This is a genomic window from Rhodanobacter sp. C05, from assembly GCF_002001165.1.
Taxonomy (GTDB): domain Bacteria; phylum Pseudomonadota; class Gammaproteobacteria; order Xanthomonadales; family Rhodanobacteraceae; genus Rhodanobacter.
Genome location: NZ_MUNQ01000022.1, coordinates 1 through 112,039, shown reverse-complemented (window position 1 = coordinate 112,039; position 112,039 = coordinate 1). Strand labels below are relative to the sequence as shown.

At 61.8% G+C, this 112,039-nt stretch carries 106 protein-coding genes and 8 tRNA genes (1 of these 114 cut by a window edge); 74 read left to right on the top strand and 40 right to left on the bottom strand.

Translation table 11 applies throughout. From position 1 onward, the window contains the following. On the bottom strand, positions 1–521 hold the 5' portion of the coding sequence (locus B0E51_RS17585; RefSeq protein ID WP_077446179.1) for a helix-turn-helix domain-containing protein. Its footprint begins 133 nt before the window's first position; 521 of the gene's 654 nt are visible here — the first part of the coding sequence; it begins with the start codon at positions 519–521; the stop codon falls past the left edge of the window. Positions 522–612: 91 nt separating this feature from the next. On the opposite strand from B0E51_RS17585, the gene B0E51_RS17580 reads away from it, so the two are divergent. From B0E51_RS17580 to B0E51_RS17565, 4 genes are all read left to right on the top strand, one after another. Next, a complete protein-coding gene (locus tag B0E51_RS17580) occupies positions 613–2,493 on the top strand; it encodes an aspartyl protease family protein (protein WP_168172679.1) in 1,881 nt (626 codons plus the stop codon). A 188-nt stretch (positions 2,494–2,681) separates the two neighbouring features. Further along, complete coding sequence (locus tag B0E51_RS17575) at positions 2,682–3,233, top strand: YdeI/OmpD-associated family protein (protein ID WP_077446177.1); 552 nt, start codon at positions 2,682–2,684, stop codon at positions 3,231–3,233. Between the two features lie 375 nt (positions 3,234–3,608). Continuing rightward, positions 3,609–3,830, top strand: coding sequence for a hypothetical protein (locus tag B0E51_RS17570; RefSeq protein WP_143525995.1), 222 nt, complete (start codon positions 3,609–3,611; stop codon positions 3,828–3,830). A gap of 63 nt (positions 3,831–3,893) precedes the next feature. Next, positions 3,894–6,485, top strand: coding sequence for a S53 family peptidase (locus B0E51_RS17565; RefSeq protein WP_077446175.1), 2,592 nt, complete (start codon positions 3,894–3,896; stop codon positions 6,483–6,485). Positions 6,486–6,686: 201 nt separating this feature from the next. Here the strand turns inward: B0E51_RS17565 and B0E51_RS17560 are convergent, their stop codons facing one another. From B0E51_RS17560 to B0E51_RS17550, 3 genes are all read right to left on the bottom strand, one after another. Beyond that, complete coding sequence (locus B0E51_RS17560) at positions 6,687–7,301, bottom strand: glutathione S-transferase family protein (protein WP_077446174.1); 615 nt, start codon at positions 7,299–7,301, stop codon at positions 6,687–6,689. After that, positions 7,298–7,933: a glutathione S-transferase family protein gene (locus tag B0E51_RS17555; protein ID WP_143525994.1), complete on the bottom strand. Its 636-nt coding sequence runs from the start codon at positions 7,931–7,933 to the stop codon at positions 7,298–7,300. Before B0E51_RS17555 ends, B0E51_RS17560 begins: the two co-directional genes overlap by 4 nt. A gap of 434 nt (positions 7,934–8,367) precedes the next feature. Further along, complete coding sequence (locus B0E51_RS17550; protein WP_077446173.1) at positions 8,368–8,925, bottom strand: isoprenylcysteine carboxylmethyltransferase family protein; 558 nt, start codon at positions 8,923–8,925, stop codon at positions 8,368–8,370. An 88-nt stretch (positions 8,926–9,013) separates the two neighbouring features. Here B0E51_RS17550 and B0E51_RS19370 point away from each other — a divergent pair, with 88 nt between their 5' ends. Next, positions 9,014–9,193 (top strand): hypothetical protein, encoded by a 180-nt coding sequence (locus tag B0E51_RS19370; protein WP_143525993.1) that lies wholly within the window; start codon positions 9,014–9,016, stop codon positions 9,191–9,193. A 171-nt stretch (positions 9,194–9,364) separates the two neighbouring features. Here B0E51_RS19370 and B0E51_RS17545 read toward each other — a convergent pair whose 3' ends face one another. The 3 genes from B0E51_RS17545 to B0E51_RS17535 form a co-directional block, all read right to left on the bottom strand. Continuing rightward, positions 9,365–11,416, bottom strand: coding sequence for an alpha/beta hydrolase domain-containing protein (locus B0E51_RS17545; protein WP_143525992.1), 2,052 nt, complete (start codon positions 11,414–11,416; stop codon positions 9,365–9,367). Between the two features lie 300 nt (positions 11,417–11,716). Further along, positions 11,717–12,544: a PDZ domain-containing protein gene (locus B0E51_RS17540; RefSeq protein ID WP_077446171.1), complete on the bottom strand. Its 828-nt coding sequence runs from the start codon at positions 12,542–12,544 to the stop codon at positions 11,717–11,719. Positions 12,545–13,147: 603 nt separating this feature from the next. Then, on the bottom strand, positions 13,148–13,507 hold the full coding sequence (locus tag B0E51_RS17535; RefSeq protein ID WP_077446170.1) for a helix-turn-helix domain-containing protein: 360 nt from the start codon (positions 13,505–13,507) through the stop codon (positions 13,148–13,150). A 260-nt stretch (positions 13,508–13,767) separates the two neighbouring features. Between B0E51_RS17535 and B0E51_RS17530 the strand changes: the two genes are divergently transcribed. Both B0E51_RS17530 and B0E51_RS17525 read left to right on the top strand, forming a co-directional pair. Next, a complete protein-coding gene (locus B0E51_RS17530; protein WP_077446199.1) occupies positions 13,768–14,445 on the top strand; it encodes a hypothetical protein in 678 nt (225 codons plus the stop codon). A gap of 142 nt (positions 14,446–14,587) precedes the next feature. Next, on the top strand, positions 14,588–14,899 hold the full coding sequence (locus B0E51_RS17525; RefSeq protein ID WP_077446169.1) for a helix-turn-helix domain-containing protein: 312 nt from the start codon (positions 14,588–14,590) through the stop codon (positions 14,897–14,899). 64 nt (positions 14,900–14,963) lie between these two features. Here the strand turns inward: B0E51_RS17525 and B0E51_RS17520 are convergent, their stop codons facing one another. Then, positions 14,964–15,986, bottom strand: coding sequence for a 2-dehydropantoate 2-reductase (locus tag B0E51_RS17520; RefSeq protein WP_077446168.1), 1,023 nt, complete (start codon positions 15,984–15,986; stop codon positions 14,964–14,966). Positions 15,987–16,135: 149 nt separating this feature from the next. Here B0E51_RS17520 and B0E51_RS17515 point away from each other — a divergent pair, with 149 nt between their 5' ends. Continuing rightward, complete coding sequence (locus B0E51_RS17515) at positions 16,136–17,179, top strand: aldo/keto reductase (protein WP_217333127.1); 1,044 nt, start codon at positions 16,136–16,138, stop codon at positions 17,177–17,179. Positions 17,180–17,305: 126 nt separating this feature from the next. Here the strand turns inward: B0E51_RS17515 and B0E51_RS17510 are convergent, their stop codons facing one another. Together B0E51_RS17510 and B0E51_RS17505 are read right to left on the bottom strand one after the other, a co-directional pair. Then, the gene (locus B0E51_RS17510) at positions 17,306–18,052 is read right to left on the bottom strand and encodes a hypothetical protein (RefSeq protein ID WP_143525991.1); all 747 of its coding nucleotides are present in this window, start codon (positions 18,050–18,052) and stop codon (positions 17,306–17,308) included. A gap of 483 nt (positions 18,053–18,535) precedes the next feature. Continuing rightward, a complete protein-coding gene (locus B0E51_RS17505; RefSeq protein WP_077446166.1) occupies positions 18,536–19,120 on the bottom strand; it encodes a PadR family transcriptional regulator in 585 nt (194 codons plus the stop codon). Positions 19,121–19,168: 48 nt separating this feature from the next. Between B0E51_RS17505 and B0E51_RS17500 the strand changes: the two genes are divergently transcribed. Next, a complete protein-coding gene (locus B0E51_RS17500) occupies positions 19,169–19,555 on the top strand; it encodes a hypothetical protein (protein ID WP_077446165.1) in 387 nt (128 codons plus the stop codon). A gap of 27 nt (positions 19,556–19,582) precedes the next feature. Here B0E51_RS17500 and B0E51_RS17495 read toward each other — a convergent pair whose 3' ends face one another. Together B0E51_RS17495 and B0E51_RS17490 are read right to left on the bottom strand one after the other, a co-directional pair. After that, the gene (locus B0E51_RS17495) at positions 19,583–20,224 is read right to left on the bottom strand and encodes a hypothetical protein (protein WP_077446164.1); all 642 of its coding nucleotides are present in this window, start codon (positions 20,222–20,224) and stop codon (positions 19,583–19,585) included. A gap of 223 nt (positions 20,225–20,447) precedes the next feature. Further along, positions 20,448–20,912, bottom strand: coding sequence for a nuclear transport factor 2 family protein (locus tag B0E51_RS17490; RefSeq protein WP_168172678.1), 465 nt, complete (start codon positions 20,910–20,912; stop codon positions 20,448–20,450). A gap of 354 nt (positions 20,913–21,266) precedes the next feature. Between B0E51_RS17490 and B0E51_RS17485 the strand changes: the two genes are divergently transcribed. Next, positions 21,267–21,830 carry a hypothetical protein gene (locus B0E51_RS17485; RefSeq protein ID WP_077446162.1) on the top strand — a complete coding sequence of 188 codons (564 nt, stop codon included), beginning with the start codon at positions 21,267–21,269 and terminating at the stop codon, positions 21,828–21,830. Positions 21,831–21,863: 33 nt separating this feature from the next. Here the strand turns inward: B0E51_RS17485 and B0E51_RS17480 are convergent, their stop codons facing one another. The 3 genes from B0E51_RS17480 to B0E51_RS17470 all read right to left on the bottom strand — a co-directional run bounded on the left by B0E51_RS17480 (position 21,864) and on the right by B0E51_RS17470 (position 24,219). Beyond that, positions 21,864–22,511 (bottom strand): glutathione S-transferase family protein, encoded by a 648-nt coding sequence (locus tag B0E51_RS17480; protein ID WP_077446161.1) that lies wholly within the window; start codon positions 22,509–22,511, stop codon positions 21,864–21,866. A 236-nt stretch (positions 22,512–22,747) separates the two neighbouring features. Further along, positions 22,748–23,227 carry a VOC family protein gene (locus B0E51_RS17475; protein WP_077446160.1) on the bottom strand — a complete coding sequence of 160 codons (480 nt, stop codon included), beginning with the start codon at positions 23,225–23,227 and terminating at the stop codon, positions 22,748–22,750. Between the two features lie 80 nt (positions 23,228–23,307). Then, positions 23,308–24,219 (bottom strand): LysR family transcriptional regulator, encoded by a 912-nt coding sequence (locus B0E51_RS17470; protein WP_217333126.1) that lies wholly within the window; start codon positions 24,217–24,219, stop codon positions 23,308–23,310. A 129-nt stretch (positions 24,220–24,348) separates the two neighbouring features. Between B0E51_RS17470 and B0E51_RS17465 the strand changes: the two genes are divergently transcribed. Beyond that, positions 24,349–25,785, top strand: a complete 1,437-nt coding sequence (locus B0E51_RS17465) for an aldehyde dehydrogenase family protein (RefSeq protein ID WP_077446158.1) — start codon at positions 24,349–24,351, stop codon at positions 25,783–25,785. A 225-nt stretch (positions 25,786–26,010) separates the two neighbouring features. On the opposite strand, the gene B0E51_RS17460 is transcribed toward B0E51_RS17465, so the two are convergent. Further along, complete coding sequence (locus B0E51_RS17460) at positions 26,011–26,898, bottom strand: LysR family transcriptional regulator (RefSeq protein WP_077446157.1); 888 nt, start codon at positions 26,896–26,898, stop codon at positions 26,011–26,013. A gap of 94 nt (positions 26,899–26,992) precedes the next feature. Here B0E51_RS17460 and B0E51_RS17455 point away from each other — a divergent pair, with 94 nt between their 5' ends. Beyond that, positions 26,993–27,988: an SDR family oxidoreductase gene (locus B0E51_RS17455; RefSeq protein WP_077446156.1), complete on the top strand. Its 996-nt coding sequence runs from the start codon at positions 26,993–26,995 to the stop codon at positions 27,986–27,988. A gap of 168 nt (positions 27,989–28,156) precedes the next feature. Here B0E51_RS17455 and B0E51_RS17450 read toward each other — a convergent pair whose 3' ends face one another. Together B0E51_RS17450 and B0E51_RS17445 are read right to left on the bottom strand one after the other, a co-directional pair. Continuing rightward, complete coding sequence (locus B0E51_RS17450) at positions 28,157–28,609, bottom strand: MarR family transcriptional regulator (protein ID WP_217333125.1); 453 nt, start codon at positions 28,607–28,609, stop codon at positions 28,157–28,159. Further along, positions 28,606–30,030 carry an MFS transporter gene (locus B0E51_RS17445; protein WP_077446155.1) on the bottom strand — a complete coding sequence of 475 codons (1,425 nt, stop codon included), beginning with the start codon at positions 30,028–30,030 and terminating at the stop codon, positions 28,606–28,608. The genes B0E51_RS17450 and B0E51_RS17445 overlap by 4 nt, the downstream gene beginning before the upstream one ends. A gap of 265 nt (positions 30,031–30,295) precedes the next feature. On the opposite strand from B0E51_RS17445, the gene B0E51_RS17440 reads away from it, so the two are divergent. From B0E51_RS17440 to B0E51_RS17425, 4 genes are all read left to right on the top strand, one after another. Continuing rightward, positions 30,296–31,363, top strand: coding sequence for a TonB family protein (locus B0E51_RS17440; RefSeq protein ID WP_254424566.1), 1,068 nt, complete (start codon positions 30,296–30,298; stop codon positions 31,361–31,363). Between the two features lie 320 nt (positions 31,364–31,683). After that, complete coding sequence (locus B0E51_RS17435; protein WP_077446153.1) at positions 31,684–32,115, top strand: hypothetical protein; 432 nt, start codon at positions 31,684–31,686, stop codon at positions 32,113–32,115. 9 nt (positions 32,116–32,124) lie between these two features. Then, a complete protein-coding gene (locus B0E51_RS17430; protein ID WP_077446152.1) occupies positions 32,125–32,583 on the top strand; it encodes a hypothetical protein in 459 nt (152 codons plus the stop codon). A 22-nt stretch (positions 32,584–32,605) separates the two neighbouring features. Further along, positions 32,606–33,286, top strand: a complete 681-nt coding sequence (locus tag B0E51_RS17425; protein WP_077446151.1) for a hypothetical protein — start codon at positions 32,606–32,608, stop codon at positions 33,284–33,286. A 196-nt stretch (positions 33,287–33,482) separates the two neighbouring features. On the opposite strand, the gene B0E51_RS17420 is transcribed toward B0E51_RS17425, so the two are convergent. From B0E51_RS17420 to B0E51_RS17405, 4 genes are all read right to left on the bottom strand, one after another. Continuing rightward, positions 33,483–33,929 (bottom strand): SRPBCC family protein, encoded by a 447-nt coding sequence (locus B0E51_RS17420; protein WP_077446150.1) that lies wholly within the window; start codon positions 33,927–33,929, stop codon positions 33,483–33,485. A 72-nt stretch (positions 33,930–34,001) separates the two neighbouring features. Then, positions 34,002–34,358 (bottom strand): DUF1428 domain-containing protein, encoded by a 357-nt coding sequence (locus B0E51_RS17415; protein WP_077446196.1) that lies wholly within the window; start codon positions 34,356–34,358, stop codon positions 34,002–34,004. 96 nt (positions 34,359–34,454) lie between these two features. Beyond that, on the bottom strand, positions 34,455–35,681 hold the full coding sequence (locus B0E51_RS17410) for a DUF418 domain-containing protein (protein WP_217333124.1): 1,227 nt from the start codon (positions 35,679–35,681) through the stop codon (positions 34,455–34,457). Between the two features lie 45 nt (positions 35,682–35,726). Then, positions 35,727–36,449: a hypothetical protein gene (locus B0E51_RS17405; RefSeq protein ID WP_077446149.1), complete on the bottom strand. Its 723-nt coding sequence runs from the start codon at positions 36,447–36,449 to the stop codon at positions 35,727–35,729. Between the two features lie 183 nt (positions 36,450–36,632). Between B0E51_RS17405 and bla the strand changes: the two genes are divergently transcribed. Continuing rightward, positions 36,633–37,658, top strand: coding sequence for a class A beta-lactamase (bla, locus tag B0E51_RS17400; RefSeq protein WP_077446148.1), 1,026 nt, complete (start codon positions 36,633–36,635; stop codon positions 37,656–37,658). Positions 37,659–37,858: 200 nt separating this feature from the next. Here the strand turns inward: bla and B0E51_RS17395 are convergent, their stop codons facing one another. The 3 genes from B0E51_RS17395 to B0E51_RS17385 all read right to left on the bottom strand — a co-directional run bounded on the left by B0E51_RS17395 (position 37,859) and on the right by B0E51_RS17385 (position 40,873). After that, complete coding sequence (locus tag B0E51_RS17395; RefSeq protein ID WP_077446147.1) at positions 37,859–38,881, bottom strand: hypothetical protein; 1,023 nt, start codon at positions 38,879–38,881, stop codon at positions 37,859–37,861. A gap of 111 nt (positions 38,882–38,992) precedes the next feature. Beyond that, complete coding sequence (locus tag B0E51_RS17390) at positions 38,993–39,643, bottom strand: PQQ-binding-like beta-propeller repeat protein (protein ID WP_077446146.1); 651 nt, start codon at positions 39,641–39,643, stop codon at positions 38,993–38,995. A gap of 9 nt (positions 39,644–39,652) precedes the next feature. Next, positions 39,653–40,873, bottom strand: coding sequence for a helix-turn-helix domain-containing protein (locus B0E51_RS17385; RefSeq protein ID WP_077446145.1), 1,221 nt, complete (start codon positions 40,871–40,873; stop codon positions 39,653–39,655). Between the two features lie 151 nt (positions 40,874–41,024). Here B0E51_RS17385 and B0E51_RS17380 point away from each other — a divergent pair, with 151 nt between their 5' ends. From B0E51_RS17380 to B0E51_RS19365, 6 genes are all read left to right on the top strand, one after another. Then, on the top strand, positions 41,025–41,678 hold the full coding sequence (locus tag B0E51_RS17380) for a glutathione S-transferase family protein (protein WP_077446144.1): 654 nt from the start codon (positions 41,025–41,027) through the stop codon (positions 41,676–41,678). 20 nt (positions 41,679–41,698) lie between these two features. After that, positions 41,699–42,463, top strand: coding sequence for a DUF899 domain-containing protein (locus B0E51_RS17375; RefSeq protein ID WP_077446143.1), 765 nt, complete (start codon positions 41,699–41,701; stop codon positions 42,461–42,463). Positions 42,464–42,511: 48 nt separating this feature from the next. Continuing rightward, positions 42,512–42,808 (top strand): hypothetical protein, encoded by a 297-nt coding sequence (locus tag B0E51_RS17370; RefSeq protein ID WP_174570697.1) that lies wholly within the window; start codon positions 42,512–42,514, stop codon positions 42,806–42,808. Between the two features lie 109 nt (positions 42,809–42,917). Continuing rightward, complete coding sequence (locus B0E51_RS17365; RefSeq protein WP_077446141.1) at positions 42,918–43,841, top strand: Dyp-type peroxidase; 924 nt, start codon at positions 42,918–42,920, stop codon at positions 43,839–43,841. A gap of 399 nt (positions 43,842–44,240) precedes the next feature. After that, a complete protein-coding gene (locus tag B0E51_RS17360; RefSeq protein ID WP_143525988.1) occupies positions 44,241–44,603 on the top strand; it encodes a hypothetical protein in 363 nt (120 codons plus the stop codon). Between the two features lie 255 nt (positions 44,604–44,858). Next, complete coding sequence (locus tag B0E51_RS19365; RefSeq protein ID WP_143525987.1) at positions 44,859–45,680, top strand: hypothetical protein; 822 nt, start codon at positions 44,859–44,861, stop codon at positions 45,678–45,680. A gap of 270 nt (positions 45,681–45,950) precedes the next feature. On the opposite strand, the gene B0E51_RS17345 is transcribed toward B0E51_RS19365, so the two are convergent. Beyond that, a complete protein-coding gene (locus B0E51_RS17345; protein ID WP_143525986.1) occupies positions 45,951–46,928 on the bottom strand; it encodes a hypothetical protein in 978 nt (325 codons plus the stop codon). A gap of 168 nt (positions 46,929–47,096) precedes the next feature. Between B0E51_RS17345 and B0E51_RS17340 the strand changes: the two genes are divergently transcribed. The 3 genes from B0E51_RS17340 (at position 47,097) to B0E51_RS17330 (ending at position 51,512) form a co-directional block, all read left to right on the top strand. Then, positions 47,097–47,642: an ECF-type sigma factor gene (locus B0E51_RS17340; protein WP_168172677.1), complete on the top strand. Its 546-nt coding sequence runs from the start codon at positions 47,097–47,099 to the stop codon at positions 47,640–47,642. Positions 47,643–47,709: 67 nt separating this feature from the next. After that, positions 47,710–50,505 carry a serine/threonine-protein kinase gene (locus B0E51_RS17335; protein ID WP_077446135.1) on the top strand — a complete coding sequence of 932 codons (2,796 nt, stop codon included), beginning with the start codon at positions 47,710–47,712 and terminating at the stop codon, positions 50,503–50,505. A gap of 233 nt (positions 50,506–50,738) precedes the next feature. Further along, positions 50,739–51,512, top strand: coding sequence for a DoxX family membrane protein (locus B0E51_RS17330; RefSeq protein ID WP_168172676.1), 774 nt, complete (start codon positions 50,739–50,741; stop codon positions 51,510–51,512). 80 nt (positions 51,513–51,592) lie between these two features. On the opposite strand, the gene B0E51_RS17325 is transcribed toward B0E51_RS17330, so the two are convergent. The 3 genes from B0E51_RS17325 to B0E51_RS17315 form a co-directional block, all read right to left on the bottom strand. Further along, complete coding sequence (locus B0E51_RS17325; protein ID WP_077446133.1) at positions 51,593–52,276, bottom strand: hypothetical protein; 684 nt, start codon at positions 52,274–52,276, stop codon at positions 51,593–51,595. Positions 52,277–52,361: 85 nt separating this feature from the next. After that, positions 52,362–52,709 carry a metalloregulator ArsR/SmtB family transcription factor gene (locus B0E51_RS17320; protein ID WP_077446132.1) on the bottom strand — a complete coding sequence of 116 codons (348 nt, stop codon included), beginning with the start codon at positions 52,707–52,709 and terminating at the stop codon, positions 52,362–52,364. Beyond that, the gene (locus B0E51_RS17315) at positions 52,699–53,142 is read right to left on the bottom strand and encodes an SRPBCC family protein (protein ID WP_077446131.1); all 444 of its coding nucleotides are present in this window, start codon (positions 53,140–53,142) and stop codon (positions 52,699–52,701) included. The genes B0E51_RS17320 and B0E51_RS17315 overlap by 11 nt, the downstream gene beginning before the upstream one ends. Before the next feature lie 173 nt (positions 53,143–53,315). Between B0E51_RS17315 and B0E51_RS17310 the strand changes: the two genes are divergently transcribed. Next, a complete protein-coding gene (locus tag B0E51_RS17310; protein WP_254424565.1) occupies positions 53,316–53,909 on the top strand; it encodes a hypothetical protein in 594 nt (197 codons plus the stop codon). Positions 53,910–54,064: 155 nt separating this feature from the next. Beyond that, entirely contained in the window at positions 54,065–55,393 is a 1,329-nt protein-coding gene (locus B0E51_RS17305; protein ID WP_077446129.1) for an amidohydrolase family protein, read from the top strand. 61 nt (positions 55,394–55,454) lie between these two features. Here the strand turns inward: B0E51_RS17305 and B0E51_RS17300 are convergent, their stop codons facing one another. Together B0E51_RS17300 and B0E51_RS17295 are read right to left on the bottom strand one after the other, a co-directional pair. Beyond that, complete coding sequence (locus tag B0E51_RS17300) at positions 55,455–55,991, bottom strand: gluconokinase (RefSeq protein ID WP_168172675.1); 537 nt, start codon at positions 55,989–55,991, stop codon at positions 55,455–55,457. A 33-nt stretch (positions 55,992–56,024) separates the two neighbouring features. Beyond that, positions 56,025–57,095 (bottom strand): serine hydrolase domain-containing protein, encoded by a 1,071-nt coding sequence (locus B0E51_RS17295; RefSeq protein ID WP_168172674.1) that lies wholly within the window; start codon positions 57,093–57,095, stop codon positions 56,025–56,027. 282 nt (positions 57,096–57,377) lie between these two features. Between B0E51_RS17295 and B0E51_RS17290 the strand changes: the two genes are divergently transcribed. Further along, on the top strand, positions 57,378–58,874 hold the full coding sequence (locus B0E51_RS17290) for an amidohydrolase family protein (protein ID WP_143525984.1): 1,497 nt from the start codon (positions 57,378–57,380) through the stop codon (positions 58,872–58,874). 63 nt (positions 58,875–58,937) lie between these two features. Here the strand turns inward: B0E51_RS17290 and B0E51_RS17285 are convergent, their stop codons facing one another. After that, on the bottom strand, positions 58,938–59,702 hold the full coding sequence (locus tag B0E51_RS17285; protein WP_077446193.1) for a DUF4386 domain-containing protein: 765 nt from the start codon (positions 59,700–59,702) through the stop codon (positions 58,938–58,940). 149 nt (positions 59,703–59,851) lie between these two features. Between B0E51_RS17285 and B0E51_RS19560 the strand changes: the two genes are divergently transcribed. The 5 genes from B0E51_RS19560 to B0E51_RS17265 all read left to right on the top strand — a co-directional run bounded on the left by B0E51_RS19560 (position 59,852) and on the right by B0E51_RS17265 (position 64,335). Next, complete coding sequence (locus B0E51_RS19560; protein ID WP_168172673.1) at positions 59,852–60,127, top strand: hypothetical protein; 276 nt, start codon at positions 59,852–59,854, stop codon at positions 60,125–60,127. Between the two features lie 62 nt (positions 60,128–60,189). After that, on the top strand, positions 60,190–61,767 hold the full coding sequence (locus B0E51_RS17280; RefSeq protein ID WP_077446127.1) for a sulfotransferase: 1,578 nt from the start codon (positions 60,190–60,192) through the stop codon (positions 61,765–61,767). A 94-nt stretch (positions 61,768–61,861) separates the two neighbouring features. Next, complete coding sequence (locus B0E51_RS17275) at positions 61,862–62,566, top strand: glutathione S-transferase N-terminal domain-containing protein (protein WP_077446192.1); 705 nt, start codon at positions 61,862–61,864, stop codon at positions 62,564–62,566. Positions 62,567–62,704: 138 nt separating this feature from the next. Beyond that, a complete protein-coding gene (locus B0E51_RS17270; RefSeq protein ID WP_077446126.1) occupies positions 62,705–63,484 on the top strand; it encodes a DUF4239 domain-containing protein in 780 nt (259 codons plus the stop codon). Further along, complete coding sequence (locus tag B0E51_RS17265; RefSeq protein ID WP_168172672.1) at positions 63,484–64,335, top strand: class I SAM-dependent methyltransferase; 852 nt, start codon at positions 63,484–63,486, stop codon at positions 64,333–64,335. Before B0E51_RS17270 ends, B0E51_RS17265 begins: the two co-directional genes overlap by 1 nt. Positions 64,336–64,398: 63 nt before the next feature. Here the strand turns inward: B0E51_RS17265 and B0E51_RS17260 are convergent, their stop codons facing one another. Next, positions 64,399–66,561: an acylase gene (locus B0E51_RS17260; RefSeq protein WP_254424567.1), complete on the bottom strand. Its 2,163-nt coding sequence runs from the start codon at positions 66,559–66,561 to the stop codon at positions 64,399–64,401. Between the two features lie 489 nt (positions 66,562–67,050). Between B0E51_RS17260 and B0E51_RS17255 the strand changes: the two genes are divergently transcribed. After that, positions 67,051–68,733 (top strand): hypothetical protein, encoded by a 1,683-nt coding sequence (locus B0E51_RS17255; protein WP_077446123.1) that lies wholly within the window; start codon positions 67,051–67,053, stop codon positions 68,731–68,733. A 343-nt stretch (positions 68,734–69,076) separates the two neighbouring features. Here B0E51_RS17255 and B0E51_RS17250 read toward each other — a convergent pair whose 3' ends face one another. Next, positions 69,077–69,913 (bottom strand): DUF4097 family beta strand repeat-containing protein, encoded by an 837-nt coding sequence (locus B0E51_RS17250; RefSeq protein ID WP_077446122.1) that lies wholly within the window; start codon positions 69,911–69,913, stop codon positions 69,077–69,079. A gap of 372 nt (positions 69,914–70,285) precedes the next feature. Between B0E51_RS17250 and B0E51_RS17245 the strand changes: the two genes are divergently transcribed. The 5 genes from B0E51_RS17245 (at position 70,286) to B0E51_RS17225 (ending at position 78,034) form a co-directional block, all read left to right on the top strand. Next, positions 70,286–72,121, top strand: a complete 1,836-nt coding sequence (locus B0E51_RS17245) for an FAD-binding oxidoreductase (protein ID WP_077446191.1) — start codon at positions 70,286–70,288, stop codon at positions 72,119–72,121. A 96-nt stretch (positions 72,122–72,217) separates the two neighbouring features. Next, positions 72,218–72,886, top strand: a complete 669-nt coding sequence (locus B0E51_RS17240) for an NAD(P)H-binding protein (protein ID WP_077446121.1) — start codon at positions 72,218–72,220, stop codon at positions 72,884–72,886. Between the two features lie 76 nt (positions 72,887–72,962). Then, the gene (locus B0E51_RS17235; protein WP_077446120.1) at positions 72,963–73,736 is read left to right on the top strand and encodes a hypothetical protein; all 774 of its coding nucleotides are present in this window, start codon (positions 72,963–72,965) and stop codon (positions 73,734–73,736) included. A gap of 693 nt (positions 73,737–74,429) precedes the next feature. Beyond that, the gene (locus B0E51_RS17230; protein ID WP_077446119.1) at positions 74,430–75,206 is read left to right on the top strand and encodes an iron-containing redox enzyme family protein; all 777 of its coding nucleotides are present in this window, start codon (positions 74,430–74,432) and stop codon (positions 75,204–75,206) included. Between the two features lie 68 nt (positions 75,207–75,274). Next, positions 75,275–78,034, top strand: coding sequence for an EAL domain-containing protein (locus tag B0E51_RS17225; protein ID WP_077446118.1), 2,760 nt, complete (start codon positions 75,275–75,277; stop codon positions 78,032–78,034). A gap of 19 nt (positions 78,035–78,053) precedes the next feature. On the opposite strand, the gene B0E51_RS17220 is transcribed toward B0E51_RS17225, so the two are convergent. After that, positions 78,054–79,853, bottom strand: a complete 1,800-nt coding sequence (locus B0E51_RS17220; RefSeq protein ID WP_077446117.1) for an aminopeptidase P family protein — start codon at positions 79,851–79,853, stop codon at positions 78,054–78,056. Positions 79,854–79,998: 145 nt separating this feature from the next. Here B0E51_RS17220 and B0E51_RS17215 point away from each other — a divergent pair, with 145 nt between their 5' ends. The 11 genes from B0E51_RS17215 (at position 79,999) to truD (ending at position 90,088) form a co-directional block, all read left to right on the top strand. After that, complete coding sequence (locus tag B0E51_RS17215; protein ID WP_077446116.1) at positions 79,999–81,669, top strand: CTP synthase; 1,671 nt, start codon at positions 79,999–80,001, stop codon at positions 81,667–81,669. Next, complete coding sequence (gene kdsA / locus B0E51_RS17210) at positions 81,666–82,502, top strand: 3-deoxy-8-phosphooctulonate synthase (protein ID WP_077446115.1); 837 nt, start codon at positions 81,666–81,668, stop codon at positions 82,500–82,502. The genes B0E51_RS17215 and kdsA overlap by 4 nt, the downstream gene beginning before the upstream one ends. A gap of 61 nt (positions 82,503–82,563) precedes the next feature. Then, on the top strand, positions 82,564–83,862 hold the full coding sequence (eno, locus tag B0E51_RS17205) for a phosphopyruvate hydratase (RefSeq protein WP_077446114.1): 1,299 nt from the start codon (positions 82,564–82,566) through the stop codon (positions 83,860–83,862). A 19-nt stretch (positions 83,863–83,881) separates the two neighbouring features. Continuing rightward, the gene (ftsB, locus tag B0E51_RS17200; RefSeq protein ID WP_077446113.1) at positions 83,882–84,214 is read left to right on the top strand and encodes a cell division protein FtsB; all 333 of its coding nucleotides are present in this window, start codon (positions 83,882–83,884) and stop codon (positions 84,212–84,214) included. Then, a complete protein-coding gene (gene ispD, locus B0E51_RS17195) occupies positions 84,211–84,906 on the top strand; it encodes a 2-C-methyl-D-erythritol 4-phosphate cytidylyltransferase (protein ID WP_077446112.1) in 696 nt (231 codons plus the stop codon). Before ftsB ends, ispD begins: the two co-directional genes overlap by 4 nt. Then, positions 84,906–85,373 (top strand): 2-C-methyl-D-erythritol 2,4-cyclodiphosphate synthase, encoded by a 468-nt coding sequence (gene ispF / locus B0E51_RS17190; protein WP_077446190.1) that lies wholly within the window; start codon positions 84,906–84,908, stop codon positions 85,371–85,373. Before ispD ends, ispF begins: the two co-directional genes overlap by 1 nt. A gap of 133 nt (positions 85,374–85,506) precedes the next feature. Continuing rightward, entirely contained in the window at positions 85,507–86,778 is a 1,272-nt protein-coding gene (locus B0E51_RS17185) for a toxic anion resistance protein (protein ID WP_077446111.1), read from the top strand. A gap of 16 nt (positions 86,779–86,794) precedes the next feature. Beyond that, the gene (locus B0E51_RS17180) at positions 86,795–87,169 is read left to right on the top strand and encodes a hypothetical protein (RefSeq protein WP_077446110.1); all 375 of its coding nucleotides are present in this window, start codon (positions 86,795–86,797) and stop codon (positions 87,167–87,169) included. A 25-nt stretch (positions 87,170–87,194) separates the two neighbouring features. Next, entirely contained in the window at positions 87,195–88,166 is a 972-nt protein-coding gene (locus tag B0E51_RS17175) for a heavy metal-binding domain-containing protein (protein ID WP_168172670.1), read from the top strand. A 2-nt stretch (positions 88,167–88,168) separates the two neighbouring features. After that, positions 88,169–88,984, top strand: coding sequence for a heavy metal-binding domain-containing protein (locus B0E51_RS17170; RefSeq protein ID WP_077446108.1), 816 nt, complete (start codon positions 88,169–88,171; stop codon positions 88,982–88,984). Between the two features lie 90 nt (positions 88,985–89,074). Next, positions 89,075–90,088 carry a tRNA pseudouridine(13) synthase TruD gene (gene truD, locus B0E51_RS17165; RefSeq protein ID WP_077446107.1) on the top strand — a complete coding sequence of 338 codons (1,014 nt, stop codon included), beginning with the start codon at positions 89,075–89,077 and terminating at the stop codon, positions 90,086–90,088. 58 nt (positions 90,089–90,146) lie between these two features. Here truD and B0E51_RS17160 read toward each other — a convergent pair whose 3' ends face one another. Next, positions 90,147–90,692, bottom strand: coding sequence for a Smr/MutS family protein (locus tag B0E51_RS17160; RefSeq protein WP_077446106.1), 546 nt, complete (start codon positions 90,690–90,692; stop codon positions 90,147–90,149). A 140-nt stretch (positions 90,693–90,832) separates the two neighbouring features. On the opposite strand from B0E51_RS17160, the gene surE reads away from it, so the two are divergent. From surE to B0E51_RS17140, 4 genes are read left to right on the top strand one after another with little or no spacing between them, the layout of a single operon-like run. Then, on the top strand, positions 90,833–91,630 hold the full coding sequence (surE, locus tag B0E51_RS17155) for a 5'/3'-nucleotidase SurE (RefSeq protein ID WP_077446105.1): 798 nt from the start codon (positions 90,833–90,835) through the stop codon (positions 91,628–91,630). A 3-nt stretch (positions 91,631–91,633) separates the two neighbouring features. Next, a complete protein-coding gene (locus B0E51_RS17150) occupies positions 91,634–92,314 on the top strand; it encodes a protein-L-isoaspartate(D-aspartate) O-methyltransferase (protein ID WP_077446104.1) in 681 nt (226 codons plus the stop codon). Then, complete coding sequence (locus B0E51_RS17145; protein ID WP_077446103.1) at positions 92,314–92,919, top strand: VTT domain-containing protein; 606 nt, start codon at positions 92,314–92,316, stop codon at positions 92,917–92,919. The genes B0E51_RS17150 and B0E51_RS17145 overlap by 1 nt, the downstream gene beginning before the upstream one ends. Positions 92,920–92,972: 53 nt before the next feature. Then, a complete protein-coding gene (locus B0E51_RS17140) occupies positions 92,973–93,962 on the top strand; it encodes a peptidoglycan DD-metalloendopeptidase family protein (protein WP_077446102.1) in 990 nt (329 codons plus the stop codon). Between the two features lie 34 nt (positions 93,963–93,996). Here B0E51_RS17140 and B0E51_RS17135 read toward each other — a convergent pair whose 3' ends face one another. Together B0E51_RS17135 and B0E51_RS17130 are read right to left on the bottom strand one after the other, a co-directional pair. Then, on the bottom strand, positions 93,997–94,374 hold the full coding sequence (locus tag B0E51_RS17135; RefSeq protein WP_077446101.1) for an Mth938-like domain-containing protein: 378 nt from the start codon (positions 94,372–94,374) through the stop codon (positions 93,997–93,999). Between the two features lie 11 nt (positions 94,375–94,385). After that, positions 94,386–94,682, bottom strand: coding sequence for a YhbY family RNA-binding protein (locus B0E51_RS17130; RefSeq protein ID WP_077446100.1), 297 nt, complete (start codon positions 94,680–94,682; stop codon positions 94,386–94,388). A gap of 82 nt (positions 94,683–94,764) precedes the next feature. On the opposite strand from B0E51_RS17130, the gene rlmE reads away from it, so the two are divergent. The 16 genes from rlmE (at position 94,765) to B0E51_RS17050 (ending at position 107,705) form a co-directional block, all read left to right on the top strand. After that, complete coding sequence (gene rlmE / locus B0E51_RS17125; RefSeq protein ID WP_077446189.1) at positions 94,765–95,415, top strand: 23S rRNA (uridine(2552)-2'-O)-methyltransferase RlmE; 651 nt, start codon at positions 94,765–94,767, stop codon at positions 95,413–95,415. Next, complete coding sequence (gene ftsH / locus B0E51_RS17120; RefSeq protein WP_174570695.1) at positions 95,412–97,370, top strand: ATP-dependent zinc metalloprotease FtsH; 1,959 nt, start codon at positions 95,412–95,414, stop codon at positions 97,368–97,370. The genes rlmE and ftsH overlap by 4 nt, the downstream gene beginning before the upstream one ends. 287 nt (positions 97,371–97,657) lie before the next feature. After that, a tRNA-Arg gene (locus B0E51_RS17115) sits at positions 97,658–97,734 on the top strand. A 178-nt stretch (positions 97,735–97,912) separates the two neighbouring features. Next, positions 97,913–97,989: transfer RNA gene (locus B0E51_RS17110), tRNA-Pro, on the top strand. Positions 97,990–98,017: 28 nt separating this feature from the next. Then, positions 98,018–98,094 (top strand) — tRNA-Arg (locus B0E51_RS17105). Positions 98,095–98,109: 15 nt separating this feature from the next. Further along, positions 98,110–98,186, top strand: a tRNA-His gene (locus tag B0E51_RS17100). A 51-nt stretch (positions 98,187–98,237) separates the two neighbouring features. Then, a tRNA-Lys gene (locus tag B0E51_RS17095) sits at positions 98,238–98,313 on the top strand. A 306-nt stretch (positions 98,314–98,619) separates the two neighbouring features. Then, positions 98,620–98,704 (top strand) — tRNA-Leu (locus B0E51_RS17090). 92 nt (positions 98,705–98,796) lie between these two features. Beyond that, on the top strand, positions 98,797–100,089 hold the full coding sequence (tig, locus tag B0E51_RS17085) for a trigger factor (protein WP_077446099.1): 1,293 nt from the start codon (positions 98,797–98,799) through the stop codon (positions 100,087–100,089). A gap of 90 nt (positions 100,090–100,179) precedes the next feature. Next, positions 100,180–100,803, top strand: coding sequence for an ATP-dependent Clp endopeptidase proteolytic subunit ClpP (gene clpP / locus B0E51_RS17080; RefSeq protein ID WP_216840640.1), 624 nt, complete (start codon positions 100,180–100,182; stop codon positions 100,801–100,803). A 109-nt stretch (positions 100,804–100,912) separates the two neighbouring features. Next, positions 100,913–102,205 carry an ATP-dependent Clp protease ATP-binding subunit ClpX gene (clpX, locus tag B0E51_RS17075; RefSeq protein WP_077446097.1) on the top strand — a complete coding sequence of 431 codons (1,293 nt, stop codon included), beginning with the start codon at positions 100,913–100,915 and terminating at the stop codon, positions 102,203–102,205. A 173-nt stretch (positions 102,206–102,378) separates the two neighbouring features. Continuing rightward, a complete protein-coding gene (gene lon / locus B0E51_RS17070) occupies positions 102,379–104,853 on the top strand; it encodes an endopeptidase La (RefSeq protein WP_077446096.1) in 2,475 nt (824 codons plus the stop codon). A gap of 338 nt (positions 104,854–105,191) precedes the next feature. Continuing rightward, positions 105,192–105,464, top strand: coding sequence for an HU family DNA-binding protein (locus tag B0E51_RS17065; RefSeq protein WP_007511239.1), 273 nt, complete (start codon positions 105,192–105,194; stop codon positions 105,462–105,464). 19 nt (positions 105,465–105,483) lie between these two features. Then, a tRNA-Val gene (locus tag B0E51_RS17060) sits at positions 105,484–105,558 on the top strand. Positions 105,559–105,567: 9 nt separating this feature from the next. Next, positions 105,568–105,644: transfer RNA gene (locus B0E51_RS17055), tRNA-Asp, on the top strand. A gap of 156 nt (positions 105,645–105,800) precedes the next feature. Next, positions 105,801–107,705, top strand: coding sequence for a SurA N-terminal domain-containing protein (locus tag B0E51_RS17050; protein ID WP_077446095.1), 1,905 nt, complete (start codon positions 105,801–105,803; stop codon positions 107,703–107,705). A gap of 245 nt (positions 107,706–107,950) precedes the next feature. On the opposite strand, the gene B0E51_RS17045 is transcribed toward B0E51_RS17050, so the two are convergent. Both B0E51_RS17045 and gloB read right to left on the bottom strand, forming a co-directional pair. Beyond that, entirely contained in the window at positions 107,951–109,066 is a 1,116-nt protein-coding gene (locus B0E51_RS17045) for a transglycosylase SLT domain-containing protein (RefSeq protein ID WP_343124673.1), read from the bottom strand. A gap of 113 nt (positions 109,067–109,179) precedes the next feature. Next, entirely contained in the window at positions 109,180–109,941 is a 762-nt protein-coding gene (gene gloB / locus B0E51_RS17040; RefSeq protein WP_077446094.1) for a hydroxyacylglutathione hydrolase, read from the bottom strand. Between the two features lie 202 nt (positions 109,942–110,143). Between gloB and B0E51_RS17035 the strand changes: the two genes are divergently transcribed. The 3 genes from B0E51_RS17035 to dnaQ all read left to right on the top strand — a co-directional run. Beyond that, positions 110,144–110,878: a methyltransferase domain-containing protein gene (locus B0E51_RS17035; RefSeq protein ID WP_254424563.1), complete on the top strand. Its 735-nt coding sequence runs from the start codon at positions 110,144–110,146 to the stop codon at positions 110,876–110,878. A gap of 25 nt (positions 110,879–110,903) precedes the next feature. Further along, positions 110,904–111,347 carry a ribonuclease HI gene (rnhA, locus tag B0E51_RS17030; protein ID WP_077446093.1) on the top strand — a complete coding sequence of 148 codons (444 nt, stop codon included), beginning with the start codon at positions 110,904–110,906 and terminating at the stop codon, positions 111,345–111,347. Then, positions 111,344–112,039: DNA polymerase III subunit epsilon (gene dnaQ, locus B0E51_RS17025; protein ID WP_077446092.1), on the top strand; the 696-nt coding region annotated here is incomplete at its 3' end. The genes rnhA and dnaQ, both read left to right, overlap by 4 nt.

Genomic DNA, 112,039 nt, shown 5'->3' with positions numbered 1-112,039 from the left:
CCGTCCGGCTTTGGGCGCGTGCCAAGCAGCAAGTCGGACAGGCGCTGCAGCAGGCGGTTCACTTCCAGCAGATCGTCGGGATCGGCCCAGCCGCGAAGTCGTGCCACCCATAGTTCGCGTGCTGGCCCTTCGACGATCGTGTCGGAATGGGCCAGCGCCCGCACGAAATCGCGCTGCGCGAGTCGCGACATGCTGGCGGCGACGCGCGCAACGGCTTTCGCATTCGCGGTCGCGCCGGGTTTGTAGCGCAGGCGCATGCGTTCTCCGGGGGGCGTTACCAGGCGATAGCGGCGCGCGTCGGCATCGATGATTTCCTCCAGCAAACCGCCGCGCACAAGCGTGCGCAGATGGTAGTAAAGCCCGTCGGCGGATCGGCCGAGCTGCATCGCGAGCTCAGCCACCGTCGCTACGCCGCCCAACGCCTGGATCGCGGTGACGAGCTCGATGCGGATCGGGGTCGACAGCACCGCGATCCTTTTCGCATCCTCGACGATGCCGCTCGTCGCCTTTTTCTGTGCCATCGGTTGGGTTGTCTTTGTTGAAATTATGATGAATTATTCAATGAAGCCTGCCGCCGCACAAGCGGCCGACCACCCTGTGACGGAGACGGACATGACCAGAAGAATGGTGGTATCGGTGCTGACCGGCGCGATCGCGCTGTTGCTCGCGACAGCGGCGCAGGGCGAGGATGCAAACGCGGTGTTCGCACGTTACAAGGCCGCGAGCGGCGGCGCGCGTTGGGACAGTCTGCATTCGCTGCAAAGCGCAGGCAGCCTCAGCGCGGGTGGCCTCAAGGGCAAATTCCATCAGACCGAGGATCTGCTGACCGGCCGTTCCAGCGACAGCTACACGATCGGCCCGATCGATGGGGCCGATGGCTACGACGGCACACATGCGTGGTCGCGTTCTCCCGGTGGCGAAGTTGCGGTACTCGACGACCCTGATGCCGTACGCAGCGCACATACCGATGCATGGATGAACGCGTCCGCATTCTGGTATCCGAAGCGCGGCCACGCGACGTACGGCAAGGTGGAAACGCATGAGATCAACGGCAAACAGTACAACGTCGTCGACGCGACACCGGATGGTGGCAATCCGGCGATGCTCTGGTTTGCGGCCGACACCGGCCTGCTGGCGCGCAGTGTGCGAAAGATGGGCGGGGACACGCTCACGACGACGTTCGATGACTACCGCAATGTCGACGGCGTCCGCCTGCCATTCCACATCGCCGACGACCAGACCGATGCCGCCGGCCGTACCGATCCGCGCAATCACCACGAAGTGCAGTTCGATCGCATCGACACGAACGTCGCGGTCGCCGACCGCGATTTCGCGGTGCCTTCGATGGCTGCGACTGCGCATATCGACAACGCGAGCGGCATCAGCAAAGTACCGTTCGAGCTGGCCAACAATCACATCTATGTGGATGGGGCTGTCGATGGCAAGCCGGCACGATTCCTCGTCGATACCGGCGGCATCAGCCTGCTGACGCCCGTGGCGGCGAAGAAATTCGGACTCGCCAGCGCCGGCCGCATGGCGGCCAGTGGTGCGGGCGAGAATCCGACGGATCTGGCCTTCGCGCGCGGAAAGCAGGTGCGTGTGGGCGCGGCAACGCTTTCCGATCCGATGTTCTACGTGATCGACCTGGGCAATCTGCCGCAGATCGAGGGCGTGCCGATCGACGGCCTGGTCGGTTACGAGATGTTCCGCCGCTTCGATGTACAGATCGACTATGCGAACAAGGTGCTGACCTTGGTCGATCCGAAGAAATTCAAGCCGCCAGTGGATGCGACAGCGCTGGACTTCAAGCTCGCTGGCACGATCCCGGAGATTTCGGGCGAGCTCGATGGCATGCCTGTCGTGCTCACCGTCGATACCGGCTCGCGCGATTCCCTCACGTTGAGCTCGCCCTTCGTGCGCGCACACGGCCTGGCCGCGAAATATGCCGCCTCGCCCGAAGCGGTCATCGGCTGGGGTGTCGGCGGCGCGGCGCGCGGGCGTCCGGCGCGTTTCGGCACGTTGAAGCTCGGTGCCCTCGCTGTCAAAGACATCGCCGGCGACCTCTCCATCAGCGACAAGGGCGCATTCAGCGATCCGAATGTCGCCGGCAATCTTGGGGGTGGTGTCTTGCATCGCTTCACGGTGACGTTCGATTACGCGAACCGGAAGATGTACCTCTCACCGAACGCCGATTTCGGCAAACCCGACCTTTTCGATCGCAGTGGACTGTGGCTGTTCGCCGATGGTGATGCATTGAAGATTGTTGATGTCGCACAGGGAAGCGCCGCCGAGCATTCTGGCCTGCGTGCGGGTGACCGCGTTACCGCGATCGATCATGCGGCTGTGTCCACAAAATCGTTGACCGACTGGCGTCGGCAATGGCGCGAGCTTCCCTCCGGCACGCATGTCGCTGTCGCATTCCAGCGCAATGGCAAGGTGCTGACCGCGGATTTGGTGCTGGCGGATCGCATGCCCGTTCACGCATTGCGATAAGGGGACGGGGTAATTGGGGAAACGAAAAAAGGTGTCGGGGACCGAGTCAAAACGTGGTCGGGTTCGCTTGGTTAAGGGCGCGAAAGTGAACTCGCCTCCCGCTCCTGGGCGAGGCCCTTTGCGAATCATGTAAACGATCAGCACGCGGCGCGAACACGGATCACGGCGACCGGTGCTACCGTTCCGCCATGGCCAAACCCACCGCGGTGATCAAGTTCAAGGCGAAGCTGTCGCGTCCCGCGACGCCCAAGGGCGCGGCGTGGACCTTCCTGGTGCTGCCTGTGGTTGCGAGCGCGAAGCTGCCGACGCGGAGCATGGTCACCGTCGAGGGCAGCTTTGAAGACCAGCCCTTCCAGGCCACGCTGGAACCGGACGGCCACGGCAGTCACTGGCTCAAGATCGACAAGGCCTTGCGCGAGGCCGCCGGTGTCGCCGCCGGCGACAGCGTCGCGCTGGAGATCGCGCCGGTGGAGAAGGAGCCCGAACCCAAGGTGCCCGTCGATCTGCGCAAGGCGCTGGCGTCCAACGCGGACGCCAAGGCGACATGGGCCGACATCACGCCGGTGGCGCGACGCGACTGGATCCACTGGATCACCTCCGGCAAGAAGGCGGAGACGCGCGGCAAGCGCATCGCCACCGCTTGCGACAAGCTTGCGTGCGGCAAACGCCATGCCTGCTGCTTCGATCGCTCCGGGATGTACAGCAAGGGCAGCATGGGCGCGCCCGAAGCGGCGGAGTAGGGCAACACAGGGGCAAGTTCACTTGGCAACGCGCGGCAGTTGACCCCCGTGTTGGATTCGCTGAATCCAGGCCCGGAGCGGCCCTTTATCAGCCGGTCGAAGGCTGGCCAGTAAACACCGCCCATTGCGCGGCGAAAGCACGCTTGAAGGCGGCCCGCGCTTCGCCGCGGTCGACATGGGCGGCGAGGTTCGGTCAAGCCGATCATCGGTTCCGATCGACCACGATCAGGGTTCCGGCCGTGATCAGTCCCACCGTGTACGTTCCAGTTCCGGCCTCAGACAGCCCGCAAGAACTTGCTCGTTGACAATGGATCCACCTGAGTCGGAATCTCCGACCCACAACCTGAGCGCAATGCCAGGTGAAGGGGAACATGGATGCGTGTTTGGCAAGGGATCTGCCTGTCAGCAATGCTGCTGTTCTCGTTTGGGGCGCTGTGCCGCGCACGGTCGGTCACCCCGGAAGACGAATACAAGAAGCTGATCAAGGTGGATCGGGACATCCAGCAGCTGGGTGCGCATCCGTTCGGCGAGAACATCGGTCTCTCATACGGAAAATCGTTGCCGCAAGGCGCCGCGAGCGATGTTCGATGGCAATAAGCGGGCGACGCAATGTCGCCATATCCGATTATTCGCAAATAGCAAATAAGGGAGTATTTGGCCATGAATAGACTGAAACATGCCTTGACGCCAGCTTCGGTACGATCGCGGTTGGCGGTCGCGTTGATGCTTGCGCTCGGTGCGCAAGCCGTGACGTACGAGGTGTCGGCGCAGGCACCGGGCACGGCCGCATGGGCGACGACGCAAACGCACGCCGTCGCGACCGGCAATGCCACCTTCGGCGGCCTGGCGGCAGATCAGGAACCGGTCTCGATCACGGTGGCACTGAAATTGCGCAACAAGGACGTACTGGACAGCTTCGTTCGCGAGCTGCATCGACCGGGCAGTCCGGCTTATCACCAGTTCCTCAGCAGTGTGCAGACCACCGCCGCATTTGCGCCGACCGAGCCACAGGCCCAAGCGGTGGCGGACTACCTGCGGCAACAGGGCTACACGAACGTCAGGATCGCGCCGAACCGCATGCTGGTCACTGCAGACGGCACCGTCGGCAATGCGCGCTCGGCGTTTCGCACGCAGATCGGCCACTTCAGTCGCGGTGGACGCGCCGGCATCGCCAACATCCTCGATGTACAAGTGCCCACCGCGCTGAGCGATACGGTCGACCGCGTACTTGGCCTGCAGACGCTCGATCATGCGCAGACATTCTCCTGGCATGGCCGGATGCAACCTGTAGCGACTTCGAACCCGCGCCCGGGCTACCACATCGTCACCAGCCCCGACGGCAATCCCAATGCGCACGGCTACTATCCCCAGGAATTCGCCACCGTGTACGACGCGGGTAGCGCATCCGCTGCGACCAATACGACCGCGGCCCTCATTGGCTGGGGCAGCATGACCAATTCGGTCAACGATCTGGCGCAGATGGAGAGCGGCCAAGGCCTTGCCGCTGTGCCGACCCAGGTGGTGATCCTCGGCGGCGACAATGGCGACGATTCCGGCCAGGGCGAGTGGGGCATGGATGCGCAGGCCATCGTCGGCATCAGCGGCGGCGTGCAGAAGCTGATCTTCTACACGGCGGGCGGCGACGAAGACCAGGGCCTGATGCTGCAGACGATCAATCGCGTGATCAGCGACAACACGGCCAAGGTCATCAACATGTCGTGGGGCTGGCCCGGCTGCGAAGACTCCAGCACCGGCTGGGCGGACTCCGCATTTCAGCTGGGCGTCGCCCAGGGCCAGACCTTTTCCGCGGCCAGCGGCGACAACGGCGCCTATGCCTGCGGTGCTTCCAGCAACGGCAGCTATGGCACCACCCTGGGCGTCGGGTATCCGGCTTCTTCGCCCTATGTCGTGACGGTTGGCGGCACGACCTTGAACACCAGCACTGCGGACAGCTACATTTCCGAGTCGTCCTGGGCGTACAGCGGTGGCGGCATCAGCGCGCATGAGGCCAAGCCCACCTGGCAGAGTTCGCTGTCTGGTTCCTATCGGCAATTGCCGGATCTCGCCTTCGACGCGGACTGGACGAATACGCCGATCGTCGCCTACTTCACGGCCAGCTCCGGGTCGGGAATTCCTTCGTCGGGCTACTATGCCAATGGCGGCACCAGCCTGGCCTCACCGTTGTTCGTCGGTGCCTGGGCGCGGCTGGAGACGGCCAACAGCAATGCGCTGGGTTTCGCCCCGCCATCGCTGTACGCGTATGCCAGCACGTTTCCTTTCCACGACGTGACGACCGGCAGCAACGGCTATTACACAGCCGCCGCGGGACGCGACGATGCGACGGGTTGGGGCAGCTTCGACATCCAGGGCGCCAAGGCTTTCATCGCCTCCAATCCGGGCTTCGTTTCGGGCGGCTCCGGCGGTGCTACCCATCTGGGCATGACCTGGACCAGCTTCTTTCCAGCCAACACGGCGGGCCTGGTCCACGTAGGCAACGACAGCACCACCAATCCCTACAGCGGGGATACTGCGACAGGCACGGCGCTGCCTATCATGTGCGTCAGTATTGGCAGCAGCACGCTGCCCTACGGCATCACCACCGATTACTACGATGGCTGGACGGGCGGTACGGTCGCGTTCACCGGGGCGACGCCGGGATCGCAGCTGACCAGCCGGGCGGTGGCGGATGGCAAGTGCGCCAGCGCGTTCGGCAGCGGCTGGCGCATGGCCGAGTTCCACGATGGCGGCGGCGGCTGGAGTTATTGGAGCTACGGCAAGACTCCCGGCGGCCTGGGCCGTTTCTGGGTCGCCATCAACGACCAGCCGGCCAACCCGTGGAATACGACGACTGGAAAGGCGATGACCTGGACGGGGAGGACATCCACGGTGATTCATGTCGGGCGCGACAACACCACCAATCCGTATAGCGGGGATACGTCTCCCAGCGTGTCTTTGCCCATCCTGTGCATCGACGTGACCGGTAGCGCACTTCCTGCCGGCATCACCACCGATTCCTCCGATGGCTGGGCAAGCGGCAATTTGGCGTTCACCGGGGCGGTACCGGGATCGCAACTGACCAGCCGCGCGGTGGCGGACGGCAAATGCTCCGTCACTTTCGGCAGTGGCTGGCGGATGGCGGAGTTCCACGACGGCGGCGGCGGCTGGAGCTATTGGGGCTACGGCGCGATCCCTGCCGGCACCACGCGGTTCTGGACGGCGATCAACGATCAGCCTGCCAATCCCTGGAACTAGCGTAATCAGAAATAAGGGGACGGAGGTAATTGAACGCGGATAACTACCTCCGTCCTCTTTGATTCAAGGCTTTGCGCTCTTCGCTCGCTTCTGCCTCACGCCCGGAAGCCGCTTCGTTGACTCGACTGGAACCCGATTGGCAATCATGACAAAGACCCGGGGTCCGAATTTGCAGTTGCGGCTCGTCGATTTCAGCCGTCCTTAGGTTGGCCAGGGATCAGCCCACGCTGGAATACGCGCCAATGCGTCGAGCCAGCGAACGATATGGGGAAACGCCTCCAGCGGCATTTCCGATTCCCGCCAGTAGGCCGCCATCGAGGCGAGAGCGAAGTCGGCGATCGTGAGCCTTTCACACGCGATAAAGCGGCGGTCCGCCAGGTGGCCATCCAGGACTTTTGCGTATCTCACCAATTCCGGCACGGACGTTTTCAGTAACGCCATGTCCGGTTGCCCGATCCCGAAGGTCGCCTTGACGACATGTTCGAAATAAAACGGCGCGACGGCAGGCGACCAATGGCAATCGCTCCAGGACAGCCAGCGCAACAGCTCGACCTGCTCAGCCGGATGGTGCGCGGGCCACATGTCCGACCCGGTCTTGATGCAGAGATGGGCCATGATGGCCACCGACTCCCACAGCACAAGATCCCCATCGATCAGCGTGGGCGCCTTCATGTTGGGATTGAGCGACGCATAGTCGGGCGTCTTGAGCCCACCCGCCATCAAGTCAACTTCAACACACTCTGCCTCGATGCCGAGATGCTTCACCAGCGCCAGTACACGCCGCGGCGCCTGTGCCTTGATCCAGTAGATTTTCATGCCACTTCCAAATCGATACGGGCCAATGCCTCGGCAATCCGCAGCGGGGCGGTGGGGCGCGCATACATTCTTTCCAGGTAAGCGCGCAGGTTGGGGTGTTCGTCGATCAAATGATATTCGTTGGCCCAATCCATCAGGTAGGCCGTCACGCAATCGGCGATGGTGATGGTGTTGCCGACGATGAACTGCCGTCCTGCCATGTGATCCTCCAAGACGGCCGCCATGGCAACGAACTCCTGGCTCGCGGCAGGAATTTCTGCGGGTATCCGCTTTTCTTCCGGATGCAACCAGCTGTGGCGCGTGATGCGCCATAGCGGCTGCTCAAGCTCCGTCATGGCAAACATGACCCAGCGATACGCCTGGGCCAACTGTTTGCGATCTGCAGGAAGCAGCCCTTTGTCGGGGTATTTTTCGGCCAGGTAGATGACGATCGCTGCGGACTCGCTGAGTACCACATCGCCGTCGACGAGCACCGGCACCTTGCCGGCGGGGTTGATGCGGAGGAATTCCGGGCGATGCTGCTCTCCGGTCAGGAGGTTGATCGGCACGAACTCGAATTCGGCATCGAGTTCGTTCAATGCCCATAACACGCGAAGTGAGCGGGTGGCGGCAAATCCATAGAGTTTCAGCATGATCTTTCCTCTCAGACGAAGGGTGGCTGCTGATAACTAGACGAATGGCGGAGCGCTGAATGGACATCTTCGCGAAATATTTTTTCGGGTGTGAATCGACGCGACTGGCGTGTTTCGACACGGGCCACGCTGCCAGCTCAGGCAGAGCAGGGTCGGGACAAATTTGGTCGTCTGCCAAGTCGCTCGAATTGTCCTTCGCACGAATGGCACTTACTCAAGGATTTAAGCGCCGTCATTCCCGCGCAAGCGGGAATCCAGTGTCTTGTGTGACCTGAAACGGCTGAAGTCGCTGGATTCCCGCTTGACCAGCTTTGCTGTTGAGAAGCTTCTCGCGGGAATGACGAAAAGTTTTTCGCACTGAGGAACAGGTGTCAGGGACAATTTTTGATGGCTATCTCAGCGAGCAAATTGCGCCTGAGACCATTGTTTTCTCGTCAAAGAATGCCCGGGATCAGCGCCTTGGAGTGCTTGCGATAGTCGAGGTAGGCGTCGCCGAACGTCTCGATCATCCAGTGTTCCTCCAGGCGCAGTTTGTAGATGAGCCCGGGCAGTACGATCACGAACGCCAGCAGGCCGAGCCACTGATCCATGGCAATCGCGGTGCCGAGAAAGGCTGCCAGCAAGCCGGTATAGATGGGATGACGCACCCATCGGTACGGGCCGCTGCGCACCAGCACATGTTCAGCCTTGACCTGCACCGAACCGCTCCAGTTCGTGCCGAGGCGGAAACGCGCCCACACCGTAAACGCCAGGCCTCCGAAGGTCAGCGCCAAGCCGATCCAGTAGAAAGCCGCCTGATAAGGCAAAACCTCCTGCTGCAGGAACGGCCACGGCGTCCAGTCGGCTGCAAGCAGTGCGGCCGCGATCGCCAGTGGCAGCATGTGCAGGGCCCACGACGTCAGGTTCTCGCGGCGCGCGGTGCGTTTGTTGCGGAACGCTGCGGCCAGCCAGATCAACAGCCACGCCGTCCAGCACCATGTGAAAGGATTCATGTCACGACTCCTGTGCCAGGCCTGCAGCGTTGCGCCCGGATCGAGGGGCGGCCAGTGCCGATGGTCATTTCAAAAATAGCCGCCGCCGGTGGCCGCGTCATGCTTGCTGCCGCTGGCCGAACCACCCGCGCCGGTGGTGCCGGCGGAAGCGCCAGCCGAGGCGATGAGCGCGATGACCTGGGCGTTGGCCTCGCTGGTGTCGCCCAGTCTGGACTTTCCGCAAGGTCCGTTGTGGGTCGCAAGCGGACTTCGCGAGGTTGCTGCCTGACCGTCCGCTGCGCAATGGCCGCTCGCGGCCAGAAGCGGACAACCACCCCCGTGGACGAGGGACGCCCTGCACCACTGACTCCTGGACGGATCGCTATTCATCCCCGCACCTGCGGCATTGCGCCCGGAGAATCGCAGTGAACCCGCCATACCGATGCAAGGCCGGCGAGTGCTACTTCGTCGCACCTTCCCGTTTGCCCAGATACCAGTCGAACTTCATCGCCTCGTCCCAGCTTCTGCCCATTTTTGCGAGGATGTCTTCCCGCTGGATCGGCAGCAGGAATCGCTTCGCGATCGCGTTGTCGATCGAAGCAGCGGCGGCTTTCATGAAGCCGTCGCGATTGCCGTAACGTTCTTCAATCGACGGCCTTGGGTCGTGTGCGGCCAAGCGCTCGGCACGCGTGCGCGCAAACGGGATATATCCGCCGTTGAGGCCGGAAATGTAGCCAAAACGCGCGAGTTTCGGCGACTTCCAGTTCCAGGCAGTGTAGGTGCCGAGTGGCACCGAAGACATGGCACCGCGCCAACCGCCCAGTTCGTTGCCGTCGCTATCGACGGCAGGCACCAGCAGCGGATATTTGGGGCCGATATGCACCGGCTCGGTGATGATGCCTTCGCGCGCATAGGCGCGACCCATGCCAAGCTGCCACAACGGCGGCGGACTGGTCGGCACACGAATGCCAGGAATCGCCGGGAATTTCAGCTCGGTCGCCGCGATGAGCGTGGAGCCCAGCACCGGTGCAATCGTCGGCGGCGGCGCGATATTGTCGACCACCCACTTGCGCAGGTTTTCAAGCTGGGCATTCATGCCGTCGGCCAGATCGACATTGGCATTGTAGGGATAGGCCGCTTCCTTGCCGGCTTCGGTGAACTGGCCTGGAAACCTCAGCGCGTGCGGCACGCCAGCAAAGTAATAAAGCCGGCTATCCGCTCCCAGCGCGACCTGCTGCTTGCCATCGGTGGTCGTCTGCAGCAGCGACGCGTTGCGCGCCCAGTATTCGGAGCTGCTGATGATGTACATGATCTTGGGTACGGCATTGCCCTGCACTGCACGGTCCAGCAGGCCGGCGTGGCCTTTGCCGTCGATATCCGGCGTCGGAACATCGGCGAATGGATACAAGTCCACTGCGCGCGCATCGCTCATCACCGAGTTGCCCGCCTCGCCAGGCAGCGCGTAACGGTGATTGAAAGAGCCGCGGCCTGCGCCGGCGGTGGCGATGAGCATGCCGTCGAACACGCGTTGCCCGTCCGGGCCCGTGTTGAAGCCACGGTAGACGAAGTCGCGCAGGAAGCGGCTGCCTTGCGAATAGCCGAATGCGAAGACCGCGACGGCATCGCCGGGGCGATCGTTAATCCCGGAAGCCATGCGCCGGGTCTTCAGATGCATCGCGAAATCGCGAAAAGCCGCCTCGCCCAAGCCCATCACCGCCGCATCCTCACCCTCGTAGACGAGGCTGAAATACGTATCCGCTGCCGCAGGTTTGTCCAGCACGATGGCGCAGCGAGCATCGTTTTTCTTTTCGACCGACACTGCCGCAAAATGCCACGACTTGCGCGGTACCACGATGCCTGGATCGTGGAAATCGGCCAGCAATCGAAGCTCCGCTTTGCGCTGTTTTGCATCGTGCGCGCAGTAAAAGCCGTTGTATGCCAAATCGAAGGTCTTGCGGTCTGGCGTCATGTCCTCGGCGGCAAAGGTGGCGCGCGCAGCACTGTGCACGTGCGCAACGGGAACCTGGAGGCCGAACTGATCGGGTTCCTGTCGGGCCTGCCAACCCACCCACGCCAGCGTATAGCCAAGTTTGAAGAAGGTGGGATCCGTCAGCTCTTGCACCTTGTCGGGCGACATCAGGTCCAGCCCGTCCTTGGTTTCGAAGAAAACGCCGTCCATCTCCGTGCGTCCACGGTTTGCTACTTCGATCAGCGTCGTGTGATTGCTGTGCGCGGCATCGACAGGACGAATGAGCACAAATGGGCCGGAATACTCGACCAGGCCGCGCGCATCGACCGGTGCAAAACGAATATCGGTGACATCACGCGCAGCTTTGCTGCGCGGATCGATGGCGTAGTGGACGGTTCCGCGCAGAACTTCGTATGCGCCCACCTGGCCGAAGGTTTTTCCACCGACCCAAGGCTGCCGGCTGGCAACGTCAACGGACAAGACCTCCGCGTGTGCCAGCGGCAACGCGAGAACACAGGCAAGCAGTGCGATACGTTTCAACATGGCGATCTCCTCTTGTTTGAGTGGCGCGCGATTGAGGGCACGCGGAACCCCGGGCGGTGGCCCGTACATGACCTGTTGTGTTGCGCGTTGAGGGGTTGAAGCCCTGAAACCCGCGGGTCGATGCTTGCGTGACCCGGCCAGCGCCAGGTGTACCAAGCCGCTCCAACCACAGCGCGACCCGGGTGGTGATATGAGACGCCTACGGATCCAAGGACGGGCGTGGATCGGACAGGCGCCAGAGGGATCGGCGCCGGCAGCCTCCACCCGATCGCCAACCGATGGGACCATCTCCGTCTTGCGTCATTTCGCCTCCGTTTTGGCCGACGATGACGCAGCCATGCTCGTGTAGTCGCGCTCGGCTAGCGTAATTTCATGCTCGGTCTTGTCGCGGCGCACGCGGATCGCGACCGGCTTGGGCTTACTTGCATCGAGGCGCTCGAGCAGTTCTTGCACCCGGTCTACGGCGTGATCGTCGACGGCCAGGATCACATCGCCCTGTTGCAGTCCCCAGACGCTTGCCGGCTCCGTATGGATTACCTTGATCCCTTCGCCGTGGCCGGATTTCAGGGTGAGGGCATGGTCGGAATCATGCCAGGCGAACGTGGTCGAGCAATCGTCATCACCATGCAAGATGCCGGCAAAGGGTTTGAAGGCACCGAGGCTGGTGGCGAGGCGACCCTGCGCAGCCATGACCTGCTGCAAGTCAAGGCAGATCTTCGACGCTTCCTGATCGACGCGCGAAGTAGCGCCATTGAGCGTGGCGTCGGCCTGCTCACCGTTACCGCCGGTTACGTGCACTGCGGCGCTCTTCAAAGACTGCATCGCGACGGCCACTCCTGCCTTGCCAGTGGCCATGCCGTGTTCACGCACGGAGCGGGCGCCTTGGTAATACCGCTGCAGCTGTTCGCGCTGGCTGGCGTCGACAGTGACGGTGCGGCCGTCGATCACCAGGTTTCCAGCGGCATCGAGGTTGCCCTCGATGCCGCCAGCGCCATGCAGCATCACCCGGTCGCCACGAACCACGATGCCGCCGTTCGCGATGGTGGTCGAACCGCTGGCCAACGAGCCGTTGCTGCAGCCGGCGAGCAGGGTGCCGAGCACCAGGGCGAGGATGGTACGAGGAAACATGCCAGAACTCCTGAAGGCAATCAGCTGTTGTCACGCAAGCGACGGAACGAGACGGTGGTGGCGATCGACCCGGTACCGAGGCCCGCACCACCGTGAGGCTGGTCGAAGCCGGCCATGGTCGACGCTGGCTTGACAAGGTCCCATTCGTCGAGACTTGTGAGACGGTGTTATAGTGAACCATAACACCACACCTGACGACGTCAACGAGTAACAGGCCATGACTGATGACCTACTTGCAAACGGATGCTTGTCCGCCTGCCATGCAGGCCCCGCCGCGCCATATGGCCAAATGAGCCGTATGGCCGGAGCCAATCGGCAAGCGGCATCTTGCATGGCTACGGATGTCCTTTGGGTCGGAACCGGACATTTGATTGGCACCAGCGGACTGCACAGCGTCAACCGGCACAGGCGTTCAGCCGAACCGGAATCCGCACTTATGCCATGGGGGTTTGGCAGAGAAAATCCTGGCCTGAAGCCACTCGCCCGCTCAGGAATCCGATAAGGGGACGGCGGGTAATGACCGTCACCTTGGTCCATCGCGCCATCGCTCAACAACTCGATCGCGCGTCCGAAGATGAGGCGTGATTTATGACGCAGGCAAGATCAGGAGAGAAATTTCACCAGTAGCTGGCGCTTGGGCTCGGGCAGGTTGCGGAAGGCGTCGAGAAGGCGGCTCTCGTCGTCGGTGAGGCGCAGATAGACGGAGGATTTTTCCCCCACGCCCAAGCGGAAATGGCCTCGGCCGGTGGCAAGCCATTCGAAGCTGGCGTTGAAATCCTTGGCCAGTTCGATGATGCGGGCAAGCTCGGGCAGGGCAAGGCCGGTGAGCCATTTGCGGGCTGTCTCACGCGACACGGCGTAGCGGTCTGCCAGGGCGCTCGTTCTTCCGCGTCCTTGCACGAAACGCGTGCGGTCCAGCGTCTGCTGCAGGCGGTCCGCGAAGTCCTCGTAGGGTGCTGTCATCCAGGTTCCTGTTGTTGCATCGTCGCCACGCGCTCACGCGTGGGGACGTTGAGTGGATGCAGCGCATTGTTGCGCACCCGCCTTCGTGGAAATGCAACTTCAAGTTGTTGACATGGCCAATTTGAAGTTGCAACATGCCAGCCATGAATTGCATCGTTGCCGCCGTTGCCTGGCCCGCCGGCCCTGTGCGGTTTCGAACATCCCGACACGCCGTCCGTTGTCATGCCGTGGACGGGTACTTCATGGAACAGGAGGCGACCATGTCGACGTTCGATGCGGATGATCTGGAAACGAAGGGCTATTTCCTGCCGGAGGACAGGCAGCTTCGGCTGAAGAAGCTGCGCGAGTATGTGGAGTTCCTGGCCGACCTCGCGCGACCGCGCATGGCGGACGAGGAAAAGGAGTGGACCGCGGAGATTCGCCCGGGCGAAGGGGCGATCTGTCTGGAGCTGCTGGAGGAGAAGATCGGGCAGGTGCTGGAGGAACTCTCCTGGCCGGCCGAGCGTGGCGAAAGGGCGGCAGCATGCGAGGCCGATGCGCACGCGGACGCGGAGGATGGCACGGAAGCCGCGGAACCGGATGTCGACGAGCCGGTCATGGATGAGGCCGGCAATCGCTGTCTCTTTGGCGTCACCCTGAATCAGCTCGACGAAATCAACCTGCTGCTCGATAGCCTTCGGGCCCATGGCAATGTGGTGACCTGCAGCGATCATGCGGAGTTATCCGACGTCACGCTGTCGATCATGGGCGATGCCATCGTCCGCGACGCGCAGAAGCTGCGCGACATCATCGGCGACGTGAATGCGCAGGAGCTGGAGCCACCGCACCGGACGAAACCCGGTGTGCGCGAAGAGTGGGTCACCTACCTCGCGCTGCCCGCGCGTTCGCCCATGGGCAGCGTGTCGCCCATCGTGCGGCAGCTTCCGACCTATCAGTAGCGGGAGGCGGGGGCATGAGTCTTCAGAGACACTTTCAGCTTGGAAATGTCTCTGATCGCTTTCCTGGCGATCCATGCGAAGACCCGGCGGGAAGTCTCCCGGCCCACGTCATCCGGTTGATCAAGGACAAGATGGTGAAGTCATGAAAAAGCTGAGCAGGCAAATTCTTGAACGCGATGCCAGACGCGATATCGGCGCCGAGGTATTGCAGGCGATTGGCGAGATCAAGGCAGGTGGTGGTCGCCGATTCACCGTGCATGCAAGCCAAGCCACTGAAGCGCGGATCAAGCTTGGTCTGTCGCAAGCCGATTGCGCGGCCATGCTCGGTGTGTCTGTGCGTACGTTGCAGGATGGGGAGCAGGGCAGGCGCGAGCCGGGTGGAGCGGTGAAGGCGCTGCTGAAAGTGACCGTGGCCGCGCCGAAGATGGTGCGCAAGGTGCTTGCGGCGGCTTGATAAGCGAATCACTTGGTAAAGGCACGGAAGTGAATCCGATCCGCCTGGCAACTCGCTTGGTAGCTCAAGAGGCGCCGGTTGCAGCCCGCATCTCCGTCAGCAGTGCTTCGCCCGACCATGAAGGGCGCAGGTCGGCTTGCCCGGCTTCCCGCACGAGTTCGCATAGCCGTTCGTTCACGGGTGCGGTTTGCCCAAGACGTTGGGCGAGGCGCACGACTTCGCCGTTTATCCAGTCGATTTCCGTGGCACGCCCCGCCGCCAGGTCGTCCGACATCGACGAGCGCGCGAGCGGATCGATCGTCAGCATCCTGCGGCCCAGCCGCTCGAACCATGCATCGGGCAAGCCGAGAACACGCGGTATCCAGGAGGCCGGAAGCGGCGTCAGCCTGGCGGCTCGTATGTCGGCCTGCTTCAGAAGTGCCAGCGCTTCTTTCTGCGCCATGCCGAGGCAGATCCGGTAGGCGCGTTGCGAGAGCTCCTCCTTCAAGGGCCGGTTCGCCAGCGCGTTGATGGCATTGTTGAGATTGAGCAGCAACTTCGCCCACTGCACCGGCAACATGTCGGCGTGCTGGATCAGCGGCAGCCCCGCCTGACTGAACGCTTCGACGAATGGCTGCATGGTCGGCGCATGCCTGATCTCCAGCTCGCCCGCCGAGCCTTGGTGAAATACACCGGGACTGCGCTCGACGACATTGAATGGAACCATCCCCTCCAGCACCGTGCTCTGCGGCAGCGCTGCGCGCAGCACATCCGCATTGCCCATGCCGTTCTGGAAACTCACGACGATCGTGCCGGGGCGAAGCACGTCCGCCAGTTCTGCCGCGGCCGTGGCTGTCGCGGCGGACTTGACGGTCACCAGCACGAGATCCGCGCCGGCCGCCGCCGCAGGGTCCGTCGACACCTCGATTCGCTCCGGGGGCACATGCCAGCGGCTTTCGTCGTGCCGCGACAGCGTGAGGCCTTGATGGCGCAACTGGTCGGTGATGCGCGCACGCCCAATGAAACTGACATCGCTGCCCCCGGCAAGCAACCGTCCGCCGACATAGCAACCAACGGAGCCGGCGCCGTAGATAACGATTTTTGCCATGCGGGTTCTCACGCGATGCGTTGGGGGCGGGGCGATCAAGTAACGTCTCTCATCAGATACTGATGTTTTACTTTGACGGGCACACTGGCATTGTGGATGCTGGCTTGTGACTGCGTCGACTTCGCGGCGGCAGATCCCTGCAAGGGGGCATGACCATGCACATTTCCGACACCCTTCGTTACACGACGATTCCTCTTGCCGATGGATCGGGTGCGATTCCTGCGGTTGGCTTTGGCACGTTGATTCCCGATCGTGCCGCTGCCAGACAGGCGATAAAAACCGCCTTGGAGGTGGGGTTCCGGCATCTTGACGGTGCGGAGGCCTACCGCAACGAGGATGTGGTCGGTGATGCGATAAAGGAGGCCATCGCGGAGGGCACGGTTCGGCGCGAAGACCTGTTCATCACCACCAAGTTGTGGAACAACAATCACCGCCCGGAGCGTGTCACACCTGCCGTCGAGGCGAGCCTCGGTCGTCTGCAACTCGACTATCTCGATTGCTATCTGATCCATACGCCTTTCGCTTTCGAACCTGGCGATGAGCAGTATCCAAAGGGCGAAGACGGTCGGCCGGCCTATGACACCGGAGTGACCTTGCTGGAGACGTGGCGAGCGATGGAGCGTCTGGTCGAGGAGGGCAAGTGCAGGTCCATCGGCCTGTCGGATATCCGCCTGGACCAGGTGCGGGAGATCGTCGCCAACGCCCGTATCAAGCCGGCGGTCGTGCAGGTCGAATGCCATCCGTATCTCCCCGAGTGGGAGTTGCTCGACTTCTGTTCGAAGCATGGCATCGTGCTGCTCGCCTTCGCGCCGCTGGGGCATGGCATGGAGCCGAGGCTGACAGACGATCCGGTGCTCAAGGCCATCGCGCAGCGCGTGGGCAAGACGCCTGCGCAGGTCGCGCTCGCCTGGGCAGTCCAGCGTGGCACCGCGTTCCTGACTACGTCGACCCATCCGGACCATATCCGGGAATTTCGACATCGCTGCTCTGCCCGCCGAGGCCTTGCAGGAGATCCGGGAAGGTATCGTGACAAGCATCCGTTTGAACGGCGTCGTGGACACCGGCCTGCCGGGGTTCATTCCGCGGGAGAGATGAAAGGGAAGCCGCAGCTCGGGCCGTGTCGAAACGTGGCCAACTTGGTCAGGTTCACCTTCGAAAAGGATGTAAGTGAATCTACCCCTTTTCTTCGCTGACGTTGCGCAGTTTTGACCTTCCGCAAGGTCCGCTATGGGTGGCGGACATTTCCAGTTTTCCGACGGACCGCTCAAGCTGCAAGGCCCGCAAGCCATGATTTCAATCAGAGGAGATCATTGGCCCATCTATTGGGCTGCATTTTCGATTCGCACAAGATCAGTGACTACGCCATTGGGAAACTCTTCCCGCACCATGAAGCGAGGGCTTTCCTTGCTTGCGAAAACCCTGAAATGCTCGACGCCATTTGCTTTGTGAATGCGGTAGTCGATGGCGTAGGACACAAAGTCGCCGGCGGGAACGTGAACATCGGATAGGGCTCCCACGTCAGCCTGGACATGGCTGACGCCACTTTTCGGGTCATAGACGTTGAATTCGAAATGCCGGCCCACTTCGAGGTCGTTGGCGGTCACTGCTGCCCAATCGATGCGCTGATCAACGGTATCCGCTGGGATGGGATCGTTTACGTAGGCCTTCTTCGAGGCTTCGTTCGATGCCCTTGACACTACAAACCCTTTTGCTCTGCCTGCTCGATAAGCAATGTCGAAGACAGGTGCTGCCTCATTTCCGTTGACGAAAGAGAGGGTCGCGGATTTGGGCTGAAATCGCATGGACGCCACGGTAGTCCAACGCTGGCTGTGAAACCCCAGAAAGCCTGATGCGAAAGTGGCGAGGTTCGAAAATTCGTAACCGCTCTCGTTATCCAGTCGCCGTATCAGGATTCGCGAGCTACCGACGACAGAGCCGCCGTCATGGTTTCGATCTTGGTAGGTGAAAAATCCAGTTTCAAGCCGAGTGGCGTTCGAGCCGAAATCCGCGGGCGGGTTCTGGGCGAATGCGACCCAGGGGGCAAATACGCAAAACAACGCAGGCATCAGGGGGCCAGGACCAAATATCCGCATAATCTTTTCTCTTCAATGCCTATGTTTCGTATGGGTGGTTTCAGTCGTTTGGATGCTTGCAGAGCGCAAATCCCGACAAGCACTCTACCTATCTCGTGTCCGCTTCGGGTTCCCAATACAGAGAGGTACATCCGAGGGCTCTTCACGCTTCTTCTAACGTCTGCCATGGGTCCAGGCTGTGTGAAAGCGCAGAGCTGCCCTCAAGCATGTGCCTGCTACGCGAATTCTGGACAAACTACCGAACGTCAGAGCTTCAGAATTGAATCTACGCGCCATGATTTGAGCAATTCTTGATCAACCTCAAACGCACATTTGCGTTTTCACACAGCCTCGGTCGCAAGCGGACGTTGGCTGAGTCAGATCGATCTGGCCACAAGACTAAGTTCCTGCTGCCGCTCGAATGCCGACGGCTCATAGCGTCCAGATGCCGCCGAGGGCCAAGCCCATGCTCCGATCTCAACTCCGGCCCTCCTTGTCAACCGCTAGGCGTTTCGGGTCCGCGACGTCGCGCACGCGACGTGCCTTGACGTCCCTGAGCAGACCTTTCAGCCAGTCGCGGTCGAGGCGTCGCTGCTGGTCGAGATGACGCAGCAGGTGTTCGCCGCCCGTTGAAAGCACGGGACGAAGTTCCTTGCGGATCGGACCGAGCTTGGCGATCTGTTCGTCGAGGCGCGCAATCCGGTCACGGATGAGATCCTGGACGATGGCAAGATCGCTCAGGTGCAGGAACAGGAGCGCGCCATACAACGTCTGGGATACCGGGCCGTCTTCCTCGAATTGCCGATGCAGCAGGTCCACAAACTCGGTCTTTCCCTTCGCGGTGATCTTGTAGACCGTGCGCATGCCTCCGCGAGCCACGCGCTGGTGGGACACGGTCGAAATCAGGCCCTCTTTATCCATCTGGCGGATCGCATAGTAGAGCGTCCCCACCTCAACGTCGGTGTAGCACTCGACCATCGCGTTCTCGAGTCGGCGCTTGATCTCGTAGGGATGGAAGTTCCCGCGATGCAGCACGCCGAGGATGAGAAGTTTTGCCTTCATGGTGAAATCATATTAGTCTAATTAAACTATAGCAACGGGAGAAGGCGCATGTGGCGTGCTATCGCGGGGGTCGTCGCCGGGCTGGTGGCCTGGGTTGTTGTGGTAACGGTCCTGAACTTTGGTTTGCGATGGTGGTTACCGGGCTATGCGCAGGCCGAGCCGACGATGCTGTTCACGCTCGGCATGAAAATCGCGCGTCTTTCGATCGGGGCGCTCTCGTCCATCGCCGCCGGTGCGGTGGTACGTACCATCACGCGATCAAACCTGGCGCCATGGATCGTCGGATTGGTGCTGCTTGCGCTGTTTGTGCCGGACCACATCCACATCTGGAACACATTTCCGGTTTGGTACCACCTGACATTTCTAGTCACGCTTGCGCCGCTGGTGGCGCTGGGCGCGCGGCTGGTACCGGGTGCCAAAGTCAATCCGGGATAGAACGGCGCGATCAATCCGCGGACAGGCTCAACGTTCCGGAATGGTTGCAGTGGCGAATGGCGCGAGTACGGTCCAGCCAAGGCTCGCATAGAGGTTGCGGCCGTCTTCCGTCGCGACCAGGAGCTGCGGACTGGCGAGAGATTTCCTCGCAGTTCCAAGCGCGATCATCACCGCGATGCCCAATCCCTTTCGCCTGTGATCCTGCGCCGTTTCGATTCGATCATAGATGAAGATGTCTGCAGCTTCTGCCGCGCATCCGCTTGCAGCCAGATCGCCGTCCGGCGCGATGACGCGGGCTCGAGTGACAGGCCCGGCCTGATCAAGCTCCATCCTGTATCCATGCGGCAGGGGCCTTGTATTGAGGATGGTCACTGGCGCCATCATGAAATAGTTTTCTGGCTGGACCTCCCAGTGAACGGGTAGTGCACTACGCAGCTCTTCGTTGGAGCCGCACAGCTTCAGGTAATGTCGTGGAGCCGCAATGTCCTGGGCGACTGCGCGCAGCCCATCACATGGCTGCGGAAATACCCAGCGTTTCAGTTCCTTTTCCGAGTGGGTATCTACCCGGAAGCCCCCGCGATCGTGAACAGGGAGCGGGGATCCCCGCGCGATGGAATGCGCTGTTTGCCAGGCGAAAACGAGCGTTGGATCTATGCGGGAGGTGGTCATGGCTGATCGTATGTGGTGCTCGGATGGGAGGTATGCTCCGGCGACTGCACGCGCTGTGCCCTTGTCGACTCTCAGTCGCAGCGTCCCCGTGACTTTTGACTAGAGCATGGCCCTGTCTCAGTGGCTAAGACGACAACGATGGGGTAGGACGAAAAGAAGGGCCAAGCCAAAAACGGAGGAAGGTCGAGATGGCCGCTTTTGTTTGTTTCGCATGGTGAGGTTTTCAGTGCGCCCAGGATTCGTGCCCGTACACGATTGCCCAACCCTGCGGCCATTTTTTCCAGATCGAGGTCACGACAAGGGTTCCGGTGAGGACCTTGCCATCCGGTGACGTGCGCCGTGATGACAATGCTTGTGTGGTCGCCACGAGGTTCTCATCCAGCGTCAGAAACTCAGCGCTTCCGATGGGTGTGTACACGACATCGGTGTTGCCGTTGCGCCACCATTTCATTTGCTGCGCATGCAAGGCGTCCCAGCCGTGAATGATCCTTCCGTCGATCGCAAACACAAGGGTCGGCTGATGTGCGAAACGTGCCATGTAGCGATCGGTGTCGTGTGCATTCGCGCTCGCCACCATGTCATCGAGCACGCGTTGTATCTGCTGCTGCGCCGATGGCGCATCCGGTTTGACCTGGGCGCATCCGCCAACCAGGATGCAGAAACCAAGCATGGAAAGTAACCGTTTCATCATCTCCCCTCCGCAAAGATCGGTCGCGGCAATCGCAAATAACCGCGTCGGAGTCCGCCACTCTACGCTCACTACCGTCACGCGCACCCGCCCGTGAGATGCACTACGCGGAACCCGTGTTTCACGACCTGGAGCGGACCTTTATCGGCGGGTCGGAGGTTGGTCCGTGAACACTGCCGAGGCGACCCGGCAAACAAAGGGGCAGCGATATTTATTGGAACGAACAATGTCTGCCCACTTATGCTTGCCGGCGTTGGAGGAACTGCCTCTATCCTGACTATCGTCAGCTCGACTGCGCCACCTGCTTTGCCGTGCTGTTCCCGTCTCCCGGCCATGCCAAAACGAGATTTAACCATGGAAGCTTTCACCTATCTCTCCGTATTACTGTCGATCATTCTTGGCCTGGCGATCACCCAGGTATTGCAGGGCTTTCGCGGCTTGATGCTGGCCCGCACCCGCTTGCATACCTACTGGCCGTGCCTGTCGTGGGCAGTTCTGTTGTTGCTGCTCGACGTGCAGGCGTGGTGGGCGATGTACGATTTGCGCTTCCATCATGACTGGAGCTTCGTCGGCTTCGTCGCGGTGCTGGCGCAAACGGTTCCGTTGTACCTGATGGCTGGTTTGGTGTTGCCGGATATCGGTATCGAGGGACAAGTCGACCTGCGCACCCACTACTACGCAAATCATCGCTGGTTCTTCGCCATCCTCGGCCTGATGCTGGTCACGAGCATCGCCAAGCAGGTGGTGCTTTTTGGCAACCTGCCTGCTCCGTTGGATCTCGGCGTCCAGATGATCTTTTTGGTTGTTGCTGTCATCGCCGCCTGGACCCCGCGCGAGTGGTATCACAAGGCACTCATTCCATTCAGCGCGGTCACGATTGCAGCCTATATCACCGTACTGTTTCCCTATCTGCATTGACGACGCATCATCGTCGGAAACCGGGAGCCGGTGTCAGAATGCGCTTTCCTCGAAGGCTAGCAATTGAGCGGCGAAAGCACGTTTGAAGGCGGCTCGCGCTTCGCCACGGGCGACGTAGGCGGCGAGGTTCGGATATTCGTCCAGCAGGCCCGATGCTTTCAACCGGAGCAGCACTCCCACCATCATCAGGTCGCCCGCGCTGAATGCACCGTCGAGCCAGTCGGCATCGCCAAGGCGATCGGAAAGTTCGCCCAGCCGGGTACGGATGCGATCCTTGACGAGAGGCACGCGCTGCTCGGACCAGGGCTTGTCGCCTTCCAGAAACTTGGCGGTTACGAGTTCCAGGATCGGCGGCTCCACCGTGTTGATCGCGGCAAACATCCATGTGATCGCGCGTGCCCGGGCATGGGCATCTTCCGGCAGCAGGCCCGCATGACGCTCCGCGATATGCAACACGATCGCCCCCGACTCGAACAGGGCGAGATCGCCTTCTTCATAGGTGGGAATCTGCCCGAAAGGATGCAGCGCTCGATGCGCGGGTTCCTTCACCGCACCGAACGAAACAAGACGGACCTCGTAAGCTTGGCCCGCTTCTTCAAGCGCCCAGCGGACGCGCATGTCGCGCGCGAGTCCTTTGCCGCGATCGGGCGAATTTTCAAAGGCGGTAATGGTGGGGATCATGGGAAGGCTCCACGTGATGGCATGACGCGATGGAAAACGGAACAGAGTGGAATGGCACTTACTTAAGGCTGATCTTCTGCAGTTCGTCATTCCCGCTTGACCAGCTTCGCGCTGTTGAGAAGCTCCTCGCGGGGATGACGGCGCTCAAGTAAGTGCCATACGGGCCAGTGTGCACTTTCGAACAGACGACTCTGATCCTTGCTTGGCTGCGGTGCGGTGGATGACCGTTGCCATCGTCAACCGCGCCGCGCAGCCTCGATCGCGGCGATGTCGATCTTCGTCATCCCCATCATGGCGTCGAACGCGCGCTTGGCAGCTGCGAGATCAGAGTCGGTGATTGCCGCCATCAGGACGCGCGGGGTGATCTGCCAGGACAGGCCCCACCGATCCTTGCACCAGCCGCAGGCGCTGGCCTGGCCGCCGTTGCCGATGATCGCGTCCCACAGGCGGTCGGTTTCGGCCTGATCGTCGGTGGACACCTGGAACGAGAACGCATCGGTGTGCGGAACCCCGGGACCACCGTTCAAACCCAGGCACGGGATGCCCATCACGGTGAATTCGACCGTCAGTACATCAGCCTGCTTGCCGGCGGGATAGTCACCCGGCGCACGATGGACGGCGCCCACGGCGCTATCCGGGAACGTCTTGGCGTAGAACGTCGCGGCATCCAGCGCGGTGCCGTCATACCAAAGGCAAATCGTGTTCTTGCTGACCATGCGGGTTCTCCTGGTTCGGGGCGGGGAGGGTGCTCTTCATATTCTTCGACGAACGACGGGCGCGCAGATCGACATGCAACTCAGCCCGCTTGTATCACCGGCGATCGACCCGTAGCCGGACGCAGCTCATGAATCAGCTCGATCAGCGCGCGCAATCGCGCGGGCACGAATCGGCGGCCCGGGTAGTAAAGCCTGAGGCCGCCGAACGGCTGACACCAGGGAACGAGCACAGGCACCAGTGCGCCGGATGACAGTTCCTGTTCGATGAACCATTCCGAGATGAAGCCGATGCCGAGCCCCTGCAACACCGCTTGCTTGATGGCCGGCGTCTCGTTGAGAGCCATGCGCACAGGCAGATCCATCTGCAGCTTCTGGCCCTTGCGTTCCAGTTCCCAGTGATAGAGACCGCCGTGCGACATGCGCATGCCGATGCTCTGGTGCTTGAGCAGATCACGCGGATGCCTGGGCGTGCCGTTGCGCTCCAGGTAGTCGGGCGTTGCCACGACGAGCATGCGGGTGTCGCGGGAGAGCGGCACGGCAATCATGTCCTGCGGCACGAATTCGGCCAGACGGATGCCTGCATCGAAGCCCTCGGCAACGATGTCGATCGAGCGTGATTCGCTCACGATGTCGATGCGCATCCGGGGGTAGCGCTGTGCGTACTGGCTGAACAGCGGCTCCAGCAGCAAGGTGGCCACTCCCTGCGGTGCATTGATGCGCAAGGTGCCGCTGGGAGCGTCGGGCTCGCTGGCAGCTTCTTCGTTGGCGCGCTGGATCTCGGCAAGCGCCGGCGTGATGCGCTCCACGTACCGCCGGCCCGCGTCGGTCAGGGCCACGCTGCGCGTCGAACGGTTGAACAGGCGGACCTGCAATCGCGCCTCCAGCCCGGCCACCGCGCTGCTCACGGCGGTGGTGGACATGTTCAGCTCCCGCGCCGCGCCGCGAAAACTGCTGCTGCGTGTAACGGCAAGCACCACTTCGAGTTCGGTCATGCCTGTGCGATGCATAACTATCCTGATTTTCGGGATTACTTATCCGCAATAAGACGGCTTATAAGCACAGTAATGTACTCCTAGACTGCGTCGCACAGCTGCCACAACCGGCGCAAAGAGGAAATCGACATGCAACGCATCGAACACATCTACATCGACGGCGAGTTCGTCATCCCGCACAGCCAGGAATGGTTTGACCTGCATAATCCGAGCACCGAAGAAGTCATCGGCCAGGTACGCCTGGGCGACGAGCACGATGCGCGCCGCGCGATTGCCGCGGCCAAGGCGGCGTTGCCCGGGTGGTCGCGGACCACGCGCGAAGAACGCCTCGCCGCGCTCGGGCGCATGCACAAGGCCATCGCCGCGCGGGAAGACGATCTGATGCAGGCCATCGTGCTCGAATACGGCGCGCCGTCCCAGCGCTCGCGCTGGATGGCCACCTATCCCGCGGATGTCATCGCCCAGGCCATGGCAGCGCTCGAATCCTTCGCGTTCGAAGAGCAGGCCGGCACGGCGCGCGTGATCTTGACGCCGGTTGGTGTCGCGGGCCTGATCACGCCATGGAACAGCAATGCCGGCTTCATCTACAACAAGCTCGCCACGGCGTTGGCTGCGGGCTGCACGGTCGTAGTCAAGCCCAGTGAAATGAGCGCGATGCAGACCCGGGTCGTGGCCGAAGCCTTGCACGCAGCGGGCCTGCCCAAGGGAGTATTCAATATCGTCAACGGGCGCGGCGACGTGGTCGGCGAGGAGATCTCGCGCAACCCGGATATCGCCAAGATTTCATTCACCGGCTCATCCGCGGTGGGGCAGCATCTGGTGAGTGCCGGCGCGGCCACGATGAAGCGCGTGACGCTGGAGCTTGGCGGCAAGTCGCCCACCGTGGTGCTCGACGATGCGGACTTCGCCGGCATCATGCCGCTGGTGCTTATGGCGGGCTTCCTCAACAGCGGGCAAGCCTGCATCGCGGGGACGCGCATCCTGGTGCCGCGCCAACGGCTCGCAGAGTTCGAACAAGTTGCGAAAGACGCTGTCTCGCACATCAAGGCGGGTGATCCGCGTGAAGCCGATACCGACATCGGTCCGATGGTGAGCGCCAGGCAGTGGGAGCGCGTGCAGAACTACATACGCATCGGCCTGGAGGAAGGCGCAACGCTGCTCGCCGGCGGTGAAGGTCGCCCCGAGGGCTTGCATGCGGGCTGGTTCGTCAAGCCCACCATCTTCACCAGGGCCAGCAACCAGATGCGCATTGCGCGCGAGGAAATCTTCGGACCTGTGCTCACCATCATTCCCTACGAGGACGAAGCCGATGCCGTGGCGATCGCCAACGACACGCTGTATGGCTTGAGCGCCGTCGTGTTCGGCAAGGACCTGCAGCGCTGCGAGCGCGTGGCACGCCAGATCGATGCAGGACGGGTGCTGATCAACACGCTCGCCCATGAGCCGCGCGCACCCTTCGGTGGGTTCAAGCATTCAGGGTTGGGACGCGAAATGGGGAAATGGGGCATCGGTGCCTACCTGGAACCCAAGACGCTGCTGATGGAGTCGGGGCAGTCACGCCACTGACGGCGCAGGTCCGCCTCGAAAAGCGGGGCCAGGTTCACTTGCATCCTGCCTGAAGTGAACCTGACCCTGGTTATGCGTCGTTTTTGCTCGTCATCCCGGTGACAGCCGGGATCCAGTGCCTTTGCCTGCAACTACTTGAAGTCACTGGATGACCAGACGTCCGTCTGTTGAAAACCCTGCCTTCGCAGGAATGACGGCGTTTTCCGAGGATCCAGTACGCAACCCCTAAGCAACATATTGCTGCAGCCCCTCGACCAAGGCGTCAAAGGTGGCGCGACAGCGTGGACTGTTGCGCAGGTCTTCATGCATGGTGACCCAGGTCTCGAGTTGCAGCGAAAACTTCTTGGCCAGCACGCGCGTCAGGGCGTCATCCCGCCTGGCGATCGGGACCTGGCAGAAGCCGATGCCGGCACCGCCGCGGATCAAGGCCAGCTGCGCGAGATTGTTGTCAGTGCGCAAAGAGAACATGTCGCGGCTGAAGCCATGCACCGACTTTTCGGTTTTGCGGACGAAGGCCGATCGCTGGTCATAGCCGATCACCGAATGGCTCGTCAGTTCATTGACAGTGCGCGGCTCGCCATGGCGACTCAGATAGTCCTTGCGTGCATACAAGCCGAGTTCAATCCGTCCGATACGCCGCGCGACCAGCTGCCCCTGTTCCGGGCGCATCATGCGCACCGCAATGTCAGCTTCGCGTCGCAACAGGTCATGTATCCGATCGGTCAAGACGAGCTCGACCTTCAGATCGGGATGCTGCTCACGCAGTTGCGCAACGATAGGCGGCAATACCTCCACGCCGATCACGTCACTGGCTGACACGCGGACCACACCCCGCACGCCTTCGCCCTGACTGGTGGCGGTGCGTTCCAGCGATGCGGCGGTGCTTTCCATCGCCTCTGCATATGGGCGCAGTGCCAACGCGATCTCGGTGGGCATCAGGCCCACTTGCGAGCGCGTGAACAACACCACGCCCAGGGCTTCTTCCAGTGCGGCAATGTGCCGTCCTGCCGTGGGCTGTGTGATGCCCAGTGCGCGTGCAGCGCCGGACAGCGAGCCCTCCTTGAGCACGCCAAGGAAGGAACGATAGAACTCCCAGCCGATTGTCGTGTTCATACATAAATGTATAGCAGATAGCTCATGTTAGGCAATTCCATATGAGTGGCCCACGACCCAGAATTTCCCCACCAACAACGGTGAGGACAAGGTCATGGCAACCAACAACAACGCTCTGGTTCTGGGTGCCACCGGTGGCATCGGTGGAGAAGTCGCGCGGCAGCTGCGCGATGCGGGCTGGCAGGTACGCGCACTGAAGCGCGGCGCGGCAAAGTCGGGCGAACGCAAGGACGGCATCACCTGGCTGTCCGGCGACGCGCTGAACCGACAGGACGTGCTGGAGGCAGCGAAGGGCTGCTCGGTCATCGTTCATGCGGTCAATCCACCCGGTTATCGCCAATGGTCGGAACTCGTGCTGCCGATGCTGGACAACACCATCGCCGCCGCCATCGCCCAGGGCGCGACGATCGTGTTGCCCGGCACGGTCTACAACTACGGTCCGGATGCGTTGCCGGTATTGACCGAAAATTCGTTGCAGCATCCGATAACCCGCAAGGGCGCCATTCGGGTGGAGATGGAACAGCATTTGCTCGACGCGAGTCGCCGCGGTGCACGTGTGCTGATCGTCCGGGCCGGTGACTTCTTTGGCCCCAAAACCGGCAGCAGCTGGTTCTCGCAAGGGCTGGTGAAGCCTGCGAAACCGGTCAAGACGGTGAGCTACCCAGGCGCGCGCGGCATCGGCCACCAATGGTCGTATTTGCCGGACGTCGCACGCACCATGGTCGAGCTGCTGGCACGCCGCGAGAAGCTGGACGCTTTCGCCAGTTTCCACATGGCCGGTCACTGGGATGCCGACGGAACACAGATGAGCGCAGCGATCCGTCGCGTGGTGGCCCGTCACACAGGCAGCGAGCCGCGCGTCGTCGCCTTTCCCTGGTGGCTGCTGACGCTGGCGTCGCCCTTTGTCGTGACCTTCCGGGAGATGCGCGAGATGCGCTACCTGTGGCGCACGCCTGTGCAAATGGACAACGCGAAGTTGATCGCCGTGTTGGGACACGAGCCGCATACGCCGCTGGATGAGGCGGTCGAAGCCGCCCTGATCGGCATGGGCAGTCTCCCGCAGGCCAAGTCTCTGCCCGTGGCCGCCTAGCGGCGGTTCTTCGCCAGAACTCCAACGAGGAGATTCAGCATGTCTTTCGTGGACAACGCGGAGGCACGATTTCTGTCAACCAGGCATGCATGTGACGGAGCCACAGGTGGCGCTTCCCGACCATGGGGGAAACCGCCATGCGCCATTGTCCCTGACACGATTCTTCGGTCAGTCTTCGGCTTGTGATTCCTGATGCGCCGCGATCTTGTCCAGAATGCGTTGCATGGTCTTGATGTCGGTGGCCGACAAACTCTGCAGGGCAGGGGGCGTTGTTTCGACAACCCGACGTGTAGCGGCAATGACGCCACGGCCCGCGGCTGTGATCGACACCAGCTTCGCACGCCGGTTTTCAGGATGAGGGTAGCGTTCGACGAGGCCGCGGCTTTCCAGGTCGTTGATGGCGACAGTCGCAGCCGGTGCATCGGTGGACATGGCGTCCGCGAGATCCTTGAGCGTCATCGGGCCAGCGACGAGGCGCTTGAGTGCACGTATCCGGCTGAAGGGCAATCCGGTGGCGTCGGTGACCTTGCGGCGCCAGTCACCGCGGCTGTCCATCACCCATGCGACCAGGGTTTGCCAGATGACGTCGGTGTCACTCGGTTTCGGTACTGCCTTGTTCACACCGTTGCTCCGGAGGACGCCTCTTCCAGCAAGTGTGCCGCGTGGCGCCGGGTGCCGTGGGCCCAGGATGTGCTGGAAAGCCAACCCAGGAATACGACGACCGCTCCGCCCCCGACGACCAGCCACCAGAACGGATGCGTTGCCTGAGGGAAGTTGCGCAGCACGCCCATTGCTCCGGCCATGGTACCGGCAATCGCGACGCCAAGGGATGCACCGACTTGTCGGCTGGTGGAAGCCACCGCAGCGGCCAGTCCGGCTTGCGCCTTCGGCATGCCCGAAACGGCGGTGTTGGTGATGGGGGCGTTCACCATGCCGAAGCCGATGCCGAAGATCACATAGCTCACCAGCAGCAGACCCAGCGGCGTGGTCGCGGTCAGCTGTGTGAGCATCACGGCGCTGATGGCGGTCGCCATGCCGGAGATCAACAGCGACGGCCGCGTACCGTGTGTACCGAGCAGCCTTCCGGACAGAGGTGAGCAAAGGATGGTGGCAAGGGCCATCGGCAGCGTGCACAGCCCGGTTTGAAATGCAGAGTAGCCACGAACTTCCTGCAGGTAGATGGTATTGAGGAACAGAAAGCCGGAGAAGGCGGAGAAGCTGCAGATGGCGATCACGGTGGCGCTGCTGAAGGGGGCGCTGCGGAAGAAGCGCAAGTCGATCAACGGTTCTTTCCGTCGCGGCTCGTAGACCAGCAAAGACACGATGGCAAGCACGACCAAAGTGAACGCGCCTGCGATGACCGGCGTGTTCCAGCCGATATGCGGCCCTTCAATGACGGCATAAGTCAGCATGGCGAGTGCAATAAAGACCAGCGTCTGTCCGACCGGGTCCACCCGTCGCGGCTGCGCCGCTTTCGACTCGGGTATGTAGAGCGTCGCCAGCATCATTGCCGCCGCGCCGATCGGCAGATTGACCCAGAAGATCGAACGCCAGCCGATGCTTTGCGTGAGGACACCGCCGATCAGCGGCCCCAAGGCCATCGAGACACCGGCCACGGCACCCCATATGCCGATCGCGCGGGCGCGTGCCTTTGGCTCGTGAAAGGTATTGACGATGATGGACATCGCCACCGGGTTCAGCATGGTGGCCCCCAGCGCCTGCAATACACGGAAGGCGATCAGGGCGTGGATGTTTGGAGCCAGGCTGCACAGCAGCGAACCGAGCATGAAGATGGCCATGCCCGTCTGGAAGACGCGTCGGCGTCCGAAGCGGTCTGCCATGGAGCCAGCCATCATCAACAAGCTGGCCACTACCATCGTGTAGGCATCGATCACCCACTGCAGTCCGGAGATCGACGCTCGCAGGTCGTGGTGAATCGAGGGAAGCGCGACGTTGACGATCGTGACATCCATCGCAACCATCAGCAGGCTGAGGCAGCAAATGGCAAGGATCAGGCCTGGGCGTGGCTTGATCTGTCGCATGGGCGTATGGGTTGTTTTCATACAATTATTGTATTAGAACAATCATTGTATGTAAACAACTGTAGCTATCGAGACATCTGCGCCCTTTGGGCGCGCCAACCGCAGCCTCTATTCATGCCGCTGGGGTCTTCCGATGTCATCGCTGAAGCGATGGCATCTCATCCGATATCATGCGGATGACTTTTCGGCTGAGCGATCTTCGCGAAGCCATACGCCAGTCGCCAGGGGTAACGACATGAAAGCAAGGGGCCCGATCCTCGGTTGCATGCTGCTGTCGACCGTCGGAAGCGCGAGTGCTGCTGATCTGCAGAGGGGGATCGAGGCATTCCAGCAGCACGACTATGCAGCTGCGCTCGCCGAATTCAGGCCGCTCGCGACGGAGGGAATCACTCTGGCGCAAGACAGACTTTGTCTCATGTATGCCCACGGATGGGGTGTGAAGCAGGACGGGGACCAAGCTCGCACGTGGTGTCTAAAAGCGGTCGCGCAGGGGTTTGTTCCGGCAGAGGCACATCTGGGGCGCCTGTATCTGGATGGCACCGGTGTGGGTCGGGACTACACCAAGGCTTTCGAGTGGCTGGGCAAGGCGGCAGCTGCGGGAGATCCTGCCGCACAGGGCAATCTCGGGTTCCTCTATCTGAATGGCCAGGGCACGCCACAGGATTTTGCCAAGGCCGCCAGCTGGTTCGGTGAAGCTGCCAGTCGTGGCAATGCCTATGCGCAATCCAATCTGGGGTTGATGTATGCCTCCGGTCGCGGCCTGTCCAAGGATTTCGTCGCAGGTTATGCACTGCTTGTCCTCTCGTCGGGCACGCTCGACGCGAATACCGACGTCGCCGGCAAATCGGTCCGAAACCGCAAGATGGTTGCGGATCAAATGACGCCGGTACAGCTCGAGGAAAGCCAGGCGCTGGCCGCTCAGCTGCAGCGTGAAGGCTTGCTGGTGGCGTTCAAGCAGCATGGAATCCCCTTGCCTGAAGCCATGTTGGATCCCGGGTTTACTCCACCGCCGGCGCCCGCACCACCCCCGGGATATTTCCCGGCGGGGCTGGACCTGACCTATCAGCAGGCGCACCCGGCACAATTCCCCAGAGAAGCCATCGCTGCAGGTCATCAGGGCCTTGTCGTCGTGATGGCCCGGGTGCAGGCCAACGGACAGGTTGAGGATGTACAGGTATCCGGGAGCAGTGGATACCCGGAGCTCGACGCCAGCGCCGTCGCTGCGGTCAGCAGCTGGAAGTACACGCCTTGCCACATCAACAAGCAACCGGTCGCCTGTTACGTGCGCACACCGGTGAATTTCGCGCTGAGTGCCAAGCCGGATGCGCATTAGCGTTCCCGGCATGATTCCCGCGGTCATGACAGATCGCTGATCCCCCTTTATCGCGCCCCTTCCATTTTTTCTGTACCTGCCGGAGTGATTTCAGGTGCTCAGATGCATTTTCATGTCGTTGTCGAGTGCTCTTTTTCTTGCCGCATGCTCAACCGCGCCGGCATGGAAACTGACCTGACCATCAGCTTGCGCCGAATCAATGTTATGGCATGATTTGCCCTGAATAGGGGTAGCAAGGAAATCGATTGCAGCGTGGCTCGCTGAAGGGCAAGCCGCGCTGAGTTGATGTGTAAACTCATGCGGAAACCGGGAGAATATCCGTGAAAATAGTTGCGCCGCTTGTTGTCGCCGCATTGCTGCTTTGTGGGTGTTCGGCTGAAACGAAATTCATACCGCGCGGGCAGGACCTGTCACAGGCGGCACACTTCATCGGCGATTCGGACGATGTACACGCCGGTCGTAGCAGTGATGCGCAATACATCTTTTTCATCGACGCCGATGGCAAGCAACTTCACGGCTATTGGGATGTAAGGAAATGGTCGAATGAGCTGTATCTGCTTCCGGGCCATCACACTTTCACGGTGAGGTTTGCACATGCCAGCGTGCATGCGGATGGACGGTTCTCCGTCGATGCAAAAGCAGGTGCGACTTATTACATTCACCACGCGATTGGGGCATACAGCGTCAGGTTATGGGTGACTGAAGGTGCGAATGGGACAAAGCAGGCTGCCACGCCGATTCCGATGACTTGAAGCATTTTCATGAAGTGGCTTCGCATCAATAATAATTTTTCCGGTATCCATAAAATGAAATCAGTCAAACCGTGGGCAGTCATCGCTCTTGCCCTGCTGCTTCCGGCGTGTGCCATGACCAAGGTCGCTTATGTCGCTCCGGGTGCTGTGCGTGGCCAACAGGCACAAATTCTCGCTGAGCCCATCTGTCAGCCCGATTCGTTCGGTTCAGGCCCTGTTGAAATCGTGGCTATCGATGGCTTGAGAACGGCTCAAATGCTCTCCATGCCCAACCCGGTGTCTTATGTGCCGCCGGGTGAACACAAATTCACTATTTTCCATGCAGTGGGCACGGTATCGTTCACCGGTCATTTGAAATTGAACGCGCGACCGAATGTCGGCTATGTACTTCATTGTGCCGGGGGCGGCAGTCGTTTCTGGTTCACAGAGGGCGAAAATGGCCCGGTCGTAGGCGGTATCGATTTCTAGGGACAAGGGAGTCACGGGACCGATGAAACACGCGCGCACCCCATGGCTAGGTAGCCTGGCCCTGGCGAGTCTGGTTGCCTCGGCGCAAACCAATCTGCCTGCGGTCAAGGTCGCTGCGCCAGCGTACTCATCGCAACACGGCGGCTATCTGATCTCCGGCGACTTCAGGGTCGATCCGCGCATGCCTTCGGTGGTGTTCCCGGCGCAGGCGCTGGTGAAGGACGATATCCTCAGCATCGAGCCGATCCATCTGCAGGACAATGAGTACCTCGTGCTGCAGGAATGCGCATCAGCCGACTGCCACAAGGCTTCGCTGGTCCGCTTGTGGAAGTCGGACGATATCGGCGGCGACGATACCCGACGCAATCGGGTCTGGATCACCCACGAGAACAAGTATTTCATCTGGCTCAAGCGCCTGCCGGAAGTATCCGGCGCGAGCTGCGGCCAGGGCTGGCTCAAGTTCGAGTCCAACACAACCAAGTGCGGTGGCCACTTCACCAGCTTCCAGCAGATCAGCCCGCCCCTGATGCTGATTCCGGCAGGCGATCTGGCGGCGTTTCACCAGGACGATCTGCAGAAAGCCATCCAGGCCGACCCCGTGCACGTGGCGCAACAGGCGCATGAAGGCTCCACCTACGTGGTGACCTATGAGGGTGGCAGCACAGTGCGCATCCGCCGCATGCACGCGGCACACGACAACTAGGGATACCTCCAGGAACAAGGGAGAGCAGGTTCATTTACCGCGAATGGATAAATGAACCTGCCCTTGTCAGCTGGGTGACTGGCAGGCTGGTCTGCGCCGACTCCCGTTATTGATACGGCTGTCTCCAGCCGGTAACGGTATCGACAAGGCATGTGAGCATCGACGGTCAGCATGCCGCGGTTCTCCGTAGCGCTGGTCAGTCCGGGATTTCCGGCTCCACCAGCTTGCCGAGCAGTACCAGCGATTCCTGCCAGCCCATGTAGCACAGCTCGACCGGGATCATCTCGGGCAGGCCTTCCTGCACCACGTGCAAGTCGGTGCCGCAGGACACGGCACGCAGAGTGATGGTGGTGGTCATCTCGCCGGGCAGGTTGGGGTCCTCGAAACGATCGTTGTACTGGATGCGCTCGCCCGGCACGAGCTCACGGTAGGTGCCCCCGAAGCTGTGGCCGTTGCCGGTGGAGAAGTTGGTGAACGACATCCGGTAGCTTCCGCCGATGCGTGCGTCGAGCTGATGCACCTTGCAGGTAAAGCCGTTCGGTGGAAGCCACTTGGCGATCGCATCGGCGTCGAGGAAGGCGCGGTAGACGCGTTCGGGCGGAGCGCGCAGCACGCGATGGAGACGGATGGTGTCGGTAGCCATGATGGTTTCCGTTGCAGAGGATCAGCCCTCAGTCTTGCAGGGCGAATGGGTGGATGGAGCGACCTTGCCTAGCTACGCGGGCAGGCTTACCACCGGCACGAAACCGCCGAAGATCATGCGCTTGCCGTCGAAGGGGCAGTCGCTCGCGGCCGCCATGCGCGGATCCTTCATGAATTTCTCCATGCCGGCATCGCGGGTGGCCTTGTCGGGCCATTCCACCCACGAGAACACCACGGATTCGTCTTGCTCTGCCTGCACGGCGCGCCGGAAATCGGTGAGTTTGCCTTCGGGCACGTTGTCGCCCCAGCACTCCACCACGCGTGTGGCGCCGAACTCCATGAAAATGGCGTCAAAGGTGCTGGCGTGCGCAATGAACTGCTCGCGGTTGGCGTTGGGTACGGCGATCACGAAACCATCGATGTAGGACATGGCTGTTTCCTCGGCAGTGGCCGGTATGGCCGCCTTCTTACTTGCGACGAACGAGTGCATGCGGGATCGACATGCCGTCGGGTCCGGCAGCCAAGTTCATCGTGTTGCAGCGGAAACCATCATCGGCTGGCGTACCCCATACATCAGCGTCCGCCACAACCACTCGATGGGCCCAAAGCGGTATCGGCGCAGCCACCAGGCGCTCAGAGCCATCTGGCACGCGTAGAAAATGATGCCGAAGAGCAGGGTCTCGGCCGCACCAAGCCGGCCGAAATAGCCAAGTCCATAGCCAAAAAACACCCAGCCGAAGATCAGGGACTGCATCAGATAGTTGGTGAATGCCATGCGGCCAAGCGGCGCGAATGCCTGAAGGATGCTCCGGGCACGAGTGAACTCGACCAGCGCAATAACCGATGCGCCATAGCCAAGTCCCATGAAGATGCCTGCGGCGTTTTCAAGGCACGGCCTCGTCGCGGGTGGCAGGCCCCAGGATGCAATCGCCTGCGTCAGGGTCGGTGAATTCAATAGCATTCCCAGCAAACCGAGGCCGATCACGACAAGCAGCAGGCCACGGTGCCGACGCGGGTTCCGCAGCACGCCCGAACGCCACGCCAACATGCCAACCAGGAACAGCCCCAAGGTGCGTGGGAACACGAACTCGTGCAGTGGCAGGATGCAAGCCAGTTCGTGCCAGCTGAAACGCAGGATTTGTCCGTACGAACCGGTGGCATAAACGTGATTGGCCTCGGACACATGCTGTTGCAGCCAGACCATGGAAGGCCAGGGGATCGGGAGGGACAGGGCCGGCATGGCGACATAGAACGCGAGCAGCCCGAGTGCGGCCAGTGCCGTGCTCCAGATGGGCAGCCATAGCAACGGCAGCACCACGAATCCGGCCAGGGCGTACTCGGTCAGGATGTCGCCGTTCCAGATCAGCAGCAGATGTACCAGGCCGATCGCGAGCAAGGCCACCAGGCGCCGTACCAGCAGACGCAGTCGACAACCGCTGCGCGCAAGTCGCTCCGACTGGATGGCCAGCCCCACGCCGAACAGCATCGAGAACAGCGCAAACGCCTTCATCTCCAAAAAGATCGAGATGAAGTTCTCTACTGCACCGTCGAGCGACGAGAGGAAGGGCGTTGCGGGAAGAAACTGCTGGAACAGCGATACCCGGAACTCGCCCACCAGATTTACCGCGAGCACGCCGAACAAGGCAATGCCCCTGAGCATGTCGATGGCGTGAATGCGCTCGGCCACAGTGATGGGCTGAACCATTTCATCGGTCGATGAAGGCACTGCAGCAGTCTTGTCGATCAGGCTCATGGTGCAGCGCCTCCCCGGATCGTGAATCCATCGAGCCAGACATGGCTAGTGATGATGGTCGGTATCGTCATCGCCAAGTTGGCTTCCGCCCATACCCATGCCACCCATGCCGCCACCCGATCCGCCGCTGCCCTTTGTGCCACCACCTCCGGCATTGCCCTTGTCACCGTTTTCGCCCTTGCCGCGTGTTGCGGCGACGCGAGTCGGTCCCTGCATGGGAATGGAGAGTTTTGCCGGAATGGGTTCCAGGTCCAGCACCTGGCGGATGAAGTCGCGCAGCGATGTCACCAGTTCAGCGGTGTGGGTAGGGCGCCCTTCGGCCAGTTCGGTGGCAGCCTTTGCGGCAAGGCGCACCTGATCCTCCGTGCCGAGAAGAATGATGTCGGACAGGGCAGCCTCGACAGCGTCGCGTATCCGTCGTGCGCGTTCGCCACCGGACAATGGCGCGGCAGAGGTTGAAGCCGGCATGGCGTTTTCGGTTGAGGCAGGATTGGAAGCGTCGGCAAGTGCCTGTTCGCGACGTTGCCGCAGATCGCGCATGTGGCTGGGGTCGACCGTGAGATTGCCGCTGAACGAACCGCCCAGTGTCTTGTAAGCCGCAATGAGCGTGCGCAGGCGTTCGTTGATCTGGCGGTTCTCGCGTTCACGCCGCTGCTGGATTGCCTGCATCGCCAACAGGCGTATGCCAACGCCAAGCAGCGTGATCACGGACAGTCCGAGCAGGGTCGAAAGAAGCGTATGCCACGAACTGAAGTCCAGGCTGCGCATGCGGAATCTCCAGAGGCTCAGCGGGACAGTCTAAGGCCAGAAACGCTTCCGGACTCGAACGCAGGAAAACACCGCCTGCAACGAACGTGAGGCGGGCGACCAGGCTTGGCCAGCGATGGGCCATGGCTCCGCCATAATCGTGTGCAAGATTGCGCTGGTTCTCCCTCGACAAGGCAACGCCCCATGGACCGCCCAAATACTCGTCGCTCTACCATGGCTGCGGCAATGCTCGCGCTGTCGTTCGCCTGCATGACTCCATCTGCGAAAGCGCTCGATGCTGCCGCGACGAAAACGCCGGATGTCCGGCTGCAGCAGAAACTTGATGCGCTGGCGCAGCGGGCGCGTCCAGGAACATTGGGTGTTGCCGTGCTTGATTTGCAAAGCGGTACCGAAGCTGGCGTCAACGCCGGGCAGGCCTTTCCGATGATGAGCGTGTTCAAGGCGCCGGTGGCCGCTGCGGTGCTATCGCGTGTCGATGCAGGCAAGCTCTCGCTGCAACAGCAGGTGAGTGTGAGCCGTGCGGATGTGCTGAGTGGATCGGCCGTGCCATCGATCGGTGCGCATTTCCGCGGCGAGCGGATGACGTTCACGGTCGAACAGTTGTTGAAAGCCGCGGTCAGCGAAAGCGACAACACGGCCGTGGATGCATTGGTGAAGGTCGTCGGTGGTCCGCAAGTGGTTACTGCGTTCCTGCGCGCGCATGGCATCGATGGCATGCGAGTGGATATGGACGAGGCTGGAGTGGCGCGGATATTTCAGGACCTGGGGCCCGGGCAGGAGATGCCGGTGAAGGAATCCGCACAGGCATCGCTCGAACGCTATCGTCGCGGCTTCAAGGCTTTTCTTGATGCTCCGACCAATCGAAGTACGCCGGATGCCGCTGTCGGGTTCCTGCGCAAGCTGCATGACAATGAGCTGCTGACGCAGGCTTCCACGCAATATCTGCTCGGCCTGATGGCTGCCCAAACCATTCCCAACCGTTTGCGGGCAGGGGTGCCGCAAGGAGTTGGTCTTGCCGACAAGACAGGCACGTCGGGTTCACTGGATGGCCGGACGGCTGCATACAACGACATCGGCATTCTGAGTGGGCCGGACGGTCACACGGTGATCGTTGCTGCCTTCCTCACCGATTCGCATGCTTCGGACGCGCAGCGTGATGCCCTGTTTGCGGATATTGCCCGCGCGGCCGTCGCGTCACTTCATCCTTGAAAGGTATGGCGACCTCTTGTCTTCGGCATGTGGACCGACCAGGTTTCGACCGTAGCCGGCTTGCGCGGTGCTCTCCACTATTTGACGAACTGCCCTCCGCGAAATCAGCATGACGATCAACCGTCTTGTGCTACGCGTGCAGCAATGGCGGCAACTTGTTCCGCGTGCCATGGCGCGGGTCACGCCATGGCACGCATGGCTCATGGACTGGACGGAGGGCGTGCACCTTGCGGTTGCGGTGGTTGCCAGCCTGTCGGCGGATCGAGCGGCCTGCCGGCGTCGGTGAGCATGGCGTCGATGCTGTCGACCTCGCGCTCATGCGCCAGCATGGTGGCGATCTCTTTCGTCGGCGGCAACGCGGGTGTTCCCGCGATCGCGCTGAGCTGATTCATCCGCCACTGCAGGCGGCGGCGCTGCGCCACGGCCTCGGCACGATCGCCGGCGTCGCGTGCGGTCCATTCATGCAGCCGCAGGCCGACCAAGTTCGCAATCATGGTGTCGCCATGCTCCATCGAGGTCGCGATATCACGGCAAGTCTTGTGGCGGGCATCGCCGGCCGTTGAGCCAGGCTGGCAGGCATGCATCAGATCCTGCAATGCCGGCATGGCCAGCGCGGCAACCATGCTCATCGCCTGCTCCTGCCGTCGTGCCTCGGGCGTGCCGGCGCGGTCCGCCGGATCGTCCGGTAGTGTGGGGACACGATTCAACCCGGCAATGAAGCGTCGTCCGAGCGACGCGAAATAGAAATTGAAATGGGTGGAGCGCGCCATGTTCGAGAGAGCCTCGTCGATGCGCGCCAGGTCCGCATGGGTGGAGGCGTCATGCAGCTCGGCCATCCATACATCGCCATTGTGCGGATCGATGCTGCGTACACGTGCCTCCCGCTTCAGCGCGTCGCAGCCAGGGTGTGTACCGCACTGGATCACATCAAGCAGACCGATATCCGCGGCCTGAGGTGCGATGACCGTGGCGCGATCCAGCAGGCTCAGCGATTTGCCTGCGTCACCCGACAGGTTCTGCGCAAGCGCGCCGGCTGTGATCAGGGCATCGGCATCCTGCAGTGCGGAGAGTGATTTGACGGCGCCGATTCGCCACGTGGTTCCGGCTGCAGTGCTGTCGGACTGCGGACCTGGCCGCTGTGGCGTGGTGTTGGCGAGGGCGAACGAACCTGCCAGCAGGCCGGCGGCAAGAATTGATCCGGAAATGGTCCTTGGGTAACGCATCGCGTGATCCTTGCATTCTTCGTGAAACCCAGTGTAGCCATGGACGGGCGGGAGCGAAGCATTCCCCGCTATGGTTGCCCTGGTGGCGCCTGGCATGAAGAACTTAAGGTGTCAGCGTGAGCCGGCCCGGGTTTTGGGTCGGCGGATGGCGGTGATCTTGCCGCTGCGTCCGCCGCCGCAGAAGAAGCGGTCGCTGCCATCGGATTCGAGTCCCGATACCCCCACACCAGCTGGCATCTGCAGGCTCTCGAGCACTTCTCCGGTAGCGGGGTCGATGTGTCGCACATCGCTTTCGTCGCCTTCCCAGGTGCCGTGCCAGAGCTCGCCATCGACCCAGGTGACGCCGGTGACGAAACGGTCGCACGCGATGCTGCGAAGAATCGCTCCTGTTTCGGGATCGACCTGATGGATCTTGCGGTCGCGGTATTGTCCGACCCAGAGCGTACCCTCGGCCCACGCGAGTCCGGAGTCGCCACCCGCGCCTGGCGCCGGGATGGTGGCGAGCACGCGGCCGGTCGTCGGATCGATCTTCTGGATGTCGTTCTCGACGATCTGGAACAGGTGGCGGCCATCGAAGGCCGTACCCGCGTGCGCGGCGACATCGATCGTGCGCGGCGCTTCCTTGCTGGCCGGATCGAACGCGGCCAGTGCATCGCCGGTGGCAAACCAGACGCGCTTGCCGTCATAGGTGACGCCATGCACGTCGTCGATACCCGGGAAGGGACCGTACTCGCTGATGATTTCGGCGTTTGATCGTTTCATGCATCCATCCTAGTCGCCGGGGAAGGGCGCGGGGAGTAACAAGCTTGTCGGGAATCCCGGCACGGGCGGAGTCATCCAGCGGCGGGCGCGGCCGCGACCGAACGCGTCCACCTTGCTTGCGGTGGCCAGCGCATCGAGTGCCCGCTGCACGCTGCGCTGGCTGGTGCCGAGTGCCAGCGCCAGGGCCGAGCTCGACCACGCTTCTCCGTCGGCGAGCAGGGCAAGCACCGCCGCATGCGCGTCGTCGACGGGCCGGGCCAGCACGACGACCTCGCCGGCATGCTGCGGCACCAGGGTGAAGCCTTGCTTCGTCGCACTGATGTCGGCCACCGTGCGAAGCAGCGTGCGCAGACGCCCGATTTCGACCCGCAAGCGCGCGCGATGCGACTCATCGGCATGCCTGGTGCGGAAGGCCCGCGCGATCAGTGTGGCCCTCGGTACATCGCCGGGCCATGCTTCGGCCAGGATCCGTATCAGCATGAACAACACCGGGCGCCGCTCCAGTGAGATGGCCGAACGCGCATCGCGCACCACGTAACGGCACCCATCCACGACGAACGCGGTGGAGGCCAGCAAGGCCTCGACCTCGTCGAGCTGCAGGAGTCGCTCATCGCCTTGGGCGATCAGGCGCGCGGCGGGCAGCTCCAGTACGTGAAAGGCGTTTTGGACTTCCGCCATCAGCGCCGGAATGCCGGCCTGGCGCGCTGCCTTTCCGGCTCGAACCAGTGCGGCACGCGCCGTTGCCGTGCGCAGGCGACGTATTGCGATGCCCGCGACGACCAGTTCGCAGGAGGCGCGCGATGCTGGTGGCAACGTGGCCGGATCGAGTTCGGTGAGCGTGCGCTCGGCGTCGTCGAGACGTCCGATCAACAGCAGGCGTCGGGCCTGGAGATAGCGCGCATGCGCAGCGTTTGCGTGATCGCCGTGGGCTTCCAGCGTGGCTCGCGCGGCATCGAGTGCCTGCGTGGGCTCGCCGAGGTCGCGCGAGACGAGCGCGATCTCGGCTTCGGCGACGGCGCAGCGTGCGCGGGCCATCGTTTCGCGCGGGCCGAAGGCGCGTGCAGCGCGGCGCAGCAGCGCCTTCGCCCGTGCAAAATCGCCGAGCTGGGCCATCGCGATGCCGCGCAGTGCGAGTGCAGGCGCATCGTCGCGCAAGGCGACCCGCTTCAGGGCGCCGAGCGGGTCACCCGCCGCAAGCGCGCGTGCCGCAGCCGTGATCAGCGAGTCCATTTGACCGAGCTCATTTCAGCGAGCCTTTTGAATCCCGCCACACTTGTCACTCCCATCCTTCGATGGCCCGGCTGCAGTCTATCCCACGCTCACCAACCAACGTGCCGGAGACAACCGGCACCGACATGACACGCATGTGAGGAGAAACGAGATGGACAAGATCGCCGTGTGGGGCTTCAGCTGGGTACCGCCTTTTGCACAGGGGCTGGTGCGTGATCTGCGCGTGCGCTGGGCGCTCGAAGAGGCAGGGCTTGCCTATGAAAGCCGATGGGTCGGCATCGAGGAACGGAACTCCGATGCCTATCGGCGCAAACATCCTTTCGGACTGGTGCCCGTTCTCGAATCCAGTGACGGGACCTTGATCGAATCGGGTGCCATCGTCTATGCGATTGCCGAACATTGCGAAGCGCTCATGCCTGCCGGCCGGCGCGCTGAAACGCTCACCTGGATGTTCACGGCGCTCAATACCGTCGAGCTGCCGATCTGGAATCTTTTCGTGTTGGACGTGCTGCACCAGGGCGAAGAATGGGCAAAGCTGCGACGTGCTGGCGCGGTCGACGAGGTGATGGCTCGATTGACCGCGCTTTCCGCATGGCTCGACGGTCGCGATTATCTGCTTGGCTGTTTCACGGCGGCCGACATTCTGATGACTACCGTGCTGAGGTTCATCCGGCATACGGATCTGGTGGCCGGATTCCCGATACTCGATGCCTACGTCAAACGCTGCGAGGCGCGGGCCGCCTTCCAAGCTGCGTTACGCAACCAGACGGCTGGCTACGTGCGCAACGCACCGGTCGCAGCCTGAGTTTGAAAAGGAGAGCAGCGATGACCGAATACAAGACTGGAACACGCGAAGAGTGGATGGCAGCGCGGCTTGAGCTGCTTCAGGCCGAGAAAGAGTTCACACGGCGCGGCGACGAGCTGGCACGGCAGCGGCAGGCGCTGCCATGGGTGCGCGTCGACAAGGATTACCGGTTCGAGACCGAGGAAGGCAGCGTCACGCTGGCCGACCTGTTTCGCGGTTGTTCGCAACTGCTGGTCTATCACTTCATGTTCGGGCCCGACTACAAGGCTGGGTGCCCCTCCTGTTCGTCGATCGCCGACGGCTTCAACGGCATTGCCATCCACCTGATCAACCATGACGTGATGTTCTCGGCGGTTTCGCGCGCGCCGCTGGCAACGCTACAGGCCTACAAGCGTCGAATGGGGTGGACGTTTCCCTGGGCGTCCTCGAACGGCGGCGACTTCAATTTCGACTTCAACGTCTCCTTTACCGAGGAGCAGCAGCGCGAAGGGAGCGTCGAATACAACTATGAGCGCGGCGGCCATGCGATGGACGCGTCGCCGGTCCCGGAGCCCGTCGCCCAGTTTGCCGCCACCTGCGGAACCGATGCAGCCACCTATGCACGCGACCGGCCGGGCATGAGCGCGTTCGTGCTCGAGGATGGCGTCGTGTACCACACCTATTCCACCTACGCGCGCGGAGTGGACGGCGTCTGGGGCATGTATCCATGGCTCGACCGTGCTCCCAGGGGGCGCAACGAGACGGGCATCTGGTGGCGTCGCCACGACGAGTATGGCAAGGGTTGAGCCATGTCCTGGCGGGGTGGAACAGTGCTTCATGACAAGAGAGATGACGTGAGCGATGTACATGCCGGCGCAGATGTCCACGCTGCCTTCGGTCATGAAGGCGGTGATGCGGCATCCCTCCGCGCAGCCGGCTGGCTGGGTCTGGCGGCAGCGCCGACGTTCGCCCTCATGGCATTGCTGACGGGTGTCCTTGGCGGCGGTCCGATGGACATGCTTTGCTCGACCGTGCACGGTGCCTCGTCGCTGAGCAGCATGGTGCTGATGTATGCGCTTATGAGTGCCTTCCATTTGGCACCCTGGCTGAAGTGGATTGCGAGTCACCGACGCGGTATCCGCCGATCCTGATCCGGCATTCACCATATCAAAGAGGTGTCGGGGAGATCGATGCCGGCTTGTTTTGGAACTTCATCAAGGCGAAGGCATACTGGAGGAAATAAATCACAGGGGGTGGATCGTGTCTTCCGTCATTCCGCAGCCGGTTGTTGCCAAGCTGACGAGCGCCGCGATTTTTCTCGTGGTGACGTTGAACCCTGAACCTCAACATGAAGAGCCGGTGCGAGCGCTTTGTGGTGACCTGTCGTCGCTTTTACGCGCCATAGGTTTCCGTGATCCTGACGGTCGCCTGTCCTGCATCATGGGCTTCGGGTTTGACGCATGGGACCGACTTTTCGGACAGCCGCGACCCCGCGATCTGCACCCGTTCCGCGAGATCAAGGGGAAGCACCACGCCGTTTCCACGCCGGGGGACATCCTTTTCCATATCCGTGCCATGCGCATGGACCTGTGCTTCGAGCTGGCGACCCAGATCCTGTCCCGCCTCGGCGACGCCGTTGCAAGGGCAGATGAAGTGCATGGCTTCAAGTACTTCGACGAGCGCGATCTGCTCGGCTTTGTCGATGGCACCGAAAATCCCGTGGACCAGGATGCCATCGACGCCGCGATCATCGGCGACGAGGATCCTCACTTTGCTGGCGGAAGCTATGTCATCGTGCAGAAGTACCTGCACGACTTGAAGGCGTGGAACACGGTGCCGGTCGAGCAGCAGGAAAACATCATCGGCAGGGCGAAACTTTCGGACATCGAACAGACCGATGCTGCGAAGGCTCCCTATGCGCACAATGTCCTGACCAACATCGAGAAGGATGGCGAGCAGTTGCAGATCGTGCGTGACAACATGCCATTCGGCGACGTCAGCAAGGGTGAGTTCGGTACCTACTTCATCGGTTACGCGCGATCCCCGGACCGGACCGAGCAGATGCTCACCAACATGTTTGTCGGCAACCCGCCGGGCAACTACGACCGCCTGCTGGATTTCAGCAAGGCCGTCACCGGATCCCTGTTTTTCGTCCCGTCCGCGACGCTCCTGGACAATGTCTAGGGAAAGGCGTCAGCGACTTTTCTATTGGCAGGAATATCTTTGAGCCTTCCACAATGGTGTCAAGCGCGTTTTATCTAAGGCTGTACTCTGAACCGGTTTAGTGGTTGGCGCCCACACAGCATATTCAGACGGTGAATTGACGAGCTGAAGCACACCAGGGGCGGGCAGGAGCCACGACTTTTCACTTGCCGTAGGCCCCCGGGCAGGGAGTAGGATGCCGCTTCCTTGCGCACGTGGAGAGCGACATGCCTCGATCGAGTGACGAGAAGTTGCATACCTGGGCGACGCGCTGCGTCAGCTAATGAGCCTGGATCGTGTGATGCCATGTCGCGCCGGCTTCATGACACCGTCGTTCGACTGTATCCCGACGCCATTCCAAAAGCCTCCTTGAAGATAGTCATGATCAAGGGCTACCACCAGGACCACAAGGCGGTAAGCCTCAAGTGGTCCGACGAAGAAAATCCGGTGATGGTGGACTCCACCATTGGTCAGTTTTACAAGCCCGGGCGTGACGATGAAAAGCCGCAGATATTTGTCGGAAGCTACGACGAATGGACGGCTGAACTCAGCCGGTTGCACAACGGCGCCACGGTCGAAAAGTACGTGGGAGATGACCGCGCGAGCAGCATCTGGGCCACTCTTGAGGAAGGTCGCGGGGACGGCGCCCTGAAGAAAGAACAGCTCCGACACTCCGGCCGGGTCAACAAGGAAACCCACGAGGCCAAGGTCCTCACCGAGTGTGGGGGCTGCACGCTGTTTTAGCCAGTCAAGAGCGGAAGGTGAAATGTGGTGCCGGGCGCACTTTCGCTAGGTAACCGGATACTTCAGGATCAGAGTTCCTTGTTTTCTGATTTGCGATGGTGAGGACGATTCCTGGGGACGGGGGATTCAAGGGGAGCGGGCACGCGCTTTTACCGGTGAAGCAGGTTTTCTGACGGTGTGCAGCGCCGTAGAGCGATCGAAGCACCAATGTGATCGGGTAGACGGAAAGATCATTCAGCACAGGAGGGATTCGAAATGAGAATCGGAAGCTGCCTGTCCAATGGCAAACAACAGGCGACCCTTGGATGTTTTGTTTTCAAGAGCGGCGGCCCCAAAAAGCTCTACGTGATCGTATCAAGGCATGCCTTCAGAGATGTGGGGGATGCGGTTTTCAAAAAGAACCAGAAAGTCGGATTCGTCCGGGAAGTTACGCCGGACATGCCTCCGGCCAGAAACAATGAAGAGCTCGATGCAGCCTTGGTCGAGCTGGATGACAACGTGGCTCACAAGCTGAAAGATCGGGCCTTTGCTGTTCGCAGGAACGACAAAGATCTGGTTTTCCGGAGCGTGTTTGATCCGTCTTCCTATCGTGCAGTCAAGGCCAGGAATGCTGAGTTGCCGGTACAGCTTAAGGCTATGCATCTTATGGTGTGGCATTGCGGTCAGAAATCCGAGGCTTATTCAAAAATAGATGTTGACAAATTTGCCTACAACCAGCAGTTCGGCGTGATTTCCATCGCGGACATGCTCGACAAAACTTATATTTTCAGCGAGCGGCACAATCGTCCCGGGGACTCGGGCGGTCCCATCTACATGGATTCCGGGGAGCTCGTTGGTTTCGATGGCGGTGGTTCGGGGAATATGTTGCCTACCGAAACATTCGGCAAAGGCACCACCGACAAAGGGTTCTATCGCCTGGCGCATGATGTCTTCACCCATTTCGGCGTCACGCTGGCAACATGGGCCAATCGCGCTGACTGGTTGCCACCGAATCCAGTGGACGAGATTGGCGACGATGAAGACGATGGTCCGTTTGGCAAAGGTGCGAAGATCGGTGTGAGTGGCGCATATATGTAGATGCGCCATGCAACTGCAGCAAAGGGGTTGGAGACATCCTCCATTGCCGTGGAAGGCCTGCTCTTTTTTGCCTACAGGGGGCCGAATTCGCAAGTGGACTAAAGAGTGGAGACGTTCCGAAGACCGATTTTCCAAGTCAGGGACAGAGTCGAATTTCCCTAAAACTGGGCCATGACCAGGGTTTCGGGCTTTCCTTCCGGAAACGTCAAGTCGAAACGTTCAGCTGGAGAGTGACGAAGACTCCGCGTCCATGCGGAGCCTTCACTTTCATCAGTTCTGTCGCGACTTCACCACCGGGGTTGCGGTGAATCCGTGCCGATTGCCGGCATTGTCGAAGTATTCGCCGGCGACCACGCCGAAATTGTTGATCGCGGTCGCAACCGTCGCCGTGGCTCCAGGCACGTCGACATTCTGGAATTGCTGCTGTGTTTTCACGAAGCCATGGAGGGCTCCGGATGCGTCCGAGTAATAGCCGGCAATTTGGCCGAGGTCATTGATCGCGAACGCGACCGTACTGGTTGCATTCGGTACGTCGATCGTCACGAGCTGTCCGTTTGCGCTGCGATAGAAGCCATGGGGCTGGGCCGGATTGGTATCCCAATAGCCCACGATTTCACTGTTGCCGTCGATGCCGAGCGGATAGGTATCGAGCGCGCCAGCAACGTTGATTGGCGTATCGAGCCCTTGGCCGCGGCGCAATACCCCGTGATAGATCCCGTCGGCGTCCCAGTACACGCCGGCTATCGCACCGAACAGGTTGAGGCCGTCTACATTCGAGTTGAGGTGGCCTGGAAAGTCGACCGTTTCGACATGGTTTCCATGGGTCACGAAGCCGTGCTGCAATCCTGACGCATCGGCATAACCACCGTACATCGTGCCGGCATCATTGGGGCCGCCGGCGGCGCTGAAGTACTCGCCCAGCACACTTTTGGGATCGAGCTGCTCGAACCGGCCATGGCGATAAACCATGGCGTGTGATGTACCGCCAGCGATGCTGTATTGACCAGCCAGTTCGCCGAAATCGTTGATCCCCCAGAAGATCGTCAGCGATGCACCGGGGTAGTCGAGCGTTTGATAGGTGTAGGTCCCCGGGCTGCTGGCGGGCCTGGACGCTGCCGTGCCGGGCACCGATGGGGTCGCGCCGGTTCCGGCGTTCGCAACGGCAGCGCCGGCGGAGCCGACGAGGACAAGGGCCCACAGAGCAGCGGCTCTTGTGAGCCGGCCATACGAAGAGCGATGATTTGACATGACTTCAATCCTTGTTTGGATGAGACGGGTGATGGCACTCCGAAAGCCTGCGGCCGTCCTGGACTTCGCCATCTCTCCTTACAGCGCAAAAAGGGCGCCTGTACCGACACGATCGGAATGGCTTCCTCCGCAACACTGCCGGTTGCAGTGGCCAGACCCGCAGTGCGCATGAACGCCGATCCCCAGGTCACGGAAGCCCTCGTGCGCGCCGCGCATGGCGATTCCGCGGCGCTTGACGCACTGATTCCGAAGATCTACGCGACCTTGCGTCGTCTCGCGCGCCGCCAACGGGCGCATGAAGCAGCGCATACGCTCGAGACGACGGCGCTGGTCCACGAGGCCTATCTGAAGCTGGCTGATCAGAGTGAGGCCACGTTTCCCGATCGTGCGCATTTGTATGCGTACATCAGCCAGGTGATGCGCCATATCCTGATCGACCACGCGCGACGGAAGAAGGCGCAGAAACGTCAAGCACCGGAGATGATGGCTGAAGAGGCGAGATCGGACATCATCGACGTACTGGCGATCGACGAGGCTTTGAGCCGGCTCGCCGCCCTGGATCAGCGCCTTGCCCGCGTCGCCGAGCTGCGGTTATTTGCGGATCTTTCGAGCCCGGATATCGCCGAGGTTCTCGGTGTCAATCCACGCACGATCGAGCGTGACTGGCTGAAGGCACGCACGTTCCTGTCCGCCTGCCTGGTCTCGGATGGGTGAGCTCATGTCGGTATTCGCGGTGTGATTACGCTATAGAGGTATCTCAGAACGGGAATGCGTGCTGCCGATGATTCTGGACTTTGCTCAACGATGGCACGAGATCGAACCGCTGATCGATCGACTGTTCGAGGTCCCCGTCGCGGGGCGGGCCGACTGGCTGCGCAGGCATTGCGCAGATGCGACGCTGCGTGCACTCGTTGCGCAGGCGCTCGACAATGCGCCAGGTGTCGAAGCACTCGAGCGCGGCATGCTGCAATGGTTGCCGGCGCCAGTCGACGACCCGTCTGATGCGCTGCCAGCGATCTCAGGCTATCGCGTACTTCGTTTCGTCGGTGCGGGTGGCATGGCCAGCGTATTCGAGGCCGAGCGCGAATTGCCGGGCGGTCCGCAGACGGTCGCGCTCAAGCTGCTGCGCATCGACGTTCATGACGCCGATGAGCGTCGGCGCTTTCTGCGCGAGCAGCGCATTCTTGCGCGGCTGCAGCATCCACATATTGCGCAGCTGCTCGACGCGGGCTTCTCGCCGACGGGCACACCGTTCCTTGCACTCGAATTCGTCGCCGGTGACGACCTCATCACGCATTGCGAACGGCGTGGTCTGGCCATGCGTGAACGTCTTGCATTGTTCATCGACGTGTCTGCGGCGGTCGAGCATGCGCACCGCAGCCTGATCGTGCATCGCGACCTGAAACCGAGCAACGTGCTCGTCGGCGCGGATGGTTGCGTCAAGCTCGTCGATTTCGGCATCGCCAAGCTCCTGACCGGCGAAGGCGAGCAGACGCGCACCGAAGCGCGACGTCTGACTCGCTTGTACGCGGCTCCCGAGCAGTTTGCCGGCGATATCGCGACGACCGCGATTGATGTGTACGCACTCGGTATGCTGCTGGTCCAGTTGCTCTGCGGTCTGCAGCCGCGCCGTATCGACGAACGAACTGATGCGAAAGCACCTGCGTTCGACGACGAGGCGTTGCGGCGAAAACTCGGCATCGATCTTCACGCGATCGTGCAGAAGGCGACACGGCCGGACCCGATCCGCCGCTATGCGAGCGTTGCTGCGCTGCGCGAGGACATCCAGCACTACCTCGACGGCCGGCCGTTGCAGGCCCGAGCGGATACGGTCGCATATCGCATCTTCATGTTCGCCAAACGGCATGCGCTGGCTGTCTCGACCGGCGCCGTGATCGCGACGATCCTCGCCGGTGCGACAGCGGTTGGCCTGCATGAAGCGCATCTTGCGCGTCTCGCGGCGCAGGAGGCACATGCGCAGGCGCTCGCCGCCGTGGGCGAAGCAAAGCGCGCTGATGCACTCAAAGCGTTCCTCGAAGGCCTGTTCGACAGCGCATCGCATGGAACGGAGACGAACGAAACCGCCGAGGAGCTGCTTGCGAACGGACGCGAGCGCGCCGATCGAAATTTCGCGATGCAGCCCGCGTTGCGCGTCGAGATTCTCGCGCTGGTGGGCGATCTTGAGCGCCGCAGCGGCCATCCGGATCGTGCACAGCAGCCGCTCGAAGAAGCTGCTGCGTTGGCGAAGGTCCAGTTCGGCGTGACGGACAGGCGTACGCTGCACGTCGAATACCTGCTCGCGAAAGAGGCCGATGAACTCGGCCGCGTTCGCGATGCGACGTTGCGGCTGCAGGGCGCGATCGAAGCATTCGATTCAGGCCCGAACCGTGATTCACCGGAAGAAGTGCAGGCGCTCGCATGGCTCGCTGGGCTTGACGAGCGAATCGGCGAATCGGCGAAAGCAATCGACATTGGCCGGAAGGCGCTCACGCTCGCACGTCGCGTGCTGCCTGATGACAGCGATGCGCTGACCGAGGCGGTGACGAATCTAGGCTGGATCCTGACGGATGCCGGCCATCCCGGTCTGGCGGAGCCGCTGTTGCGCGAAGCGCTGGCGCGCAAGCGCAGCCACCTTGGCACACGACATGCCGATGTCGCCGACGCAATGACGATCCTGACCTCGGCCTTGATCCAGCTCGGTCACTACAGTGAGAGCGAGCAGCTCATGCGCGACGCACTCGACATCGACGCCAGCGCGTACGCGCGCCCGAATGTTCATGTGGGCTGGCATCTGAACGATCTTGCCAACGTGCTCGTACTCGAAGGCAAGCTGGACGAGGCAGATACGTTCTTGACGAAGGCGATTGCGGTCGATCAGCCGCTTGCGCCGGCCGCATCACTCAACGAGGCGGTGAGCCTCGGCAATCTGGCGCGGATCCGTTTCAGACAGGGCGCTTACGCTGAAGCGGAGGCAGGTTTTCGCAATGCCATCGACCGCAAGCAGCGCCTGCTCGGCACGGATTATGGCGACAACGGCCGCAGCTACGACTACGCATGTCTGGCTGAAATCCTGGTTGCGCGTGGTCGCTTCGACGAAGCTCGAATGATGGCCGACAACGCGCTTGCGGAAGCGCGGCGACTGCATCGTGATGCGCATCCGGATGTAGCTTTCGCGCTCACCGTCGAAGCCGAACTCATGGTTGCAAGCGGTGCCCGCGAGCGCGCAGCTGCACTTGCCGGAGAGGCTGTCGCGATCTACACCGAACTGGCGGACCAGGGTTCCGACAAGGCGATCAGAGCGCGTCTTCTGTTCGGCGACATTCTGCAGACTCTCGGTCGCAGCGATGACGCAAAGCCGCAAATTGAAGGCGCCCTCGCGGCAGCCAATGCGATCATGCCGAACACGACCATGTTGGTTGCGCACGCCGAGGCCGACCTTGCGCGCGTCGACGTTTCGCTTGGCGACCACTCGGCTGCAGATCGGCTTCGTGCCGAGGCGAAAGCATCGCTTGCTGAAGTCGAAGCAGGACCGAACGCCGAGCGCGATGCAACGATACGCTTGCTTGCAAACCTCTAGGTCGGCGAGCCTGTCAATTCGGAATCATCTTCCGGAGGCGTGCTTTGCCTCGTGTCGTGGCGACTTTCCCACGGAAGGGAGGGCGTCGGAACACATCATTCGCAACAGATCATTGCAAGTGTGGAGAATAAAGGGATCATCTCCCTTTTCCTGGGTCGGTCAGTCTTACCATTGGCATGGTCAGGCCTGATCATTGCTCGGGCTGCGTGTTCGCAATCGAAGGTGGAGGAGTCATGACCGCGAAAAAAGCCACGGGGGCCTTCGGTTGGCGTGTCTACGGCCTGGGCGTGATGGCGCTGGGCGTGCTCTGTCTGGCATGGGGAACCTTCGACACGGGGCAGCCGGTACCCAAGGACTTTCCCTGCCGTGACGTGCTGGCCTATGTCGCTGCGGCATTCATGCTCGTTGCAGGCGCGGCCGTCGAGTGGCGTCGGACCGTGGTCTGGGGCGCCGCGGGACTTACCGCCTACTACGCACTCATCGTCGTCATCCTGATGAATGGCCACGCGGCGCTCGGTCATTTCGCCGAATATGGCACTTACGAAAGCCTTGCTGAGCAGGTCGCGATCGCAGCCGGCGGGTTGATCGTCTATGCGGCCAACGCAAGGATCGATGCGGCTCTGGCCGCACGCCTCACACGCGTGGGCCAATTGGCATTCGGGGTTTGTGCACTGGTATTCGGCGGCGCGCATTTTGTCTATATGAATTTCACTGCTCCGCTGGTCCCCAAATGGCTGCCGCCTTCGCAAGTGTTCTGGGCGTATGCGACCGGGCTTGGCCATATCGCTGCGGGTGTTGCGATCCTGACGGGCGTGCGTGCACGCCTTGCTGCGATCATCCTCACCGCGATGTACGCGTCCTTCACCCTGCTGGTGCACGGGCCGATGCTGGCGGCCAATCCCTCAAGTCATTGGATCTTGAGCGAGAACGCGCTGAATATTGCCTTGACTGGCGCAGCCTGGGTGGTGGCGGACTCACTGGCACGATCGAGGCGCCAAGCGCTGTAACAAAGGGGCAAAGACATTCCAGCATTTCCATGCTGGCCATGCCCGAGCCGCACGGGGCATAAGAGGCTTGATTCCCCGCTTCAATCTTGGCCAAGCATGAATGCGCTGATCAATGCCCCAAGCACGATGAGGCCGCCGAACAGCAACGCCATCTTTCGGCCGACGTGAGTGTCGGTCGTGCTGGCGACACCGCCGGGAAGCACGATCAGGGTTTTCGGATCACCCGATCCCAGCCGACTATGCATTTCCTCGATATTGGCAGGCATGGGAAAAACCAGGTCATCATCAGCACGGCGTGTCATGAACAACAGATCGCCAGCCCTTGCGACCAGCGTGCGCGCAGCGATGCTCCAGCCGGTCATCGAGGAGCTGTAACCAGGTCGCCCCTGTGCGAAAGCGATCCGGTGAACCGACTGGCCCTGGTCAGCTCGAAGTTCATCGGGCGTCCAGAGCATGGTCGCCAGCAGGTCGGCTGGACCCAGGTGCAAGCTCTCATCGTTCAGGTCACGGTGCAGCTCGTCTAGCAGCGAGCTGCCATCAGGGTCGTTCGGCTGGGCATGCACGAACCGCTCTTCACGACCGTCGACACGCCAACAGAGCGCGACGGGTTTGAGGTCACCATCGAACATCGCCGCCACCGACACCAGCAGATCGCGGGCCATGCCGAGGTTCAGGACGTCGGGCTTGTCGATCCAGTCGCTCGGAAACTCGATTCCGCGATAGATCTCGGCGACTACGCGCGATGTGACGGTAGGGATTTCCAAATGCGATTCCCCTGATATATGAGCTGCGTAAGTGTCGGGACCTGCTGGCTGACATGCGCGACAACGGATGCTTCGGATAGCGCAGTCACTTTTCCACGAATGCCTTCAGCCGTGCCAGCGAAGCGTCCCATTGCCCGGAAATCTGCTCGACGTAGCTGCGCAGCTCGTCGAGCGCTTGCGGGTTCAGCGCGAACAGGTTTTCCCGTCCCTCGCGCCGGCTGCTGACTACGCCGGCGCTTTCGAGAATGCGCAGATGCTTGCTGATCGCCTGGCGGGTCAACGGTTTGCTTTCGGTGAGCTGGGCAATCGACTGGCGGTTGCCGCGGCTCAGCGCCAGTACAAGCGAGAGACGGGTACTGTCGCCCAATGCGGCAAAGACGGTGGCGGTCGCATCCGATTGACGGGACAGCCTGGCGAGCGGGTTACGCGACATGGTTGCGGATGTTTTCCAGCTGCGCGGTCCAGCCACCCTCGTTCATGCGGAATGCTTCGGCACGACGCCCACAGGGAATCTTGTCGAAACCGGTCTCGGTGATCCGCAGCAGGGTGCCGGTGGTGCTGGGCTCCAGCCTGAACTCCACCAGGGTGGGCGTTTCGGCCTCGTAGTCGACGCTGGCATCGACCGCATACGGATGCCAGGTGAACGAAAACAGGTGCTCGGGCTCGATCGCCTTGATCGTCGCTCGCCAGACGACATGCTCATAGCCCGGGTAGGTGATCTGCCCCCGGGCCACCTTGCCCGGCTCGAATGGTGCGTCCAGCTTTACGCGAAACCACTCGCCAAACTCGCGGTAATCGGTGAGTGCGCGCCACACGCGCGATACCGGTGCCTTCAACTCGATGGATTTCTCGATGCAGTCGTTCATATGCCACCTCCTGGTTGCATATCAGGCTAGGGTCGCCTCGGGATAAATGCAACCATGAAGTTGCTATTCATGTGCAGATCGGGCGATGGTCCTCTGGTTCTCTGACATGAATATAAGTATGCGCTCAGCCGGTACAGGCATAATGAGCCTGCCAAATACCGGGGGATGCACCATTGGTCGATGATCTGACTCCAAGCGCTACGCCGCCCGCATTGCCTGTTGCTCCACGACCGCCGTTGCCAGGCGGTTACTACGCCTTCGGCTGCGCCTCGTTTGTTCCGTTGCTGGGCATCTTCGTCGGTGTCATCGCGATCGCCATCGGGCTCAGTTCGCGGAAGAAGGGCGGTGGGGTACTGGCCTTGCTCGGCGCGGGCGGCATCGCGTTCAGCGTGATCCTGTATGGCAGCCTGTTCTATTTTGGTTTCGTGCAGCGTGGCGGTGTCTACGACGGCCTGCGTGCGCAGATGGCGCAGTCCACCATCAATGCGTTGGTGCCGCAGATCGAGTTCTACCGGTTGCAGCACGGTACCTACCCACCGTCACTGGATGCGCTGCGCAAGGCGTCCTCCGGGCAAAGCATGCTGATGACCTTCGATCCGTCGACGACCATCCCGCGCCCGTTCTATTACGAGCGGATCGGCAACGATCACTACTACCTGCGTGGTGTCGGGCTTGATGGCAAGCCGTTCACCGCCGACGATCTGGTGCCAAATGTGGATGTGCCGGACGGCAGCCGGATCGGCTTGCTCACGCAGAAAGCCCAGTGACATCGGGAGCATTGGAATCAGATCTTCGGCTGCCGGTGCGTTGGGGTTGCTGCAACTGTTCCGCTGATCTCAAGACAGTGGCCGGGTTGCGCTTTTTCGGGACTGCGCTCTCATCCGAATTCCAGATCGCCTGCCATACAAATGGGAAACAGAAAATGTCCGCAAGCATCTTCATGAAGTGCATGGCACTGTTGATGTTGTCCGCGCTGGCCACACCGGTGCTTGCCACCGAGCCGCCTCTGCTGCTGACCCATGCCACGGTCATCGACGGCACCGGCACGCCAGCGCAACCGAACATGACCATCGCGATCGACGGCGAGCGCATTGCGGCGATCTATCCGGACGGTAGCCGCCCGGCAGCAAAGGCGGCGCGCGTGGAAGATCTGAGCGGACACTATGTGATCCCGGGCCTGATCGATGCGCACGTGCATCTCACGGGTGCCGAGCCGGATTTCGTACACTACCAGCCGCACTTGCAGGCGCTCTTGCGTGGCGGTGTTACCGCTATTCGCGACATGGCCGGCGACGACCGCCTGATTGGCTACCTCGCAGGGGAGGCGAATTCGGATGCGCTGCCATCGCCGGACATTTATTACGTGGCGTTGATGGCCGGCCCCACGTTCTTTGTCGAGGATGTACGCGCGCAGGAAGCTTCCGCAGGCGAGCCGTTGGGCTTTGCGCCATGGATGCAGGCGATCACCCCGACCACCGACATCCCGCTTGCTGTCGCTGAAGCCAAGGGCACCGGAGCGACCGCGCTCAAGTTGTATGCCAATTTGCCTGCAAGCCTGGTCACGAAGATCACCGCGGAAGCGCATCGCCAAGGCCTGCGTGTATGGACGCACGCGACAATTTTCCCGGCCACGCCGAGCGATGCGGTGGAGGCTGGCGTCGACACCATTTCACACAGTCCTTATCTGGTCTGGGAGGCGACGCCGAAGGTGCCGGATGACTACAGGGTGCGTGCCATGGGCGATTTCGCACATATCCGGCCGGATGCGCCGCAGATCCTTGCGCTGTTCAAGGCGATGAAGCAGCACGGCACGATACTCGACGCCACGCTGCTGCCGTTCGAGGAGGAGGCACAACATGACTCCAAAAGTGTAGGTGCCGGCATCATGCCGTGGAGCTATGCGGTAACCGAGCTGGCGCACCAGCAAGGCGTACTGATCGATGTCGGCACGGACAGTTCGGGGTTTCCCGCCGATGCGCACGGGCCGAATCTGCACGCTTTACCCCTGGTGCACACGGAAATGGCGCTACTGGTCGAGCATTGCGGTTTCACACCGATCGAGGCGATCCACGCGGCCACGCAAGTCAGTGCAGCCGCGATGGGACAATCGACGCAACGCGGCACGATCAGCTCCGGCAAGCGCGCCGACCTGGTGGTGCTGACGGCCGATCCGACACACGATATCCACAACACCGAAAAAATCGCGTACGTGATCAAGAATGGCCGGATCTACCAGAAGGACGGCGGCTGAGGCTTCCCGTCGAATCAAGATACGGTCACCCTTCATGGGTTTGCGGGACTTTCGTACCCGGCTAGCCAGTGGATCGAATATTGCTCCGCTGCAACCAGCGACGCACTTCCGACATCATTTCATCGATGGTGCGGTTTCCCGACAACATCAGTGCGGCTTCGTCACTGTCCGGCTCTTCCAGGGCCTGTAGTTGGCTGTTGAGCATGGACGCCGGCATGAAGTGGCTGCGCTGCCGCATGCGGCGCTCCAGCTCGCTGCGCTCCACGCGGATATAGACAAAGCGCACCGGCGCGCCGGTCTGGCGTAGCCGGTCGCGATAAATGCGCTTGAGTGCGGAGCAGGTCACTACGCCATCGCGGCCCTGGTGGGCTTCGCGGCTGATCCAGGTGGCGATGTGATCCAGCCATGGGCGGCGATCGTCGTCGTCGAGTGCGATACCGGCGCGCATTTTTTCGACATTCGACGGCGAGTGCATGTCATCGCCTTCGAGGAAATCCCAGCCCAGCGCACTGGCCAGCGCTTGCCCGAAGCTGGATTTGCCGCTGCCTGACACGCCCATCACCACGACCACCATCGACGTTCCTCGTTCAAAGCACATGCTTGTTTTGCAGCGTAGTCCGGTTGCGCTGGATCAGTCGACCGCTTGTTTGGCAATCTCAGCCACGAACACGTCCGAGTCGGTTGTTCCCGTATTGCCAAGCATGATGATCGTGATGTCCTGATCGAGCACATGGAATAACTGGGTCTGGGCACCCATGATCGCACCGGGTCTTTTTACAACCGGATGTTTCGTTCCCTTCAAGGTGGCTTCATACGACCATATTCCGTAGCCATAGTCGTCCAGTCCGGGCTTGATCATGCGGTCAAGCGTAGCCTGCTTGATCAGCTTCAGGCCGAACAGGGCATTGGAGAATTTCATGAGGTCGCCGATTGTGGAATACATCGCTCCGGCGGCATACCAGTTCTCCGGATACACCGGCAGGTCATTGGACAAGACCTTGCGATCGTCGCGATAGAAGTACGTATCGGCCAGGCGGTCGACAATGTCGCCCTGATGCAGAAAGCCCGAGTCATTCATCTTCAGGGGCTGGAGAATTCTTTCCTTCAGTACCTGCTCATACGGCTCGCCATACAGATGCTCGATGATTTTTCCCAGAACGACGTAGTCGGCGTTGTTGTAGTTGAACACCTTGCCGGGGATGCTGATGAGGTGACCGCTGCAGTATTTCGTCAGCAGTTCATCGCTTGTGTGGGGCATCTCGTAGACGGGGATGCCATCGCGAATGGCTGTCGCATGATCAGAGATTCCGTCGAAGCTTGGAAGGCCTGAGGTGTGATTGAGCAACTGGTGGATGGATACCTTGCTCCCCGCCTCGCCCGCGTAGTCGGGCAAATAGGTCTGGATCGGCTTGTTCAGATCAAGCTTGCCCTGTTCGTAGAGCTGCAGAATCAATACTGATGTGAACAGCTTCGTGATGGACGCGATCTTGTATCGGGTCTGCTGTGTGCTGGGAATCCTGAAGGGAATATTGGACAGCCCAAAGCTCTTCGCGTAACGGATCTCACCGTGTTTCTGTACCAGGATCGAGCCGTTGAAATGATGCGCCTTTGCATACGCGTCAATGAATCCGCCCAGGTCTTTTGACTGCGCCATGGCGCCACGGGAGAAGAGCAAGACGACGATCAGGATGAAAAGTTTCATGCAATGCCTCGGCGTGGCCAGTGAGTTGAGTCCGCACAGCGTCAACGGGCGAGGACGGCCATGATTTTCATGGTGGCCATCTCCTGGATGCATGCATGGGTCGTGTACGGGACATTGGATACCAACGGGAAGACATCGGTTGCGATGGCTTGCGCCGCAGTCCCATCTTTCCATCATCGTGCGCAGAGTGCAGGTGCTGGCTGCGCCATCTGCTTCTATCGTGCGATAGTGGTTCTGATCGATCGGCAGGGCCGTGCCTGCCTCGCTACTGGGAGTCCAACCGTGTCTACGAAAGCCTGCCGCTTCGCGTCTGTCCGGCCGCCGATCAGCACTTGCCGGCATACCCTGCTGGCCGTCGCACTGGCGGGGCTCTGCGCTGCCACATCAGCCGGGGCGCAGGCGCCGCAGTTGTCGGCGCAGACGCAGCAGTTCGTGAAGTATGCGCAACCGCTGCTGGCGATCACCCATGTGCGGGTGATCGATGGCAACGGCACGCCGGCACGGGAAAACCGGACGGTGCTGCTGCGCGGCGGCCTCATCGCTGAAGTCGGAAAGCACGTGAAGCTGCCGAAGGATGCGACGGTGATCGACGGCAGTGGGCATACGCTGATCCCGGGCCTGGTCGGCATGCACGACCACATGTTCTATCCGGCGCCGAAGGTGAATCCGGAAGCGAAGGAGGCGATCTATCCCGAGCAGGCCTCGAGCTTTTCCAAGCTCTATCTGGCTGGCGGCGTCACCACCATCCGCACCACCGGCAGCACCGAGCCGTACACCGACCTCGAGCTGAAGAAGGCGATCGACGCCGGCAAGATTCCCGGGCCGAAGATGCATACCACCGGACCGTATCTGGAAGGCAAGGGCAGCTTTACGCCGCAGATGCACGAGCTGGTGGACGCGGCCGACGCCACCGATACGGTCAACTACTGGATCAGCGAGGGCGCGACCTCGTTCAAGGCGTACATGCACATCACCCGCGCCGAACTCTCCGCGGCGATCGCGGCGGCACATGCGAAACAGATCAAGGTGACCGGGCATCTGTGCACGATCGGTTTCACCGAAGCGGCCGACCTCGGCATCGACGACCTGGAGCATGGGCTGCCGGTGGACACCGAATTCACCGCCGGCAAGCAGCCGGATATCTGTCCGGATACCAAGCTCGCCGTGGCCAACCTTGCAACGATGAGCGTCGACGATCCGCGTATCCGGCAGCTGATCAAACACCTGGTGTCGATGCACGTGGCGGTCACCTCGACCCTGCCGGTGTTCGAGACCTTCGTGCCCGGCCGCGCGCCGGTGGATGCACGCGTGCTGGACGCGATGCTGCCGGAAACCCGGGTGGAATACCTCAAGAGCCGCGAACGCATTGCCGGCATGCACGACTCGCCCTGGACGAAGGTGTTCAGGCTGGAAGAGGATTTCGAGCATGCGTTCGTGCAGCAGGGCGGCACGTTGCTGGCCGGACTCGATCCCACCGGTTTTGGCGGCGTCATCGCCGGCTACGGCGACCAGCACGAAGTGGAGCTGCTGGTGGAGGCGGGCTTCACCCCACTGCAGGCGATCCAGATCGCCACCATCAACGGCGCACGCTTCATGGGCGAGGACAAGCGCATCGGTTCCATCGAAGCCGGCAAGGCCGCCGACCTGGTGCTGATCGACGGCAACCCTGTGAAGAACATCAAGGACATCGAAAACGTCGAGCTGGTGTTCAAGGACGGCGTGGGCTACGACCCGGCGAAGCTGGTCAAGGCAGCCAACGGTACCGTAGGACTGCGCTAAGGCTGGTTTGAATTACTCGTCATTCCAGCTTTTGCTGGGACGACGGGCAAAGATTTATTCAGACTATCCCTGACAGAGGCTCGTCGCCGCGGAGCCCTCGGCCGAGGCCGAGCCTGTACGGCGTGCCCACTCCTGCATGTTCACGCCTTTCACCAGCAGCCATAGTGCAAGCGACAGTTCCGCGACGAGGCATGGCATCAGGATGAAGGGAAAGAGTCGCCCCTCGAAGTCGGGGGCGAGCAGCAGTGCAAAGCCGTTGATCAGATAGCACGTACCCGCGATCTGCATCAGCACGCCGAGGAAGCGTGGCAGATATCCCGATTTGCGGATCAGATGGCATTCCACCAGGCACACGAATCCGAAAAAGATCGGTCCGACTCCGAAGCCATATTCGTGCAGCCGGATCGCGACGTACGACCACGCCTGCAGCTGCGCCGGCTCGAAGGCCTTGAGGTAAGGCGCGTCTCCCAGCAGGAACAGCGGCACCAGCAGGTTCGGCTTGTTGGCCACCAGCACGGCCGTCTGGATCAGGTTGAGCAGCTGGTTCAGCAGGGCCACGTTCCAGCTTACCGGTCGCAGCAGGACATAGAGCGCCCACATCACGAAGACATCGCATACGTGCATCACCAGGTCGCCGGCGATGCCCAGACGCCACAGCGTTTCTGAGGCCAGGATGTTGCTGGCGGTGGCCGCCGCATTGCCCGGCACCACCAACTTGCCACGAATGAACAGTTCACCGAGCGCACCGGTCACGATGATGGCGAGATAGAGCAAGCCGCCGAACCTTGCATAGATCTGCGGCGAGGTTGGCTTCGCTGGCACTGTCATGGTGGACTCCGATCCGGAAGCACTCATCTGGTTGCGTGGGCTGCTGGCGAAGCGCTGCACCAAACCACGCCAAACCTTTCGGGATATGGCATCAAGCTATACGACACGCCGTGTGCGCGCCACGTGCCAGACGGCACCGTGACGATGGAATGCTCCGTTGGCTTGAAGGTGATGGTTCTACCCTTGGCCGACTGCCGCACCGGCGGAAATGTTCCCGGACATCGAAATGGGCGAATTCGAGGCCCGGTTCGGGCAGGTATCGCGAATACGCCGCCGAAGGCAACGGCGGGCAATTCGTGATCGTCCTGCCCGAGCTGGACATCACGGTTGTCATCACCCGCCGGCAACTACGGCGATTTCAAACCTGGTACCCGCAGCAGGATCTTGTGGCGAAATACATCATTCCGGTGGCAAATAAGCAGTAGCGCGTTGAGTGCCATCAAGCATAATCGTCAAGGCATGATCTACCATCACGAAAAGGCACCGCATGTCTGATCCAAACAAGCTCTTCGCCCAAGCTACTGCGATGTACAACCAGGGCAAGCATCGTCAGGCATTCGATCAGGCGAAAGCCTTGCTGCCGGTGGCTCCCGATCATGCAGGGCTACATTACCTGATCGGGCTTGCCGCACTCGACCTGAAGGAGATGCCGCAAGCAGTGAAGTACCTGCAAAGGGCTGTGAAACTGGATCCTCTGAAGGGTGAGTACGCGGCGCAATTCGCTAAGGTGCTTTCGCTGCTCAATCAGCAAGCAGTTGCCCTGGCCGTCGTGGATCGGACCCTGACCCTGTCATCGCTCGACGCAACCACGCTTGATACCCTCGGAGTGGTGCTCTCTCGCGCCAATGAACATGAGCGTGCAAAGACTCTTTACGCGCGTGCGGCGGCACAGGAACCATCCCGTGTCGACATTCATTACAACCTTTCCAAATCGTTGATGTGCCTGGGCGAACTGGATGCTGCCGAGCACGAAATGGAAACCTGCCTCGACCTGGCGCCTCAGTCGTGGGGGATCCACCTGACGTTGTCGTATCTGCGCACGCAAACCGCGACGAGCAATCATCTGGAGCGCTTGAAGTCGTTGTTGCCGACGAGTGCAGGCAATCTTGTCGCACAGATACATGTGCATATGGCGCTGTTCAAGGAATACGAAGATCTTGCCGACTATCCCAACGCATTCGAGCACCTTGCCATCGGCAAGGCCGCGGGAAAAGCAGGTCGGGACTATTCACGCGAGCGCCGTGAAGCGCTGTTCGCTGCACTGACTCATGCGCTGCCGAAACCGGAGGCTGCTGTCACCGGCTTTCCCACCGACGAACCCATCTTCGTCATCGGCATGCCGCGTTCGGGCACGACCCTGGTGGAGCGGATCATTTCCAACCACCCGGATGTGCATTCTGCGGGCGAGCTGCATGACTTTCCCGTCACGTTCAAACAACTGTCGGGCAGCCGTACGCGGCCCCTGCTTGATCCGGAAACCATCGACTGCGTACCCAATATGGACTGGCGACGGGTGGGCGAAGCCTATCTCGCGGGTACCCGCCCCGCGACTGGCCACAAGCCCCATTTCATCGACAAGCTTCCGCACAATTTTCTTTATGCGGGCTTTATCACCCAGGCTCTTCCCCAGGCAAAGATCATCTGCCTGCGGCGTGATCCGATGGATACCTGCCTCAGCAATTTCCGCCAGCTTTTCGCGCTGGAGTCGACCAGTTACGACTACTCGTTCGATCTGCTCGACACTGGCCATTACTACGTCCTGTTTGATCGCCTGATGGCGCATTGGCAGAAGCTTTTCCCAGGGCGCATCCTGGAAGTGGATTACGAAACGCTGGTGGAGTCGCAGGAAGCCAGTTCGCGTCAATTGCTGGAGTTTTGCGGCCTGTCCTGGGACGACGCCTGCCTGCGCTTCGAGGACAATCCGGCGCCTGTTGCCACGGCTAGCGTGGTACAGGTACGCAAACCGATGTATCGCAGCTCCATCAGGCGCTGGAAGCACTACGAAGCACAAACGGCCGATTTGCAGAAGCTGCTGATCGAAGCGGGTATTGAACTCAGTCCGTAGCAAGCAAGGCGGCAGGCCCATTTTGGGCCGTGGCCACGCATGGGCGGCGCTGAATCTGAACAACTACCTTGACCATAAGAGGCAGGAATACGACGTGTCCAATTTCTCCGAATTTCCCATAGCCGCTCGCTGGCCTGCGCAGTACCCGGACCGCATCCAGCTCTATTCGCTCAATACGCCCAACGGGGTGAAGGTGTCGATCATGCTGGAGGAGACGGGGTTGCCGTACGAGCCGCATCTCGTCGACATCATGAAGGACGAGAGCCACACGCCCGAGTTCCTGTCACTCAACCCCAACGGCAAGATCCCCGCGATCATCGATCCGGATGGTCCCGGCGGCGAACCGCTCGGCTTGTTCGAGTCGGGCGCGATCCTGCTTTACCTCGCGGACAAGGCAGGCATGTTCATTCCGGCCGATCCGGCGCAGCGCTGGGAGACGATCCAGTGGGTGTTCTTCCAGATGGCATCGATCGGCCCGATGTTCGGCCAGGTCGGCTTCTTCAACAAGTTTGCCGGCAAGGAGATTGCCGACAAGCGACCGCTCGATCGCTACGTCGCCGAATCGAAACGTTTGCTGGGCGTACTCGACATACGGCTTGATGGTCGCAACTGGATCATGGGCGACGACTACACCATCGCTGACATCGCCACGCTGGGCTGGGTCCGCAACCTCATCACGTTCTACGAAGCGCGCGAGCTGGTGGAGTACGACCACTTTGCCAACGTTTCCGCATGGCTGGATCGTGGGCTGGCGCGGCCTGCAGTCAAGCGCGGACTGGAGATTCCCCGCCGCGGCTGAGGGGGAAAGCTGATGCCGACGACAAGTCGTGCCGCGCTGGAGGAATGCGCCGGGCACTAGGGGCTGATCGGCTGCCGCGCAGCGTGGCACCGTATACCATCCATCGGTCGCAAGCCGGTGCTTGCCAGGGGCGTGCCCATGTTTTCAGGTTCAATGCATGACATCGACGGAATCGCGTGGCTGGCTGCCATCGGGATTCTGCTTGGCCTGATCGCCGCGCGTGAGTTCGGCTACTGGATGTATCGGCGAAAAGTCCGTGGCGGCTCGCCTGGGCGGGAAGACGGCTTCACCCTGACCAGCGTACTGGGTCTGCTGGCACTGCTGGTGAGTTTCACGTTCTCGATGAGCCTGAGCCGCTATGACACGCGGCGGGAGCTGGTCGTCGCCGAGGCGAATGCGATCGGTACCACCTCGCTGCGTGTGCAACTGCTGGACGCCAATGCGCGCAATGAACTGAATCCGATCCTGCATGCCTACGTGGCCGAGCGGATCGTCTATGGCAGTGCAAGCAGCGAACAAGAGCAGGATGCCAGCTACGCACGTGCCTCGATATTGCAGAACCGGTTCTGGCAGGCGATGGGCCGCGACATCGAGCCGATCCGCACGACGCCGCTTGCGTCCCTGGTGATATCAGCCACCAACGACATGTTCGACCTGGCCGCGTCGCGCAAGGCGGTGCGAGCCGCGCATATTCCGACGCGCGTGCTGGTGGTGCTGCTCATCTACAGCATGTTCGTGGCCTTCCTCGTGGGCTACGAGAAAGGCCATGCGCGATGGGCCAGCACGATGCTGTTCGTGCTGCTGCTGATCGCGGCCGCGCTCATCCTCGATATCGACCAGCCTGTTCGGGGGGCAGTGCAGGTCTCGCAGCAACCCATGCTGGATGCCCAGGCGGCGATGGGGCCTTCAGGCGGATGATGAGTGCGCTGCAGATGCTGGTCGAGGAGCAGAAGCATTCGCTGGACGAACCGGATCGTTTGCGCGACCGCATCGAGGCGCTCGATCGCCTGGAGACTTATTTTCCGGATGAGCGGGGTGCCGGCGAGACGGATATCCATCGCCGGGCCAGGGCGATCCAGGTGAGGCTGGAGACCCTCAACCACACGCTTTACCAGACCGTGCGTTGCGAGATCCAGCGAGGTGGCGGACGGGATTCGCTGCTCCGTTGGGCAACTGCATCCAATCAGGCTGCGCGTGCAGTCGGTCAGGTGAGCGGCGAGGGATACGACTATCTGGATGAACTGGTCAGCGGAATCCTGCAGTTCGAAAATCCCGACACCGTGGCAGAACTGGCTGCGGAAATGGTGTTCTATCAGCCTACGCCGGCACGCCACGTGTTCGACCTGATCGATCGCATCGCGCTCACCGAACGGGACGTGCTGGTCGATCTGGGGTCGGGGCTCGGCCATGTTCCGCTGCTGGCTGCGATCTGCACAAACGCTCGCTGCATCGGGATCGAACTGGAGTTGGCCTATGTCGATTGCGCCCGTCGCAGCGCCAAGACATTGAATCTGCCCAGGGTGACGTTTATTCAGCAGGACGCACGTGCAACCGATTTTTCCATCGGCACGGTCTTCTTTCTCTATACGCCCTTCACTGGCACGATCATGCGCACCGTGCTGGACGCCTTGCGCGTGGAGGCTGCCCGTCGCGCGATTCGTGTCTGCGCCTTTGGTCCATGCACACCGACCATCGCGGGCGAGCCGTGGCTGCAGGCCGCCGGGCCTCTCGAAACGGATCGGGTTGCGATCTTCCATTCGCGCGGTTGAAGCCGACCGCGCGCCAGGAGGGTCAGCGCCCGTTACCGCACGATCCAGATGAACAACGCAAGCTCACGAACCGGGGTGATACACGCGTTCGATATGCCCCTTGAGCTGCTCGGGCCAGAAATAGACCGTGCGCAGGTTGCCGGTGGTATAGCGTTCGGCTTCGTCGTTGAAGTGCGGCGAATCGGGATGGCCGCTTTCGCCACCGGCGGTGATGGCACGGGCGCGCACCTTGTCGCCGAACTCGACCACGGCGACGAAGCTGTTGCCGCTGGTGCCGTAGTAGCGCCTGGTGCCCGGCCACCGGTGAGCACCAAAAGACGCGAGCGAGCCCCAGCGCGACGAGGTGAACGGCACCGGGATGCTGGGCCTGGCATCGTCGAACGGCTGCACGATGGCGCCGTTGATGCGCTGGTAGCGATTGATCTCGCCCCACGGCACCCCCCAGCTGCCGAAATCCTTCTCCAGTCGGTCGGATGCTTCGACCAGCGCGCCCAGGCGTGCCTGTGGCCCCGCCTTTTCGGCCATGTAGTCGTAGATCGACAAACCTTCGGCGGTGTCGGCCTTGTCGACCTTGTCCCACAAGATGTCGCCCCAGAACACCGCGAGCGAGGTCGGCATCGAGGCGATGCCCCAGCGGTAATCCCAGTTGCGCAGCAGTGCGATCTGGCCAGCCAGCCTGGGCCGGAGCGGATCGTTCGCCGGAAGCGCGTCGTAATCGGCGACGAGGATCGGGATCTGCCGCGCGAATGCCGGCAGGTAGGAGTCGAACGCAGCGGTGATCAGCGACGACAGGGTGAAACCCTGCTGGCCGCTCAGCACGCGGGTGGCGTGGATGCCGCGCGGATTCTCGCCGGCGCGGTCCATGTAACGCGGGTAATCCGCGCGCTTCGGGCTATACGGCCCGGCGGCGGAATACGGCCAGTCATTGGTGTTGAAGATCCAGCCGTTCGGCGGATTGAGCAGGTGGGGTGCGGCATCGAGTGGCAGCAGGTCCTTCCAGTCGGTGGCCGGATCGCTGCCGTCGACCGGTTTGGCGTAATCGAAGCGATCATCGCGCTTCGGGATGAACTGCGGATGCAGATAGGCGATCTCGCCCTTGTCGTCGGCGAAGATGGTGTTGTTCGAGGAATTGGCCTTGAGCTCGGCGACCTTCATGTAGCTGGCATAGTCGCTGGCCCTGGTACGCAGCCAGCTTTGCTCGAGCGCTTCCATCGGCTTGTTCATCAGTGCGATCGCAATCCACTTGCCATCTTTCGCCCGCACGATCGGGCCGTGATGCGTCGCGTAGACGGTGAAGCTGCGCTCGGCCATCGAGCCGTCGGCAGCACGGTAGGGCACGCTGATCGTGCGCGTGGTGACCGGTCGCCGTTCCTTGCCGTAGCGATAGAACAGCTTGCCGTCCTTGTGCACGATTGTCTCGGCGAACTCGTCGACCGCATCCAGTCCGGTGGAGGTATGCATCCAGCCGATGTGGTGGTTGAAGCCCTGGTAGATGAAGAACTGTCCCCAGGTGACTGCGCCATAGACATCCAGCCCGGCGTCGCTGGTCATCTGCAGCTCGGAACGGAAGAAGAACGAGGTATGCGGATTGATCAGCAGCAACGCATGACCGTTGGCGGTGAGTCTGGGTGCGATGGCGATGCCGTTCGATCCGGTCGGCTCCGCCCAGCTTGACGGCGGTTCCACCCGTGCCAGTGCCGTCACCGGATCGTGGCCGTAGAAAGCTTCGAGCTGGTTGAGCGACACGCGTTCGATATCGCCACCGATGCTGCCCTCGCTGAAACTCAGTGCCATCCATGGTTCGAAGTGGCGGATGACGCGCGGATGCACGTCGGGGTGCATGGCGAGGTAGTAGTTCAGCCCGTCGGCCCAGCTGTTCATCAGCGCCTGCAGCCAGGTCGGGCTTTTGGCATAAAGCGTTTTCAGCGTGGCCGGGTCGATGAACAGCTTCATCCGCAAGTCCTGCCAGATCGCGGATTCACCTTCGGCTTCGGCGAGCCGGCCCATCGCGTTGAGGTAGTTGGTCTCGACGCGATTGAAGTCGTCCTCGGCCTGCGCATAGGCCATGCCGAACACCGCATCGGCGTCGGTCTTGCCGTGGACGTGCGCAATGCCCCAGTCGTCGCGGGTGATCGTGACCGCCTGCGCCTCGTGCTGCCAGCGCGCTTCGTCAGGCGTGCTCGCCTGCGCGGTGGCGGCAAGGCCAAGTGCAAGCAGTGCGGCCATCGACAGCAAGGGCCACGCATGGTCGGGGCGCTTTGTGGAGCGTACTGGACGAAACAGGTTTTTTGCGTTGCGTACCAACATCGGTTTTCCAGTGTCAGGATTTTGCGAACGAGGTGCAGGCAGTCAAACACAACGATCGCGGAAGTCATATCGGCCATGCCATCGTCATCTGCCGACGGCCATTCCATGCAAACCGTACTATCCCGCATGCATCGAAGAGAGCCAAGCCAACTTCGCACGACATTGCATTCATGCAATCTCGCTTGAGCATGGCGCATCTGTCCATGGCCTGGTAGATCCGCCGGCAGCGTGTTTCCGTGAAACATGCAGCTGCGCTTTCGTTCCGGGCGTCTCTGGTTCCGAGTGCAGACGTGATCACGTTGCACGTATCACCGTGCTGGACTGTCAAGAGTCCGTCATTTCCTCCCAATACCGTGGATCCGCTTTGCGTACGTATTTGGTGTGCCCATACCCACCCCGGAGATCACGATGACGAAGACCCTGTCCAGCCGTTCGAACCGCAGGCGCGTTGCAGCTGTCCTGGCACTGACTGCCCTTGCGGCCAGTGCCGCCGCTTATGCCGGTGATTTTTCGCACGACCGCGACTTTCATTTCTGGCCGGGCAATCTGGTGGTCAGCCGCAGCGTCTACGACAACAAGGCCAGCAACGTGCAGGTCGGCATGATCCTGCCGGTGAATTGCGCAGCTACCACCGGTGGCTGCGGCGCCTCGACCGGCGCGCCGTATGACGGCACCTATCCGTACGTGTGGAACGACGTGCTGTATGACGCCAACTTCGGCATCACCTCGCGGATCTATCTGGATCAGATCACGCCGAATGGCGGGCTGGTCAATTCGCTGGAGGTGCCGAACAGCCTGCTGCCGACGGCGATGGCCGGTGAACTGGTCACCAGCTTCAGCTCGAAATCGGAGATCGCGCTGCATCTGTCCCTGGATCGCAGATACCTTACCTTCATGGGTTATGTGGCACCGGTCAATGCGATTGACGTGTCGAATTCGAATACGCCCGGTGCCGTCGACCCGACCAATCCTGTAGGGCAGAATTTTTATCGTGCGGTGGCTGCGGTCGACCGTGACGGTCATTTCAACTTCACCGAGACCAACGCGTACAGCGGCAACAACGGCCGTGCGGCGATCCTGGATGACCGCCACGGTGCGAATGTGTTCTACACCAGCGGCAATGCCGGCAATGGCAGCAATCCGCAGCCGGATGGCATCATCCTTGGTGCAGGCGCACAGTTCATCACATCGACACAGGTGCCGGAGGTGCAGCAAGACCCGGGTGCCGGCGCGCCGCTGGCCAGCTTCTCCGTCACCGAGCTGGGCAAGAAGGCCGACAAGATCGGCAAGGACGACAATTTCCGCGGCATGACCGTATTCGACAACGTGGTCTATTACACCAAGGGCAGCGGCAGCAATGGCGTGAATACGGTCTATTTCGTCGACACGACGGGTACCGCATGCCCGAACGGTGTTGGCGTGCCGGTGGCTGGCGCGGCATTGCCCAGCGCGCCGCTTGCCTACGATGCGGCCACGCTGCAGAGCACCGGCCTGCCCAACAACATGTGCGTGCTGGCCGGTTTTCCGTCGACACCGGTGAAGACGGCGACGTCATTGACCTACCCGTTCGGGGTGTGGTTCGCGGATGCGAACACACTGTACGTGGCCGATGAAGGCGACGGTTATACCGGTGGAGCCGATCTGTATGCGCATGCCGCGGCACAGACCACGGCAGGTCTGCAGAAGTGGGTGTTCAACGCCACCACCAAGAGCTGGACGCTGGCCTATACCCTGCAGGCCGCCCTGGATCTTGGCCAGCCTTACACGGTGCATGACTATCCGGTCGGCACCAACCCGGCCACCAATCTGCCGTGGTCGCCAGCCGCCGATGGCTTGCGCAATCTCACGGGTCGCGTCGATGCGGATGGCCGCGTCACGATCTGGGCGTTGACCTCGACCATCAGCGGCAACGGCGATGTCGGTGCCGACCCGAACCGGCTGGTGGCAATCCGCGACAACCTGAAAAACACCAGTGCATCGGGGGCATCACAGGAGAGGTTCGTGACGCTGCGTTCGGCGGCGTTCGCGGAAGTGCTGCGTGGCGTGTCGTTCACGCCCGACTCGGATGCACGCCGCGACGGCGGCCACTGAGCTCATTGAAGGACGGAGTGTCGATGCAGAGGCATCGATACTCCGACTTTGCTGCAGGCTGGCAGGGACCAAGCAGTTCGCTCACCAGGTCAAGTGTCTCTCGGCTGCTCGGTTGCTTTTGGTCAACATGTGCATATCCATCGCCGCAGCGATTGCCCCATGGTCGGCATCATTTGGATGCAGATGATTGCCACTGTCGAATTCGGGCGGGATGCCGAGAACGTTGCTTCGAGCTGCCTAGCGATGAAACTGCGCCGGTCCAGGATTGCTTCGTTACGGATCGATAATGTCCGCTTGGTGTCGAAGCGGACATTTCAAAGTCGCTACGGCTCCATGTCGCGACCTAGTCATCGTCACTCTTCGGCACGCTGACGGTGCCCTTGACGTTTTGATGGTGGATGTCGCCGCTGCCGCTGGCGCCCACGCTGAAATTGCCGCCGACGCCATCGGCGTTGACGTCGCCGGAGCCAGTGCTGCCGACTTTCGCGTCATGGCTGATGTTGTTGAGCGTGACGTCGCCGGAGCCGGTTGCGCCGACGTTGACGCTGCCGCTCACATTGCTGAAGACAAGATCACCGGAGCCGGCGTGATCTGCCTGGACGTCACCGTGGACATCGTCGACGTGCACGTCGCCTGAGCCTGTCTCATGCAGGTTGACGCTGCCGACATGCTGCGCTTTCACATCGGCCGAGCCGAGTTTCAAGGTCAATGCTCCGGCGATATGGTCGGCGAGCAGATCGCCCGAGCCGGAATCAAGATTCAGCGACGCAAGGTTGCTTGCATCGACGTCGCCGGAGCCGCTGTCGACGTTGATGGCGAGCGACGCTGGTACGCGGACCTGCAACTTCAGATACGCGTAGCTGGAACCGAACAGGTTGATGTTGATATGGCCCTGGTCGTGCTCCGTGTCCACCGTGGCGTGATCGCCATCGCGATTGCTGGTGACCTGCAAGTCCTTCAGCCACGATGCATCGGAGGCGCAGGCGGTACCGCGTACTTCGACCTTGGTCAGGCCCGCGACGCTCCGGATGTCCAGGTCGGTGGAGCCGAGCTTGAGCAGCAGGCTGTTCAAGCCGGCGGCGTCAAGATCCGCATTGCGCGGCGCGCTGTAGCGGCACTCTGCTGCGCCAGCCGCGAGAGGCAGCGTCGTCAGCAGCAAGGCAAGGATGGTTTTGCGCATGGTTTCTACTCCCGGTGGATAACGTCGGTCTGATGCGTGGGGGGCGCCGAGCGTTTATAGGCGATGTGTGTTGCGCGCGATATATGACCTTCGGCTGCCTGAGGCTTCTTTTGATTGGATATCGCCTCATGGCCACTGCCGACACCCAGGACTGTCGGTGTGCGAAAGCTCCATGACATGCCTGATGCAAGCGCGACAAGGGCCTCACCACGCGACTGTCACGGCTGCGCTCGTTCAGGTTCATTTTCTCCCGCTGTTCGTCCCACGGGCCCACCTTTGATCACAGGCAAGGCTCCGTCCGTCACCTGGGGCTGGATCGGGAGATTCGGGCGGCAGATAGTGAGCACTGGCGACAACAGCGTGGAGAACGCAGTGAACCGAAGAGACTTGTTGAAGGCCGCGATCGCGATTCCGTTCCTGCCAGCCGTGTTGCCGCGGATGTTCGCGCCGGCATGGGCCGGGCAGGCCGTGATCGCTGCCGGTTCGCGTTCCCGCGTGCGGCCGGGGGACCCGGCGTGGCCATCGGTTGCCCGCTGGGATGAACTGAAGCGGGATGTGGGTGGGCGCTTGCTCAAGCTGGAGTCGCCGTTCGCTGGCTGCGGCATGACGCCCATTGGCGCAGGCTGCAGCGAGGCGCTCAAACACCTGAAAAATCCGTATTACATCGGTGACCAGCCAGCACTGACCCAGACCAGTGGCTGGGTCGATGCCTGGACCTCGCAGCCGAGTGCCTATGCCGTCGCCGCCGAAAGCACGGCCGATGTGGTCGCCGCCGTCAATTTCGCCCGCGACCATCGCCTGCGCCTCGTGGTCAAGGGCGGCGGGCACAGTTACCAGGGCACCTCCGATTCGGCCGATTCTCTGCTGATCTGGACGCGGCACATGAATGACGCCAGCTTGCACGATGCTTTCGTCGGCCAGGGTTGCGCGGGCAGGCAGGCGCCACAGCCTGCAGTGACGGTGGGTGCCGGCGCGATGTGGATCGACGCCTATGACGCCGTGACGACCCGCGGCGGACGCTACGTGCAGGGCGGCGGCTGCACCACGGTCGGTGTTGCCGGCCTGATCCAGAGCGGCGGTTTTGGCAGTTTCTCGAAAAACTACGGTATGGCGGCGGCAGGATTGCTGGAAGCGGAGATCGTCACGGCCGATGGCAAGGTGCGCATCGCCAATGCCTGCACCAACCCGGACCTGTTCTGGGGAATCAAGGGCGGTGGCGGCAGCAGCCTGGGTGTGGTCACGCGGCTGACCTTGCGCACACGTGAATTGCCCGAATTCTTCGGCGGGGTGTTTGGAGCGATCAAGGCGGCATCGGATGACGCTTACCGGGCGTTGATTGCCAAGGCGATCAGCTTCTATCAGAGCGACTTGTTCAATCCGCATTGGGGCGAGCAGATGGTTTTCCGGACCGACAACATCTTGCGTATCTCCATGGTGTTCCAGGGCCTGAGTCAGCCGCAGGTGGAAAAGATCTGGGCACCATTCCTCGACTGGGTGCATGCGCGCAAGGAATATTCCTTTGCCAGCCCGGTCCAGGTGCTGGCCATACCGGCCAGGCATTTCTGGGACGCCGAATTTTTCCGGCAGCACGCACCGGGCATCATGGTCGCGGACGACCGACCCGGTGCACCCAGGGACCATGTGCTTTGGGCAGGTGATCAAGGCCAGGTGGGACAGTTCCTGCACGGCTACAAATCAGCGTGGATGCCCGCGTCGCTGCTGCACAAGGATCGGCAATCGGCACTGGTCGACGCCGTATTCGCGAGCACGCGTCATTGGCAGATGGCTTTCCATTTCAACAAGGGGCTGGCGGGTGCATCCGCGGGCGAAATCACTGCCGCGAAAGATACGGCGACCAATCCGGCCGTACTGGATGCCTTCGCGCTGGCCATCATTGCGGCGGAAGGTCCGCCCGCATTTCCCGGGATGTCTGGCCCCGGGCCCGATCTGGCGTCAGCCCGGGACGATGCTGCGGGTATCGGCATGGCGATGAAAGAGTTGATGCGTGTGGCGCCTGCGGCGGGCTCCTACGTTTCGGAGAGCGACTATTTCGAACGCGACTGGCAAACCTCGTTCTGGGGCACGAACTATCCGAAGCTTGCCGCGGTGAAGCACAAGTACGACCCCGCCGGCCTCTTTTTCGTCCATCATGGTGTTGGAAGTGAGGCGTGGAGTGCGGACGGATTCAGGCGACTGCAAGGTCGATAGAGCAGACGGGGCGTTTTTTTGCAACGAGCACGGCTCGGTTCGCGCGGCTACGATCTATCCTGTGGCTTGTCCAGGCGCGGCTCAAGGAATCGAAGCATGAACGTCTTGCTGTTCGGCGCAACCGGCATGGTTGGCCAGGGTGCGTTGCGCGAATCTCTGCTTGCCGATGACGTGGCGCTGGTGCAGACGATCGGCCGCACCGCGACCGGCCAGCAGCATCCCAAGCTGCGCGAGCTGGTGCATGCGGATCTGTTCGACTACAGCGCCATCGAAGCGGATCTCGTGAATTTCGATGCATGCTTCTTCTGCATCGGCGTGAGCTCGTCCGGCATGGCGGAAGCGCAGTACACGCGGCTTACTTACGAGCTCACCATGGCCGCTGCACAGACGCTGGCCCGACTCAACCCGCAGATGACGTTTGTCTATGTTTCCGGTGCCGGTGCGGATGGCAGCGAGGCAGGCAAGGTGATGTGGGCACGAGTGCGCGGACGGCTCGAAAATGCGTTGCAACGCCTGCCTTTCGAGGCGGTGTACGTGCTCCGTCCCGGCATCATCCAGCCGTTGCACGGCATCCGTTCCAAGACGGATTCCTATCGCTGGTTCTACCTGCTGGCACGACCTCTGCTGCCGCTGCTGCGCGTGCTGATGCCGAATAGGGTCTTGAGCACGCAGATTGTCGGTCGTGCGATGTTGGCCGTGGCTCGTCGCGGTGCGCCCAAGACTGTGCTGGAAACGGTGGATATCGGTGCGCTGGGGCGCGCATGACCGTTTGCTGTTGCACGAAACCAGATCGTGCCGGCCGTGGTCGGCTTTTTGTTCGCGCATGACTAGGGAGGGTTTCATGAAGCATGCTGCACTGTGGTTGATGGTTGCCCTGGGCTTGCTGGCGGCATCGGCGATACACGCCGATCCGGTTCCCGATCTGCGCAGCACGCTGACGCGCCTGCGCGCCGACCAGCCATTGGCCGCCATGGCGAGCGTGAGCAGCACGGTGCATGACAGCGACGACGCGGCTAAGAGCACGCATGCGCAGGTGCAGATCAGCGTGACGAGCGATGCGGAAGGTCTGCAGATGGGCTTTTCACCGGCCTTGCTGCAGCGTTCCGCGCAGGAAGCTGCAGCACATGCAAGAAACAAGGATGCACCCACGCCGATCGCGGATCTGCTGGGAAAACTCAGTCCGGTGAACGTGCAACCGATGCTGGACTTCGCACCCGAGCTGCAGCACAAGCTCGACGGCGCCACATTCTCCAGCCAGCGCGATGAGATGCATGACGGCAAGCCTGCGCATGTCCTGATGTTCGACGTGCCATTGCCGCCATCGGCCAGCAAGCAGATGACGATCAAGCACTACAGCGGGCAATTGAGTGTCTGGCTCGGTGCCGACGGCGTGCCGGTCGCAGTGAAAGAAACCGTCGAGATCAAGGGGCGCAAGATGCTGATCGGAATCGAGTTGGGCAGCACGTCCAGTTACGAGTTGCGTACCGTCGGAACGCGTCTGGTGGTGATGTCGCGGCACACCGAGGAATCACATTCCTTGTTCGGCAATGAGGGTGACAGCACGCTCGACGCAGTACTGACGCTGGCAACGGGCACGCCCAAGCCCTCCACTTGATGTATCCGCTGCCGCTCGCTGAGACGCAGAGGCCAGCCTGCGGCGACCTTCGGAATCCAGTCTGATCCCTCACGCTGTGGCGCAGGGTCAGCTGCGTGCTGCCTGTCATGTCTCACAGTGGATTCGGCGATGCTGTTCACTGCAACATGGCATCGAGTTTGTCGAACCGTGCTTCGACGCCGTAGCCGTGGCGTGACAACGGCGGGCTGTTTCTTTGTGATGTCGAACGTCTGCGCCAGCTCGTGACCGAGGTTTGGCCACTGCCGAGGCGCGTGAAGATGGCGCGACGAGTGGGCGTGGCGAACGCGGCGCCGAGTTGGCCGGCATCCTGGAAATCTGGTGGTTATTGCCCAGTTGACGGAGATGCCTTGTCGACGATCGGTTCAATGGCTGGAATGCAGCTGCCCGGAATGCGGCACGGTATCCAGACAGCAGCCCAGTGAAGCAGGACCTTCACTCTCGTGGCCGGCGGAGCGGCGTTACGCTGGTCGTCCATGGAACCACCGTTGGTTTCGAAATGCGGACGCCGGGAATCGTACGGACATCCAGTCCAGGCGGCACGACGCACGGAACACGAAATCCAGGATTTCCGGCATCACCTCCCGATGCCGGGGGATGGCTGGGCACAGGGGGCTCCCGTGCCAGTCAAGCAAGGCAGTAACCCACATGAAGTCCAACCGCGAGGAAAATCAAATGAACACGCATTTTGAACGTACCGGTGCATTGACCGAACTGACCAGCTACCCACAATGGGCCCAGGACATGGTGACCGATTGCGAAAGCACCAAGCAAAGCGTGGTGCGCCATGAGATGTGGGACATGATGAGGAAAGCCTCCCTCAGCCATGCGTCCACGACCAATTTCATGGTGGGCATCTGGCCTGTGATCGAGCGGTTTCCCGCCTACATGGCGCTGAGTCTGCTCAAGACCCGTTTTGGCCGCAGTCCAGGCGACAATCTTGCTCGACGCTGGCTGGTGCGTAACATCCGCGTCGAACAGAACCACGCCGAATACTGGCTCAACTGGGCCGAGGGTGCAGGTGTCTCGCGCGAGGAGGTTCTGCATGGCCGGGCGCCCCACGGTACCGGGACACTTGCCGACTGGTGCGAGGAGATCTGCACCGGAGGCAGCCTGGCAGCCAGCATCGCGGCCACCAACTATGCCGTTGAAGGAGCTACGGGAGAGTGGTCGCAACGCGTCTATGAGAGTAAAACCTATGCTGAAAGCTTTCCGGCAAAGGACCGGGTTGGCAGTTTGCGCTGGCTGCAGTTGCATGCAGCCTATGACGACACCCATCCCTGGGAGGCTCTGGAGATAGTCTGTACATTGATGGGCATGACACCGGCCGCCGACGAAGTGACACACATCGGTGACTGCATCAAGCGAAGCTATACCAGCATGCGTATCAGCATGGATCGCTGCATCGAGGCGCGTCGCTATCTGGAGGCGCTGAGCGAGGTTGCCGCCTGACAGATGCGGTCAGGGCAAGTTTGCGGGCATGCATCCTCAACGTATTGGCCATGATGGAAAGAGGTACGATGCGTAACGCGCAAACCACGCTGCAACGACCGCTGTCACGACGCCTGATGCCACTGGTGTATGCGTTGGTGGCGATGGTGGGGCTGATCCTGGCATTGACCTGGGGAGCCCTGCAGGTTCAGATCACTCTCGCCGGGTTCTTGAACGGCGAGAGTCTCTGGTCCAAGGCCCAGAAGCAGTCGGTGATCGATCTCGATGCTTATGCGGTCAGCGGCGAAGCTGCCGATCTCGCCAGTTTCCGGCGCAATTACGTCATCCTTGATTCCGATCGCTGGGCACGGGATGCCATTGCGTCAGGCAGCTTTGACCATGAAAAAGTGGTGCAGGCATTCAAGCGTGGCAGCGTGATACCCGCAGCCATACCCGGGATGATTTTCATACTCGATCATTTTCCTGCTGCGCCGCATATCAACGAGGCACTGCGGGCGTGGTACTCGACGGACGACGCGATTGCCGAGCTAGCTGACATTGCACGGCAAGTACAGGCTGCCCACGCGGGCACTGGCTTGTCGAATGTCGAACTGACTCGCCAGCGCGATCGAATTTATACGCTCAACAGTTACATCGGGCCGCGCACCAATATTTTCTCGGTCGAGATCGCGCGTGGCGCATCCTGGGTCAGTGAGATCCTGTTCGGCAGTGTATTGGGGGCGGCATGCATCGCGATGTTGCTGTGGCTGAGAATGGCGCGTCGCATCCTGGCCAGCGTACGCGGTACCGAGGAGCGCTACCGGCTGCTGTTCGACAGCGCGGCCGATGCGATCGTGATGGTTGATGAAACGACCGGTCGAATACTCGACGTCAACCGTACGGTATCGACATGGACCGGGCGTGATGCCAATGAGCTGATCGGTGACCGCTTCGTCCATTTGTTCGTGCAGTCGATCTCGGGGCAGCAAGCCGGTCGCGCAGCCACCAACGCACTGCTTGGACTGGGCGGGATCAAGCGCCCGGTGGAGACGCAGACGAGTCTCGCCACCTGGGGCGACCTGCCGGTACGCCAGGCGATCATCCGCGATATTTCCGAGCGCGTGGCGATCGAGCAGGAGCGCAGGGTCGCCGCCGAGGCGCTGGCCAGCATTGTCGAAGGCGTGATCATCGCCGACGCGGATCGCCGCGTGATCTCGACCAATGCGGCGCATACGGACATCACCGGCTTCACTTGCCAGGCGCTGCAAGGCAGACGTTTCGACGACAGTCGCCGCTTGCCCGATGGCAAGCCCCTGCCGAAGTCGATCTGGGAGGATATCGCCGCTGGTCGCAACTGGCTGGGTGAAGTGCAGAGCATACGCAGCGACGGCAGCAGCTATCCCGAACACCTCAGCATCAGCGCGATCCGCGACACGGACAATCAGGTGCTGTACTTCGTCGCGGTGTTCACCAATATCCACGAGGCAAAGCTGCATCAGCACCGGCTGGAGCATCTGGCACGGCACGATCCGCTGACCGGGCTGGTCAATCGTGCAGAGTTCGAGCGACGTTGCAGCGACGCGATCGCGATCGCCGAGCGCGAGCGGCTGGCAGTCGTCGTGCTGTTCATCGATCTGGACGCATTCAAGATCGTCAACGACAGCTACAGCCATGCGATAGGCGACCGCCTGCTGGTCAAGGTCGCCGATCGCATAAGCCGGCAGTTGTCCGAGAGCGATGTGGTCGGACGCATCGGCGGCGACGAGTTCACCGTGCTGATCAACCGGCTCAGTCTGCGCGAGGATGCGCGGGCGATCGTCAACCGGTTGCTGGCGACGCTGTCCGAGCCGCTGATCGTTGATGATTACGAGGTTGTCCTCAGTGCCAGTATCGGCGTGGCCGGCTATCCGCTGGACGGTATCGATTCGGCAACGCTGATCGCCAACGCCGATGCCGCGATGTATACGGCGAAGACCGAAGAGCGCAACACCTTCCGCTTCTACACCCCGATGATGCACGCCGATACCCGCCGGCGCCTGCAGCTGGCCAGCGAGTTGCGGCAGGCGCTGTCACGCAACGAATTCCATCTGCTCTACCAGCCCAGTATCGAATTGCGCACCGGGCGCATCGTGGCAGTGGAAGCGCTGTTGCGCTGGCAACATCCGGAGCGTGGCGAGGTGCTGCCCGGCGAGTTCATCCCGGTGGCGGAAAGCCTGGGCATGATCCGTCGCATCGACGAATGGGTGATGCAGGCGGTATGCGCGCAGATCCAGGTCTGGGATCTGGCCGGCATGCCGCCGATCCGCGTAGCGGTGAATATCTCGGCGCGCTGGTTCGGTCACCCGGCCTTCGTCGATGGCGTCAGCCGCACGCTGCAGTCGCGCCAACTGTCACCAAAGCGCCTGCTGCTGGAAATCACCGAGAGCGCGATGTTGCGGCTGGGCGACGATACCGAGCGCACCATGCGTACCCTGCATGGGCTTGGCATCGACGTGGCCGTCGACGATTTCGGTACGGGCTATTCGTCGATGGCCTATCTCAAGCTGCCGGCGGTGGCCTATCTGAAGATCGACCGCTCCTTCGTCACCGGTTTGCCCGGGAACGTCAATGATGCAGCGATTGCCGAGGCGATGCTGGCGATGTCCAAGAGCCTTGGCCTGATCACGATTGCGGAAGGTATCGAAACCGAGGCGCAGCATGATTTCCTGCTGCGCGCCGGCTGCGCCGAAGGGCAGGGTTACCTGTATTCGTATCCGCTGAAGGCGGACGAGATCCTGCACCTGCTATGTCCGAATCAGCCGCAGCTTCCGGTCAGCAAGCTCAGGCTGGTACCGCCCAAGCGCAGCTGAGCGCCGTCGTTGCTGTCGCCTACAACGGCGCGCAGTGCCGGTTCAGCCATTCCAGGTCGGCGTCGTCGAGCAGCGGACTGAGCGCCGCGCGCACGTTGGCGTGGTAGTCGTCCAGCCAGGCGCGCTCTTCCGGGTTCAGCAAGCCCGGTTCGAGGGCACGGCGGTCGAACGGGCACATGGTCAGTGTCTCGAACGCGTTGAACTCGCCGAACTCGGTGCGATCGGCTTCGATCACCACGACCAGATTCTCATGACGGATGCCGTGACGACCTGGCTTGTACAGCCCTGGCTCGATCGAGCTGATCATGCCCGGTTCCAGCGCCACCAAGGCACCCCCGGCGACCGGTGGCCGGATGCCGTGCGGACCTTCGTGCACATTCAGGAAATAACCCACGCCATGGCCGGTGCCGTGGCCGTAATCCATGCCGCTGGCCCATAGTGGCGCGCGCGCCAGTGCATCCAGTTGCGGGCCGCTGGCACCTTTCGGGAAACGGGCACGCGAGAGCGCGATCATGCCTTTCATCACCAGCGTCGCGTCGCGTCGCTGTTCCGGCGTGGTCTCGCCGAGTGCCATTACGCGAGTGATGTCGGTGGTGCCACCGAGATACTGGCCACCGGAATCGATCAGCAACAGACCCTCGGTCTGCAGTGTGCTGTGCGACTCCGGGGTGGCACGATAATGCGGCAGTGCGCCGTTGGCCTGGTAGCCGGCGATGGTGGCGAAGCTTTCGCCGACCCAGCCCGGCTGGGCCGAGCGTTCTTCGTGCAGCAGGGTGTCGACATCCAGTTCGGTTACCGTCATGCCGGCAGCGAGGCGCTGTTCCAGCCGGCGAAAGCCGCGCGCCAGGGCGGCACCGTCACGGCGCATCACGTCGCGGATGTGCTCGAGTTCGGCCGAGCTCTTGACCGCCTTGAATGCGGTGCTCGGGTTGGCCGCCTCGATTCGCGTGACGGCTGGTGCAATCGCCGCGGCGATCGCACTGACCACCCGACCGCTGTCCAGCAGCAGGTTGTCGGGTGTGCCCAACTCGTTCAGGGCTGAGCTGATCGATGCGTAGTCGGCGATCCCGATGCCATCGGCGGCCAGTGCGGCAACCAGGGCATCGCTGAGCTTGGCGCGGTTGACGAACAGGGTGGCGCGGCCACCAGGCTGCACCAGCAGATGGGCGAGGAATACCGGATTGCACTCCACGTCGCTGCCGCGCAGGTTGGTCAGCCAGGCGATGTCGTCGAGGCTGGACAGCAGGTGATGGGTGGCGCCGTGCCTGCGCATCGCGTTGCGCAGGCGAGTGAATTTGTCGCCGCGTGGAATGCAGGCATAGATCGGGTCGTGCTCGATCACGGGCGCCTGCGGCAGGGCGGGGCGATCGGGCCAGACCGCGCCGGGCAGATCCAGGTCGGTGCGCAGGGTGGCGCCGGTCTCGGCCAGTCGGCGCTCGATCTGTCGCTGGGTGGTCAGAGCCACACTGTCGCCGGCCACCGCCAGTACTTCGTCGTCGCGCAGATGCTGCTGCAGCCATTCCAGATGCTCGGCGGCGTGCGACACACGCAACTTCATCAGGGTGATGCCGCTGCCGGCCAGTTGCTGCTCGGCCTGCGAGAAGTAGCGCGAATCGGTCCACAGCCCGGCGTGGTCATGGGTGACGACCAGGGTGCCGGCCGAGCCGGTGAAGCCGGACAGCCACGCCCGTGCCTGCCAGTGCTCGGGCAGGTACTCGGACAGGTGCGGATCGGCGCTGGGGACAAGTACGGCAGCGACGCCGTGCTGCTGCATGGCCGCGCGCAGGGCGGCTAGACGGGCGGGGATGGGCGAGTTCATCCGGTCATGCTAGCAGGCGACCAAGCGCTGTTTCATCCGCCGTGGCGGCCGTGGACATGAACCAAAACGATGAAATATCCACTGCCATCTCGCAGCGGGACGCTTCTGCAGCTAAAATGCCTAATTTCCAGCACGGCTGCTTTCCATGACCCCCCTGATTTTCGTCACCGGCGGTGTGGTGTCCTCGCTTGGCAAGGGCATTGCTGCGGCGTCGCTCGCTTCCATTCTCGAAGCGCGCGGACTCTCGGTCACCATGATGAAGCTCGATCCCTATATCAATGTGGATCCGGGCACCATGAGTCCCTTCCAGCACGGTGAGGTCTACGTGACCGACGACGGCGCGGAGACCGACCTCGACCTCGGTCACTACGAGCGTTTCGTGCACACCCGCCTGACCGGCAAGAATTCGATCACCACCGGCAAGATCTACGACGCAGTGATCCGCAAGGAGCGTCGTGGCGATTACCTGGGCGCCACCGTGCAGGTGATCCCGCACATCACCGACGAGATCAAGCACTGCATCCACGAGGCCACCCGCGGTTTCGACGTGGCGCTGGTGGAGATCGGCGGCACCGTGGGCGACATCGAGTCGCTGCCGTTCCTGGAGGCGATCCGCCAGCTGCGGATCGAGCACGGTCCGGAGAAGGTGGTGTTCATGCACCTTACCCTGGTGCCGTATATCAAGGCCGCCGGCGAGATCAAGACCAAGCCGACCCAGCACTCGGTGAAGGAGCTTCGCTCGATCGGTATCCAGCCGGACATCCTGCTGTGCCGCTGCGAGCAGCCGCTGCCCGAGGGCGAGCGCCGCAAGATCGCGCTGTTCACCAACGTGCCGGAGAACGCGGTGATCAGCGCCGCCGACGTGGACATCATCTACAAGCAACCGCTGTGGCTGCATCAGCAAGGGCTGGACGACATCGTGGTGAAGAAGCTCGGCCTCGATGCGAAGCCGGCGGACCTGTCCGCATGGCAGCGCACGGTCGATGCCGTTGAGCACCCGAAGGGTGAGGTCACCGTCGCCATCGTCGGCAAGTATGTCGAGCACAAGGATGCCTACAAGTCGTTGGGCGAGGCGTTGCGCCACGGCGGCATCAAGCAGCAGACGCGGGTGAACCTGGACTGGGTCGATTCCGAACAGGTCGAGGCCGAGGGCGCTGCCAAGGTGCTCGGCAAGGCCGACGCGATCCTGGTGCCAGGCGGCTTCGGCAAGCGCGGTTTCGAGGGCAAGATCCTCGCTGCGAAATATGCGCGCGAGCATGGCGTGCCGTACTTCGGCATCTGCTACGGCATGCATGCCGCGGTGATCGACTTCGCCCGCCACGTGGCCGGTCTCACCGAGGCCGACTCCAGCGAGAACGACCGCAACACGCCGGATCCGGTGATCGCGCTGATCACCGAGTGGACTACTGCAGCCGGCGACGTCGAGCAGCGCAGCGACCGCTCCGACCTGGGCGGCACCATGCGCCTGGGTTCGCAGGAATGTCGCCTGAAGGCTGGCACGCTGGCACGCGAGCTGTATGGCCAGGATGTGGTGCGCGAACGCCATCGTCATCGCTACGAGTTCAACAACCGTTATCGCCAGCCGTTCGAAGACAAGGGGCTGGTGATCTCCGGCAAGTCGATGGATGACCTGCTGGTGGAGATGGTCGAGCTGCCACAGCAGCAGCACCCGTGGTTCCTCGCCTGCCAGGCGCATCCTGAATTCACCTCGACACCGCGCGATGGCCATCCGTTGTTCATCGGTTTCGTCCGTGCGGCGCGCGAGTTCAAGGCGGTGCGCGAGGGTGAACGGCTGGCACAGGAGTCGATCGCATGAAGCTGTGCGGTTTCGAGATCGGGCTGAACCGGCCGCTGTTCCTGATCGCCGGCCCGTGCGTGGTCGAGTCCGAGCAACTGCAACTGGATACCGCCGGCACGCTGAAGGAAATCACCGGCCGGCTCGGCGTGAACTTCATCTTCAAGTCCAGTTTCGACAAGGCGAACCGTTCCTCCGGTGACAGCTTTCGCGGACCGGGGATGGAAGAGGGTTTGCGCATCCTTGCCGAAGTGAAGCGCCAGATCGGCGTGCCGCTGCTCACCGACGTGCACGAATACACCCCGATGGATGAGGTCGCCTCGGTGGTCGACGTGCTGCAGACGCCGGCCTTCCTGTGCCGGCAGACCGATTTCATCCAGAAGGTGGCACGCGCCGGCAAACCGGTGAACATCAAGAAGGGCCAGTTCCTGGCGCCGTGGGACATGAAGCACGTGGTGGCCAAGGCCAAGGCCGTCGGCAACGACGAGATCATGGTGTGCGAGCGCGGTGCCAGCTTCGGCTACAACAACCTCGTTTCGGACATGCGCTCGCTGAGCGTGATGCGCGATACGAACTGCCCGGTGGTGTTCGACGCCACCCATTCGGTGCAATTGCCAGGTGGCCAGGGTGCCACCTCGGGCGGTCAGCGCGAATTCGTGCCGGTGCTGGCGCGCGCGGCGATCGCAGTCGGCGTGGCCGGCCTGTTTGCCGAGACGCATCCGGATCCGAGCAAGGCACTCAGCGATGGCCCGAATGCATGGCCGCTGGGCAAGATGGAAGCGCTGTTGGAAACCCTGATGGAGCTGGATGCCGTGACCAAGCGGCATGGCTTCCTGGAGCAGACCGTTTCCTGACCTGCCGGGCGCAGCGATGCGCTCTTTCACTATCATCACTACGAACGCAAACGGACACCGCATGAGCACTCTGATCACCCGCATCCACGCCCGTGAAATCCTCGACTCGCGCGGCAATCCCACGCTGGAAGCCGAAGTCACCTTGGCCGGCGGCAGCTTCGGTCGGGCTGCGGTGCCGAGCGGTGCCTCCACCGGTTCGCGCGAGGCAGTCGAACTGCGTGACGGCGACAAGACGCGTTATGGCGGCAAGGGCGTGAAGAACGCGGTGGCGAACGTCAACGGTGTGATCGCCGAAACGCTGAAGGGCTTCGATGCGGCCGACCAGAAGGGTCTGGACGCGAAGCTCATCGCGCTGGATGGCACGCCGAACAAGAGCAAGCTTGGCGCGAATGCGCTGCTGGGTGTATCGATGGCGGCGGCACATGCGGTGGCCGCGTCGCGCGACGAGCCGCTGTGGAACTACCTGTCGAACGGCAAGCCCGGTGCGTTGCCGGTGCCGATGATGAACATCATCAATGGTGGCGAGCACGCCGACAACAATATCGACGTACAGGAATTCATGGTGTTGCCCGTGGGCATGCCAAGCTTTGGCGAGGCGTTGCGCGCCGGCGCCGAGATCTTCCACGCCCTGAAGAGCGTGCTGAAAGGTCGTGGCCTGAGCACCTCGGTGGGCGATGAAGGTGGTTTTGCGCCCAATCTGCGCTCCAACATTGAAGCGCTGGACACCATCCTCGAAGCGATCCACAAGACCGGCTACAAGATCGGCGGCGAGATACTGCTCGGCCTGGATGCGGCCAGCTCGGAGTTCTACAAGAACGGCAAGTACGACCTGGCCGGCGAAGGCAAGCAGTACAGCTCGGCCGAATTTGTCGACCTGCTGGCGGGCTGGGCGAAGCAGTACCCGATCGTCAGCATCGAGGACGGCATGGCCGAAGGTGACTGGGACGGCTGGAAGCTGTTGACCGACACCATCGGCGATCGCATCCAGATCGTCGGCGACGACTTGTTCGTGACCAATCCGGCGATCTTCCGCGAAGGCATCGAGAAGCACATTGCCAACTCGATCCTGATCAAGGTGAACCAGATCGGCACGTTGTCCGAGACGCTGGAAGCGATTGCGATGGCCGATGCGGCGAAGTATTCCGCGGTGATCTCGCATCGTTCCGGTGAGACCGAGGACACCACCATCGCCGATATCGCCGTGGCCACCACGGCGACCCAGATCAAGACCGGCTCGCTGTGCCGCAGCGACCGCGTGGCCAAGTACAACCAGCTGCTGCGCATCGAGGAGCAGCTCGGTGCTGCCGCGCGTTATGCCGGTCGCGGTGCGTTCCCCAACCTGACCCGTTTGCCGGGCTGAACGGGAAGATCGCCACCCCATGTTGCGCTGGATTGCCCTGGTTCTGATCCTGATCCTGATCGGACTGCAGTTGAAGCTGTGGTCTGGCAGCGGCAGCATGCATGAAGTGGACAGCCTGCGCGTGGCGGTGAAGAAACAGACGGATGACAATGCCAAGCTGCTGCAGCGTAATCAGGCCGTCGGTGCCGATGTGCTTGATCTCAAGCACGGCGATCAGGCTGTCGAGGCGCGTGCGCGCACCGAACTGGGGCTGATCAAGCCAGGCGAGACGTTCTATCAGGTGGTCGAGCCACCGGCCAACGCCGGTAGCGCGTCACCGTCACCGGCGACATCGTCCACCGGTTCGCCATGAGCGCGCCGCTGCTGTGGTGTGTGGTGCCGGCGGCCGGGCGCGGCACCCGGGTTGGTGGCGATTGTCCCAAGCAATATCTGCCGCTCGGCGGACGTCCGCTGATCGAGCACACGCTGGAGCGGCTTGCCACACATCCGCAGATTGCCGGCCTGCTGGTGACGCTGGGGGCGACGGATGTGCATTGGTCCGGCATGACCACACTCCATGGCAAGCCGATACTCACGGCAGTCGGTGGTGCCGAGCGCAGTGACTCGGTCCTGGCCGGGTTGAATGCGTTGCCGGATAGCGTGGGCGCGGATGATTTTGTACTGGTCCACGATGCCGCAAGGCCCTGTGTGCGGCTGGCCGATATAAGCAAGTTGATCGGACTGGCCAGCACAGTGGATGGCGGTCTGCTGGGTGCGCCATTGCGCGATACATTGAAGCGCGCGGATACCACTGGTCGCAGCGGATTGACCGAGCCGCGCGACCAGCGCTGGCGCGCCTTCACGCCGCAGATGTTCCGTCGCGGCCCGCTCTCCGCGGCGTTGCGTGACGCGGCGCGGCGCGGGGTGAATCCCGGCGACGAGGCGATGGCGATGGAGCAGGCTGGCTTCGCGCCGCTGCTGGTCGAAGGTGCCGAGGACAATATCAAGGTGACCACGGCGGCGGATTTCGCGCTGGCCGAGTTCCTGCTTGCGAGGACAGCATGATGCGCATAGGTCAGGGTTTCGACGTGCACGCGTTTGGTGAGGGCGATCATGTCACGCTCGGCGGCGTGCGTGTGCCACATCATCGTGGGGTGGTTGCGCATTCGGACGGTGACGTGGTGATCCACGCGTTGTGCGACGCGATCTTCGGTGCGCTGGCGCTGGGTGATATCGGCACCCATTTCCCGCCCAGCGACGAACGCTGGCGCCACGCCGACAGCCGCCAGTTCCTGCGCCATGCGGCAATGCTGATGGCGCAGCACGGCTGCACGCTCGGCAATCTGGATGTCACTGTGGTGTGCGAGCTTCCAAAGGTCGGTCCGCATGCACAGGCAATACGCGAAAACCTGGCTGCCGATCTGCACTGCGATATCGGGCAGGTCAGCATCAAGGCCACCACCAGTGAGAAGCTCGGCTTCACAGGTCGCGGCGAAGGTATTGCGGCCTATGCCGTGGTGCTGCTGATATAACGTAGCTGGCGCCGAAGTCGATCATGAGTAAGATTCGATGCCAACCCGATGACCTCGTAGGGTCGTGATAGCGACCGGTTTGGGTCTGGTCGAATGTCAACTGCCGTTTGTATTGCCACGGAGGCCACACGCCATGCCGGTTACGCCTGAGAACAAGCCGCTTGATCTGTCGACGATAGATGATTTGGGACCGGCGACACCGGCACCCATGCCCTCGGCGTCCACGTCGCTGTCGACAGACACCGATAAAACAATGGCCGCCGCGGACGATCCGCGCTTGGTCGCGCAGCCGCGTCTGGAGCGGCTGGTCGAGATCGCCAACCTGAATCCGGACGAGCTCGCCGCTGCGAACCAGTCGGCGCAGCGCATCGATTTCCGCAAGACCAACTCGCTGCTGCAGCATGGTGACGATGTGCTGGCTGGCATCAGCGACGCATCGCGCCAACTGCTGACGGGCGTGCGCATGGGCGATGCTGGCGAGGTCGGACGGATTGCTGCGGCGGTAATCGATGGCGTGAAGATCCTGCGCATTCAGGATTTGCAGGCCGAAGCCGGCGGCAAGACAACGGCGCGCTCAGGCTTGTTCGGCAAGCTGCTGGGTGCGGTGGCCGATGCGCACACAGCATTCAAGGGTTTCCAGGAAAATCGCAAACAGTTCCTCGATCTGATGGATACCGAGCAGGCCAAGGCGCGCAAGACCAAGGCTGATCTCGGCGTCACCATCGAGCTGCTCGATCAGCAGGCCCAGGCCATTCGTGGCAGCTTGCACCAGCTTAAGATCGAAATTGCTGCCGGTCAGATCGCACTGGACCGTGGCGAAGACGAAGTCGAGGTATTGCGTCAGCATGCAATGCAGACGGGCGACCCGGGTGATGCGGCCGATGTGCTGGAATTTCGCGGTGCGCTGGCGAATTTCCGTGGCAAGGTGGCCGAAATGCGCGAAAGCTTGGTCGGTTCGGCGATGCTGATCCCGATCATCGGGCAGAACCGCAAAGCGGCCGAGACACGCATGATGAAGGTGTCCAACGGCATGCTGGTGGTCATTCCACGTCTGATGGCGGTGGCCTCGCAGGCGGTGGTGCAGGTGCAATTGCGCAATGTGGCCGATGAATCGGAAAAGCTGGACGAGGCGAGCCGGCAGATCACGCTGCTCGCGTCCAAGGGAGCGCACGATGCAGCGACCACGGCGGCCCGCAGCCTTGGCGGAGATCAGCGGAATATCGATGTGCTGGCTCAGGTAGCGGATGAAACTGTGCGCACCATGCACGAGGTGCTCGACATCGAGCGGGAGGTTGCAGCCGGTGACCGCGAGCGCGAGGCCAAGCTGGCCGAAGTGCGCAATCGACTGGTCAAGGGTATGCAGGGCGTGAGTCTGCGAGCATTTGAGCAAACCGCTCTGCATTGAGCGATAGGGGGTACGAGTGGACGGATTCGATACGCAGGCGGCATGGCTGCGGCGCTTTCAGTCGGACGCGGAAAGCAACCTGCACGCCTTCGCGCTGCGGCTGCACGAAGCAATGCCGGAACGGGTGACGATCCAGAAACACAAGGGCTTGTTTTCGCGTGCGACGAAGACCACCGGCGTTTCGGTCGAGATGGAGCAGAACCGCTACATGCTCGAACTGGTCAACGGTCGGCTCAAGGCGAGTATCGCGATGGTCGTGCGCGACATCGCAATCAGCACGAAGACGATCGATCCCGCTGAATGGTTCGCCACGCTGTCGGCTGAAACGCAGAAGGCATCGGAACATGCGAAGCGGCTGGCGCAGTCGCTGTCGGCCTTCATGGCCAGCTAGGGAAAACGGGCTAGGAGAAAACAGGATGGGGCTTTTCGATTGGCTCAAGCAAGGCAGTGATCCGGAAACCCGGGCAGCGAAAGAAGCCTCGGTACAGCGGCAGGCAGATATCCAGCAATCGCTGCGTGGCGGTCGTGTTCCTTCGGACATCGCCACTCGCCTCGAGCAAGCACGCACCGGCAAGCAGCCGTGGCTTGCCACGTTGACGCCGGCAGAGCTGTTGATCGCACGCTCGCACGGTTTGAAACCGATCGCGGCGATCTCAGCAACGTGCTGGCTGCATTACGGCTGGTCGTGGACGCAGGGCCATGCGCAAGGTTGGGAGGCGGCGCTGCAGCGTCTGCGTGCGGAAGCGCGCGCGTGCGGCGCAAATGCCGTGGTCGACGTGAAAATGCGCAGCATCGCGCTTGCTGTTAAGGACAGCATGGATTTCACCCTGGTAGGCACGGCGGTCAAGGTCGACGGCCTGCCGCCCAGCGACCAGCCGATCATCGCCACGGTGCCGGCGCTGGAATTCGTCAAGCTGCTCGCCGCCGACATCGTACCGACCGGCATCGCGATCGGTGCGCATTACGAATGGATGACCGACTGGCGCAACGGCGCGAAGATGACCTGGATGGGCAATGTCGAATCGCGGCCGTTGAGCCAGCTGTGGGAAACAGTACGTCAACGAGCGCATGCGGAATTGCGCAAGCATGCCGCGAGCCAGGGCAATGGCGTGCTGGCACACATCAATTTCAGCCAGATGTTTGAGCGCGAGGTCGACAAGCAACCCACACAATATCTGGGCAGGCACATTGTCGTTGCCACCGTGGTCGATGTGCCGCGCACGCAGGGCTCGCAAGGGTATGTACGTGACCATGGCCGTTCCGGCGATACGGTGTCGGCGCAGGAGTTCAAGATGGTCGTCGATATCCACGCGGGGAAGACACCGCTCACCGGCACGACGCGCCATCACCAAGCCTATTATTCCAATGATGAAGAGGGAGCGATCTGAATATGTCCAGCCAAATTCCAGCCTACGCGCAAGAGCGCTTGAAGGGTCTGCGTTCGTCCGCCCATTCGACTGGCGTGTTCACCTCGGATTTCAGCGTCAATGAGTTCCTGCTAGTGCGCAAGGCCGGCTTCGAGCCGATCGGCTTGTGCGTTGGCACCTGCGTCTATCACGTCGGCATCCAGTACGGCAGCTGGAAGAAGAACGAGGAGCTGCAGGTACTGTCGAAGGCGATGTATCACGCCCGTGAACTGGCGATGGCACGCATGCGCGCCGAGGCGCAGGCGATGAACGCGGATGGCATCGTCGGCGTCAAGCTGACCATCAAGCGGCTCGAGTGGGATGAAAATCTGCTCGAATTCATCGCCATCGGCACCGGCGTGGTGCATGGCGATGGCCACAAGGGATTCCGTGCTCACGACGGCGGCCCGTTCACCTCCGATCTCTCCGGGCAGGATTTCTGGTCACTGCTGCATTCAGGCTACCGGCCGGTGGAGATGGTGATGGGTTCGTGCGTGTATCACGTCGCTCACCGCGGCATGTTTGCCGCGATGGGCTCGACCGGACAGAACGTCGAGTTGGAGAACTTCACCTCGGCGATGTACGAGGCGCGCGAAATCGCCATCGAACGCATGCAGCACGAAGCCTCAGCGGCGAAGGCGGAAGGTGTGGTTGGCGTGGACATCCATGAGGGCAGCCACGGCTGGCAAACCCATGTGATCGAATTCTTCGCGATCGGTACGGCTGTGCTGCCGCTGGATCAGGAAATCGCTCCAGAGAAGATCGCCGACCCGATCATGGTGCTTTCGGTCAACGACTAGGCAAGAATACGTGGGTTCCGGGCTGGAACATCCTTCGTTATCCGATTACCACCAGCACTGGCGATGGTTCGCTCAGCCGGAATATGCCGCATGCCTGATTCGTTGACCTTGCCATTCGCCCACGGTGGCCCGCCACTGCGCGGCCAGCTGCGCGCCTCGCCGGAGGATTTCCAGGTTGATGAGATTCTTGGCTACGACGCCGATGGCCAAGGCGAGCACGCGCTGTTGTGGGTGGAGAAGCGCGGTGCGAACACCGACTGGGTAGCACGCGAGCTGGCGAAGTTTGCCGGCGTATCGCAGGTCGCAGTCGGTTATGCCGGGCTGAAGGATCGCCATGCGGTCAGCCGGCAGACGTTCTCGGTGCAGCTGGCTGGCAAGCCCGATCCGGACTGGTCGGCGTTTCCACATGCAGACGTAAAGGTACTGGCGGCGACACGGCATTCGCGCAAGCTGAAGCGCGGCGCGTTGCGTGGCAACCGCTTCGTGCTGGTTCTGCGCGGAGTGCAGGGCGACCGTGATGCGGCCGAGCAAGTGCTGCGGCAGATATCCGCGCGCGGTGTGCCGAACTACTACGGCGAGCAGCGCTTCGGTCGCGAAGGCGGCAACGTGGCGCAGGCGCGGGCGATGTTTGCCGGGCGTCGGGTCGAGCGCGACAAGCGTTCGTTCCTGCTGTCGGCCGCACGTTCGCAGATCTTCAACAGCGTGCTGGCAGTGCGGGTCGAGCGCGATGCGTGGGACAAGCCGCTGGATGGCGAGATCTGGTCGCTGGCCGGTTCACGTTCGTGGTTCGGGCCGGAACCATTTACCGAGGTGCTGGCCGAACGATTGGCGCGTGCGGACATCCATCCCTCCGGTCCGTTGTGGGGGCAGGGTGAGCCACCGACGCAGGGCGAAGCCGGTGTGCTGGAGCGCGAGATTGGCGCTGTCTTCAGTGATCTGGCCAAAGGCGTGGCTGCGGCGCGCATGGATCAGGAACGTCGTCCCTTGCGTCTGCTGCCCAAGGATCTGAAGTGGCGCTGGCTGGGCCACGATGCGCTGGAGCTGTCGTTCGAATTGCCGGCCGGGGCCTATGCCACCGTGGTGGTACGCGAGCTGGCACAGTAGGAACGCACCCTCTGCACGAAAGGTTCGCGAGAGATCGACCGGGTGCATCGGGTCGACATCAGCCCTTCAGCAAAACCACCACCGCGCCGGTACCGCCCTGGGCCGGCCGCGCCGAGGCAAAGGCGATCACGTCGTCGCGCCGACGCAGCATCCGGTCGGTGAGGTTTTTCAATACCGGCCCGGCGGCTTTCGAGCGCAAGCCCTTGCCGTGCACGATGCGTACGCAGCGCAGTCCGCCATGCTTTGCCTCGGCCAGGAAGGTGACGATGCTGGCCTGTGCGGCGGCGGCATTCATCTGGTGCAGGTCGATATCGTCCTGCACGCTGAACTGGCCGCGCTTGAGCTGACGCAGCAGCTTCGGCGAGTAGCCGTCGCGCAGGTAACTCAGCTCCTCGCCCACTTCCAGCGTGGCCGGATCGAATGCCATCTGCAGCAATTCGCCGGGTACCGCCGCCTCGTCGGCTTCCAGCATATGCGGGTGGGGCTTCGGTTTCGGCGCAGCCGGTGATGGCTCGACGTGGTCGAACTGGCGCACGTCGCCGATCGCCTCGCGAAACAGGCGGCTGTCTTGATCGTCGATGGGAACAGACGTGTGGCGCTTCATGCCGCCATGGTAATGCGCGATGCCGGTCGCGGCATGCCCGGCGCATGTGAATCCACCGGGCCGCTACGGTAGACTTCGGCAGATGGAGCGCGGAGGGGACCACTGGCTGCGCACCCGCAAATACCCTCTAACGGATCAACATGCGAGTTTTGGTAAGTAACGATGATGGCGTGGATGCACCGGGCATCCGCGTGCTGGCCGAGCGTCTCGGTGCGGTGGGCCAGGTGACCGTGGTAGCGCCCGATCGCGACCGTTCCGGCGCCAGCAATTCACTCACCCTCGATGCACCGCTGCGTGTACTGCCGATGGGCAACGGTTATTACCGTGTAGCTGGTACGCCGACCGATTGCGTGCATCTGGCGCTGGCCGGATTGCTGGCCGAGGAGCCCGACATTGTAGTGTCCGGCATCAACAACTCGGCGAACCTCGGTGACGACGTGATCTATTCGGGCACGGTGTCCGCCGCGATGGAAGGGCGTTTCCTCGGCCTGCCGGCGATCGCGGTGTCGCTGGTCAGCCAGGATCACAAGGGTGTGCATTACGACGCGGCCGCCAACGCGGTGTTGCTGCTGATGCAGCGTCTGCTGGTCGATCCGCTGCCGGCCGACACGATTCTCAACGTCAACGTGCCGGACCGGCCGTGGGCCGAGATCAAGGGCTTCGAAGTGACGCGGCTGGGGCGGCGTCATCGCGCCGCGCCATGCATCAAGCAGACCGATCCGCGCGGCCGGCCGATCTGGTGGATCGGGCCACCCGGTGAAGTGGACGATGCTGGCCCCGGTACGGATTTCGATGCCGTGCAGCGCGGGTTTGTTTCGGTGACGCCGATACACGTCGACCTGACCCGTTTCCAGGCGCTGGAGAAGGTCAGCAGCTGGATGCAGGCACTCAGCGACGACATGGCAACCGGCCAAACTACCCACGATGAGGCCGCTTGAGCGATGACTCCCTATCCACTGCCGGCCGCGGATCTCAAGGGCGAGGGGATGACCTCGCAGCGCGCGCGTGACCGCCTTGCGAACAGCCTGAAAGAAGAAGGCATCCGCGACCTGCGGGTGGTCGATGTGATCCGCAATACGCCACGTCATCACTTCATCGACCAGGCCCTGCATTCGCGTGCCTATGAAAATACCGCGCTGCCGATCGGCCATGGCCAGACCATCTCGCAGCCGTGGGTAGTGGCGCGGATGACCGAAGCATTGCTCGAGTTCGGTATACCGCAGAAGGTGCTGGAGATCGGCACTGGCTCCGGCTACCAGGCTGCAATACTGGCTGCGCTGGTACCGCAGGTGTTCACGGTGGAACGGATCGAGGAGCTGCTGCGCCAGGCGCGTCGCCGTTTCCGCCAGCTCGGCCTGACCAACCTGCGCTCGCGCTACGACGACGGCAAGCTGGGTTGGCCGGATGAAGCGCCATTCGACGCGATCATCCTGACCGCTGCCGGTGACACCATTCCCACACGGATTCTCGACCAGTTGAGTCCTGCCGGCGTACTGGTGGCACCGGTCGGCTCGCCCAGCCGGCAGACGCTGATCCGCATGCGCGGCGACGGACAGGGTGACTTCATCCAGGAGGAACTTGGCGCGGTCAGCTTCGTGCCGCTGCTCGGGGGGATTGGTTGATGCGCCTGTTCGGAACGCTTTATGCGCGCGCGCTGGTGTGGGCACGCGCGCCACGCGCGGTGTATTACTTGTGTGGGCTGAGTTTTGTCGAAGCCTTCATCTTTCCGGTCATGCCCGAAGTCATGCTTGCGCCGATGATGCTGGGCAAACGGCACAAGGCGTTTTTCTACGCCAACATCTCGCTGCTGTTTTCGCTGATCGGGGCGCTGGTCGGCTATGCGCTGGGGCACTGGGCCTACGAGGCGGTGAAGCCGCTGTTCAGTCCGCACATGCAGCAGACCGTCACGATCTGGGTGGAAAACCTGCGCACCGACATGAATCAGCATTGGCTGGCCATGCTGGGGGCGCTGATGCTGGCTGCACTGCAGCCGGTGATTCCGATGAAGTTCGTCACCTGGGCCGCTGGCATTGTCGGGGTGCCGTTGCTGCCTTTTCTCGCCTGCATTGCGGTGGGCCGGGGCAAGCGGGTATGGCTCCTGGCGTTGCTGATCAAGCTGTTCGGCGAGCGTGCAGAGCGCATGTTGCACAAACATATCGAATGGATCGGCTGGGCCGCGCTGGTGCTGCTGGGCCTGCTCCTCGTGTGGTGGCTGTGGCCGCGTTGATTGCCAGCTAGCTGGCGGAGCGACTCTGCATGAAAAAGCTGTTCCGCCTAGTTATGCTGACGCGCATGGATCGAACTCTTCAATGGTTGATGACAGCGACGGTGTCCCTGTTGCTGGCTGCCTGCGGCACCATGCGCAGCTCGGTAGTAGTCGAACCGGCACCGGGCAGCAGCTACGGTCAGGGCAACACGACAGTGATGCCGGCGCGCACGCCGATTCCCGGTGGCAGCTATGAGGTGGCCAAGGGCGACACGCTGTATTCGATCGCCTTCCGCAAGGGCGTGGACTTTCGCGATCTGGCGCAGTGGAACGGCATTGCCGCGCCGTACACGATCTGGCCAGGGCAGCGGCTGACGCTGTCGCCGTCCGGCAAGCCCATGGCTCGCGCCACGTCGGTGCCCATGCCTGCACATGTCAGTGTGGCGCCAGCGGTGGCAGCGGCACCGGTCTTCGAGCCGGTGACGGCGTCGCCATCCACACCTGCAGCCGCCACGACCACACATGTCGCCACAGCGTCGCCGACAGCGCCTGTGCCATTGCCGTCAGCGCCGAAGCCGCCACAAACGGTGACAGCATCCGCCACAACGGTAGTGCCGGTGGCGGGCGTGCCTGCGCCGGCTGCTGTACCGCCACCGGCGGCCCCGGTGGCCAGTGGCCCTGCACGTGCCGTCAGCGGAGTGAACTGGCGTTGGCCGGCCGACGGCAGTCTGGTCAGCCGTTTCCAGAGTGGTGATGCGATTCCCGGCATCGAGATCGGCGGCAGGCAGGGTGATCCGGTACGCGCCGCTGCCGATGGCATGGTGGTTTACAGCGGCAACGGCCTGGTCGGGTACGGTGAGTTGGTGATCATCAAGCACAACGACAGCTTCCTGTCTGCGTATGGTCACAACAGCAAGCGGCTGGTGAAGGAAGGGCAGCGGGTCAGTGCCGGTCAGCAGATTGCCGAGATGGGTTCCACCGGCGCCACGCGCAACGAGTTGGAGTTCCAGATCCGCAAGGACGGCAATCCGGTCGATCCGCTGGGTTATCTGCCATCCCGCTAGGGTAGTCGTGCAAGGTGGCGAAGACGATCGGCGATCAGCCGGGCGGCAGGATGAATCCGGCCACCACGCGTCGGCCTTCACCCGCCAGCAGGTTGTAAGTGCGCGCGGCGGCGGCGTTGTCCATCACTTCGATGCCGACGCCCTTGCGCAGGAAGCCTGCCACGAATGCGGCAGCCGGAAACACCTGGCGCTCGCCGGTTCCAAGGATCACCAGCTCCGGCTGCAAGGCCAGCAAGGCTTCGACATGGCTGGCATCCAGTGCGGCAGCTGTATCGACCTGCCAGTGCTCGATGGCCCGGTCCGGTGCCAGCAGGAAGCTGTCGTTGAGTTCGCGATCGATCAGGGTGACGCTGCGGGCGCCGACGCGGCGCACGAACAAATAGCCTTCGGGACGGTCGAGTGACAGGTCCATCCGGCAGCCTCTCAGCGCGGCAGGGCGATTTTCGGCTCGTCGTCGTTGCGACGGAACAGCACCACAACATGGCCGATCTGGTGGACTTCTTCGGCCTTGGTGCCATCGACGAGCACGTCGATCTGCGCCTGCCGTTCATCCTTGTCACCGCCGGAAAGCTTCACCTTGACCAGTTCGTGGATATCCAGCGTCAGGTTCAGTTCCTTGACCACAGCCGCTGAGGCCCCCTTGTTGCCAAGCAGGATGAGCGGGCTCAGATCGTGGGCGAGGCTGCGCAGATAACGGATCTGCGAGGAGGAAAGGGCCATGCGGTGGTGCTCGATTCGCGGTAAATGAACGCCAAAGGGTATCATGCGGCATCCCGTTCCCCAATCTGTGACCGAAGACGACATGGCCCGCAGCAAAAGCAGCGCAGTCTGGCTGCGCGAACATTTCAACGACGAATTCGTCAAGAAAGCCCAGGCCGAGGGCTTGCGTTCGCGTGCGGTCTACAAACTGGAAGAGCTGATCGAGCGTGACCGCCTGCTCAAGCCGGGTATCAATGTGGTGGATCTGGGCGCAGCGCCGGGCAGCTGGTCGCAACTGGTGCGCAACCGCCTGGGCGACACCGGCAAGGTGTTCGCGCTGGACATCCTGCCGATGCAGAGCATTGCCGGGGTGGACTTCCTGCAGGGCGATTTCCGTGAAGAAACCGTGCTGCGCCAGCTGGAAGCCCGTTTGGAGGGATGCAAGCTGGATCTTGTGCTGTGCGATCTGGCCCCCAATATGAGTGGTGTGGCGCTGGCCGACCAGATCCGTGCAATGGCCCTGGCTGATCTGGCGCTGGATTTCAGTCGGCAGTGGCTCAAGCCGGGTGGTTCGTTCCTGATCAAGTTGTTTCAGGGCGTTGGCTTCGACGATTACTTGCGCAGCTTGCGTGCGGACTTCACCCGCGTAACCATGCGTAAACCAAAGGCCTCGCGCGCACGTTCGCGTGAGGTGTACGCGCTGGCGGTGGGCCTCAAGCCTTCGGCAGTGTCACCGGGCGAGAACCGTGCATGAATGAAACAGCGAAAAATGTGTTGCTCTGGGTAATCATCGCGGTGGTGCTGTTCGCCGTGTTCCAGAACTTCAATCCGCGCGGTACGTCCTCTTCGGACCTGCCGTACAGCAGCTTTGTGCAGAGTGTGGACAACGGCAACGTGGCCAGCGCCACGATCAGCGCCGATCAGCCAGCCACGCTCAGCGGCAAGCTGAAAGACGGCAGCACGTACCGCACGGTAGCTCCGATGCTCGGCTTCTCCACCAATGCGGTGGTCAAGCAGATGCAGGACAAGGGTGTTGAGGTCCGCCAGGATCCGTCCGAAGGTTTCTCGCTGATCGGCCTGCTGGTCAGCTGGCTGCCGGTGCTGCTGATCGTCGGCGTGTTCATCTGGTTCATGCGCCAGATGCAGTCCGGTGGCGGTGGCCGTGGTGCGATGAGCTTTGGCCGTTCGCGCGCCAAGCTGCAGGGTGAGGACCAGATCAAGGTCAACTTCAGCGACGTTGCCGGTTGTGACGAGGCGAAGGAAGAGGTCGGCGAACTGGTCGAATTCCTGCGTGATCCGGGCCGGTTCCAGAAGCTCGGCGGCAAGATTCCGCGCGGCGTGCTGATGGTCGGCCCGCCAGGTACCGGCAAGACCTTGCTGGCCAAGGCGATTGCGGGCGAGGCCAAGGTGCCGTTCTTCGCGATCTCCGGTTCCGACTTTGTCGAGATGTTTGTCGGCGTAGGCGCCAGCCGCGTGCGCGACATGTTCGAACAGGCCAAGAAACACGCGCCATGCATCATCTTCATCGACGAGATTGACGCCGTTGGCCGCCATCGCGGTGCCGGCCTCGGCGGTGGCCATGACGAGCGCGAACAGACGCTCAACCAGTTGCTGGTCGAGATGGATGGCTTCGAGGGTACCGAAGGCATCATCGTGATCGCCGCCACCAACCGTCCGGACGTGCTGGACCCGGCGCTGTTGCGGCCGGGCCGCTTCGATCGTCAGGTCGTGGTGGGTCTGCCCGATGTGCGTGGTCGCGAACAGATCCTCAAGGTGCACATGCGCAAGGTGCCGACCGCCAGCGACGTGAATGCGATGACCATCGCGCGTGGCACGCCGGGCTTTTCCGGCGCGGATCTGGCCAACCTGGTCAACGAGGCTGCGTTGTTCGCTGCGCGCGAGAACGCACGCGAAGTGCGCATGGTTCATCTGGACAAGGCCCGCGACAAGATCCTGATGGGCACCGAGCGTCGCTCGATGGCGATGAGCGAGGACGAGAAGAAGCTCACCGCCTATCACGAGGCTGGTCACGCCATCGTGGGTCGGCTGGTGCCCGAGCATGACCCGGTCTACAAGGTGACGATCATCCCGCGCGGTCGCGCACTCGGCGTGACGATGTACCTGCCTGAAGGCGACAAGTACAGCATCAACCGTGTGGCGATCCAGTCTCAGTTGTGCTCGCTGTATGGCGGACGCGTGGCCGAGGAACTGATCTTCGGTGCCGACAAGGTCACCACCGGTGCGTCCAACGACATCGAGCGGGCCACCAAGATGGCGCGCAACATGGCGACCAAGTGGGGCCTGTCCGACGAACTCGGTCCGATCACCTACGGTGAGGACGAGGACGAGGTGTTCCTCGGTCGCTCGGTGACCCAGCACAAGAGCATCTCCAACGAGACTGCCAGCAAGATCGATGAAGTGGTGCGTGGCATCCTTGATCGCGCCTATGCACGCAGCAAGGAACTGCTGACGGCGAATCTCGACAAGCTGCATACGATGGCCGAGCTGCTGCTGCAGTACGAGACCATCGATGCGCACCAGATCGACGATATCATGGCAGGGCGCGAGCCCGGGCCGCCGGCCGACTGGACAAAGAATGCGTCCAATGGCGCGACACCTCCACCTCCACCGCCGAAAGGTGATACCGGTTCAACGGTAGGCAAGGTGGGCGATCCTGCGACGCAGAATCGTTCCGGGCTGGAAGGCTGATTCCGGGTTTGGACGGCTATAACCTGGCTGCTGTGGAGTGACGAAAAAGGCCGCCCTGGAGCGGCCTTCTTCGTGTATGCGGTCGTGATCATGTTGATCGGGCGTTGGTCGCGAGTACTCGGAAAAGTCATGCGCCAGGCCATATTTGCGCTGCACGATCTCGCGAGATGAATAATTTTGACGAAAAGTGTTGACGCACGAGGGCGGAGCCTGAATAATTCCGCTCCTTGCTTCACCGCCTCGATGTCCAGGCATAAAGACGGCGAAGTTCGAACAATTTTCTCAGTGCGCCCGTAGCTCAGTTGGATAGAGTACCTGGCTACGAACTAGGTGGTCGGGAGTTCGAATCTCTCCGGGCGCACCATTTTATAAAGCGAGGCGGGGTGCTTGCACCCCGTTTTGTTTTCACGGAGCAAGTGATTTTTTCTCCGCGAAAACGATGGTGATCAAACATAAGGTGTGCTTCGATACGGATTGACTGAGCGAAGCGTCACCCGTAACATTTCAAGGCTCCGGTGGTGATGCTGTCGGGGATTCGAAAGCGGGGTATAGCTCAGTCTGGTAGAGCGTTGCGTTTGGGACGCAAAAGTCGGGGGTTCGAATCCCTCTGCCCCGACCAGCGACGCGATCTGCAGTCACAGTAGATGGCGCCTGTAGCTCAACCGGATAGAGCATCGGCCTTCTAAGCCGACGGTTGCAGGTTCGAGTCCTGTCGGGCGCACCAGTTTCAAGATTTATGGTGGGTGTAGCTCAGCTGGTTAGAGTCCCGGATTGTGATTCCGGTTGTCGTGGGTTCGAATCCCATCATCCACCCCAGTTTCAAGCCTGCCAGCTTCAAGTCAGGTTGTCAGGTACAAATCAGTTCAAGGGCCGTTAGCTCAGTTGGTAGAGCAGTTGACTCTTAATCAATTGGTCGAAGGTTCGAATCCTTCACGGCCCACCAAATCAAGCAAAACGCCGATCGCTTGCGATCGGCGTTTTGCTTTTCCGGGTATGCCATACGGCTGAGATCGGCATGTTTGCGTGATGGGCTACGGCGACTGGTGACGTTGAGGGGATGATTGCCTCATTGCGGCTGACTGACTTGTGCTGCGAGGGTTTGCAACCGTAAAATGGTCCGCTTTCGTATAAGGTAATCATCGACTTAGACCGACGTGCCGAGTGCACGCCGGAGGCGGCGGCAGGATACCTGGGCTGGCGAAAATCGGCTTCAGGATCATGTGGTTGCGCAAGTCTTGCGGGGCAACAGGCGAGAGTGGCGGAATTGGTAGACGCACCAGATTTAGGTTCTGGCGGTTAACCCCGTGGGGGTTCGAGTCCCCCCTTTCGCACCACGTCCCGTGGGTTTCCTTCTTTTTTGCCGGCGACAGTTGTCGCCATGGCGCCTGTGGCAGGCCCATAACATCAGGTAGTACCAGGAGACGTCATGCAGGTTTCGGTTGAGAACATCGGCACGCTCGAGCGCAAGCTCACGGTGAAGTTTCCCGCAGAGCGATTCGAGACGCAGGTCAGTGCGCGCATCGCGGAAATGGGCCGTACGGTACGGTTGAAGGGTTTCCGTCCGGGCAAGGTGCCGACGACGGTGATCACTCAGCGTTTCGGCGCGCAGGTGCGTGGCGAGGTGTTGTCCGACCTGATCGGCAGCACGCTGCGGGAAGCAGTCGAGCAGGAGAAGCTGCAGCCGATCGCGAATCCCGCAATCAATACCACCGGGCGACCGGAGAACGGTGAAATCGCCTATACGGCGACTTTCGAGATCATGCCGGAGTTCCCCGCGGTCGACGTGGCCGCGCTCGAGATCACCCGTCCGGTGGCTGTGGTAGCCGATGCCGACATCGACAAGATGCTGGAGACCCTGCGTCAGCAGCGTCGCAGCTTCGAGGAAGTCGAGCGTGCCTCGGTCGAGGGCGATTTCGTGATGTTCGAATACGCCGCCGAGGCCGGTGACTACCGTTTCCCGAGTGAAGGCCTGGAGCGTGCCGGCAGCGTGCTTGGTTCGGGCACCTTGTTCAAGGCGCTGGACGAGGCGTTGAGTGGTCGCAAGGCCGATGACAGCTTCGATGCCGAAATTGCGTTTCCGGAAGATTTCCGCAACGACCAGCTGGCTGGCAAGACCGCCAAGGTCAGCTTCAAGATCATCAAGGTGCAGGAGCCGAAACTGCCTGAACTCGATGGCGAATTCGCCAAGCTGTTCGGCATCGAGGATGGCGACCTGGACAACTTCCGCAAGGAAGTCCGTGCGAACCTCGAGCGCGAGCTGAAGGCTGCATTGATGGCGCGCCTGAAGTCCGAAGTGGCCGAAAAGCTGGCCGATACGCACGGCGAGCTGGATGTGCCGAAGCTGATGGTGCAGTCCGAAGCACGCAACATGGCCGTCGGCAGCGTGCCGCAGGGCCAGCAGCCGCCACCGCAGCTGATCGATGCTGCCATGCCGATCGCGCGCAAGCGCGTGATTGCCGGTTTGCTGATGGGCGAAATCGCCCGAAAGCAGGAGATCAAGATCGATCGCAAGCGCATTGCCGAGCAGCTTGCCGCGATCGCCTCGACCTACGAGGAGCCGGAAAAGGTCATTGAACTCTACAACGGCGACCCCCAATTGATGTCTGGGCTGCAGAATCGCGTGATGGAAGATCAGGTGGCCGAGTGGGTGGCGGAACATGCCAAGACCACCAACCTGGATCTGAGCTTCGATGACGTGATGCGCCCAGCCGGTGCCTGATTGATTCAGGCATCGTGACAATCGGGCCTGATCCGACTTCAGGCCCGATGCCATACTGTCAGGTACATCAACCGGAGAGCTGCAATGGCCATGGATCAGATCCAGAACCTCAATTTGATACCGATGGTCGTCGAGCAGACCGCTCGCGGCGAGCGCTCCTACGACATCTACTCGCGTCTGCTGAAGGAGCGGGTGATCTTCCTGGTGGGCGAAGTCAACGACCAGGTTGCCAACCTGCTGGTCGCGCAGATGCTGTTCCTTGAGTCGGAGAACCCGGACAAGGACATCCAGTTCTATATCAACAGCCCGGGCGGCGCCGTTACCGCTGGCCTGGCGATCTACGACACCATGCAGTTCATCAAGCCGAATGTCAGCACCATGTGCATCGGCCAGGCCTGCAGCATGGGCTCGTTCCTGTTGATGGCCGGCGCCAAGGGCAAGCGCTTCGCGTTGCCGAATTCACGCATCATGATTCACCAGCCCTCCGGCGGTGCGCAGGGCCAGGCGACCGACATCGAGATCCAGGCGCGCGAGATCCTGTACATCCGCGAGCGTCTGAACAAGCTGTATGTCCAGCACACCGGCCAGCCGCTTGAGAAGATCGAACTGGACATGGAGCGCGACCGCTTCATGAGCCCGGTGGACGCAAAGGCTTACGGTTTGATCGACGAAGTGCTCGACAAGCGCGCCGGCGAAACGGTCAAATCGGCCTGATTTCCACGTTCTACCCACGAGCCGTGAAGCGGGCTCTGCGTCTGGATGCAGACGCGGAGCCCTGTGTTATTCTCGCGGCGCACTCAGATTTACCAGCGGGATCGAAAGTATGAGCGACGACCGGCAGGGGCGTTCCAGCGACAGCGGCAAGATTCTCTATTGCTCCTTCTGTGGCAAGAGCCAGCACGAAGTACGCAAACTGATCGCGGGTCCGTCCGTGTTCATCTGCGACGAGTGCGTGGAACTGTGCAACGACATCATCCGCGAGGAGCTGGAGGAAAAGGCTGCCTCCGGCCGTACCCAACTGCCCAAGCCGCGTGAGATCCGCGAATCGCTGGATCAGTACGTGGTGGGTCAGACCCGTGCCAAGAAGGCGTTGGCAGTGGCGGTCTACAACCATTACAAGCGGATCGAGTCGCGCCAGAAGAGCGACGATATCGAGCTGGGCAAATCCAACATCCTGCTGATCGGACCGACCGGTTCGGGCAAGACGCTGCTGGCTGAAACGCTGGCGCGCCTGCTCAACGTGCCGTTCACGATCGCCGACGCCACCACGCTGACCGAGGCCGGTTACGTGGGTGAGGATGTCGAGAACATCATCCAGAAGTTGCTGCAGAAGTGCGACTACGACGTCGAGAAGGCGCAGTCGGGCATCGTCTACATCGACGAGATCGACAAGATCTCGCGCAAGAGCGAGAACCCGTCGATTACCCGCGACGTGTCGGGCGAGGGCGTGCAGCAGGCGCTGTTGAAGCTGATCGAGGGCACGCTCGCCTCGGTGCCGCCGCAGGGTGGCCGCAAGCATCCGCAGCAGGAATTCCTGCAGGTCGACACCAAGAACATCCTGTTCATCTGCGGTGGCGCGTTCGCCGGTCTGGAGAAGGTCATCCAGCAGCGTTCCGAAACCACGGGTATCGGTTTTTCTGCCGAGATCCGCAGCAAGGAGCGCACCGAGAATCTGGGCAAGGTACTGTCCGACGTGGAACCTGCCGATCTGGTCCGTTTCGGCCTTATCCCGGAGTTCGTGGGGCGTTTGCCGGTGGTGGCTACGCTTGATGAACTGGACGAGCCGGCACTGGTGAAGATCCTCACCGAACCGAAGAACGCGGTGACCAAGCAGTTCAAGAAGCTGTTCGAGATGGAAGAGGTGGAGCTGGAGTTCCGTCCCGAGGCGCTGCAGGCAATCGCCAAGAAGGCGCTCAAGCGCAAGACTGGCGCCCGTGGCCTGCGCACCATCCTGGAGCAGGTGCTGCTCGATACCATGTATGAACTGCCGTCGCTGGAGCATGTCAGCAAGGTGGTGGTGGATGACGCGGTGATCGATGGCCAGGCCGAGCCCTACCTGATCTATCGCGGCAACCTGCAGCAGCGTGTGGCTGGCGAGAGCAGCGGCGCAGCCTGATCGCTCCCGCAGGTTTGTCCTGACGACGGCCCCGGCGATTTCACCGGGGCCGTTCTGTTTTCAGCCTCCAGTACACCTTGAGTGAGCGCCCTGCAGCCACCACTTGACCTGATGATGTGCCCGGCGCAGTGTCGGGACGAAACCTGATCCGAATTCCGAGGAACCCGTCTTCCATGGCCAAGAACGCCCCCCTTCCTGTTGCGCTGGACGCCTTGCCGGTATTGCCGCTGCGCGACGTGGTGGTCTACCCGCACATGGTCATCCCGTTGTTTGTCGGTCGCGACAAATCCATGCGTGCGCTTGAGCGCGCGATGGAGGGCGAGCGGCAGATCCTGCTGGTGGCGCAGAAGAGCCCGGATATCGACGATCCGGAGATCGCCGATCTGCATCAGATCGGTACGCTGGCTGGCGTGTTGCAGTTGCTGAAGCTGCCCGACGGCACGGTCAAGGTGCTGGTCGAGGGGCAGTCGCGCGTGTCGGTCGAGGATTTCCGCGAAGAAGGCGGCATGCTGATGGCACGCTCGCGCCTGATTGAGCCGGTCTACAACGCCAAGGAGCGCGAACTCGACGTGGTGTCGCGCACGCTGATCTCGTTGTTCGAACAGTTGGTCAAGCAGAGCCGCAAGCTGCCGCCGGAAGTCCTGGCCAGCCTGTCCAGTATTGACGATCCGTCACGCGTCGCCGACTCCATTGCCGGACATCTTTCGGTACGCATGGCCGACAAGCAGCGGGTGCTGGAAACGGCTGACGTGGGCCAGCGGCTGGAACTGCTGATCGGTCTGGTCGATGGCGAGATGGACTTGCAGCAGGTCGAGAAGCGCATTCGCGGCCGGGTCAAGTCGCAGATGGAGAAGAGCCAGCGCGAGTATTACCTCAACGAGCAGATGAAGGCGATCCAGAAGGAGCTCGGCGACAGCGAGGAGGGCCCCAACGAGATCGAGGAACTGCAGAAGAAGATCGAGACTTCCGGCATGCCGAAAGCTGTGCTGACCAAGGCACGGCAGGAATTCGGCAAGCTCAAGCAGATGTCGCCGATGTCGGCCGAAGCGACCGTGGTGCGCAACTACCTCGACTGGCTGGTCGGTGTGCCGTGGAAGAAGCGCAGCAAGGTGCGCAAGGACCTGCAGATGGCGCAGGAAGTGCTCGACGCCGATCACTTCGGGCTGGAGAAGGTCAAGGACCGCATCCTTGAATATCTCGCCGTGCAGCAGCGCGTGTCGGTGATGAAGGGCCCGATCCTGTGTCTGGTCGGGCCGCCCGGCGTGGGCAAGACCTCGCTGGGGCAGTCGATCGCCAAGGCGACCAACCGGAAATTCGTGCGCATGAGCCTCGGTGGCGTGCGTGACGAGGCCGAGATCCGCGGGCATCGGCGCACCTATATCGGTTCGATGCCCGGACGCATCGTGCAGAACATCAACAAGGTGGGTGCCAAGAACCCGTTGTTCGTGCTGGACGAGATCGACAAGATGTCGATGGACTTCCGTGGCGACCCGTCGTCAGCGTTGCTGGAAGTGCTCGATCCGGAGCAGAACCATGCATTCAACGACCATTACCTGGAGGTCGATCTCGACCTGTCCGAGGTGATGTGGATCGCCACCGCGAACTCGTTGAACATTCCCGGTCCGTTGCTCGACCGCATGGAGGTCATCCGCATTCCCGGTTACACCGAGGATGAAAAGCTCGGCATCGCGCAAAAATACCTGCTGTCGAAACAGCTCAAGGCGAATGGCCTGAAGTCCGAAGAACTCAGCGTGGACGAAGAGGCGCTGCGCGACATCGTGCGCTACTACACGCGCGAGTCGGGCGTACGCAGTCTTGAGCGCGAGATTTCCAAGATCTGTCGCAAGGTGGTCAAGGAGCTGACCCTGGGTGAGGTAAAGAAGGTCAAGGCGAAGGCTCCATCCGCCAAGACGGGCAACGCCAAAGCCAAGCCAGCGCCCGGTCGGGTCAAGGTGAATTCGGCCAATCTGGATCATTACCTGGGTGTTCGTCGTTTCGATTTCGGCCGCAAGGAATTGCAGAACGAAGTCGGTCTGGTGACGGGGCTGGCCTGGACCCAGGTCGGTGGCGAGCTGCTCAGCATCGAAGCCTCGGTGGTACCCGGCAAGGGCCGATTGGTAAATACCGGCCAGCTTGGCGATGTGATGAAGGAGTCGATCCAGGCGGCGTTGTCGGTCGTGCGTGCGCGCGTCGATCAACTCGGCATCGATTCAGAATTCCACCAGAAGCTCGATGTGCATATCCATGTGCCTGAAGGCGCCACTCCGAAGGATGGTCCGAGTGCGGGCATCGCGATGTGTACGGCGCTGGTTTCGGTGTTGACCAAGGTGCCGGTGCGTTCCGAAGTGGCGATGACCGGCGAGATCACCTTGCGTGGTCGTGTACTGCCGATCGGTGGCCTCAAGGAAAAGCTGCTGGCTGCACATCGAGGTGGGATCACCACGGTGATCATTCCGGAGGATAACAAGAAGGATCTGGCGGACATGCCGGACAACATCACGTCCTCGCTGGAAATTCATCCGGTGCGCTGGATCGACGAAGTCCTGGATATCGCGCTGGAGCGGCCGTTGCAGCCCAACCCCGTCAAGGAGGAGGCACCTGCGGCGGTTGCTGGTGAGTCGGCGGAAGTGCACTCGCGCACACACTGAGCGGGCGGGATCGGCTCTCCGGAAATGCCCTGTCGGGACAGGGCATTTCTGCTTGCGTTGGACTGCTGGACGATGACCTTGCGTGGTAGTCCTCTGGCGCTCGTTTTGCAAGCGATTTCTTCTGTGGTCGATCTGCCGGAAACGTTGCTGTGGCTTGTGTTGCGGATTCCGGCAAGGCACTGGTATAAAGGCGGCACCGCAGTCCCGGCGTTACTTCAGTCAGCGCAGCGATGCGGGGTTGCGTTACGGCGCCTAGTCAAGAGCCAACCATCCATGCCGGCGTTGTCCCGTCCCTGGACCGACCACGTTGTGCGAAACCGAACAAGGGAGTTTTTTCAATGAATAAAACCGATCTGATCAATGCCATCGCCGAAAAGGCCGAGCTGACCAAGGCCGATGCCGGCCGCGCGCTCGAAGCCTTCTTCGAAACCGTGCAGAAGTCGTTGAAGAAGGGCGAGGACGTCTCGGTGGTGGGTTTCGGCACGTTCACCGTGCGCAAGCGCGCTGCCCGTACCGGTCGCAACCCGCGTACCAACGAAGCGATCAAGATCAAGGCTTCGAAAGTCCCGGCTTTCAAGGCTGGCAAGACCCTCAAGGATGCCCTAAACTAAGCGGCTGACGCTTGGTTTCGGGTGCTTAGCTCAGCGGTAGAGCGTCGCCCTTACAAGGCGGTGGTCGTAGGTTCGATCCCTACAGCACCCACCAGAAAAATGCGGAGTGGTAGTTCAGTCGGTTAGAATGCTGGCCTGTCACGCCGGAGGTCGCGGGTTCGAGTCCCGTCCACTCCGCCACAGTTCGCAAGGGCGCCCGTGTGGCGCCCTTGTCATTTGAGTCATGCGTGTTCGCCCGCGTCCTGAGCGATCGAACGCGGGTGTCTGTGGGGTGATAGCTGCCTCGCGTGCACCATGAGCATCACGCGCTTTCAACCACGTTGCGGGAAGATTTCGATGCTGCAGGCAATGCGTAACAAAATGCACGGATGGCCGGCCACCATAGTGCTGGGTCTCGCTGTTCTGGCAATGTCGCTGTTCGGCATGGAGAGCTACTTCATGTCGCGCTCGGATTCGTTCGTGGCGAAGGTCGGCAAGCACGAAATCACCCAGAACGATTACCAGAGCCGAATGAACCAGCTGCGGCAGCAGGCTAGTGCCGAGCAGGGTGATCATTTTGACGCCAGCATCTTCGAGAAGCCCGAAACGAAGCAGCGTGTGGTTGATGCCCTGATCGACCAGCAGCTGCTGCTGCAGGCCAACGACGACTGGGGCATGCGTGTAGCCGATCAGTCGGTGCGTGACTACATCTCCCAGATTCCCGTGTTCCAGGTCAACAACCAGTTCGACCCGACCAGCTACCGCGCGTGGCTCGCCAGCCAGCGCAAGACGCCGGAAACGTTCGAGAGCGAGATCCGCTCGTCGCTGTCGGTTCAGCTGTTGCCGGATGCGATCACCGGTAGCACCATCGCCAGCGATGCGCAGGTCGACGGTTATCTGAACCTGCTTACCCAGCGTCGTGACCTGAGCTATTTCGTGCTGCCGAAGCCGGCCCAGGTTGACAGCGTGGCAAGTGATGCGCAGATCGAGACGTATTACAAGGCGCATCAGGCCGATTACATGAATCCCGAGCAGGTCTCGGTGAAGTACATCGAAGTCAATGGTGCCGATCTCAAACCGGACACCGCACCGAGCGACGAGGACCTGAAGAAACGCTATCAGGACGAGAAGCAGCGCTTCGTGCAGCCTGAGCAGCGGCTTGTTTCGCACATCCTGATCAACGTGCCGGCCAATGCCACACCGGATCAACAGAAGGCAGCACTGGCCAAGGCCGAGAAGATTGCGGCAGGGCTCAATCAGAGCGATTTCGCCAAGGTGGCCGAACAGGATTCCGAGGATCTGGGCTCCAGGCGCCAGGGCGGTGATCTGGGCTGGCTCGAAAAGGGCGTGACGAATGCCGCCTTTGATTCGGCGATGTTCGCCTTGCAGAAAGGCGAGATTTCCAAGCCGATTCTGTCGCCCGACGGTTACCACATCATCTGGCTGCGCGATGTCCGCAGCGGTGAATCCAAGCCGTTTGATGAAGTGCGTGACCAGCTGGTCAAAGAAGCCTCAGCCGCTGATCGCGACCGCAAGTACAACGACATTGCCGGCAAGTTGTCCGACAGCACTTATCAGAATCCGACGTCGCTTGAGCCCGCTGCAACAGCCATGGATCTGCCGATCAAGAGCACCGCGCTGTTCTCGCGCAAGGGCGGTGAGGGCCTGCTCGCGAATCCGAAAGTGATTGCTGCGGCCTTCAGTGATGACGTGCTGGTACAGGGCAACAATTCCGGCCTGATCGACCTTGGCAACGATCACTCGGTGGTGATCCACGTCGACAAACATGTGGCGGCTGCGGCGCGTCCGCTGGCCGAGGTACGCGCCGACGTCACGCAGAAGATCATCGACGAGCGTACGGTTGCTGCCGAGAAGAAGCTGTCCGACGAGGCCCTGGCACGCCTCGGCAAGGGTGAGGCCATGCCAGTGGTGGCTGCTGCGATGGGGGCTCAACTCAAGAGCGTGAACGAGGCGACCCGTCAAGGTACCAATCTGCCGGCGCCGCTGCTCACGCAGGCGTTCCTGATGCCTCACCCCATCGCCGGCAAGTCGCAATTCGCCGCAGTGGACATGAAAGACGGTACCTATGCCTTGCTGGCCGTGGACAAAGTGCAGGACGGCGACCTGACCAAGATTCCGCCGGAACAGCGCGATGCGCTGCGTCAGCAGATGGCCCAGGCCTATGGATCCGAGGCTACGCGCGAAATGCTTGAGCTGCTGCGAGCCAAGACCAAGATCAAGATCAACAACAGCCTCATGTAAGCTCGGCATGGCGATCTGCAAAAGCAAAAGGGGCGGCCAATGGCTGCCCCTTTTGCGTCTGATTGAATGGTGCGGTGAGATATCGGCATGGGTGATTTCGCCACTGATGTCTGGGGAAGTCCAAACGCTCAGATGACTGGCCGCGGTTGAGCGGTTGCTGTCGGGAAGACACGGGTTGTGCCGTGCAGGTTCGGCGCTATGGAATAACCGCTTGGGCAAGATCCGGATGACACATATGACTGGTGTCAGTGGTTGTCGTTGATCTGCAGCACCTGGCCCGGTTTCAGTATTGGCCCGTGCAGATGGTTCCAGCGCTGCAGCTGGGCTGTGCTCACCGAATAGTGGTGGGCAATCTGCCACAGGCTCTCGCCGTTCTGTACGGTGTGGGTTTTCTGATTTTGGGAGATGTTGACCGACGTGCCGGCTGCGGGGAGAGCTGAAACCGGATCGCTGCCGCCAGTGTCATCGAGCGAAAGGCTTGTGCTGGCAGTGGGGCGGCTGCCCTGACTCAGCAGCGCCTCACGAAACTGCTGGGCATGGCTCGCCGGCAGCAGCAGGTATGACGCAGCAGCCGTGTCGATCGTGTCAGTACGGAATGCGGCATTCAGATCCTTCAGCGAATCCACCGACATGCCCGCGCGATCGGCAGCTTGCGCGATCGGCATGGAGTGGGGCATCGCCACCTGTACCAGATGCTGTTCGTCGGACAGTGTGGGCAGGCTGACGTTGAAACGATCCGGTTCACGCACCACGCAAGCCATCGCCAGCAGCTTGGTCAGATGCTCGCGGGTTACCTTGCGTACGGGCCATGATGGTATCACCGGCTCATTCGCTGGCATGCCATGCTGCTGGATGTATTTCTTTACAGAGAATTCGCCAGCGTTGTAGGCGTAATCGGCCACACGCCAGTCGCTGAATTCATCATGGTATTGCTTGAGCAGTTTCATGACCGCGTTGGCAGCGGCAGGTACATCCAGGCGACCGTCGTAATGACCGTCGACGCGCAATCCCATTGAACCTGCAGTGACAGGCATGATCTGCCAGATGCCGGCGGGAAGGTTCTTGCGTCCGGGCACCGGCCGGAAATGGCTTTCGATCCATGGCAGCAGTACGAACTCACCAGCAACATCGTATTGCGCAGCAACCTGCTGCACGTAGACAAGTTGTGGCAACACCGCATGCAGCTGATTCTCGAATTGTTGCGGATTGCGGGTGTAACGCCTGGCCCAGACCAGTATCTCCGGGTCGGCGTCGCAGTCGGCCATGGCGAAACTGCTGCGCAGCTGATCCCACACATCGGTTGTTGCGGGTGCTATTTCAATCTTGTCGGCCGAAGGCGCGGTGGGAGTATCGATGGTCACCGCCGCAGATGGTTCGACGGTGTGTCGAGACGGCGTCTGCGTGGGTGCACCAGCACAGGCAGCTAAAAGGATTGAAAGGGCAAGTGGCAGCGATCGAAGATGGCGTATTCTCATCAGTGGAATCCGTCCTTGGCTTCGCGCACGGCAGCGAAACGGGCGACACGATCGTTGTAGATGCCACGCTGTAGGCACCACGCGGCAACCGCATCGGTATCGACGCGCAGGAACGGGTTGGCGGCCAGCTCATCGGCAAGTGCGACCGGCAGCGTGGGACGTAGCTGCCTGCGCAGCACGGCGACTTCCTGCAGACGATGGTGCAGCTTCAGATTCTCCGGTTCGACGGTCAGCGCGAACCGTCCATTGGCTTCGGTGTATTCGTGGCCTCCGCAGACCAGGGTTTCTCCAGGCAGTGCGGACAAGCGGTCCAGCGAGGCAAGCATTTGAGCCGGACTCCCTTCGAACAGCCTGCCGCAGCCCAGGCTGAACAAGGTGTCGCCGCATAGCAGCAGGCCTGCCCCGACATAGGCGACATGACTGAGCGTATGGCCGGGTATCGCGATGACGTCGAAACGGACATGCGGTAATGCCAGCTCGATCGTGTCGCCATCGCGCACGAACTCGGTGACTCCGGCGATGCGTTCGTCGACGGGTGCGTACACCGGCACGGCATGATGCCTGCACAGTTCGGCGACGCCTCCGATGTGATCATGATGGTGGTGGGTCAGCAGTATCGCGCGCAACTGCAGCTGTCGTGCCTTCAGTGCCTGCTCCACAACCGCGGCATCGCCGGGGTCGACCACGATCGCATTGCCGTCGCTGTCATGCAGCAGCCAGATGTAGTTGTCGACGAGGGCTGGTAACGGGACGAGATGCAAGATTGAGCTCCGCTGCGTTTAAGGAGCATCCGATGAACCGGATGTCGATTCCTAGGCGAACGACAGACGCAGCCATCCGGGGCGCGCATCAAGCGGTGGACTATAAAGAGGCTTTGCCGTCTGCTCGTTAGCAGATCGTTAATTGGGTGTTTGATTATTCAGCTGCGTGCGGCAGTTCCATTTTGCCTGCTACCGAACGGTCATGAGCCGCTACACTGCGGAAACAGATTGGGATCAGGCCGGCTGCATGCTTCAACGTGATTGCGACATCTATGCCAGTGCGCCGTTGCGCCGATTGCTGGATGACCAGACGCGTGTGATGGCTACCGATTTGCAGCGCTGTTTCGGCACGCATGGACTGCTGCTGAGTGCGACAGTCAATGATGCGCCACCTGCCTTGCCGCTGCTCGGCAACTGGACCCGGCTGTGGGTGAGCAACCATCGTTATCGGGGTGACCTGCGCGCCACGGCCGACGAGCCGTTGCCATTCATCGATGATGCGTTTGAACTGGTTCTGTTGCGCCACGCCCTGGAGGTCGTTGCGGCACCAACGGCTGTACTTGCCGAGGCGGTTCGCGTGCTCGCGCCCGGTGGCGTGCTGGTGGTGACGGGTGTGCACCCGCTCAGCGGCTGGGCACCCTGGTTCTGGTGGCGTACACGCGGCAGGCAGCGGGCCTTGCAGGTACCGTTGCGGCTCAGCCACGGGCTGCAGCAGGCCGGGTTGGAGATCGAGCGGGCGCAGCGGGTGGGGCAGACATGGCCTGTGGGCACCGCGACGCCGGGCCCGACTGGCGCGAATGTCTGGGGTGGTGGCTATGTGCTGATTGCACGCAAGCGTCGCCGCATGGTCACGCCACTGCGGATCAAACCGGTGCCCGTGCGGGTGCCGGCGAACAGTCGATTGTCGCCCGGTACGCGGCGCAGTTCGACGCTGTGACTTTCAATGGAACACGTGATCAACGATGAGCGAAGTGGAAGCATTTACCGACGGTGCGTGCCTGGGCAATCCGGGTCCCGGTGGCTGGGCCGCCCTGCTGCGGGCGAAGGGCAGCGAGCGCATGGTCGCCGGCGGTGATCCGGCCACCACCAACAACCGGATGGAGCTGATGGCAGCGATCGGCGCGCTGGAGGCATTGAAGCGCCCTTGCCAGGTGATGCTTACCACCGACTCACGCTATGTGATGCAGGGCATCGAGGAGTGGGTGCCGAAGTGGCGTGCGAACGGCTGGCGCACCGCCGACAAGAAGCCGGTGAAGAACCAGGATCTGTGGCAGCGCCTGTCCACGGCGGTCAGCACGCATCAAGTGCGCTGGAAGTGGGTGAAGGGCCACAACGGTCACGCCGAGAACGAGCGGGTCGACCAGGCTGCGCGTGAACAGGCTGAACTGATGAAGGGTGCAGCATGAGGCAGATCGTTCTCGATACGGAAACCACCGGCCTGGAAGTTCGCCAGGGGCATCGGCTGATCGAGATCGCCTGTGTCGAGATGGTCGAACGCCGGCTCACTGGTCGGCACTACCAGACTTATCTCAACCCGGAGCGCGCAATCGACGAGGGCGCACGGCAGGTGACTGGTATCGCCGACGAGTTCCTGCTCGACAAGCCGTACTTTGCCGAGGTGGTGGATGAGTTCCTCGCTTTTATCGATGGCGCCGAACTGATCATCCACAACGCCAGTTTCGATGTCGGGTTTCTTGATGCCGAGCTGGCGCGGCTGGACAACGGCAACGGCCGGATCGGTGACCGCTGCAGTGTGCTCGACACGCTGGCGATGGCGCGCGAACGTTATCCGGGTCAACGCAACAGCCTCGATGCGCTGTGCAAGCGATTGGGCGTGGACAATTCACGGCGTGATCTGCATGGTGGTCTGATCGACGCGCAGCTGCTCGCGGACGTCTATCTCGCGATGACCTCAGGGCAGGAAGCCTTCGATCTGGGTTTCGGTGCCGCGGCCGCCGAGAAGCGCGACACGGCGGTTATTGCGCCAGTGGTGTTGCATGCGCGTCCGCTGGTGCTGCGTGCGTCGCCGGAAGAGCTGGCTTTGCATGAGCAGCGGTTGGATGCGTTGGACAAGAGTGCGGGTGGGGTGAGTGTTTGG

What these genes read in the sequence shown, in the direction of transcription:
- B0E51_RS17480 (WP_077446161.1), bottom strand. Translation starts at nt 22,511, where the DNA reads ATGATCCCCACCATTACCGCCTTTGAAAATTCGCCCGATCGCGGCAAA.
- B0E51_RS17545 (WP_143525992.1), bottom strand. Translation starts at nt 11,416, where the DNA reads ATGTTGAAACGTATCGCACTGCTTGCCTGTGTTCTCGCGTTGCCGCTG.
- B0E51_RS17465 (WP_077446158.1), top strand. Translation starts at nt 24,349, where the DNA reads ATGCAACGCATCGAACACATCTACATCGACGGCGAGTTCGTCATCCCG.
- B0E51_RS17460 (WP_077446157.1), bottom strand. Translation starts at nt 26,898, where the DNA reads ATGAACACGACAATCGGCTGGGAGTTCTATCGTTCCTTCCTTGGCGTG.
- B0E51_RS17140 (WP_077446102.1), top strand. Translation starts at nt 92,973, where the DNA reads ATGCTGACGCGCATGGATCGAACTCTTCAATGGTTGATGACAGCGACG.
- rnhA (WP_077446093.1), top strand. Translation starts at nt 110,904, where the DNA reads ATGAGCGAAGTGGAAGCATTTACCGACGGTGCGTGCCTGGGCAATCCG.
- B0E51_RS17130 (WP_077446100.1), bottom strand. Translation starts at nt 94,682, where the DNA reads ATGGCCCTTTCCTCCTCGCAGATCCGTTATCTGCGCAGCCTCGCCCAC.
- kdsA (WP_077446115.1), top strand. Translation starts at nt 81,666, where the DNA reads ATGAAGCTGTGCGGTTTCGAGATCGGGCTGAACCGGCCGCTGTTCCTG.
- ftsB (WP_077446113.1), top strand. Translation starts at nt 83,882, where the DNA reads ATGTTGCGCTGGATTGCCCTGGTTCTGATCCTGATCCTGATCGGACTG.
- B0E51_RS17540 (WP_077446171.1), bottom strand. Translation starts at nt 12,544, where the DNA reads ATGTTTCCTCGTACCATCCTCGCCCTGGTGCTCGGCACCCTGCTCGCC.
- B0E51_RS17390 (WP_077446146.1), bottom strand. Translation starts at nt 39,643, where the DNA reads ATGAAACGATCAAACGCCGAAATCATCAGCGAGTACGGTCCCTTCCCG.
- B0E51_RS17360 (WP_143525988.1), top strand. Translation starts at nt 44,241, where the DNA reads ATGATCAAGGGCTACCACCAGGACCACAAGGCGGTAAGCCTCAAGTGG.
- B0E51_RS17550 (WP_077446173.1), bottom strand. Translation starts at nt 8,925, where the DNA reads ATGAATCCTTTCACATGGTGCTGGACGGCGTGGCTGTTGATCTGGCTG.
- B0E51_RS17440 (WP_254424566.1), top strand. Translation starts at nt 30,296, where the DNA reads ATGCTGCTGTCGACCGTCGGAAGCGCGAGTGCTGCTGATCTGCAGAGG.
- clpX (WP_077446097.1), top strand. Translation starts at nt 100,913, where the DNA reads ATGAGCGACGACCGGCAGGGGCGTTCCAGCGACAGCGGCAAGATTCTC.
- B0E51_RS17510 (WP_143525991.1), bottom strand. Translation starts at nt 18,052, where the DNA reads ATGCCTGCGTTGTTTTGCGTATTTGCCCCCTGGGTCGCATTCGCCCAG.
- B0E51_RS19560 (WP_168172673.1), top strand. Translation starts at nt 59,852, where the DNA reads ATGCTCCGTTGGCTTGAAGGTGATGGTTCTACCCTTGGCCGACTGCCG.
- B0E51_RS17475 (WP_077446160.1), bottom strand. Translation starts at nt 23,227, where the DNA reads ATGGTCAGCAAGAACACGATTTGCCTTTGGTATGACGGCACCGCGCTG.
- B0E51_RS17215 (WP_077446116.1), top strand. Translation starts at nt 79,999, where the DNA reads ATGACCCCCCTGATTTTCGTCACCGGCGGTGTGGTGTCCTCGCTTGGC.
- B0E51_RS17495 (WP_077446164.1), bottom strand. Translation starts at nt 20,224, where the DNA reads ATGACCACCTCCCGCATAGATCCAACGCTCGTTTTCGCCTGGCAAACA.
- B0E51_RS17285 (WP_077446193.1), bottom strand. Translation starts at nt 59,702, where the DNA reads ATGACAGTGCCAGCGAAGCCAACCTCGCCGCAGATCTATGCAAGGTTC.
- B0E51_RS17530 (WP_077446199.1), top strand. Translation starts at nt 13,768, where the DNA reads ATGTCGACGTTCGATGCGGATGATCTGGAAACGAAGGGCTATTTCCTG.
- B0E51_RS17225 (WP_077446118.1), top strand. Translation starts at nt 75,275, where the DNA reads ATGCGTAACGCGCAAACCACGCTGCAACGACCGCTGTCACGACGCCTG.
- B0E51_RS17470 (WP_217333126.1), bottom strand. Translation starts at nt 24,219, where the DNA reads ATGACCGAACTCGAAGTGGTGCTTGCCGTTACACGCAGCAGCAGTTTT.
- B0E51_RS17050 (WP_077446095.1), top strand. Translation starts at nt 105,801, where the DNA reads ATGCTGCAGGCAATGCGTAACAAAATGCACGGATGGCCGGCCACCATA.
- B0E51_RS17445 (WP_077446155.1), bottom strand. Translation starts at nt 30,030, where the DNA reads ATGCGACAGATCAAGCCACGCCCAGGCCTGATCCTTGCCATTTGCTGC.
- B0E51_RS17535 (WP_077446170.1), bottom strand. Translation starts at nt 13,507, where the DNA reads ATGACAGCACCCTACGAGGACTTCGCGGACCGCCTGCAGCAGACGCTG.
- B0E51_RS17335 (WP_077446135.1), top strand. Translation starts at nt 47,710, where the DNA reads ATGATTCTGGACTTTGCTCAACGATGGCACGAGATCGAACCGCTGATC.
- B0E51_RS17425 (WP_077446151.1), top strand. Translation starts at nt 32,606, where the DNA reads ATGAAACACGCGCGCACCCCATGGCTAGGTAGCCTGGCCCTGGCGAGT.
- B0E51_RS17385 (WP_077446145.1), bottom strand. Translation starts at nt 40,873, where the DNA reads ATGGACTCGCTGATCACGGCTGCGGCACGCGCGCTTGCGGCGGGTGAC.
- rlmE (WP_077446189.1), top strand. Translation starts at nt 94,765, where the DNA reads ATGGCCCGCAGCAAAAGCAGCGCAGTCTGGCTGCGCGAACATTTCAAC.
- ispF (WP_077446190.1), top strand. Translation starts at nt 84,906, where the DNA reads ATGCGCATAGGTCAGGGTTTCGACGTGCACGCGTTTGGTGAGGGCGAT.
- B0E51_RS17235 (WP_077446120.1), top strand. Translation starts at nt 72,963, where the DNA reads ATGAAGCATGCTGCACTGTGGTTGATGGTTGCCCTGGGCTTGCTGGCG.
- bla (WP_077446148.1), top strand. Translation starts at nt 36,633, where the DNA reads ATGGACCGCCCAAATACTCGTCGCTCTACCATGGCTGCGGCAATGCTC.
- B0E51_RS17430 (WP_077446152.1), top strand. Translation starts at nt 32,125, where the DNA reads ATGAAGTGGCTTCGCATCAATAATAATTTTTCCGGTATCCATAAAATG.
- B0E51_RS17555 (WP_143525994.1), bottom strand. Translation starts at nt 7,933, where the DNA reads ATGCTGAAACTCTATGGATTTGCCGCCACCCGCTCACTTCGCGTGTTA.
- B0E51_RS17035 (WP_254424563.1), top strand. Translation starts at nt 110,144, where the DNA reads ATGAGCCGCTACACTGCGGAAACAGATTGGGATCAGGCCGGCTGCATG.
- B0E51_RS17560 (WP_077446174.1), bottom strand. Translation starts at nt 7,301, where the DNA reads ATGAAAATCTACTGGATCAAGGCACAGGCGCCGCGGCGTGTACTGGCG.
- B0E51_RS17230 (WP_077446119.1), top strand. Translation starts at nt 74,430, where the DNA reads ATGAACACGCATTTTGAACGTACCGGTGCATTGACCGAACTGACCAGC.
- truD (WP_077446107.1), top strand. Translation starts at nt 89,075, where the DNA reads ATGCCTGATTCGTTGACCTTGCCATTCGCCCACGGTGGCCCGCCACTG.
- B0E51_RS17565 (WP_077446175.1), top strand. Translation starts at nt 3,894, where the DNA reads ATGAATAGACTGAAACATGCCTTGACGCCAGCTTCGGTACGATCGCGG.
- lon (WP_077446096.1), top strand. Translation starts at nt 102,379, where the DNA reads ATGGCCAAGAACGCCCCCCTTCCTGTTGCGCTGGACGCCTTGCCGGTA.
- B0E51_RS17505 (WP_077446166.1), bottom strand. Translation starts at nt 19,120, where the DNA reads ATGAAGGCAAAACTTCTCATCCTCGGCGTGCTGCATCGCGGGAACTTC.
- B0E51_RS17185 (WP_077446111.1), top strand. Translation starts at nt 85,507, where the DNA reads ATGCCGGTTACGCCTGAGAACAAGCCGCTTGATCTGTCGACGATAGAT.
- B0E51_RS17265 (WP_168172672.1), top strand. Translation starts at nt 63,484, where the DNA reads ATGAGTGCGCTGCAGATGCTGGTCGAGGAGCAGAAGCATTCGCTGGAC.
- B0E51_RS17380 (WP_077446144.1), top strand. Translation starts at nt 41,025, where the DNA reads ATGGACAAGATCGCCGTGTGGGGCTTCAGCTGGGTACCGCCTTTTGCA.
- B0E51_RS17260 (WP_254424567.1), bottom strand. Translation starts at nt 66,561, where the DNA reads ATGGCCGCACTGCTTGCACTTGGCCTTGCCGCCACCGCGCAGGCGAGC.
- B0E51_RS17570 (WP_143525995.1), top strand. Translation starts at nt 3,609, where the DNA reads ATGCGTGTTTGGCAAGGGATCTGCCTGTCAGCAATGCTGCTGTTCTCG.
- B0E51_RS17415 (WP_077446196.1), bottom strand. Translation starts at nt 34,358, where the DNA reads ATGTCCTACATCGATGGTTTCGTGATCGCCGTACCCAACGCCAACCGC.
- B0E51_RS17580 (WP_168172679.1), top strand. Translation starts at nt 613, where the DNA reads ATGACCAGAAGAATGGTGGTATCGGTGCTGACCGGCGCGATCGCGCTG.
- B0E51_RS17405 (WP_077446149.1), bottom strand. Translation starts at nt 36,449, where the DNA reads ATGCGCAGCCTGGACTTCAGTTCGTGGCATACGCTTCTTTCGACCCTG.
- B0E51_RS17455 (WP_077446156.1), top strand. Translation starts at nt 26,993, where the DNA reads ATGGCAACCAACAACAACGCTCTGGTTCTGGGTGCCACCGGTGGCATC.
- B0E51_RS17175 (WP_168172670.1), top strand. Translation starts at nt 87,195, where the DNA reads ATGGGGCTTTTCGATTGGCTCAAGCAAGGCAGTGATCCGGAAACCCGG.
- B0E51_RS17340 (WP_168172677.1), top strand. Translation starts at nt 47,097, where the DNA reads ATGAACGCCGATCCCCAGGTCACGGAAGCCCTCGTGCGCGCCGCGCAT.
- B0E51_RS17420 (WP_077446150.1), bottom strand. Translation starts at nt 33,929, where the DNA reads ATGGCTACCGACACCATCCGTCTCCATCGCGTGCTGCGCGCTCCGCCC.
- B0E51_RS17515 (WP_217333127.1), top strand. Translation starts at nt 16,136, where the DNA reads ATGACCATGCACATTTCCGACACCCTTCGTTACACGACGATTCCTCTT.
- B0E51_RS17145 (WP_077446103.1), top strand. Translation starts at nt 92,314, where the DNA reads ATGCGCCTGTTCGGAACGCTTTATGCGCGCGCGCTGGTGTGGGCACGC.
- eno (WP_077446114.1), top strand. Translation starts at nt 82,564, where the DNA reads ATGAGCACTCTGATCACCCGCATCCACGCCCGTGAAATCCTCGACTCG.
- B0E51_RS19365 (WP_143525987.1), top strand. Translation starts at nt 44,859, where the DNA reads ATGAGAATCGGAAGCTGCCTGTCCAATGGCAAACAACAGGCGACCCTT.
- B0E51_RS17160 (WP_077446106.1), bottom strand. Translation starts at nt 90,692, where the DNA reads ATGAAGCGCCACACGTCTGTTCCCATCGACGATCAAGACAGCCGCCTG.
- ispD (WP_077446112.1), top strand. Translation starts at nt 84,211, where the DNA reads ATGAGCGCGCCGCTGCTGTGGTGTGTGGTGCCGGCGGCCGGGCGCGGC.
- B0E51_RS17410 (WP_217333124.1), bottom strand. Translation starts at nt 35,681, where the DNA reads ATGAGCCTGATCGACAAGACTGCTGCAGTGCCTTCATCGACCGATGAA.
- B0E51_RS17255 (WP_077446123.1), top strand. Translation starts at nt 67,051, where the DNA reads ATGACGAAGACCCTGTCCAGCCGTTCGAACCGCAGGCGCGTTGCAGCT.
- B0E51_RS17170 (WP_077446108.1), top strand. Translation starts at nt 88,169, where the DNA reads ATGTCCAGCCAAATTCCAGCCTACGCGCAAGAGCGCTTGAAGGGTCTG.
- B0E51_RS17345 (WP_143525986.1), bottom strand. Translation starts at nt 46,928, where the DNA reads ATGTCAAATCATCGCTCTTCGTATGGCCGGCTCACAAGAGCCGCTGCT.
- B0E51_RS17295 (WP_168172674.1), bottom strand. Translation starts at nt 57,095, where the DNA reads ATGAAACTTTTCATCCTGATCGTCGTCTTGCTCTTCTCCCGTGGCGCC.
- surE (WP_077446105.1), top strand. Translation starts at nt 90,833, where the DNA reads ATGCGAGTTTTGGTAAGTAACGATGATGGCGTGGATGCACCGGGCATC.
- B0E51_RS17270 (WP_077446126.1), top strand. Translation starts at nt 62,705, where the DNA reads ATGTTTTCAGGTTCAATGCATGACATCGACGGAATCGCGTGGCTGGCT.
- B0E51_RS17575 (WP_077446177.1), top strand. Translation starts at nt 2,682, where the DNA reads ATGGCCAAACCCACCGCGGTGATCAAGTTCAAGGCGAAGCTGTCGCGT.
- tig (WP_077446099.1), top strand. Translation starts at nt 98,797, where the DNA reads ATGCAGGTTTCGGTTGAGAACATCGGCACGCTCGAGCGCAAGCTCACG.
- B0E51_RS17520 (WP_077446168.1), bottom strand. Translation starts at nt 15,986, where the DNA reads ATGGCAAAAATCGTTATCTACGGCGCCGGCTCCGTTGGTTGCTATGTC.
- B0E51_RS17315 (WP_077446131.1), bottom strand. Translation starts at nt 53,142, where the DNA reads ATGAACGACTGCATCGAGAAATCCATCGAGTTGAAGGCACCGGTATCG.
- clpP (WP_216840640.1), top strand. Translation starts at nt 100,180, where the DNA reads ATGGATCAGATCCAGAACCTCAATTTGATACCGATGGTCGTCGAGCAG.
- B0E51_RS17220 (WP_077446117.1), bottom strand. Translation starts at nt 79,853, where the DNA reads ATGAACTCGCCCATCCCCGCCCGTCTAGCCGCCCTGCGCGCGGCCATG.
- B0E51_RS17490 (WP_168172678.1), bottom strand. Translation starts at nt 20,912, where the DNA reads ATGAAACGGTTACTTTCCATGCTTGGTTTCTGCATCCTGGTTGGCGGA.
- B0E51_RS17375 (WP_077446143.1), top strand. Translation starts at nt 41,699, where the DNA reads ATGACCGAATACAAGACTGGAACACGCGAAGAGTGGATGGCAGCGCGG.
- B0E51_RS17280 (WP_077446127.1), top strand. Translation starts at nt 60,190, where the DNA reads ATGTCTGATCCAAACAAGCTCTTCGCCCAAGCTACTGCGATGTACAAC.
- B0E51_RS17320 (WP_077446132.1), bottom strand. Translation starts at nt 52,709, where the DNA reads ATGTCGCGTAACCCGCTCGCCAGGCTGTCCCGTCAATCGGATGCGACC.
- B0E51_RS17305 (WP_077446129.1), top strand. Translation starts at nt 54,065, where the DNA reads ATGTCCGCAAGCATCTTCATGAAGTGCATGGCACTGTTGATGTTGTCC.
- B0E51_RS17330 (WP_168172676.1), top strand. Translation starts at nt 50,739, where the DNA reads ATGACCGCGAAAAAAGCCACGGGGGCCTTCGGTTGGCGTGTCTACGGC.
- B0E51_RS17240 (WP_077446121.1), top strand. Translation starts at nt 72,218, where the DNA reads ATGAACGTCTTGCTGTTCGGCGCAACCGGCATGGTTGGCCAGGGTGCG.
- B0E51_RS17395 (WP_077446147.1), bottom strand. Translation starts at nt 38,881, where the DNA reads ATGCGTTACCCAAGGACCATTTCCGGATCAATTCTTGCCGCCGGCCTG.
- B0E51_RS17250 (WP_077446122.1), bottom strand. Translation starts at nt 69,913, where the DNA reads ATGCGCAAAACCATCCTTGCCTTGCTGCTGACGACGCTGCCTCTCGCG.
- B0E51_RS17485 (WP_077446162.1), top strand. Translation starts at nt 21,267, where the DNA reads ATGGAAGCTTTCACCTATCTCTCCGTATTACTGTCGATCATTCTTGGC.
- B0E51_RS17525 (WP_077446169.1), top strand. Translation starts at nt 14,588, where the DNA reads ATGAAAAAGCTGAGCAGGCAAATTCTTGAACGCGATGCCAGACGCGAT.
- B0E51_RS17135 (WP_077446101.1), bottom strand. Translation starts at nt 94,374, where the DNA reads ATGGACCTGTCACTCGACCGTCCCGAAGGCTATTTGTTCGTGCGCCGC.
- B0E51_RS17500 (WP_077446165.1), top strand. Translation starts at nt 19,169, where the DNA reads ATGTGGCGTGCTATCGCGGGGGTCGTCGCCGGGCTGGTGGCCTGGGTT.
- B0E51_RS17065 (WP_007511239.1), top strand. Translation starts at nt 105,192, where the DNA reads ATGAATAAAACCGATCTGATCAATGCCATCGCCGAAAAGGCCGAGCTG.
- B0E51_RS17300 (WP_168172675.1), bottom strand. Translation starts at nt 55,991, where the DNA reads ATGTGCTTTGAACGAGGAACGTCGATGGTGGTCGTGGTGATGGGCGTG.
- B0E51_RS17150 (WP_077446104.1), top strand. Translation starts at nt 91,634, where the DNA reads ATGACTCCCTATCCACTGCCGGCCGCGGATCTCAAGGGCGAGGGGATG.
- ftsH (WP_174570695.1), top strand. Translation starts at nt 95,412, where the DNA reads ATGAATGAAACAGCGAAAAATGTGTTGCTCTGGGTAATCATCGCGGTG.